The organism is Paenibacillus sp. FSL R5-0749, from assembly GCF_038595085.1.
In the GTDB taxonomy this organism is placed as follows: Bacteria; Bacillota; Bacilli; order Paenibacillales; family Paenibacillaceae; genus Paenibacillus.
Window position 1 is genome coordinate 5,417,829 of sequence record NZ_CP152005.1, and the last position, 115,343, is coordinate 5,533,171.

Genomic DNA, 115,343 nt, shown 5'->3' on the forward strand with positions numbered 1-115,343 from the left:
TCATGGCTACAACCACCTGTGCATTTGTCAGGGCATGCAGTTGATCAAGCAGATCATATTTAGGGGCCACGGTAGAGCTGAAAATGATATGTGTTGCTGCCTTGGTATACTCCAGATTTTCCAGCAAGGTTGACTCCAGATGAATCTTCAAACCTGCGCCCAGCGTCTTCACCACCTTCTGCCCGAGTGTAATGGATTCTTCATCAATATCGATCCCGACAACCTGTGCACCTGTTCGCTTGGCGATGAGTAATGGTGTCATGGGGAAGGAACCGGAGCCTACCAGCAATACTTTGGAATCGGAGGTAACCTGGAAGCTGCCGAATTCTTTATCGATACACTCTTCGATGTTTCTGAAATAATCGGCAATCTGTACATCCCCCTTCTCTAACTTCAATGCACGATATTTCTCCATGATCGCCACACACTGGGCGGATTTATTTCTTAACTGCCATATAAGCGAATCCAGTTCTTCCAACTCCGAATGCCCCAACTGTTCCCAAGCTGCCTTATTCTCCGAATCGGTCACAAAGAGGGAGTAGTCATTGATCACAGCCTCCAGCTCTGCACTATGCTGAATCGTATGATCGTACTTGCTCGCGAGCTTATCGAATTTTTCTGCAAACTCACTCAAACATGTCTGAAAATGGACCAATGTGATCATTTCTTTTCCCCCTATATGTTGTCTCGATCATCTATCATGTACCTATGCGTTTACAACGCTCCATTCTGCTGGAGCATCTATGAAGGCTTTGCCTTGTGCGACAATGCCAACCGATCCCTCAATCGTAATACTCTCAAGTTCCGCGCCATTCCACTGGACCATCACTTTGATCGCACCACCAGGCTGCTTGATGTACTGCGTAATCTGCCTCTGCTGGCTCCATGCGAGATAGGCACCCACGGAGGCCGTACCCGAACCACACCCTCTCTCCCAGATCAGACTATCCAGCTCTGGAACATAGATGAGAGGAGCCATTTCTTGCGAGTGCGATTGATATAACAAGATACCGATCAGCTTATCTCCCAGGGTTACTCCCAGTAACCTTGCAAGGGTCTGTGCCCTCTTCTTCATTGGATCGTCGAAGTCCTCCACTTCAATCACGATATGGATGAACTCGGCGTACCGGATGATTACCATATCCAGCTCGATGCCTTCGTACCTGATGGTTCGCTGTTCAATCTGCTTTGGAACCGGCATGGTTACCTGGCAGTCATATTCATTCTGCTGCTTCTTCACATGGCACATGATCAATTGATCGATTCCGGAAACTTCCAGCACGATGTCCATAGATTCCTCTTGTGCCAGCCCTGCTTCAGATGCGTGGTGTGCTGCAAGTGCCATGCAGGCATTGCCACAGAACTCGCCGCCGGACATTTCCAGACGGGCCACAGCTTCCGGTCTCCTTGTTGGTTCAATGAATCCCACTTGCTCGGCGTAAACGTTATCATACGACATTAGACGGGTAGCAATATGACTATATTGCTCGGCTGCATGATCCGTTTTAACCAGAATCGTCATGTTTTGAGTGGGACTGAACTTGATAAAATCGATCTCCTGTTTCATCGCAGCGACTACTCCTGTTCTTCTTTTTTTAATAGTAATTATTACGATTAAAAGGTCGAGAAAAATATAGCACATCCTTTTGGGAAGCGTCAACAAATATTTCCATTTTAAAAAGACTGCACCTCATTCGTTCCTTCATTTCCCCTCCTGCAAAAAAACCAAACAGAGCTGACGCTTCTGCGCCACCCCTGCATAAATACACCGTCTGATAAGATTAAAAGCATTGATGTTCCACCTCGCTCTTGCTATAAAAAGAAATACAAAAAACGGTTGCCGCAGAACGGAACCGTTTTGATCTGGATAGGATACAAAATTCATTGTCCCTATCACTCTTGATGTGCTTGCACATTGTGCAGTGCTTGCTCAGCTAATGCAGCCAGAAGATGTGCTCCCAGCGGCAATGCCCGTTCATCCACATCAAAGCCAGGGTGATGCCACTCATGCGGGCCAGAGGTGCCCAGAAAGAGGAACAGGCCCGGAACTTCTTTTTGATAATAAGAGAAGTCCTCCCCTGCTGGAGAAGGCAGCGGTCTAACGCGATTTAATCCAATCTCACTTGCAATTTGTTCCGCTGCAAACGCGAGAGCTTCATCGTTGACCACGGCAGGTGGTCCCTGAATCCAGCGAACCGTAGCCCGTGTGCCATAAGCTGCCGCCACACCGGCCACCACCTGATTGAAACGCTCGCGAATCCGTGCACGCACTTTCTCATCAAAGGTGCGCACTGTGCCATCGAGTATCGCTTCATCCGGAATGACGTTCCAGGCTGTACCGCTGTGGAGCTTGGTAACGCTGATGACGGCGCTCTCCTGTGCACCCACATTACGACTCACAATCGCCTGAAGAGCCGTAACGATATGTGCGGCAACCACAATCGGATCAATGCCTGCTTCAGGCACAGCCGCATGGGTGCCTACACCCTCCACTTTGACAACAAAACCGTCTGCTGCCGCCATCAATGCGCCTTCCCGAATGCCTACCGTACCCACCTGAAGATCAGGTTTGTTATGCAAACCAAATACCGCCCGAACCTCGGATAATGCACCGCTCTGGATCACTTGCCGTGCACCCGTTGCTTTTTCCTCCGATGGCTGGAACAACAAGCGTACTTTCCCCGGGAGCGTGGACTCGCGCTGTTTCAGTAATCGTGCAGCACCAATCAGAATAGCCGTATGTGCGTCATGTCCGCAGGCGTGCATCTTTCCAGCCACCTGCGAGGCAAATTCCAGCTTCGTCTCTTCCTGAATGGGCAGCGCATCAATATCTGCTCTTAGGGCAACAACTGGGCCATCCCCTTGGCCTACTTCAGCGACAAGCCCTGTCCGCAGCACATATTCGTCTGCAATACGGACGCCTTCCTCTTCCAGCCAACTGCGAATGGCTGCCGTCGTCTCCTTTTCCTCGCCGGACAATTCCGGGTTGCGATGCAGGTGTCGCCGAATGGTGATTAAACGTTCCGCGAATGCTTCCTCCCGTTCACCGTGAAGCTTATGCTCAGGGCCCTGTACTTGCCCTTCCGTCTGTTGCTCGGGCTGTTCCAGATCACTTTTCATCACACGGCCTCCCATTCGTATATATTCTCTGTCCTACTTCTATCCGATTGCGGCTTCCTGTGTCTTGGATTCCAGTGCAAATTCGCTTAGTCCCTGCTCTTCCAGAATTTCACGCAACAATTCAAATGAACGAATTCGCTTGGCAAAGTCCCTTGTAGCTGTAGTCACAATGAACTCTTCCACCGCAAAATCCTGCTGAAACTTCAGCAGTGCCTGACCAACGGTTTCCTTCGTACCCCGGGTCACACTTGGCTCCAGAATCTCGATCCGATAACTCTCGTTTGATTGACGTCCGAATTCTTCCGCCTGTTCCACAGAACCCACCGTCAGCACCTTTCCACTCTCCAGATGGATCTTCACCAGCATATGCTCGCTCGCAAGTCCTTCCGCTTCTTCCTCACTCTCCGCCACAATTAGGGATAAAGCCAGTGCAGCGTAAGGCACCCTTCCCTGAGAACGATCGAATTGCTCGCGATATACACGGATGGCCTCAAGCGCTACCTCAATATTACTGTTAATGAACAGTGAAAAGACATATGGGAGTCCCAGTTCCGCAGCCATGCCCGCACTATCAACACTGGCTCCAAGTACGTACAGTTCCGCTGGAATGTCGGACACAGGCGAAGCGCTGAGACCTGCAAGTGGATGGGATGGATCTTCAAGCGGCTCATTGTGGATGTATCGTTTCACCTGAACAATTTTCTCTTGTAGAGATGCGGCTTCCTGAATCCCTTCCTGTAACGCCTGTGTTGAACGCGGTAATCCACCTGGTGCACGACCAATGCCCAGGTCAACTCTTCCCGGTCCGAGCGCTGCGAGGATATTGAAATTTTCGGCGACTTTGTATGGACTGTAATGCTGGAGCATCACTCCGCCAGACCCTAGCCGAATCCGCTTCGTATGCGCAAGCAAGTGGGAGATGAGTACCTCCGGGGAGGAACCTGCAACATGCCCTGAATCATGGTGCTCCGATACCCAGAACCGATGGAATCCAAGCTGCTCTGCCCGCTGTGCCAGCTCAATCGTATGCCGAAAAGCATCCACCGCCGTTTCCCCTTCATAGATGGGAGTCTGATCCAAAATGCCCACACGAATACTCATATCCTTCTCCTCCTTGATTGTGCTGAACCGCTGATATTGAATCACTATTAAGTTGAACTAGAGATGTTACACGTTATCACTCCGATTGCAGTACCAGCTTCCGATCGCTCTTATCCCCAGATTTTCTGTACTCCCTTGGTGCAAGGGAAAAATCCGTTGATAAATGCGCACGCTTCGCTTCTTCAGATTGGTTCTGCACTCTCCGTTTTGGTGTAAGAGTCGGATTCAACATAGACGCTCTATAACTGTCGCAGCAGTTCCCCGAAGGGCTCTGCCAATGGCGAATATTCTTCCTTTAACGTGACAACGCTGATCTGCAATGATACACCTGCCACCTCATGTACCTGAATGGGGAACAACTCCTGATTCTGCACTTCCTTCTTCACCGTAAGTCCCGGGAGAAAAGCAATGCCTGCCCCCTGCATAACCAGTTTCTTCGCTGTCTCCGAATTATCGACATGGTATGTAATATTCGGCGGATGTTCCAGCGAGTCGAAAGCCCGGTGAATGCGAAGCCAGTCCAGTGAACCACATTCGAAAAAGACCAGTTGCTCATGCCGGATCGCTTCCATGCTGACATGCCCGCTCTCTATGAATGGATGTCCTTTGTAGACATAGAGCTGAATTGGATCTTCATAAAAAGCAACCGTACGGATCGCAGGATGCATCACCTTGCGTACAAAAGCAAGATCGATCTCCTGACCAAGCAATTTGGCAATCAGCTGATCCGTCGTTGCCGTCGTCAGTTTGATATTAATTTCGGGGTAAGCTTCCTTGATCTTGGGTAGAAAATCGGGAATGACATAATTCGAGACCGATACTGTACTCCCCAGTCGAAGTGCATCCGGTGTTGTCTTGCGTTGTTGAATCTTCTGCTTGCCCTTCTGAATGACTTGCAGCACTTGCTGCGCATACGGCAGGAATTTCCGACCTTCTTCTGTCAGGACAATTTGCTTGCCAAGCCGATCAAACAACTTGCAGCCCAGCTCCCTTTCCAGTGACTGAATGCGAGCTGTGACCGAAGGTTGGGACAAGAAGAGTACTTCGGCAGCCTTATTGAAGCTTCCATAATGATTGATATATACAAATGCTTCAATATTCTCGATATTCATGAGTGCCTCCGTATCCACGTCCGCAGACGTTTGATCTTATATTGATTTATCCAATACACTTACTTGGTTTTATGATATCGTAATCCCATCCTTTTCCAGTGTCAATCTCAATTCATCCAGCGAGCGATCCAGACGTGTAGTAATATCTGCCGAGAGTACGAATTGTCCATCATCCAGTCGTTCAATTCCCTGATCCACAGCATACACACCACCCAGGATATGTCTTCCACCAAGGGCTGCCAGTACAGGCTTCAATGCATAATCAATGGCGAGCAGATGAGCAATAGAGCCACCGATAACGAGTGGAAGTGTCAACTTGCCCCGTAGACCTTCTTGCGGAATCAGATCCAGGAACAATTTAAGTACTCCCGAGTACGATGCCTTGTATACCGGTGTAGCTACAATGACTGCATCCGCGGCTTCAACGACAGCCAGTGCATCCCGAATGAATGAGCTGTCGAACCGGGCTTGCACCAGATCCTCAGCGGGTAGATCCGCAACATGAATGACTTCAACGGTGATGCCTGCCTCCGTTAATTTTTGGCTGCTGTAATCCGTCAGACCTGTCAAACGCGAACGTTTGGAAGGTGATCCGGCAATAATGACAACATGTGACATAACGTATTCCTCCTTCGAATAGCGGTCAGGCCGCTCCTTTTACTTTGGGGTCCAACCGATCGCGAATATCGTCTCCAATCAGATTAACCGCTAGTACAAACAATGTGATCGCAAGCCCCGGGAACGTACAGATCCACCAGGCAACCGTCAGATAACCTCTCCCTTGGGAGAGCAATGCACCCCAATCCGGAATTTCTTTCAACACCCCAAGCCCAAGAAAACTCAGTCCTGAACCCGTCAGGATCGATGTTCCTACGCCCAGCGTGGCCATGACCAGCAACGGTGACAACGAATGCGGCAGTACATGTTTCCAGAAAATACGGGCATTGGAACCGCCCAGTGAACGTGTCGCTGTAATGAAAGGCAGTCCTTTAACCGATATGACCTGCCCACGCATGACCCGTGCGTACCCCGGAATGGAGGAAACGGCAACAGCCAGTGCAATATTCATCAGTCCTGGGCCGAGGGCAGCTGCAACAGACAATGCAAGAAGCACGCCGGGTACCGCCATCAGAATATCAACAGTCCGCATGGTGATCGTGTCGACAATGCCTCCGGCATAGCCGGAGATAATACCAAGCGCACTACCGACAATACCACCCACAAGAACCGAAGCGAATCCAATGAGCAACGAATCCCTGCTTCCATGCACAACCACACTGAAGATATCCCTGCCAAAATAGTCCGTCCCGAACAGGTGCGCAGCAGAGGGAGCCTGCAGAATGGCATCCGTCATCATCTGCGTTGGATCATAGGGCGCAATCCAGCCTGGCACAATCGCACATGCCACGGTAAAGACCACCACCAGCAATGCTGCATAAAAGAATAATCGGGATACCGCGAATGAGACGCGATAACGCCAAGGGCGGCGATTCCATAGACGGATACGTCCTGCACCGCCTGCCCATGCTTTTTTGTCACTAACCAAAGGTTTCATGCTCATGAGCAACAACGCCTCCTTCCATACTCCTTGTCAGGACACTGCTGACTATTCCATCCAATATCATGTTCGGACTGCACGCCGAACCCGGGGATCAATGTACGAATACGAGATATCCACCAGCAGGTTCAGGACCACATAGATAATGGATGTAAAGAAAACAACGCCTTGTACCACGGGCAAATCCTTGGCCATTAGTGCATCTGCAATAACTCGGCCGATTCCTTGTCTGGAGAAGACGGTCTCCACCACAACGGTTCCAGCAAGTAGATCACCGATCAGCATGCCGATTACTGTTACAGCAGGGATCAGTGCATTACGAAGTGCATGACCATACATGATGGCACGTTCCGAAAGGCCTTTGGCCCGTAAGGCCACGATAAACGGTTCGTTGATGACTTCCAGCATACTGTTCCGTACCATCCGTACAATAAATCCTGCACCCACGAGACCCAGTGTAGCCGCGGGAAGAACCAGTGAACTGAAACCGTCGGAACCCATGGCCGGGAACCATCCAAGCTGTACCGAGAATAACAGGATGAGCAGGATTCCCGTCCAAAAGGTTGGCATGGAGATGCCGAACAGCCCAACGAGCCGGGCGACAAAATCAATTACGCCATTGCGATGAATGGCAGACAATACACCGAGTGTAATTCCGATTGTAATTGCAATGATTGAGCTGAGTGCAGTCAAAGCCAGTGTGGCTGGAAAATGTTCCAGTATCTTCGGCAAGACCGGATCCGAATTGATCATGGATTTGCCAAAATCCCCACGCAGCATATCACCGAAATAGTTCGCAAACTGGATGTAAAACGGCTGATCCAATCCAAGCTGCACCCGCAGATTCTCGATCATCTCCGGTGTAGCCGAGGATGGGTCCAGCATGAGCAGAACCGGATCACCCGGCAGAAGATACATGATGCAGTATACCAGCACCGAAGCTCCGAAAATAACCAGAAGCGATGTTGCAAGTCTCGACAGTATCGTTTGAACCATACCGGGATATCTCCTTCCTGTATCTGGATTGGTCGTTCCTATTAAGGCTGAATGCGGACGTCGTTAAAGAGCGGATAACCGAGTGAATCGAACTTTATGCCTTCGACCTTTTTGGATGCTGCAATAGTATACGGGAATACATAGATCGGTAGAATGACCGCTTGCTCAATCAGGTATTGTTGAATCTGATTGTAGATCTCGACACGTTTATCCGCGTCACTCTCAACAGCTCCCTGCTCCAGCAGTTCATCGATCTTTGGATCAGACAAACCGGATAAGGTTGGACGCTGCCCCTCTGCACTCGTATGATAGAAGGCGTACAAGGCATTCGGGTCGGAGTTGACCTGGCTATTGCCATAGAGATCATAATCCCAGTTCTGATAGATGACCGTTGCTACGTCTTTCGTAATCTCCACTTCAACGGCAATGCCTACCTGTTTCAGCTGTTGCTGGATAATCGCAGCAATGTCATTGCGTTTCTCCCGATTGGGTGAACCATCGACATAACGCAGGGTCAGCTTCTGGCCATCTTTGGCACGAATGCCGTCAGCGCCTTTCACCCAGCCTTGTTCATCCAATAGCTGATTGGCTTTGTTGATGTCCGGGTTGATGCTTCCTTCCAGCGATGCATCATATCCCAGGATTCCAGGAGACAGTGCAGACCACGCTCGTTCATAGTTGCCCAGATACAATGTTTTGACAATCGATTCCACATCTACAGCGGATTGTACCGCCTGTCTTACTTTCACATCATCCCAAGGCGCTTTGCGCAGATTGAAAAAGAGTGTATATGGCAATCCAACTGTATTGGCCTGCAACAATTGTTGGTTCGGATCGTTCTTTAATGCAGCGATATTTTGCGGCGGAACGGTCTCGGCAGCGAGTACCTGACCACTCTGAACACTTCCGATGCGTGTCGATTCTTCCGGTACGATCTTGAATGTGATCGTATCCACATGAGGTGCGGCTTTATTTTCAACCGTCTCAGGTCCCCAGTTGTAATCCTTGTTTTTGGCAACGACGATATCGGCATTTTCATCCCATTTCACAAAGGTATATGGACCTGTGCCCACCGGATTTTTACCCAGTTGATCGCCATATTTTTGGGCAGCTGTAGGGGATACGATCCCCAGAAGTGCCTGACTCAGATTGCCGAGAAAAGCCTGCGATGGTGAATCCAGATTTACCTTGATGGTATATTCATCAATGACCTCGGAGGAGCTGTACGGTCTAATCAGGGCTAGAGAATTGGCAGCTTTGGTGGCCGGATCAATCACTCGGTCCAGATTGTATTTCACGGCTTCCGCATTAAACGGCGTACCATCATGGAACTTCACGCCTTCACGCAGCTTGAACGTATAACTCTTGCCGTCCTCGGATACGCTCCATTCTGTAGCAAGCCAGGGTTTGATGGAGCCATCAGGCAGCTGCACAACCAGATTGTCGTAGATCGTGCGGATGGCGCGTACAGCTACGGCAAGCCCGCTGCGATGAGGGTCCAGCGTATCCGGGGAAGTCGCGAGCGCAAAAGTCAGGTTGCCTCCTTCGGCTTGCCCGCCCTGTTCTCCGCCTGAAGCCTGGGCTGCACCGTTCGTGCTGCCTCCCGCTGCTCCGCAACCGGATAATACCATCACCAATACTGCTGCCAATGCCAGATATTTCATCCATGAGATAGACCTGTTCATATCGCTTCCCCCTCTGTGTATACAGGTGTCATTATAATGATGCGTATACCTAATACTTGATATATCCTATGAGTTAAGTCGGTTTTAAAATAGTGTGAATGGTTGAGTTCATCTCAATTATGCCAGATCAGATACAACTTGCTCCCTGGCAGCTGTATAACGGTTAACCGGAATTTGCACCCCAAGGTTACCTCGCAATGTATCGTGTTCATAGTCCGTACGATACAGGCCGCGCTCTTGCAGAATTGGAACAACCAGTTCTACGAAATCAGACAATCCACTTGGCAGTTCGGAAGCAATAATGAAGCCATCTGCCGCTTCCGTCTCGAACCATTCCTGAATTTTGTCAGCGACCTGCTCCGGTGTGCCCAGGAATTTGCTGCGTGGTGTTGCTGCCCGCAGAGCCACTTCACGCAACGTCAATCCTTGCTCCTTGGCATCCTTCTTGATCTTGTCCGTGCCACTGCGGAAACTGTTGCTTCCAATTCCGTTCAACTCCGGGAAAGGCTCATCCAATGGATATTGGGAGAAATCATGATGTTCGAAGAAACGTCCCAGGTAATCCAATGCTTTGTCTATCGTGACCAAGCTTGCGATTTCCTGATATTTCTGTTCAGCTTCCTCTTCCGTCCGTCCAACAATAGGATTGATGCCTGGCAGAATGACAATATCCTGTGAAGAACGTCCATAGGAAGCAGCCCGTGTTTTGACATCCTTATAGAATGCTTGTGCATCTTCAATGGTATCGTGTCCGGTAAAGACAGCATCCGCTTCTTGCGCAGCCAGGTTTTTGCCATCTTCTGAAGAACCTGCCTGGAAAATTACCGGCTGCCCTTGCCGTGAACGGGCAATGTTGAGCGGACCCTGTACGGAGAAGAATTCTCCTTCATGATTAAGGGTGTGCAGCTTGGATGGGTCGAAGAATACACCGCTCTCTTTGTCTCTTACAAAGGCATCATCTTCCCACGAGTCCCACAGTCCTTTGGTTACCTGCAGATATTCCGTAGCGATGCGGTAACGTTCCGGATGCGTTGGGTGGTTGCTCTTGCTATAGTTCTTCGCTGTCCCTTCTAGCGGGGAGGTCACAACGTTCCAGCCTGCACGGCCATCACTGATCTGATCCAGGGAACCGAACTGTCTGGCTACGGTGAACGGATCACTATAGGATGTCGATAGGGTACCCACCAGTCCAATCCGTGAAGTAACGGCAGCCAAAGCGGACAGGATACTGATCGGTTCGAAGCGATTCAGGAAATGAGGAATGGATTTCTCGGTAATATACAGGCCGTCTGCGATAAATACAAGATCGAACTTGCCTTCTTCCGCTTTCAGCGTCTGACGTTTGTAGAACTCAAAGTTAACGCTGGCATCTGCCTGAACTTCCGGGTGTCTCCATGTCGTATTGCTGCCTCCGACGCCGTGTACAATTGCTCCGAATTTCAAACTGCGTTTCGCTGTCATGTGCATTCCGCCTTCCTTGGATTAAAATCTTCAAAAGAATGTTCAAGGGTCGTTCTGAAGGGTTAACATATGCGAATCAACTAAAAGTTAACTATTCCTATGAGTTTGGTTTGTTTTAATTTCACAAATCTTATCACTGCCCCGTAAAAGGGTCAACAGCGCGACTAATAGATTTTTTCTATATGTGTATTGAAGATGTGAATGCACGTATCATGGAGTTAGATGTAGAGCATTTACATCTCGTACAAGCCTCCGGTTCATAAACATTCCAACTGCTGCATCATGCCTATTGCATCATGCAACAGCTGGAACTGCCAGATTCAAAGTGTACATGGATCCTCGTCAGACTGCTGCTGCTTCGTCCGCTCGTGCCAGAAGTTCAGCCAGCTTTTCCAGATCAGGTTCCAGCAAAGCTTCGAACTTGCCGTCCCCTCCCACTTCAATAACGGGTACATGCCGAATGCCATATTTAGCTTCAAGCACATCACGCAGTACGTCATTACCCTGTACTTCAATGTTCTCGAAAGGCTGGTTTCGCTCTGTCAGAAATGCTTTCACTTCCCCGCAGAAATGACAGCCTGTTTTGCTCCACAGCACGACTTTTTTGGTTGATGATGACATCGACATACCTCCTGCTAGGTTTTAAAATTAAGGTCCGGGGAATTCCTCCGAATGCTCTAGACCTTCAATTCCCATCTGTTAAATAAGAATTATGGCTATAAATGTACTCCTGCGCCCTTCATGCGTCAATGGATCTGCTAATAGAATAATCCTATAGTTAAATAGAAAGATTAAATTTTATATTTGAAAGATGAACGATTTTACAGGAAAGATTGCCTATTATTTCGCCAAACCTGTTCAAAAGCTTGTTTCGCTAATACAGTGTAAAACTTGATCTGATCCGGACTTCGATCTATAGCCCACCTTAATGTATCGAAAGCTTTCAACAGCAACACATGTCTCGCTTGATTCAGTTCATGTTCCTGCTCTTGTATACTTGTCCCATAGCCTTCTAAAAACGCTCTCAATTGTTCTTTATCAGGCCCATTCCCTTGTAGCTGGCATTGCATGAGTTGAATGATATCCCCATACGGCACGACAGTAACCTCTGCATTTCCCCAATCCAAAAGGGTTATCTCACCCGTAGAACTCACAATTGTATTCTTCAAGGAGAGGTCGCCATGGCACAAACCAAAGCGGAACTTTTGCATTTTTAATTGTTCAAACCATTGCCTTACGACCTGTGATTCCTTCATCGTAATGACACCAAGCTCGATCAGCGGGTCCTGCTCCGTCAGACTATTGATATTGTACTGAACATAACCTTGCCAACTGCCATCTGATCCTGGATGCGGGGGAGAATAGAATTGATTTTGTACCTCATCGTGCATTTCCCTTCCAAAGCCATTCACTGAGATGGATTGAAACTGTTTTGTGTACTCTCCGAGTTTTCTCCAAATCACGGTTGGAGACACTGTCGTGTCCAAACCGTTATCCCCTTCCACAACCGTTTGAATCATATAGGCATGTTCGGAGTTGACTCCAACGGATAATGCCTTTGGCCCAGGGATACCGGCACTTGCTGCCCGTTCGATACACCATTTTTCTTTCACAAAGGTGGAATATGTATCTGGATCGTTCATGCGTACAACCACTTTACGACTTGCCGTCTCCACCAGGCAGACCTGATTAACAAAACCTTTGCCGAGGATATGATGTGAGCATTTTACTTTTTCAAGCAGAAAATCACTGGCAATCTGTTCAGCTTGTCTGACTACAGAATTCTTCATCCCGTATCCTCCCTCAATCGCTTTACTTTAAGTGGTCTATATAAGTTGAACTAATCATTTATACGATAACGGAGAGGACAGAAAGAACCTGAAAAAGCGAAGCTACAAGCTTTCTGCAAGAAAGCTACTTCGAAAGCATACACTTCACCTACAAGCTTTCTGAAAGAAAGCTGCATCGGAAGCATACGCTATCCCTGGATTTCCCCTTGAGAAAGGGAATCGAAAGCATCTGGGGATAACAGAGATTGGAAGGTTATTCTGTCATCGTAGTGTCAGTATAAATAATCTTCAATTCAGATTATATAGTTACGATCTCATATGTAATATTCGGATGCGGAATGAATCACAGCGATTACACAGGATATCGCTGCATCTTCCATTCCGCATCATGCTGCTGATCCGGATATACAGATTGCCTGACATTACAGATCCGGGTTCAAGAGCTGAGGTGGGGCGATAATCGGCCATCCTTCTTCCAACGAATTCAGCTGTTCCGCAGACACGCTGATAATATGCCCGGAATGTATACCCCAACGTTCTGCGGCATAGACCGATACAAATCGTCTCCGCTTGCCTCCGCTGATCTGATATCGAATCTCGGGTGCATCCACTGCGGCAACAATACTTCCTTCTGCCCAGAGATGTGGAGAATCCTGGACCGCTTTGTTCTGCACCTGATGTGACTCCATCGGCCAACCTTGCACGTCACCTGCTGATATCAGTGCATCTCCGGCAGGAATGGCGAGCAGATCCGGTTTGGCCACCTGAACAGGGGATATTCCACGAGGTACAGGAATGTTCAGCTTACGCCGCAGACCGCTAGTTAACGTATAGACATCACCTTTCGCATCCGACAGGAACGCACCTTCCGGGTAGAACTCACAACTGCGTCTAAACTGTAATGCTGGATCTTGGCTACCCTGTGTTGAGATTCGCTGACGCGAATCGATTGTGCTCATGTCTCTATCCTCCTGTTGGCCGGATGAGGTACCAGAGGTGTGTTGGCTCGCCAACCGGGACGTCTCGGCAACCAGGCCATGAGGATCTCCCCACTTTTGGTTATAAAACTGCTCGTTATCCTTGTTCACTACTGCAAAATCCTGCTCACCCAATGCTTTCATGCTGACACTTCCAAAGTGATGGATAAAGGCATCCCCGGCTACCGCAAGCTGGTATCCTGCCAGCTTCACCCGAATGATCCAGTCGTCATCTTCATAATTGCCCACCGCGTACCCTTCGTCCAAATAACCTACCCGTTCCAGCAGTTCCCGCGAGAATAGCCAGCAGAATCCGACCAGACGATCCGTGATTCGATGTTTGTCTGCATCCGGACGATTCTGTATGGCGGCAAAAGACCACATCTCTCCTACCTCACGATATGGAACCTCGATCTGCTGATCCCCGCCAATATAGTTGGTCACCGGACCCACCAGACCAATCTTCGGATCACTGGCAAGACATGTCATCATATTATCCAGCCAACCCGGAGTAACCAGCGTATCGTTGTTCAGTACAATGATATGTCGTCCTCTTGCCATCATCAGCCCGTGATTAACACCTCCGGCAAACCCCCGGTTTTGATCCAGTGCTGCTACCCTCACCATGCCGCCTTTACGGAGCATGGCCTTGGCAGTTCCATCCTTGGAGGCATTATCCACGACAATGATTTCGAAGGGGGCAGGTGTATGCTTTTCAATACTGGACACACATTGCAGCACATACTCCCGTTGATTGTACGTGGGAATAATGATGCTAACCCCTTCAAAAACCAGACCAAATGAACTCTGTCCCTGGCGGACACCTTCGTCGTATCCTCTATGATAACCCTGTTTGTAGAGCTTGGCTCTGGTTGCGCGGCTGCTTTTACCGTTGCGTCTGGATTTCCGCGTTGAGCGACGAACTGCTGCATGCAGGACGACCATGGCAGGTCGCGAGACATCGCGCTGTGAGGCAGGGCGGGCCGTTTTTTTGCCGCTGCTTATACTCCCATTCCGGCTGTTTTCACTGCGAGTGCTGTTATTTGACGTGATGTTGTGATGACTGTGACCCTTTCGACGGCTGTCGTTTCGAACATTAACCTTGTTGCTGCGGCCATGACGTTCTTCCCCGCGCTGTTGATCGGGTGTGCTCATATTGCTCCCTCCATTTCCACTCGTCCGTGAGGCCAATGCGCATATGACCAGCCTCCGGACGGTCCACTAGAGTTGAAGCTCTCCTTTTACCAGTTTGTCAGCCAAATGTCCAAAATCAAAAGCGACCTTGCCGAGTTCACCCGCGATTCGCCGACACAGAATGACCGCCGGAATACCCGCTGCCACCAATGCAATATCGAAGGCATGTTCTGCGGTTAGCTGCATTACCCTCGGAATGTCCATCACTCCCGTCACAGAACCAATGATGCCTGTGACATGAATCCCCCGGTTATGCAGCAGTGCTCCAAGCTCTGCGGCCTGGCTGCCTATAAGCAAAACCCGCCGCCCTTGCAGCAATGGCAGTAGCAAGCCGGACTGGTGCAGACTGTAATTGATGGTAGAGCTGGTCAACTTTAGCCGGGACCAGTCGATTCCGAAGTGACGCAATACGGGGAAGAGCAGCCCCTGGAATGTGGGCGCCCGCGAGATCGGGACGCCAACCCAGTCGGCGGCCTGAATGGCTTCCGCAAGCATCGCGCGGATGTCTGGCGTGGAGCATGGCACCCCCGCATAGGGCAGAAACGGTGCCAGCTCCTGCACTTCCTGGCCGGGCAGCACCGTATCGGCTGCCAGCGTCAGCAGTTCGCCATCTCCGAGGCGAACGACAGACAAGGGGCGCTGTGCATCCAGCGCCGCCACGATGTGTCCAGCCATCTCATGCGGGCTGGACAGCCGGGTCAGGCTGGGCGCGTATTGGCGAAATCCCGCCGCGATCAAATCTGCCGCCGCCACGACAGGCAGAATGTGATCCGGCGGGATATGCTGCGCCACCAGCGCCTCCCCGCCGGCGAATACGCCGTCGCGGTAGCCCTCGGCATAGCCGCCGGGCACGGCCTGCGCCTGCACTGCATGCTCCGCGAGCTGTGCAGGCGCAGGCAAGCCCTTGGGGCTGCCCGCATGCGCGGCGGCAGCGCCATCCCGCCCCGCGGGAGCGACACCCTTCGGATGTGTCGCTTGGCGCAGGGCGGGGCCAGCACCGCTGGCAGGCATCGCCTGTGGCGTGCTGGCTTGCGGTGCTGGCATGAGCGCACGGCGCATCGCCGTGCGCTGCTTGGCGCGGGCAGCGGCACGCCCGCCCCGCGCGGGTGCAGGCTTGCGCCCAGCAGTGGCCTGGCGCGGGCCGGCTTTGCCTTTGCGGGTGCGGCTGGCTCTCGCCGCTTTGCTCGCACTCGCAGGGCCAGCTTTGCCTGCGTTGCCAACAACAGTGCCTGGGCTGCTCGCTTTGCCTGCACGGACCTTATGCGCTGCGCCGGCAGATGTCCCCGCTTTCGTCAGGGTACTGCGTTTCCCTGACTTCACACCTTTGACTCCAGCAGGCCCGGTACCTGCTGCTATCGGAGTGCCACTGCCCATTAATACAGCCGGGTGGATGCCCCGGGGCTTACCTGACACAGTGACCTCAGCAGGCCCGGTGCGTGTCACTACTCTCACGCCATTCCCTCCTTTGGCATGCACGAGGATGGTCGCTGCGCAAAGCGCCGGAGCATCCTTCCAGCTCCGGCGCAGGGTGTTCTGCTCCCATGGGGCACCGCACAGCGGCAGCATCAGGCGCATTCATTTTAGGGCAATTGTCCTTTCATGCGAACGGCTGCTTCCTGGAGCGAATCAAATGTACCTGCATCACTCCAGTATTTCTGCAAAATGTCGTATTCCAGTCCGCCAGCAGACGCGTAGTGATTATTCACATCCGTAATTTCGAGTTCTCCGCGCGCAGACGGCGAGATATTGCGAATCAGGTTAAAAACATGATCATCATACATGTATATTCCCGTCACACAATAAGAGGTTTTCGGCTGGCTTGGCTTCTCCTCAATATACGAGATTCGCTGCGGATGCTGTGGATCAAAGACAGGCACCCCGTAACGTCGTGCATCATCCACCTCTTTGAGCAGGACTCGTGCTGTACCCGCAGGTTGCTGCATGTAGCGGTCCACATACGGCTTCAGATCATCACTGAAGAGATTATCGCCGAGAAGCACAACAAATTTCTCGCCAGGAAGAATAAAGGATGTCGCCAGATCCAATGCTTCCGCGATCCCGCCTGCCTTTTCCTGAATACGATAAGTCAACTTGACCCCATGATCCGCTCCGCCACCAAGATACTCTGTATATAGCCCGGCGGAATGTTTGTTAATCACAATCAATATTTCATCAACACCTGCCTGGCGGAGCCTGTCAATGCCGTACATAATCATCGGATGTTTTCCGACTGGAAGCAGATGTTTGTTAATGAGCCGGGTCAGCGGATACAGTCTAGTTCCTGTTCCGCCGGCAAGAATTACACCTTTCATTCCACGTTCCCTCCTTCATCGGATATGTCCATATATTCAAGCGGATCGACATGCCATTTGTTCATAAAAATCGAACGATTACGCTCAAGCAGTTGTTTCCATGCTATCGGATCTGTCTTCTGGAAGCTGGCACTTCCCTGATGATGCACGAGAACATCTCCACATACCAGCAAGCGATAACCCTGCAATCTTGCTCTATAACAATAATCATCATCTTCATAGTGTCCCGGAGAATAGGCCTCGTCAAGCAGTCCAACCGATTCCACGACATTTCGTTTCATCAGCATGCACAGACCGACGATTCGGCGAACTTCCCTCCACCTTGAAGAATCCGCAAAATTATTGGAATTGGCCAACTCCTGAAAATGTTCCATGTCACGGAACGTCAGTTCAATCTGCTGGATGCCGCTTGCATAGTTCGTAACAGGACCCGTGATCCCAATACTTGCGTCACTGTACAGAGCCATTCGCAGATTCTCCAGCCAACGGGGCGTGACCGTAACATCATTGTTCAACAGCAGCAGCTCATCACCGCAAGCTGCTCGAAGTCCAGCGTTACACGCGGCCGGAAATCCCCGATTGTCCGGAAACCTTACAAATCGAATTCGCTCCAGCGCGCAATATTCAGCCGTTCCATCCGTCGAGCCGTTATCAACAACGATAATTTCATACGACGCAGGATCGCCTGAGTATTGACGTATGGCATCGATGCAGGGCCTGATCAGATCCAGACCGTTGTACGTTGGGATAATGATACTCGTCAGTGTCATCTGGCGTTCCTCCTGTAAGCCACTTCTGCACGGGAGAGTGTGTGAGCCTGAGCTGAATTCCAACCTGTACCCAGTAATGTAGCCAGTGCCTCCAGATGATCTCCGATGATCAATCTGGCGACATCATTCCCACTTCCCGTGTTACCAGGACGCAACCGATTGGAACGAATAACATCCACCTGACTTGGTGCGGAGACGTTCATTCCATGCTGAATAGCTAGACTTTGTGCTTTAGGTGGAACGGCCAGTGATGCTGGCTTCACCGTCTGAATCATACGACGAGATAATGCATGAGGCACGGCTGTCATGGAGTTGGAACCGAGATCTGCCCGGCCTAATATTCGGTTCAGATATGCTTTGATCCTGCTTACCTCATCCTGCCCGGCAAACGCAGGAAGCAAAGACGTCAGTTTATTCAACGCCACATCCTGTCCCCGATCAACGGCGAACAGAAAGGGTGCAAGCTGTTCAGCCGGGACGACCATATCTCCATCCACAAAGAGTACCGACTCCGCATCCGTCATCTTGGCTCCAAGAGCCCGCCCGACATCATGTCCTGCCCGATCCGGTTCATAGACTACTGTAAGACCAGGTTGCTTTAGTACCTGTTTCAAACTGTCATCTGTCGTTCCATTCAGTACGACAATGATATCCGTCAGAGGCAATCGCTTTAATTGCAATAACACCTGCCCCAGTGTGTGTTCCTCATTACAGGCACAGACAACGGCAGCAGCCGAATGACGAAGGGGAACTGGCACGATCTGCAATGAATGTCCCGAGGCATGAGCATAACCCTGCATAAATGCCTTACCTGCCTTCAGGGCTAGATCGAAGTTGCTTAGTTCCGTAACGTTCGCCGCGTGTGCATTCCATACGAGACGTGCGTGTTTGTCTGATGCTGTATTGTTCGCCTTCGCCTCGTTTCCTGCAACTTGCCCCGCTTTCCACATCAAGTGCAGATCCACTTGGCCAGACGTTGATCGGCTTTTTCTTGTTTTTTGAAGCTCCACATGCTTCTTGTTCCCACGACGCCTGTTAATTCCTATTCTTGCTGCTCTCGTTCGTCTATTTGTTGTCCGCCTGCGGCGGGCAATCCCTGATCGTCCCTTCATTTCCTCACCTCCAGCATGTTGCATCATCCGATGCGACATGCTTACCTCGCCAGGTTGCGAACACGTTTCAGATCGGTATACCCTCCGCGGGGGCCGAGCGTATCCGTAATCCACTTGATCGCTGCCATATGATCATTCAGCACCACTTGACTTAGCGGATCGGGTCCGCTTCGCTTTTTGATTCGTACTGCATTCATTCTACCCACAGGTACGTGGTGAACAGCGCGTACCCGAAGTCCACCGATCACAGCCTTGGCTTGTGCGAGTGGCGGAACTTCCAGTGAGGATATTCCCATGACCTCAAGTCCTTTTCGGCTTATTGCATGTGGGATAGCTGTCATGGATGCCCCCCGGAGATCGGATCTTGCGAGTATGCTGTTCAACATGTGTTTGGCCTCCACGACCGGATGAACAGGATGACGAGTAACTGGCCCATGGTAGTCGTTAAGTGCCACATCCGTTCCCTTCAGCACAGCTTTCACATAAGGTGCAAGGTGCTCTGCGGGAATGGCGATATCTGCATCAGTAAAAAGCAAAACCTGACCACAGGACGCCTCTGCGCCTACTTTTCGTCCTCCATCATGCCCCAGTGCTTCTGCATACGTAAGCACTCGTGCTCCAGCTCGTTTGGCTGCGTTAGCCGTGCCGTCTGTTGAGCCATTCACAATGACAAGCACCTCAGAATCACGGCATATCCGCAGCGCTTCACGTACAACTGTACCAATCGTTTTCTCCTCATTCATAGCAGGGATAATCACCGACAGCAGCGGACGCTGAGAACCATCCCCATGGGCAGGTGCATCACTCATGCCATTTTCCGCTCCATTCTCTACTCCATCCCTAGCCCTTGACATCAGCTGTCTGGATGGAATAACGAACGTATAGGCCTTTGTACCCTTTTTGTGTCCAGACTTCCCTCTTCGTTTCTTCAGCACTGTTTTTCTGCGTGTCTCATTTGAGCGGGCTGCATAACGTGCTGTGGTACGGGTTTTGCGCAACAGTTTCACCTCCCGCATTCAATCATCGGCATGCCAAGGGAGTACACGTTATTCTATGTATTCGTGGAGCAGTGGAAACGGCGTATGTCCTTGCACGAAGCAGGTTCTCTCTGTGAACACGAGGGTACAGGCCTTGATTTTAGACAAAATACGTCAAAATATGTGAAAAACGCTACCTCTCCCCTACTTCAGACACAATTTTAAAAAAAATCTAAATTTGCATCTTTTCCAAAGTTTTACACTGTGATAATATACGTTCCAAGCAGTTTTATTTACAAAAATAACCTTATGGTGAACATAAGTTCCCATTTGTCTTTCTGAATCTATTTATTGACCTTAGGTTGATTAGATGATGATCTCATTCACAGAACCTGTTAAACCGTTTCATTCTACTCTTGAGAGGAGTGATGCCGTTCAGAACACACTGCCTTCGTCATTTATGCAAACCCGGATTGAACACCCCAGTTTTTCGTAAACGAATCTTTTGCCCGCGCAATTGGACAACCCCCGGCTTTCTGAAAGTGGAGCACAATAGACGATTACACCTTCGGACTGAACTGAATAAAACGGTCACCCTTTCGTTTGGTGTCGTACTTAACACCTCCCGAGCTAGGGCCCCAGCCAATTTTGTTCCAATCGTTTCTTGTCTGATTCCACGCTTCAGATTCAGCCCCACACTCCGCGCTGCCTAAGTTGCAGACGGAATTCCAACCGAGATTGGCATGATCATTTTCCAACCAAAAAATAAGCTAAAGAATGGGAGAGTTTACTATGAAATTCGCCAAAGTTATGCCAACAATTCTTGGAGGAGCTCTTTTGCTCGCTTCCGTATCCTCTGCTACTGCAGCTCCATTGTCTGATCAATCCATTCCACTTCAGGCCCCTTATGCCTTCGAGGAGGGTATTCCATTGAACAGTGGAACAGATGACACCATCTACAATTACCTTGGACAGCAGGAACAATTCCTGAATTCCGATGTGAAATCCCAGCTCAAAATTATCAAAAGAAACACAGATACATCTGGTGTGAGGCACTTCCGCCTGAAACAGTATATTAAAGGTATCCCGGTATACGGTGCAGAACAGACGGTTCACCTGGACAAAACTGGAGCCGTGAGCTCTGCACTTGGCGATCTTCCACCGATTGAAGAGCAGGCCATTCCGAACGATGGTGTAGCCGAGATCAGCGGAGAAGACGCAATCCAGATTGCAACCGAAGAAGCAACCTCTCGGATTGGAGAGCTTGGTGCCGCGGAGATCACACCTCAGGCTGAATTGAACATCTATCATCATGAAGAAGATGGACAGACGTATCTGGTTTACATTACGGAAGTAAACGTACTGGAACCTGCCCCTTTACGGACCAAATATTTCATCAATGCAGTAGATGGCAGTATCGTATCCCAGTTTGACCTCATTAACTTTGCCACTGGAACAGGTACAGGCGTACTCGGTGATACCAAAACACTGACAACCACCCAATCCGGCAGCACCTACCAACTGAAAGACACCACTCGCGGCAATGGCATCCAAACGTACACAGCGAACAATGGCTCCTCGCTTCCTGGTACCTTGCTCACGGATTCGGATAATGTATGGACCGATCGTGCTGGTGTAGATGCTCACGCCCATGCAGCTGCCACGTATGATTTCTACAAAAGCAAATTCAACCGTAACGGGATTAATGGTAACGGATTGCTGATTAGATCCACCGTACACTACGGCTCCAACTACAATAATGCCTTCTGGAACGGAGCACAGATTGTCTTTGGTGACGGAGATGGAACGACGTTCCGATCCCTGTCTGGTGATCTCGATGTTGTGGGTCATGAATTGACGCATGGTGTCATTGAATATACGGCCAATCTGGAGTATCGTAATGAACCAGGTGCACTCAACGAAGCCTTTGCCGATATTTTCGGTAATACGATTCAAAGCAAAAACTGGCTGCTCGGTGATGATATCTACACACCTAACATTCCAGGAGATGCACTGCGCTCCCTCTCCAATCCTACATTATATGGTCAACCTGACAAATACAGCGATCGCTACACAGGCACACAGGACAACGGCGGTGTCCATATCAACAGTGGTATCATCAACAAAGCCTATTACCTTGCTGCTCAGGGCGGAACACATAATGGTGTGACTGTTACCGGAATCGGCCGGGATAAAGCGATCCAGATTTTCTACAGCACACTGGTGAACTACCTGACACCAACGTCCAAATTTGCCGCTGCCAAGACAGCTACCATTCAAGCAGCCAAAGATCTGTACGGAGCGAATTCTGCTGAAGCTACTGCCATTACCAAAGCGTATCAAGCTGTGGGCCTGTAAAATCTTACTTTATCGTGATTGAACTTATAATGTACTCATCCTAATGGTATCCAAACGTTCAGACACCCCACCGTCCGAACGGATTAAGCTTAGTTCAAACCAAAAGCGGTGTCCCGGACAACTCTGGACACCGCTTTTGTCATTCGTGTAATAAGGATACAACAACCTGCACTATACTTGCGAAGGTCCCGCAGCAATCCATGACAATAACCCGTACGTATGCTTGCAATCTGCCGTACGCGACACTTCAAGCACTGCTTCATCCTCACTTTGCGAGAGCAGGGAAATCTGGAATCCCCGATCATTGCTCATACCCACAATCACATAATGTTCTGAAGCAAATGACTCTTCAAAAACAACGGTTACCTCTGTGCTTCCTTCACTCTCTGGCAGGACAAAAGCTTCCATTCCGAATTGTTGTACAACCGGTTGCTTGCTTACGCTGCGAACGGGTTGGAAGGCCAGATGTTTGGCCTGAACTGCCCCCGATTGCAACTGGCTGCTGCCTACGGCATCATTACACAGATGCTCCTGTGTAACCGATTGTTCACTTAACACAAACTCCGTCGTTCCAGCGTTCTCCTGTGACTGTTCAAGCTGCGGTTGCTGAGCCTGATCTGCCTGTTCTGTGGTGAACAAGGCCGCCTCTGGTTCGCCAAGCTGATCACTTGGAGATAGCAACTCTTGTTGTTGCTCCGGCTCCTGATTCGATGTCTCGTGAATTTGTGATTCTTCCAGAACAGGACCGGGTATTCCCTCGACCAAGGTCTGCTGTAAAGGCTCTGCTGCTTCGCTCTCCGTTTGAATTAATCCCTCTTGTCTTCGGATCGCTGCCAGTTGCTCCAGCGTTTCTCCACTGAACTGACGAATCGCATTCCATATCTCTTCGCTCAAATGCGCCGGACCTACAATCCCTGCATTCAAGTGATTGGAAGTAATACTCTGATCACTCAGTTTGCTGCCGTTCACGCTGCCATCGGCCAATTTGGCACTAGTGACGGACCCATTTTGCAGATGAACACCGCTTACCGCTTCTTCTTCCAGATGGGTTGTGCGAATACTGTGTTCTTGAATATGTTCAGCAAGGATCGATCCATCCTGAATATGCCGAGATTGCACACTGTTGTCTGCCAAGTGGATAGCCGATACAGCACCTTCAAGCAATTTATTACCGTTAACACTGCCGTCCGCCATTTTGGCACTTGTTATGGAACCATTGTGCAGGTGAATCGCACTTACCGATTCCGCTTTGAGGTGAGAGATCCCAATGCTGCGCTCCTGAATATGGTCAGCATGTATGGCTCTCTCCTGGATATGACGGGATTGTATACTTCCATTTGCAATGTGGACATCCGACACCGCATCTTCAAGCAATTTGCTGCTGCATACACTGCCATCGGTCAGTTTGGCACCCGTAATGGACCCATCTTGCAGATGAACCGCACTTATTGCTTTTTCCTCTATATGGGACGTACCGATGCTATGCTCCTGAATATGATCAGCAAGGATTGCTCCTGCCTGGATATGGCGAGTTTGCACACTTTCGGATGCGATATGGCTCCCGCATACAGCATCATCGAGCAATTTGCTGCCGTTTATGCTACCGTCAGCCAATTTAGCACTTGTGACCGATCCATTTTGCAGATGAACGGCACTTACCGCTTCCTCTTCCAGATGGGTTGTGCCGATGCTTCGCTCCTGAATATGATCCGCATGAATGGCTCCTGCCTGAATATGCCCGGATTGTACACTGTCCGATGCGATATGAATCCCCGATACCGTGCCTTCGAGTAACTTGCTGCCCGTTATACTGTTATCCGCCAGTTTGGCACTCGTGACAGATCCATTTTGCAAATGAATAGCACTTACCGCTTCCTCTTCCAAATGTGCCGTGCCGATGCTCCGCTCTTGAATATGATCAGCATGAATGGCTCCTGCTTGAATCTGACGGGATTGCACACTATCATCTGCCATGTGGATATCCGATACCGATCCTTCAAGCAGCTTGCTGCCCGTTACACTGCCGTCGGCCAACTTCGTACTTGTGACAGACCCATTTTGCAGATGAATGGCACTTACCGCTTCCTCTTCCAAGTGATACATGCCGATGCTGTGCTCCTGAATATGGTCAGCCAGGATTGCTCCTTCCTGAATATGGCGGGATTGCACACTTTCGGATGCGATATGGATTCCCGACACCGCATCTTCGAGCAATTTGCTGCCGGTTACACTGCTGTCGGCCAGTTTGGCACTGACGACGGACCCATTTTGCAGATGAACGGCACTTACTGCTTCCTCTTCCAGATGGATTGTGCCGATGCTTCGTTCCTGAATGTGTCCAGCATGAATGGCGTCTGCCTGAATATGCTCGGATTGCACGCTTTCGGATGCAATATGCATCCCCGATACCGTACCTTCGAGTAACTTGCTGCCATTTATACTGCCGTCCGCCAGTTTGGCACTCGTAACAGATCCATTTTGCAGATGAAACTCACTCACGGACTCCTCATCCAGATGAATTGAGCCAATACTGCATTCTTGAATATGATCAGCCAGGATTGCTCCTTCCTGGATATGACGCGTTTGCACACTTTCGTTGGCAATGTGGGCAGCCGATACTGACCCTGTGGCCAATTTGCTGCCATCTACACTACCACTCGCTAGTTTGGAGCGTGTTACGGATTCATCCTGCAAAATAATCGTACTTACCGCCTCTTCTTCCAGATGAGACGTTCCGATGCTGCGTTCATGGATATGATGAGGAAGAATTTCACCGTCCTGAATATGACGGGAATGTACAGCTCCTTGCTGCAGATGAACAGCACTTGTCGACTCTGCCTGGAGATGCAAACCACTGATCAAACCTGGCTGAAGATGAGCCGCTGTAATGGATAAAGGGGCCAGATGGTCTGTTTCGACAGATCCAGGTGCCAAGTGATGTGATGTGACCACCTGTTCAGCAATATGCTCCGCATGAATGATGTCTGCCTTCAGATGCTGTGAGCTTATTACTTGAGTTCCCAAATGTTCAGCTTTCACGCTGCCTTCAGCCAAATGCACGGATTGTACTACAGATGGCTGCAAGTGCTCGCTACCTACAGCACCCTGTTGCAGTTCTGTCCCGGATACCGAGTCTGCTGCCAAATGGTCCGCACTTACGGACCCGTGCCGAAGTTTGTTTCCCGTAATACTTCCATCAGCAAATAATTCCGGTGTGCGTATTTCCTCCGACAAATGTTCCAGGGAAACGGCATGCTGCTTCAGGTGATATCCGCGAATCGTTCCGGCTGGAATATGTTTGGCGTTAATACTTTCTGCCATAATTTTGGAAGAAGTCACGCTCCCGTCTGCCAGTTTAGCTGACGTAACTGCAAAATCCGCCAGTTTATCTGTGGCAACACTCTCTGGTGAGAGCTTCGGTGAGGTAACCGCATGATCGGTTAGATGAGGTGGAAAAACGGACCCGCCAGCCAACTGGGCTGAAGTTATACTGCCAGGAGCCAATTTTTCCGTTGTGACCGCCGCCCGTGCAATAGCATCTGTTTCAACACTGCCTGGTTGAAGATGAGGTGCGCCTACGGCATGTTCTGTCAGATGATCTGATTTCACTGCATACGGCCTCAGGGCCTCGGAACCCACACTCCCTGGAGCGAGATGTGTACCTGTGACTCCACCGTTCGCAAGATGCGAGGAACTAACACTTCCCGGGGCAAGCACTCTGCTGCTCACCGATGCCGTTCCAAGCTTTTCTGTTGTCACACTTCCATCCGCGAGCTTAACATCTGTAACAGCAGCATCCTGCAATTCATACGTACCTACGGAGGACTCTGCAAGATGCCGCTCAGATACTACGCCATCTGCGAGAGCATCTCCGGATACACTTCCTGTCGACAGATGAGTTGCCTCGATGCTTCCACTAGCAATATGAATGGAATGAATTGCGGAATTATCCACATGTACTGGCGTGATTCCCCGATTTGCAATGTGTTCCGCACGAATGGAACCTTTGGCAAGATGTTTACCCTGTACGGCTTCATCCGCAATTTTGGAAGAAATGATGCTTTGATCAGCGATCTTGGAAGCCGTAATGGATTGCTCCAGCAATTTTGCTGTTCCAACAGACTGGTCTGCTAGCTTGCTGCTGGTTACTGCACCTTCCGTCAAATGCTCACTGCCCACTTCTCCATTGCCAATCTGTTCCTTGCCAACGGCATGAGCACGAATCTGGCTTGAACCGATTGAACCGTCTAGTAGATGTCTTCCACTTAGTGAACCCTCAGCCAAATGTCTAGTTTGTATGGACCCATCCTCAATCTGGTCACTTCCAATACTGCCACTCGATAGTTGTGAACGGCCGACAGCCCCTTCTGCCAGATGAGTCTGTTTAACAGCACCTGCCTGAATATGGTGAGACTCGATGGATAGTTCTTCAATTTTGCTGCCTGTGACAGCAGCTTCACGGATTTTGGATGTAGTCACCGCATCATCAGCCAGTTTGGAAGTATGCACTGCTCCTCCGGTGAGGTGCCTTGTATCCACGCCGCTAATCGCGATCTTGTCTCCAGTTACGGCATGATTCTTGATTAACTCTTCCGTTACCAGCATGCGGCTGAGATGTCTTGTGCCGATCGAACCATCGGCAATTTTGGTCGAATCGATGACCTGATTGCCAAGCTTCTGAGAAGTAATACTGCCATCTCTGATTTTCTCGCCGGCAATAGAAGCATTTCGTATTTTGTGACCAGATACAGAACCGTCAATTAAGTGCTCCTCAGATACCGACGCTTCTGCAAGTTTCGCGGAAACAATGGCCCCGTCTGCAATATGAATGCTGGTCACTGCATAATCCTGCAATGCTTCACTGCCAACCGCATCCGGTTTCAGCTTGGAGGCATCTACAGAGAAAGGAGCCAGTTTGCTCTCCGTAACAGCAAATTCACTCAAATCATCCGTGTAGATGTAATGTCCGGTATGACCCGGCATCTGGTTCTGGTTCAGGATCTGCAGCCGATCCCTGTTTGTGATCTCTTGTTTATTGATGTCCTGCTTGTTAATGTCCTGCTCTTCTACCAGAGCGGGCGGAGCCACGCTGCTAACCTGAAGCTGCTTTTCGGAGTCATCTTGCGTCTCAACTTCCTTACTATCAGACGCTACGTGGTCCGTCTTGATTTCGGCTTCGGCCTCTAGCTCCACCAACTCGTTCATTGTTGCAGGTAGTTCTGTTGATTCTAGCAGGAATTCTTCCGAAGCCTGAACAGCTCTCGAATCCCTTTTATTCGTACTCAATCGCTCTTCCCTATTCACAGTGAAACCTGAATTCATCTTATCTGCCCTGCGATCCGTCAGTTCCAATTCCTTGAATTTTGGGCTCACATGCCGCAGTTTCGGCGTCGGAACCTTCTTTTTGCCATTTTTACTCATGCAGCTTGCTCCTTCCTCAAACGTTCATCTCCGGCATCATATGCTTCCATATGGGCATCTGCCACTTCATTTATGACTTTTGCGAATGCCAGAGCACCAATGTATAGGCATCAAGACAGGAAGGTTCGATGAACTTCGTGGAAATAGGCGTGTCAGGATGGTAGAGGAAAGGCGGCTGTCCACGCCCCCGTCCCAATCATGTCATAGAATATTATGTCTATGTCGTGTCTGAGAACTCCTGAAGTACATCGTTCACCGTCTTTTCTCCCCGTGCTGCGGCACTTTCCCTTGCTTGGAACGAAAATTCGGCCAAACCTGCTTCCTTCGGAGTTTTCAGTCATGACCTAAGCTAACGCTCGTGCATAGCGATGCACTTACACACCGGTCTGCGTTATCGCGATGTCTGAGCCATGCGGTGACAGGCCGGCATTCCATGAATGGACGATCCATGGTCGCGATAACATCGAAGGAGGAACGGTCATGCTTCAAGAAACGATCGGTATTATGTTCGATTCACGCATGTACCGGGGGATACCGGCCGGAAGGACCGGTCAGGAATCACTCGCGAATTATGAACAGGCAGCGGCCAGTTTTGGATTAACCCCCTGCTTTTTGCGGCTGGAAGATATTGATTCGGATCAAAAAACATGTTTAGCCTATGTAAAAAAAGAAGGCAGATATGTTCGCGAACGCATGTTATTGCCCTCCGTCATTCATAACCGTTCACTTCAGCTTCGACGGACAGAACAGCATCAGATCAGCAAGCTAATGTTGCAGGGCATTCAGGTATTCAACGTTCGCAACCGGTACCGTAAAGATCACATTCATGACATGCTTCATCAGGATCTCATCTTAAGAGAACACCTGCCCCATGCCGTTAAAGCTACGCCAGAATCTCTGGCCTATATGATGGAACATTATGATGACCTGGTCATCAAACCATGCAGCGGTAGCATCGGTCATGGTATTATGCGTGTCTTTGAACGAGATGGACAGTGGAAACTAACCTGTGAGACGAAGGCTGCACGTAGAGGATGGGCAACCTTCCGATTGAGCAAAGGACAGCTTCCTTCCTCCACCCTAAGGCGGATCTTTCGTCATGCCTACCTCATTGAACAGCGTATCCCTCTGGTGCGTTATGAGGGCAGACCGGTCGATCTGAGGGTATCCGTACAGCGTGGCGGTGATGGCTTGTGGGGAATTACAGGCATGTTTGCCAAAGCGGCTCCTGCGCATACGTTTGTCACCAACATCGCCCAAGGCGGTAAAGTCATGAAACTTGCAGAGGCTCTTGGTGGGGCAGTGGAATCCGAATTTGATCTAGCCCGACTGGAGCACAGAATTGAATTCGTTGCACTCCGAATTGCCCGTATATTAGCGGCCAGTCTTCCACATCTGGCTGATCTGGGCCTTGATCTCGGGATAACGCGCAATGGCCAGATCTATTTTATTGAATGTAATGGACGCGACCAGCGTTATGGATTTCGCAAGGCGGGAATGTCGGAACAATGGAAGACAACGTACAGCAATCCCATGGCTTATGGTCGTCTGCTGCTGGAACAGAATTCGAGAATTCCAAGACAACCGCAGACATACGATAGGAGATCATATTGATTTCGTGTGCATTCTGTGTCAATATTATGCAGAACGGCCGGTCTTGCCGGCCTTGAAGTTCGCATTAACCCTAAGGGGGATATTCATGGCAAAAACGCTGTTGCGATTAATGACCGAGCTTTCTTCGCGCAAATGGATCTCCCGGACTGTGGGAGCCTTCTCCAAAAGCCGGGGAAGTAAGGCATTTATCCCTTATTTTGTCCGGACCTACGACATCCCTGTTCAGGAGGCCGAGAAAGATTGGAAGGAATACCGTTCACTGAACGATTTCTTTACCCGCAAGTTAAAGCCGGGCATGCGCCCGTTGGAACTTTCAGAGCATGCACTGATCAGCCCGGTAGATGCCAAGATTACGGCAGCCGGTCCAATATCTGCAGGGACACTCCTGAATGTTAAGGGACAAAATTATACACTTGCTGAATTATTAAACCATTCTCCCCATTTGGAGAAGTACAAGCACGGATACGGATTCGTTCTCTATCTCAGCCCTCGCGACTATCACCGCATTCATGCACCTGTCAGCGGCCGCAAAATAGAGAGCGAACACATCAAGGGCAAAGTTTATCCCGTGAATGACTTTGGGCTGACCCATATGAAATCCGTGCTTAGTCGAAACGAGCGGCTCATTACGTATATCGCACACGATTACGGTGAAGTGGCGGTTGTCAAAGTGGGTGCAATGAACGTGAGTAGCATACAGTATGCTAACGCGGACACAAGTACCTGGGCACAAGGCGATGATCTGGCCTATTTTGAATTCGGTTCCACTGTTGTTCTGCTCACGCAGAGTGGTACATTTGAACCAAAACCAGGCCTACAGCCAGGCGATTCGGTCAAAATGGGTGCATTGCTTGGACGTTTGAAACCGAAGAATTAATGGTCCATACGCAAATAAAGAGGATGGCGCAGCACCTGTAACCAGGTATTGCGCCATCCTCTTTATGTCTTCATATCGATCCATGTATACATGCAATACGAAGCTTCGCTCCGTCATTATTGGTCTGCTGAGTTCTCCTCAAAACCACACATCTTGCAAGTCTTCTGCCGGTTTGACGCGACGCAGACGGTTCCGGAAAATATTGCATCCCTTCGTAGAGCATCCCCGGTTGCGGACCCGACGTTTTCCGTTCATCACAAGTTCCCCCTTTTGGTCATCTGGAATGCTAGATATTTACCCTTGCGTTCCAGACTTGAAACGTTGTCATGTTCTTCCCATCCGAATTTTAACGAATCTCGGACGGGCTTTTGCCTGTATACTGCTTGAACTGACGACTGAAGAAGAAAATATCCCGGTATCCCAGAGCATCTGCCACTTCGGTCACATTCATGCCGGTATGCACCAGCAGATGTTCCGCCCGTTCAATACGCATGCGGATAATATAAGATTGCACCGATGATCCGACCAGTTCCTTGAACTTGATCGAGAAGTACCGGGGCGATAAGCCCGCTCGGGCAGCCAGATCTTCCACCCGATGTGTAATCCCTGGATGCTGACGCACATAATTGGCGACCTCCTGGATAACATCGGACAACTGGTTGCTTACCTTTTTCTCCACAGGTTCTTCCGTATCGGCGCGCAGCAAATGAATCATCAACTGCTTCAGAATCAATCGACTCTCTTCATCACGTCCGTACACATCCGATAAGAACAGTCTTACATAACGTGCCAGCAAGTGCTCAAATTCCACCGTTTCCTGTACCTCACGATAGGACTGAGGCACATCAGTCACAGGTCCGTCCACATCGAAGTGAATATACGTAAGTACCAACGGTTTTTGTTTATTATGTGTTGCAGTAGGATGATCTCCTGGCCTGAATAAAAAACAACTCCCCTTGCCAACTTCATACGACTGGTCATTCAGTACAAGCGTTCCTTCACCACTCCATACATAAAATAAATCATAGTTTTGCATCGGTTTTTCCCGCTTCTGCCACTTCCAGCCCGGTTCACAGACAATTTTGGCGACAGCGGGCAAAATAACAAATGATGACGGCGATGCCTGCAGCATGTCGCCACTCCCCCTTGATAGTTAATCTCTCTGCATATGGCATCATTCTGATCTGAATCTCACATCTTCAATCAAGGCCATATGTATTTCAGCATCTAGCATCATTCAATCCAACTTGCTCATATATGATCTCTGCTCTTACAGGAGCGAAATGTCTTATCCTATTATACAGCGGAATTCACCGAAACGAAAATGTGCACTTCTCCCAGGCTATCCGCATTCGCCGGATTCCCTCTGTCATCTCTTCTTTCTCCAGATGTGCAAAAGCAAAGCAGGCCGCCGGATGACCTGAAGTCAGCCGATATCGCTCTGCATCCCGAAACAGTATGCCATCCTCCCGAGCGAACTTTTTAAACCGCTGATAACTGTCTGCATCGCCATTCCAGGTAGCGTAGATATGCAGTCCTGCATCACCAAGCTGCATCTTGAATGCTTCCGGCAACTGTAGCTCCATCTCTCGGACAAAAAAATCATGCCGTTCCCCGTATAACCGGGTTAACCGCCGTAAGTGCCTCAGGTAACCCCCTCTGGTCATAAATTTGGCCAGTGCGCGCTGCTCCAACAGCGCGGGAGGTACCGGCTCATACAGCGCCTTGGCAGCAAGGAGAGGTTCCACCAGACCAGGTGGCAATACGGCATAGCCAAGTCGGAACGAAGCAACCATCGTTTGTGAGAATGAACCGACATAGATGACGCGTTGTTCACGATCAAGCACTTTGAGGGGTTCAATTGGTCTTCCGCCCCATCGGAATTCACTGTCATAATCGTCTTCGATAATGACCGCATTCCGCTTCGAGGCCCACGCAAGCAAGGCACGTCTTCTGTCCAACCCCAGCACGGCACCTGTTGGAAACTGACGGGTAGGGGTGACAAATAACGTCTGTGCCTCCCAAGGCTGCGGAATAATGCCTGCAGCATCCACATCTGCCGGGATGATGTACCCACCACAGGACCTGACGGCATGGGCGATACCCGGATAACCCGGATTCTCCAATACAACTGCTGCATTCTCCGTAATCAGCAGTTGAGACAGTAAGGTTATGCCTTGCATTGACCCACTGAACAATACAATCTGAGATGCTTCAGCCTGGATGCCACGAGTCCATCTGAGATGGGAGGCGATGGCCTCACGCAGTTCCGGATCACCAGCTGCACCGCTCGATTCTCGCCAACCACTGCGATGAACAGCAGCGAGCGCACTCTTCCATTCCCCTAGCGGGAAATGTTCGGCAGGCATGCGCTGCATTTGAAAATCAATGACGGACGGCTTCGGTGAAGACATTGTGGTCCGCAGGACCTCATGTTGCGTATTCAACCTCTGTACCCGCTCGCCCCAGGGAGACAGACTGAGAACGGCTTCCTGTTTCTCATTTTCCTGGGCGGATAATGTTTCGGTTACAAAGGTACCTCTTCCCCGATGCGCATGGACATAACCATCCGCAAGCAGCATGTCGTATACCTGAGCTACCGAACCACGTGACATCTCATATTGCCTTGCCAACTCACGGGTGGAAGGAAGTCTTGTACCTCCCACCAATGTGCCTGCATGAATGGCATCACGTAACGCATGGTACAATGCCTCATACTTGTATCGATGCTGAAGTTCATAGGTATCCATCGGCAGCCACAATTCCATCATGCACCTCTCTTCATTCGTCTTCATTATGTATCCTGACCAATTGGCCTACTAAAGTGAATCTAAATTGGATCTATTTCATTGTCAATGTATGAACTATTGTTATCCATAAGATATGGCGTTCTATTATACATTTCATTGATGGGGGAATACACATGAGACGGAAAGAATTCACAGTAGATGAAGAACAAGAAATTACGGCATTTCTGGATCAGTGCTCCTTCGGGTTTCTGGGGACGGTCAGTCCGGATGCACAACCACGGGTTACGCCACTGAATTTCGTTTATATGGACGGTTGCTTTTATTTCCACGGCAGTCTGGCTGGCGAGAAGATGAAACAGATCAAACAGGATTCGTCGGTCAGTTTCACGGTAGCTGAAGAATTCTCCTTGATTCCATCCTATTTCAGTGATCCTGAGCTTGCTTGTCCGGCGACTTCATTCTTCAAAAGTGTCATGGCCTTCGGTCAGGCAGAACCGGTTAAGGATCTGGACATTAAGGCTAAAGTACTGCAACGATTCATGGAAAAACTCCAGCCGCAAGGCGGATATGTAACGATTGATGCTACTGACCCGCGTTACACAGGCAACCTCAAAGCTGTAGCCGTTGTAAGAATCATCCCCGAACGAGTCACTGCCAAATTTAAATTCGGACAAAATTGGTCCATTGAACGCTTGGATCATATACGGGGTGAACTGGAACAGCGCAATGAGGGACGAGATGCTGAAACCGCTGAGATGATGCGGAAATATTGTCCATTTCATCAGCAATAAATTTCATTTTCAGAGGATTCATCCAAGGATAAATTCAGCTAATTCCCACCTCGAAACCCTCTGCAACAACGCGGTAAAGTGATATAACTGTCATATTGCGTAATTTCCGTGACGGGGGCATGTCAAGGTGATATAATGTTAGGCAGTTGAATCACAAAGACTTGGAAGGATGAAAAGAATGAATCCACTGGCTGAACAGTTGAACGAAAGTATTCAGACAGGCAGCAGTCACGTCTACTCCATGCTGTCACAGCTTGGCAAAGAAATTTATTTTCCAAAAGAGGGGATTTTGAGTCAATCTGCTGAAGCAGCAAGCTTGGCCAAGACCCATAATGCCACGATTGGTATCGCCCTGGAGGGTGGTGTGCCGATGCATCTCCAGGTTATTCAGGAGAAGCTGTCTGCATTCCAGCCAAAGGATCTGTATCCTTACGCTCCACCTGCAGGCAAACCTGAATTGCGGACCGTCTGGAGAGACAAGATGCTGAAGGAGACGCCTTCCCTGGAAGGCAAAACATTCGGCAATCCGATTGTAACCAATGCATTAACCCATGGACTAAGTATCGTAGCCGACCTGTTCACCGATGAAGGGGACGCTGTCATATATCCGGATAAAAACTGGGAAAATTACGAGCTGACCTTCGGCATCCGTCGTCATGGCCAGTTGGTTCATTATCCCCTGTTCGATGATCAATTGAACTTCAACAGTGACGGTCTGCTTCAGGCGTTGCTTGATCAAAAGGACAAAGGTAAAGCCATCGTGCTGCTCAACTTCCCGAATAACCCTACAGGTTATACGCCTGGAGCCAAAGAAGCAGATGCCATTGTAAACACGATTCATCAGGCAGCTGAAGCTGGCGTGAACGTGGTTGCTGTAACAGATGATGCGTACTTTGGGCTGTTCTTCGAAGATTCCATTCATGAATCCCTGTTTGGCAAGCTTGCCAACATTCATCCACGTGTGTTGACCGTAAAAGTGGATGGTGCAACCAAGGAAGAGTTCGTATGGGGCTTCCGCGTTGGATTCATTACGTATGCCCATGAAGATGCAGCCGTTCTGCATGCATTGGAACAAAAAACACTCGGTATTATCCGGGCAACGATCTCCAGCGGCCCGCATCCTTCCCAGACTTTTGTATTGGATGCACTCAAAGCACCGGAGTTTGAAGCACAGAAACAGGAGAAGTTCGAGATTATGAAAGGCCGCGCCAATAAAGTGAAGGCCATTCTCGATAGCGGAAAGTATGATGATGCATGGGATTATTATCCGTTCAACTCCGGTTACTTCATGTGCCTGAAGCTGAAAGAAGTTGGCGCTGAAGAACTTCGGAGCCATCTACTTCACAAATACGGCGTGGGTACAATCGCGCTTGGTGAAGCGGATCTGCGCATCGCATTCTCCTGTATTGAAGAATCCGGATTGGAAGATCTGTATGAAACCGTCTATCGTGGAGTTCAGGATCTGCGGACGACTTAGTTAAAACAGACCTGAACCCTGAATGATATAAGAACCCTCTGTATGCCGGGACGACGTTACATGTCTCCGAATATATAGAGGGTTCTTTTGGTTCTTTTTGTGTTTTACAACTCGCCAGATATCACTGCTACACCCGGACAGCTGCCCAAAAGCTCGAAATTCTGGCTTTACCGGGCATCGGCCCAATCAGCCCACCCCCAAGGCACATAGTATACGATGTACGCAAGGGCGTGCCAAACAACCACTTGAAAGGGGAATGACCATGTCTGGAGTTGAAGATACAAGAGGCGGTTATGGATGCGGCGGTTACGGAGGATTTACGAACACAGGTGCCATTCTTGTTCTGTTCATCTTGCTCGTTATTATCACGAAATCATTCCTCTGTTAGTACTAAATACACACACATGCGCGGAGAAGCAAGTGATCTGATGGCAACATGAAAAAGGGTATTCCGGGACACAGCCCGGAATACCCTTCTTTGTTGTTCTATTAATGATCACCGTCCAACTCAACCACCATCTGGGCTGGAGTGAGGTACGTTAGGTTCAATCATTCATTCACTCATCTTCCTCTTCCTTCAACCACTTGTTGCCTTGCGAACGGCGCATAATCACAATCACCAGTATGCCCAAAATAAGGGCTACTCCGGTGACAGTCAGTCCACTCGCTCCGGCAGCCAGCATAGGCAGCCACATGAACAACGCAGCCAGCGCATGCAGATGGAATATGAACCCCAACACCTGAGAACGACGACTCTCTCCCGAGATCGGATAGATCATGATCCAGAACGATTCACTATGACTGCGGCGCAGCGCACCAAGCTGTACACCTGCAAGCAACAGGAAGAACAGATACACGCCTACACCAAAGTAGCTGCCTGCTGTCCACCAGGATAGTAACATGCCCAATACAACTAGGCGCAACACGATAGAGAACACTTCGGTTCGAATAAACGTTTTGGTTATTAAGTAACGGTAAGCTTTCCCCGCGTTCCATGGAAGACCGCTCCCCCATTTGCTAAGCCAACGACGCGAACTTACTTTCTGTCCGGATGAAGGTACATCCACGAACCAGCCGAGCGTCCGCATCACCCTGCCAGCCTGCCCCTGCTCCACCTGAATCAGTCGTTCCCACGCTACCCTATGTTTCACCGGTATACGCAAGGCGACGATATAGACGACAGCCAGTAACAGCAGGAACCATATGCTGCGCTGTGGTGGTTGCCACAGCCATGCGCCAACCGCCAGCACTGACAGAGCCCAACGCAAGAGACGATATGCTCTTGATGCCCCGACCTGAACCATTCTTAGCTCTTGCCATGCTCCATAACTGGACAACCCTTTCCACAGCAGCAGGAATACGATGAACCAGCCAAATGGCCGTGCATCCAGATCTGCTCTAACATAGAGAGGCCACAGTGTAACAAACACAAGCAGCAGACCCAGACTTTTATAGATGATGCCCCGGGCAAAGCTGTTCTTCAAATACTCCTGCATCCGGTATTCCTGTGGTCGCAGGAACACAATATCTGCCGGAAGCAGATATGTACGATAACTGCTAAACAGCACCAGTGGCGCCAGCAGTAACAATGCAATCCAGCGAATCGGGAATTCTGCGGGAATGTTCTGAACAAACGATGTATACCAGGCGGAGAACGCAATGACGAGAAATAAAAAGACCATAGCTACACCGCTCTGGATGACATATCCCAGATAAGGGAGAATTCCGTTCCAGAATCCTGTGCGTCTTTGCTTCCATAGCAGCTTGAGATCCATGCTCAATCCCTGCCTTGTACGAGGGAATAGAACATGTGCTCCAGCGTGGCATCCGATTCCCCGAATTGAAGGCGCAATTCATGCAATGTCCCTTGAGCAATCACCTGTCCGCGGTGCAGAACAATAAAACGATCACAGTAATTTTCAATCGTGGACAGAATGTGTGAACTCAGCAGGATGGATGATCCCGAAGCTTTCATCTCAAGCATAAAATCAAGCAAGGAGCGAATACCCAGCGGGTCCAGCCCCAGAAAAGGCTCATCAATAATGTACAGTGGCGGTCCTGCCACAAAAGCACACATAATCATGACCTTTTGCCGCATGCCCTTGGACAGGTGAGTCGACAGACTTGTACTTTTTTCATTCATACGGAATAATTGCAGCAATTTCTCCGTACGTTGTTTGAAGTCAGCCTCCGACACATTGTACGTTCTTGCCGTAAACTCCAGGTGCTCCATTACCGTCATCTCATCATACAGTTCAGGTGATTCCGGTACGAATGCCATGGCCGATTGATAGATCTGGGCATCCTCGTCCCGCTTCTTGCCCATCACTCGTACTTCACCCTGTTGAGGTGTCATCAAGCCGAGAATATGTTTCATGGTTGTACTTTTGCCAGCACCGTTTAAGCCGATTAGTCCAACCATCTCTCCACGTCCGACTTCCAGATCGATACCGTGAAGGACCGGCCGTTTGGCACTATAACCTCCGCTTAGCCCGCTGATTTGCAGAACAGGCGATTGAACATTTTCCATCTATTCCTGCACCCCTTTCGTCAGATTCTATTCTTCGGAGCGTGGCGTTTTGTCTTTACTCCACTTGGGTGCTCCCTTGTTTTTACGATCCTGATCTCGCTCCGTGCGTCCTGTATTGCCAGCAGGTTTGCTGCCCGATGGACGCGAATTGGAAATCGTAGCTCGAGTACCGCCATTGCGGCTGCCCTGACCTGGTTTACGATCTCTGGATTGTCCTGGTTTTCTGGAGAACGAATGTCCCTCCGGGCGCGTATCCGGACGCGGATCAGCCTCCAATACTTTACCGCCGAAGAGTACACGTTCTGACAGTTCGATTCCAAGCTCGCGAGCGAATTTGCGCATAATGAAAATCTGAGTTTCATCCACAATGGAGAGTACAATACCCGAACGTCCCATTCGGCCTGTACGACCTGCGCGGTGAACATAGTGCTCCGAATCAAAGGCAGGGTCATAGTTAATGACCATTGGCAATCCTTCGATATCCAGTCCTCTGGCAGCGACTTCGCTGGCAATCAGCAATTGCAGTTTGCCATTACGGAAGGCAGACAATACGTTACTTCGGGTCACTTTGTCAGCATCCCCATACAGTGCAGCAGCGGACAAGCCCAGATGATTCATTTTTGCTTCCACTTCACCAATATCTTCGGTTGCATTCACAAATACGATTGCGCGATCCGGATTATACTGTCTAACCAGACGACGCAGCATGTCGATTTTGTTACGGTTTTCTTCTACAAAATAATAATGCTCAAGGCCCGCAGCCGTAGCGCGATCCGGTTCGATTCCGATCTGAACAGGCTCTTTCATCTCACGCTTCGCGAGTCCAGCCGTATGCTCATCAATCGTTGCGGACAGGAAGATCAACTGACGGTCCCGCAATGCGCTCTTGAGTACAAAGTTTACGTCACTTACGCCGCCAAGTTGGAACACTTGGTCCGCTTCATCGATAACAATCGTAGAGACGTTGTGCATTTTCAGTTTTTTGAGTGTAATCAATTCCTTCAGTCGTCCCGGTGTGCCCACAACCAATTGTGGATGCTCACGCAGCTTCTCGATCTGACGTTTTGCCGCCGCGCCACCAATCAGACCCAATACACCAATTTTGCGTTCTTCCCCGTAGCGCTGTGCCTCACGTACAATCTGCATCGCCAGTTCTTGTGTAGGTGCAATAACGAGTTTCTGCGTACCTTTGACATCCATTTTGATGGATTGTAGCATTGGCAGGAGATATGCCAGCGTTTTCCCTGTTCCCGTCTGGGATTTGGATACAACATCCCGGCCTTCCAGAATAACCGGTATAGTCTGAGCCTGTACAGGTGAAGGTTCGTTAATGCCATGTTTCGCCAAAACAGCCTCCAGATCCTGTTCCACGCCAATTGAAGCAAATGTTTGATTCGTCATGTATGTCCATCCTTTTAAATTATTCATTTTGATGCTAGCCCTGCTTGTACGGATATAACCGAAGCCTGTCATCACATTACCTTTCATTATATGCGAAAAAAGCCCGTGTACCAAATCTTATTCCAGAATTGTATGTACACACGCCAAAAAAAAGAAAAGCCCCTCGGAGGAGCCTTTCTTTCATCCCGTATATGATGCCTCGTATCACATTTACTTCTGATTCATTACACCGTGCGACAATCGATCTGCAAGACGAGGAAATAGCTGGTACAGCCATATGCCAGCAGAAGCAAGTCTTGGCAGATTCACTTCTTCCTTGCGCTTTTTCATTGCCCGAATCATATGACCCGCAACATCTTCCGGTTTCAACATCATCCAACGTACATTATTCACATAATTGCCAGATGGGTCAGCCCGTTGGAAGAATGGTGTATCAATCGGACCTGGATTAATCGTTGTCACCATGACGCCAGTCTTGCGAAGCTCTTGACGAAGCGCATTACTAAATCCGAGTACAGCATGTTTCGTTGCTGTATAGGAAGCGGATTTGGCTGTACCGATTTTGCCAGCCATCGAGGCCACGTTCACAATCTGACCTTTGCCCCGTTCCAGCATTTGTGGAAGCACTGCTTTGGTGCAGCGGACAATGCCCATGTAATTCACGTCCATCATCTCATCGAATTCCTGTACAGACATCTCCGTCATTGCCGCGAATTTCCCGTAACCAGCGTTGTTCAACAAAATGTCGATTCGTCCGTATTTATGCAATATTGCCTCTACAGCTGCCTGAACCTGCTCACTATCCGTAACATCAAGTGTGAGTAATTCATGCGGCCCTTTCAGCGAAGTACCAATCTCTTCCAGCTTGTCCCGCGAACGGGCAGCCAGAATCGGGATGGCTCCTTCTTCTATCAGCATCTGCGCACACAGCGCACCGATACCACTCGATGCACCTGTAATAAACACTACCTGGTCTTTCAGCATACCCGATGTCCTCCCGTATTGAACACATATTGCCTCTTGAGGCATATGGCTCTATTCTACGAGATCATGACCTGAATATCCATCTCACCAATGCCATCCATCAGCAAAGGAATGCTCAGTGCTTTCGTTGCACTAAATGTGGTCAGATGTTCGGACTTCATCACTTGTGGAGGTGTAATATCAACTACAACACCCTGGTTCGACAGGATGGTGCTGGCATTACCACTGATCATATTACCCAGTTCCGAAATTGCACTTTTGCTCATTTCATCCATCTCTGTAATGACAAAACCGCCCATCATTGCAGATACAATTTTCAATGCAACTTGTTCATTGATTCCAAATACTATGTTTCCGCTAAGTTGTCCAGTCATTCCAATCACGATCCAGACATGGTCTGCAATGAACTCTACATTTTTCACGCCAAGACTCCCGGTGGAAGGCGAAACCTGGATGAGCTGTTCGAATACGTTCCGTGCCGATTCCAGGAAAGGATTAATCACTTCCGCTTTCACTGTCTATGTCCCCCTCACACTGGGTTATTGGTCACACACCAAAAGTCCCATATTCATTAAATTTATTATACTTTATCACGTACAAGAATTCATTAAGAATTCGTTAAATCATGTGTACTATAATTTATCGTCATCCGTGGGGCAAATGTTTATAGCTGATTCTAGCGAATAAACGGAGCTTTTCACTTCTTTTGAAGAAAGCATTTCGATCATCGTGCATGGCAAAAGGGGTTTAGGACTTTATTACTGCTTTTTCATAACTGTTAAAAAAATCAAATTCTTGTATTCACGTTTTTTTCACAGTCTCTTGAACTACTTTTACTCCCGATAATTCCCTTCATTGCTCTGCTGTCCTGAATCACCTATAATTTAAGATAACGGAACAATAACCAGTTACGGGATTTCATCACACCACATCTACATATCGAAGATACTTTTCCTGCAAGGAGGCCACCTATGAACATAAGCCAACTGGAGACACTAATTACCATTTCCAAAACGATGAGCTTCCGCAAAGCGGGTGAACTTCTCAACTTGACTCAGCCTGCCGTCTCAGCCCAGATCAAAAGCCTCGAAGACGAATTCAGCACCGTTCTTGTGGATCGTAACCAACCCGTTACCCTCACAGACCGTGGACAGGTATTTCTGGAACATGCTGAACGGATGCTCGACATCGTTGATGAGTTGAAACAAAAATTATCCGATCTCGATGAAACGCCTCAAGGACGGATTGTGTTAGGCACAACGACTTCCATTGCTATTCAGATCTTGCCAAGGGTGTTATCCTATTTCCAGGATCAATTCCCGCTCATCAAAACCAGTATTCAATCCCTTCCTTCATCCCAGATCTATACCCAGGTCGAAAATGGTCTGGTTGATATTGGTATCGGTTATCTCACGGAGCGTAATCCCAACCTGAATACGTCTGTGCTGTACTATGACACATTTGAACTCGTGGTATCTCCTTCCCACCCGCTGGCGAAGAAAAAACATGCTGCAGTGGATGTACTCCGGAGCACTCCATTGATTCTGCTATCTCCTGATACCGTAGGGCGACGATTTACGGAAACCATCTTCAAAAAACATAATATTGAACCCAATATTGTAATGGAGTTGTCCAGCAGCGAAGAAGTAAAACGGATGGTCGAAATTGATCTCGGGGCAGCTGTCATCTCCAAACAATCTGTTGCGCATGAGTTGCGTCAAGGTACATTGCGTATGATACCCTTAAGTGAGCTGGAGGTCAGTCATCCTGTTGGTGTCATCTATAAGTCCAGCCGGTACCTCAACTCCGCGATGCAGCAATTCATAAGTGACCTCAAAGGCATGCCGGAAACCCAATTCATCAGTTCAGAATGACAATGAGCCATGAGAAAGGAAGGATTCCATATGAAATTTGATCTTCATACCCATCATTTTCGTTGTGGTCACGCAGACGGCAACATCCGCGATTATATAGAGGCAGGTATTAAGGCAGGGCTTCAGGCCATCGGGATCTCGGATCATACGCCATACTTTGGCAGTGAGCTTGAGCAGGCATTTCCACGGATCGCAATGGGCAAGTCTGAATTGCAGCATTATGTGAAAGAAGTCCTTGCTCTGAAAGAGGAGTACGCTGGTAAAATCGATGTGTTACTCGGCATTGAATCGGATTACTTCCCTATTCATGCAGAATTGTACCGTACCACACTGGGTCAGTATCCTTTTGACTATATTATTGGTTCCGTTCATCATACCGAGGATGTAAGCATCTTCAACAAAACGCGGTGGAACGGACTGAGCGATGCTCGCAAAGTTGAAGTGAAAGAAAGCTATTATTCATTAATCCGGCAATCGGCACGCAGCGGCATGTTCCAGATTCTTGGACACATTGACGCGATGAAAGGAAATTATCCACCGTTCTCCGAAATTATCGCGGATCAGGCCATTGATGAAACGTTGCAGGTCATTGCAGAAGCCAATGTAGCGATCGAAATTAACACATCTGGCAAAACCAAACTCAGCGGTGGCTGGTACCCTTCAGATGCCATTCTGGAACGCGCCCATCATTATGGGGTGAAGGTGACTTTTGGATCGGACGCTCATAAACCACAGCGGGTTGCAGATGAGCTGGATGACGTTCGTTCACGTCTGCTGGAGATCGGATTCACTGAATGGGTGTATTTTAAGCAGAAACAGATGCAGGTTGTATCACTTTAAAAAATATAGAACCACAGGTAACCCCCACAGCGCGCTTGTTAACGCCGTGGGGGTTTTGTATTGCCCTATATAAGGAAATATAATTAAATTTTACACGATAACGAAGAGGACTGAATAACGTGAAGAAGCGAAGCGGTCGCCTAAAAGCTTTCTGAAAGAAAGCTGCATCGGAAGCATACGCTATCAACAGATTTACCCTTTTCAAAAGGAAATCAAAAAATCTGGGGATAACAGTGATCGGAAAGTTATTCTGTCATCGGAGTAGCCAGTGTAAATAACCCCATAGTTAACCTATATGGACAAAAAAAATGAACCCGCTCGCGCGGGTCCCAACAGCATTATCTATTATCAAAAAGGGGGTCATGAGATAAGTTTACCCCCTGTCTGTTAGAGTTCAATTGCAGCTATATTTCAATTGTGTAACAAATGATTGAAGTTCGATTCTTTCACGTTTTACTACTCTTACTCTATGTTATTGCGGCTTGTCAGATACCAGTGTTTGCAAGTCTTTCTCCTGAAGCGGGCGTACGTATTGTTCCCGATACATGCTATACACTTTAACATCCATCAGAGATTCTGATCCTTCGTCATCCTCATCATGCAGTCCAAATGAGGGAAGACTCCGTTCGTAAGTCATTCCTATTTTGCTTAGCACCCGTTGTGACGAAACATTGGCCTCATAACAACGTGCCTCCACCCTCCACAGATGAAGATCGTCAAATCCAAACTGCAGCAGCCGCTGTACCGCCTCGGTAGCCACACCTCTGCCCCAACAGGACCTGTTCAGGATATAACCAATCTGTGCGGTACCATTCTGATCATTCCAGTGCTGGAACGAGGTAATCCCAATGACCTGTTCCTTACCTCTCCAGCAAATCCCATAATGTAACGAATCTAGCTTGGCACTGCTGCTTCGTATCTGGTTCAATAACCGTCTCGCCCTGATCGGTGTGGGCTGGCTTCCCCGATTCACATATCGTATGACTTGAGGATCGGAAAAAAGTTCCGATAATGTGCTGTAATCACTTTGACGCAATGCTCGCAGGACAAGACGCTCTGTCCACAAAGCCGGCAGACCTTGAACCAGCATTTTTCGGGTAAGCATGACAATCGCTCCTTTTGCCTAACGGGCTTGAGTCCGGTAAGACAAGCATGCTCTGAAGGTGATCCGGCGTAATATCATATAAACGAGTCCACGAACTTTAGTATTCGCATTATAGTATTAACATATTGCATCATTCAATTCCTAACGCTAAAGAGCCCAGGTGTTGACTACTCCTGCAACCCGCGGTAGATGCCCGTACGAATCTCACGGATATAGAAATCCAGTGCCGGAACATTCGCGGACTGCGCAATCTGTACTTCTCGCTCAATATCATAAGGTACCCGCACAAATTGAACATTGAACGGGGTATTGCTATCGTTGCTCTCTTCACCCTCCAGAATACAGTAGGAAGCCTGGGGAAGATCTAGCGGATTACCGACACTGCCTGCATTAAACAGTAATTTTCCATTCATATACTGCAAATATGCATTATGCACATCCCCATAACCTACAACATCTGCAACACCTTGCACAGACTCATCAGTCGGAGAATCAAACATCGCCAATCTCTTTTCCATTGCGTCCCAAGGCTGCACACGATGGTACACACTTTGAGGTGATGCGTGGACCAGACGGATGGTGCGACCGCTCAGTTGAAATTGATGACTGAAGGGCAGGCTCGCCAAATACGCCAATCGTTCCTCACCCAACCGTTCTGCTTGCCACGTAAAGTTCTCGTTGTCCTGGTTAACCGCAACCAGTTCATCCCAGTTACCGCGGATGACAATTTCACACGCCGCTCTAATCCCATCCACAACCTGCACCGGTTCTGGTCCCTTGCCCACGAGGTCACCAAGACAAAAGATTCGCTTTACGCCGCGACTTTTGATATCTTCCAGCACTGCTTCCCAGGCAGTCATGTTGCCATGAATGTCGGATACAATCGCAATTCGTTCCATCTGGATAACCTCCATTCATGTTGAATCGTTCACTGTTGTACGTTTACACTTGCCACTCCGATGACAGAATAACCTTCCGATCGCTGTTATCCCCAGATTTTTTGATTCCCTACTTCAAAGGGAAAATACGGAGATAGCGTATGCTTCCGATGTAGCTTTCTTTCAGAAAGCTTTTAGGCGAACAGTTCGCTTCTTCACGTTATTTCTGTCCTCTCTGTTCTCATGTAAAAAGTTTAGTTGAACTAATATGATCTCATATTCCTTTTATGTGGTTAATCCTTTAAGCTCAAAAACTGTTAATTCCGGTCTGCACAAAAAACGAATGGGCAGTTGGGTCATGCCAAAACCACGATTCACATACACGGGCATCTGTGTCTGAGTGGAGTAATATACCCCCTGGACATTCGTGTAATACAGCCCCTGAACATACTTGTGTGAACCTCGGGGAGTTGTCAGTGCCCCTACCCATGGAAATCGTACCTGTCCACCATGGCTATGACCGGAAAGCTGCAATCCGAAACCATAGGGCGTGGCAATGTCGGCATAATCCGGTTCATGCATAAGCAGCAATTTCCACACATCTTGATTCAATCCCTTGATGGCTTGGGCAGGATCAGGCCTGCCTGTAAGTGCGTCATCCAAACCAGCTATGGCCAGACGTTCGCCCCCTTGTTCAATCACCACATGTTCGTTCCTTAACAACTTGAACCCTGCTTCATGGAACATGGCAGCCACTTCATTCTGCTGTCCGCCCCGATAATCATGATTCCCCAAAACAGCAAATTTGCCATACTTGGCTTGCATGGAGGCGAGTACCGGAATACATTCACGCATCGGCTCTGATTCCCTCTCGACTATGTCTCCGGTAAAACAAATCAAGTCCGGTTGCTGCTCCTCAATCGTTGCCGCCAGCTTTCTCATCTCTTTCACTCCGGTATGAAAACCAAGATGGGCATCACTGAACTGAACTACACGCAATCCGTCAAACGCCTTTGGGAACTTCGGAAGTTTCAGTTCCACTTGCTTGATTTCCAGACGACGTGGCTCCCAAAGCCAGGCATAACCCCCGGTGAGCAAGCTCGCACCCGCCGTCATCAAAATCATGCGCAATAAGAAACTTCGGCGAGAGGGATCATGATCCTTTTCCTCTCCAGGAAATACAGACTCTTCTGAACCTGGTGACTTATACGTGCGCTGGGACGACGAGTTTTTGCTACCCTGACGCGGTGTCTCTGCCATATCTCCCCCTCCTTCTACGCTCCATATCCATCCCCTTAGTATATCATATTCTTCATGGGTAGCCCGGTTCCTCTGCTTCAGCACAAAAAGAAGCCGGGATCTCCGGCATGTTGCTGCACGGGATCACGACTTCTACTATGTTGCAGATTACACTTCTGCACCTGTTATGACGAGATTATACACCCAACCAGCGTTTGAACATATGCTTGGTTGTTTGTTTGTTCATTTCCGCAATGGAGGTTGTCAATGGAATGCCTTTTGGACAGGATTGCACGCAGTTCTGTGAGTTACCACAGCCCTCAATGCCTCCGTCTTCCATCAACGCTTCCAGACGATCGTCGGCGTTCATCTCCCCTGTTGGGTGAGCATTGAACAGGCGCACTTGGGACAGTGCTGCTGGACCGATAAAGTCTGTTTTCTCATTGACGTTCGGGCATGCCTCAAGACATACACCACATGTCATGCATTTGGACAGCTCGTATGCCCACTGACGCTTCTTCTCAGGCATCCGTGGACCTGGACCGAGGTCATAGGTACCATCGATTGGAATCCATGCTTTTACGCGTTTCAGGGCGCCAAACATCCGGCTACGGTCAATGACCAGGTCACGAACCACTGGGAAGGTCTTCATCGGTTCGATACGAACGGGCTGTTCGAGCTTGTCGATCAGGGCTGCACATGCTTGACGTGGCTTGCCGTTGATAACCATGGAGCAGGCACCACAGACTTCTTCGAGACAGTTGGAATCCCAGCATACAGGAGCAATGGATTTGCCATCTGTATTGACCGGATTACGCTGAATCTCCATCAGGGCGCTGATCACATTCATGTTAGGACGGTACGGTAGCTCAAACTCTTCGTTGTACGAAGATGACTCCGGGCTGTCTTGACGGGTGATGATAAACTTGACGGTTTTGTTGGCTGTAGCTTGTTCCGCCATATCGTTGTCCCCTCCTCTGGTGACGATGATTGTATTGCTGATGCGCAAAATGGTTTGGTGCACGGGAGACGCTTCGTCAGCGGAATGCCCCTCTGATCGCTGTTATCCCCGGATTTTTTTGATCACCCCTTCACAGGGTTAAAATCCGGTGATAAAGGCGAGCGCTTTGCTTCTTCTGGGCATTTCCGCTTCCTCCGCTACGTCGTGCACTGAGTCACTTTGCTGGAAACTGCACTCCATTCATGCTGGATGGGCAGTATTGAAGTGCTGAAGCATTGCTAGGCGCTTGCTTCTTCTGGGTATTTCCCTCACGTTGATGGCAGTAACTTTGAAGAAGCTCTGCTTCTCCAAAGTTCTCCTGCCTTCTGTTCAGGTGTTTAATATTTAACCATATAAATAAATCCGTGATATTTAATCCTTGGAGTAATCCCGGATACGTGGTGGGATCAGGGATACGTCTACTGGCTCGTACGAGATTTTCGGTCCTTCCTTCGACCAGCTTGCGATGGTCGTTTTCAGGAACTCTTCGTCATTACGTTCCGTGAATTCCGGTTTGTAATGTGCGCCGCGGCTTTCGTTACGGAGCAGAGCGCCGAGAGTCATTGCTTCTGCCAGTTCAATCATGTTCCACAATTGACGGGTAAACGCTGCACCCGGATTGTTCCAACCGGAGCTATCGTACATGTTGATTTTGCCATAACGCTCTTTCAATTCCTTGATCTTGCCAATCGTGGCTTCAAGCTTGTCGTTGTAGCGTACAACCGTCATGTTGGCTGTCATCCACTCGCCAAGCTCTTTATGAATAACATAGGCATTTTCTGTACCCTGCATTTTCATGATGCCTTCGTATTTATCGCTTTGTTGTTTGGTGTGTTTCTCAAATACGGAAGAAGGGATATCCGCGGACGATTTTTTGAGTCCTTTGATATATTCAGCCGCTTTTGGTCCAGCCACCATACCACCATAGATCGCGGATACCAATGAGTTGGCACCCAGACGGTTTGCACCATGGTATTGATATTCACATTCACCAGCTGCGAACAGCCCTGGAATGTTGGTCATTTGGTTGTAATCTACCCACATGCCGCCCATGGAATAATGGACTGCCGGGAAGATTTTCATTGGGATTTTACGCGGGTCATCGCCCATGAACTTCTCATAGATCTCAATGATTCCGCCCAGTTTAACGTCCAGTTCCTTCGGATCTTTATGAGACAAGTCGAGATAAACCATGTTCTCACCGTTCACGCCCAGCCCCATATCCACGCAGACGCTGAAGATCTCACGTGTTGCAATATCACGCGGAACCAGGTTTCCGTAGGAAGGATACTTTTCTTCGAGGAAGTACCAAGGCTTGCCGTCTTTGTAAGTCCAGATCCGTCCACCTTCACCACGCGCGGATTCGGACATGAGACGCAGCTTGTCATCCCCTGGAATGGCTGTTGGGTGAATCTGAATGAACTCCCCGTTTGCGTAATTTACACCTTGTTGATACACGGCACTTGCCGCTGTACCTGTGTTAATGACCGAGTTAGTCGTTTTACCGAAGATGATACCCGGACCACCACTCGCCAGAATAACCGCTTCGGCCGGGAAGGTCTGCACCTTCATCGTTTTCAGATCCTGAGCTACAATCCCGCGACATACGCCTTCATCATCCAAAACCGCCTGCAGGAACTCCCAGTTCTCATATTTCGTAACCAGGCCCGCTGCTTCCCAGCGACGTACCTGTTCGTCTAATGCATAGAGCAATTGTTGTCCTGTTGTCGCTCCGGCAAATGCCGTACGGTGATGCTTCGTGCCCCCGAAACGACGGAAATCAAGCAAACCTTCCGGTGTCCGGTTGAACATTACGCCCATACGGTCCATCAGGTGAATGATGCCAGGTGCTGCTTCGCACATCGCTTTAACCGGAGGTTGGTTCGCAAGGAAGTCACCGCCGTATACCGTATCGTCAAAGTGTACCCATGGGGAGTCACCCTCACCCTTGGTATTTACCGCTCCGTTAATGCCGCCTTGTGCGCATACAGAGTGGGATCGTTTAACAGGAACCAGTGAAAATAAATGAACATGGACTCCGGCTTCAGCCGATTTGATCGCCGCCATCAAGCCCGCGAGGCCGCCGCCCACAATAATTACATTCGTTGATGCCATTGATGTTCACTCCCTTATAAGTCAGCATTTAACTCGATAAATGCTTAGATTAGAACTGTTTTTACTACGTCAACCATTGAAGTTACTGCTTGGAAATCCATGCTCCGGAAAGCGAACAAGGAAGCAATAAACATAATGGAAATAATACCGAACAAGCTCATGCATACATAAGAGGACACACGCTGCGCACGCGGACCCACGGTAATCCCCCAGCTAACAAGAAACGACCACAGACCGTTGGCAAAGTGGTAGGATGCCGCAACTACACTGATCAGATATAGAATAAATGTTACCGGGTTCATCACGATATCGTGAATAACACCGCCTAGCTGTTCGTGGGTGACTGTACCCAACGCAACCTGCACCCGCGTCTCCCATACATGCCAGATAACGAATACAAACGTAATGACACCACTGACACGCTGCAACGTATAACGCCAGTTGCGCTCATTGCCATAACGTCCCACGTTAGGCTTGGCCTGATATGCAATATACAGACCGTATACACCGTGATAGAACAACGGTAACCAGATAAGGAGCGTTTCCAAAACAATAACCAGTGGCAGACTGTTCAAGAATGCAACAGCACCGTCAAAAGCTTCTTTGCCGCCTTCAACTGCCGAGAAGTTCGTCACCAAATGCTCAACAAAAAACAAACTGAGCGGAATTACGCCAAGCAAGGAGTGCAGCTTTCTGGAGTAAAACCCTTTCATAAAATGTCGATCCCCTTTCGCTAAATACAACGTTTTCATAAATAATTTTACTTATCATGACACGAATCCTTTTCCATGAAAAGGTTCGACAAATTGTTCCGTTTTCCCCAGGTGTGAACAACTTGTGTCACGCTTCATGTTACTCCTTTTTTTCTTATAAGGGAATTGCAATATAATTATTAAATGTTATAACCTATAGGTATAAGTAGTGAAACATTGGGTTTACAGGCCATACAACATGGAAAACGATTAATCAAGGGCAAGAATCACACTCATGGAAAAGAGGTCATTGTTCATGTTCGAGGAGTTAAATGCATTTGCAGCGGTTGTGGAGCAGTCCAGCCTGAACCGTGCATCCAAGTTACTGAACTTGTCCCAACCCGCACTCTCACGCAAAATATCCAAATTGGAGGATGAACTCGGGGTCGCTCTCTTCCACCGCCGCGGCAAACGACTGGAGTTAACCAGTGTGGGCCAGTTCGCCTATACCTTCGCGGTTGAACAGAAGCAGCAGCAACAGAAATTCCTCACCATGCTCGCCCAGTATAAAGACGAAGAACAGAGCACCATTACACTCGGAGCCAGTCTGACGACGCTTCAAACCACGTTGCCACCTCTCGTCAATGCCTTTATGGAGAAACATCCAAATGCCGAACTAAAACTGTTGACGGGAAAAACACATGAGATTGTCTCGTTTGTGCGTGACAAAAAAGCCGATGTGGGCATTGTCGCCTCCTCCATCAGTGAAGTGGGGCTTAACTGTGTGCCGCTCTTTGATGATCACCTGGAACTGGTTGTGCCGCTCACACACCCCCTGTCCGGTAAGGAAGCGGGGATGGAACACTTGCAGGATCTGCCAATGATCACGTTCTCCAAAGGTACCTGGTATCGCAAATTAACGGACGACCTCTTTCAGCGCTGTGCCGTAATGCCGGATATTCGCATGGAGATTGATTCCTTCGAAGCGATCATCCGACTTCTGCCTTCCGCCAAAGCTGCTGCGCTATTGCCCAAGTCATATCTTCGTCCACAATTGCTCGCGGACAATGATCTTGTTTCTGTTCATTTGCCACAATTACAGCAGACCCGAAGAACAACCTGCATGATCTATGGGGATAAAGAGGGCCTCAGCGAGACCTCCAGACAATGGGTCAAGGAGACGGTTGCACTCTTTACAGCAAAGGCGCCATTGCCCTCACGGAGGACTACGACGCCTTAGCTTTGATCTGAATGAGCCAGGCTCCAACGTCTGGCTTTCATTTTTAACTCATGATGATTATCAGCTCTCCTGGCTAATAACCTCTTCTTCAAATCGGTCGATATCTGCATTATTACCAATAATGACCATGATATCCCCCATCTGAAGCGAGTCTAGTGCTGTCGGAGCAATAATGACCCCGGCTTCTTTCTGTAGCGCCACAATGCTGCAACCAAAGCGTACACGTGCATTCAGGGTTGATAATGTTTTGTTGTGCAGACAGGCGGGAACCTTCATCTCGACAATACTGTAATCATTGGATAATTCAATGTAATCCAGCAAGTTCGGGGTAACCAGCTGATGGGCAACCCGAATACCCATATCCCGCTCGGGATAAACCACACGATCAATCCCCAGCTTATCCAGTGCTCTTCCGTGAAGAACGGATATGGCCTTGGCTACGACCGTCTTGACGCCCAGTTCTTTTAACAGGATCGCGGTGAGAATGCTCGTCTGAATATCATCCCCGATAGCTACGATACCACAATCAAAATTGCGAATACCCAGAGAGCGCAACACTTCCTCATCAGTCGCATCGGCTACAACGGCATGGGTAACCAATTCACTCATGTCTTCGACGACTTCTTCATTTTTATCGATACCGAGTACCTCGTAGCCGAGTTCCATTAATTCCTGTGCCAGACTGGAGCCAAAACGCCCAAGCCCAATCACCGCAAACTGCTGTGTTTTCATTGTTCTTCACGAACCCCTTATCCAAATCAAATTCATAACTCACCAAATTTTATCCAATAATCATTTTGCCTTCCGGATACCTGTATAACTCCTTACCCTTTTTCTGCCCAAGTGCATACGCTAATGTAATAGGTCCAAGCCTTCCTGCAAACATCGTAAAACAGATCAGGAGCTTGCCCAGAGTGGTCAGCTTCAGCGTCAGTCCGAGCGATAATCCCACGGTGCCAAAGGCTGAAGTTGTCTCAAATAGGATCATCATAAAACTGGCTTCTTCTGTGGTGCTCAGCACCATTGTTACGGCTATGATGAACAAGAGCGCCAGTAATGTAATGGTAAGTGCCTTGAAAATCCGTTCCTGTACGAGACGGTAGCGGAAAAACACGATATCTTCACGTCCACGCATCATCGCGATGACGGCACCAGCCATAATCATAAATGTCGTTGTTTTGATCCCGCCTCCGGTAGAGCCCGGTGATGCCCCAATGAACATCAGGATGATCATAAAGAACTGCGTTGCCTGTCTGAGCCCGGCAATATCTACCGTATTAGCTCCTGCTGTTCGCGGCGTAACGGACTGGAAGAATGAACCGAGAATTTTGCCACCCCAGTTCAGGCCACCGAGTGTCCGCGGATTGCTGAATTCGAATACGAAAATGACAAGTGCACCAAATACAATCAACAATCCAGTCATCAGCAATACCACTTTGGAGTGCAGAGACAGCTTTCGCGTTTTGCGGTAATCCACCAGATCTGACAACACCACAAAACCGATACCGCCAGACACAATCAGGAACATCGCTGTAAAATTCACCAGCGGGTCATATACAAACCCAGTGAAACTGCGAAAATCACCGAACATATCGAATCCGGCATTGTTGAACATAGAGATGGCATGCCAATATCCATAATAGATCGCCTGTCCGACCGGCATGTCAAATGACCAGCGAATCGCAAACAACGTGCCACATATGCCTTCGATAATAAGCGAGTAGATCACAACTTTGCGAATTAGCCGGACAATGCCCTCCATCGTGCTCTGATTCATCGCTTCCTGCAGAATCAGCCGTTCTCTAAGCGAAATCCGCCGTTTGAACGCAATGGCAACCAATGTAGACATCGTCATGAAGCCCAGTCCGCCAATCTGAATCAGGATTGCAATGACAACCTGACCCAGCACTGAGAAATGAGTTCCAGTATCCACCACAACCAAACCCGTGACACAAACGGCCGAAGTTGCTGTAAAGAGCGCATCAATAAACGCAAGACTGTCGCCGCTACGGCTGGATGCCGGAAGCATTAAAAGCAATGTGCCTACCAAAATGATACCAGCAAACCCTAACACAAGAATACGGGGTGGCGATAATCGCATCCATTGAACATTCAGTTTCACTTGAGTATCTTCCACCTCTTCTGCAATGAAAATAACTCCACACCCGTGGAGCCTTCTTCATCTGAAATGCTGTTGCCAAACGTTAAACATGTATGAATCAGATTAAAACGACATATATAATGAAGTTGGAATATATTCTATTCGTTCCCTTGTTGGGCGAAAGACATGCGAATCGTTGCACATTTGCTTCAAAATTATAAGCGCTGCAGCGTTTGTAGACAAAACGGTTTTTGTGTAAATAGCATCGAATTCAGCCAAAAAGGGAAAAACTCAGATATGACGACGAATGAATCAGATTCTTTCGATCCTTTTCATTCATTTTCAAGGATTTACACCAGTTTTCGTTACATCATTGGCATTCGGTGTATGGCCTGTGCTATGTTAACTTAATATCCATATTAGTGCGTGTTCAAAAAGGACGGTTTTCAGTACCAAGAAGATGGGATGAAGCTAGAAACTTTTTGAACAACCTCTATTAAATAAGGAGGAACAACATTACATGAATCCCTTAGGGCAGCCTTTGCTACTCAAGGCTAACTTCAAGCGTCTGGGGTTGCTTGCGGCGATTGGCCTGATTCTATTTTTTGTATTTCAGATCTTTCCTGCTACCTCATCGCAAACGACCGAAATTTCGTCCACGTCCTTCATAAGCAAGGAGCAGGCGACGCAAGCCGCACGATCATTCGCAGCTTCTGTGGATGACTATACTTTGCCAAATGATGGTGGAAAACCCTTGGTAACCTACCAGACACATTCCGAAATCTACGGGTATATGGCCAAAACCAAACAACTTGATACCTATAACCAGAAATGGGAAACAAGCTATCCTTACGATGTATACCGCGTTCGTTTGCCTGACCAGGACAGAGGCGGTTATCTTCATGTTGACGTACATATGAAAACAGGAAAAGTGGTCGGCTTCAAACGGGAACTGCCTTCTTCCCTCTACACCGCCATTGAGGCGGAGCAGAGCACCGGGAAAGTGACCACATCGCAAGTACTTGCCGAAGGCAATATGTCACTGGACGAGAAAGAACAGCTGGCGGCTGGCGTTCTGACCGAATTCGGTTATGAAGTGCCCACACTTCAACTGGATACTCGCGATGGTGAAGCGGGACTGAAGTATACAGATCCTTCAAAAGTCATTGGAGATTCCAAACTTGAACTGATTTTCACGTTTGAAGATGGTGCCGTACGATCATTCGATCCTGGCTTCTCGGTCCCTGAATCCCATACCGACTATGTAAAAGCTCAAACGCGCCAAGCCAATTGGATGACGTATGGTGGCTATGCATTCCTGACCTTTGTTCTGGGCGTGCTCGCCATCATCTATAGCATTCTGACCCGAGCACATACGTCCTTCAAACGCGGGATCATTCTCTCGCTGGTGTATTTTGCAGCATCGGTTATTGGTACGCTGAACATGATTCCACTCTTTCAGGCACAAGGGCTCTCCAGCTTCATGTTAGCGTTCCTGATGTTATTGCAGACAGGTATTACACTGGTCATGAGTGCAACCATCTATCTGTCCCTCGTTGCCGGTGACGGCATGTGGCGTAAAATAGGTCTGAATCCTTGGCCTCGTGCCAAAGAACCGGGATACGGAAAATATGTACTTCACAGTATGTTTGCCGGTTACCTGTGGGCATTCATTCTGTTGGGTGTTCAATCCATCCTGTTTTTCATTCTGGAGCGAAGCATCGGCACATGGTCAACGACGTCAGCAGATCAATCTACATTTAACATGACCTATGCCTGGCTCTTCCCGATCATGGCATGGATGGCCGGTATTGGTGAAGAAGCCGTCTATCGACTGTTCGGCATTCGCATGATGCAGAAGATTGTGCGTAACACGTTTATTGCCTGTCTGATCCCAACGATCATTTGGGCACTTGGACATACGTTATATCCGATCTACCCGGTCATAACCCGGCCCATTGAGCTGATGGTCATTGGATTGCTGTTCAGTCTGATCATGCTGCGTCACGGCTTCATTGCCGTTGTATTCGCCCATGTGATCTTCGACAGCTTACTGATGGGACTCAGCCTGGTCTTTATGGGAGATGCCCTGAATATGGCTGCCGGACTCTTCTGGATTGTACTCCCGGCCATCGTTGGATATCTGGTCTACAAATTCAATCCAAAACAAAAAGAGAAGCCGTATGTTACGACTCCTCATCCCGAAGTGCTGCAATAATCTGATTTGCCAACTTGTCACCAATAGATAGAGGCCGGAAGTCTTCGACGCTGGCCTCTTTTATTTTGCGCAAAGAGCCAAAATGCTTCAACAGGAGTTTACGCCGCTTCTCTCCGATCCCCGGAATGGCATCCAAACGTGATGTCACCATTGATTTGCCACGCTGTTCCCGGTGGAACGAGATCGCAAAACGGTGGACCTCTTCCTGTATCCGCTGCAACAGGTAGAATTCCTGACTATCCCGAGGCAGGGAGATGACTTCCGGTGGATTACCGATCATCAACTGTGAAGTCTTATGCTTCGCATCCTTCACCAGTCCGCATACCGGAATAAACAGCCCCAGCTCATTTTCCAATATATCGACCGCAGCCGAGATCTGCCCTTTACCACCATCGACCACAATCAGGTCAGGCTGGGTCAGGTTTTCTTTTAATACCCGCTCGTAACGGCGACGAATGACTTCCCGCATGGTTTCATAATCATCCGGTCCTTCAACTGAACGGACCTTGTATTTCCGATATTCCTTCTTATCCGGTTTACCATCGGTAAATACAATCATGGCAGATACCGGGTTTGTACCCTGGATGTTCGAGTTATCAAACGCTTCAATACGGTGAAGCTGATCCAGTCCAATAAAACGTCCCAGTCCTTCAGCAGCTTTGGATGTCCGTTCTTCATTTCGCTCAATCAGGCGGAACTTCTCTTCCAGTGCTACACGTGCGTTATCCACGGCCATGGTGATCATCTGGCGTTTCAATCCACGTTGCGGGATGAGCACTTTGACTTCCAACCACTCCTGTAAAGCAGCAGCAACCTGAGTCGGGTCTTCCAGACCTGCTGGGAGCTTTTCAGTTGAAGCGGTTGTATCCGTTGTAAGAGCATCCTCTTGCATACTGTCAGGCTGTTCACCTTCTGACTCCGCGGAACTTCCATAAGCTGCACGGGTCTCAGCAACCAGTGGCTGGTTAGCGGTACTTTGCTCCGCTTGTTGCGCCTCTACCGTAACTGCGGCAGGCACCGATCCATCAGCATCAGAACTCGTATCCGTACTGTCATCACCGGTCGGCATATCTTTGGGCATTTCCGGCAACAAAATTTCTTGTGGCAATGCCGGATTATCACTGTAATATTGCGTAACGTAGGACATGAAGTCACTATACGCCTCACCGTAAAACGGGAAAGTGGATACGTGACGTTCAATCATTTTACCCTGACGCATATATAGAATCTGGACACACATCCAGCCTTTATCAATGGCAAACCCAAATACATCCCGGTCTCTGGCATCGGCCATCGTAATTTTCTGTTTTTCCATCATCGCATCGATGGCGATCACCTGGTCGCGCAGTTCCTTGGCCCGTTCAAAATAAAGATCTTCCGCGGCCTCCTGCATCTTGCGCTGCAAGTCCTTCTTGATCTCTTCGTGACCACCGCTTAGAAATGAACCAATCTCTTGTGAAATCTGGTCATACTGCTCCTTCTCCACTTCCTTCACACAAGGGGCAAGACATTGTCCCATGTGATAGTACAGGCAAACTTCTTTGGGCATTACACCACATTTGCGCAGTGGATACATACGATCAAGCAATTTTTTCGTTTGGTGTGCCGCATACGAGTTCGGATAAGGTCCGAAGTATTTGGCTTTATCTTTCAGCACACGCCGGGTTACTTCCAGACGGGGGTGCTTTTCATTCGTAATTTTAAGATACGGGAATGTCTTGTCATCCTTAAGCAACACGTTATAACGCGGCATATGTTTCTTGATCAGGTTACACTCCAGAATGAGTGCTTCCATATTGCTGCCCGTCACGATATATTCGAAATCACGGATTTCGGACACCAGACGCTGAGTCTTTCCGTTATGACTGCCGATAAAATAAGAGCGTACGCGGTTCTTCAGCACTTTGGCCTTACCGACATAGATAATCGTGCCTTCACTGTTCTTCATCAGGTAACAACCTGACATATCTGGCAGCAAAGCGAGCTTGTGGCGAATCTGCTCCAATGCCTTCTCCTGATCCTGCAAATCATTCATGAATTGATCCATAATTCGGTGAATCCTCCTTCCCGAAAAAGCTGAAATCCTCACGTTACAAATAATTCACACAAACGCTACGATAACAGAACAACCTTCCAATCGCTGTTATCCCCAGATTTTTTTGATTCCCTTTTTTAAAAGGGAACATCCGGTGATAGCGTATGCTTCCGATGTAGCTTTCTTTCAGAAAGCTTTTAGGCGAACGCTTCGCTTCTTCAGGTTATTTCTGTTCTCTCCGCTAAAGTGTAAATAATTAGTCTAATACATATTACAACTGAAATTCGGATGAAACTTGCAATGGCTATGCTTTGCCGAGATCATTTCTGTCTTCTCCGTTAACATGTAAATTTCCAGTTTCATTTTATATAAATAGTATACTTTATATTGTCCTATATAAAGGTATTCGACGCAAAACGCCCCCGGTATGTAAACCGGAGGCGTATGTTTAAGCCTGTAACTTATTGGTGTTTTTCAATAATTCCTTTGAGCGCATCTTTCGAGTTCAGACCAACCACTTTATCTACCGGTTGACCATCTTTGAAGAAAATCAACGTTGGAATGCTCATTACGCCAAAGCGGGAAGCAGATTCCGGATTTTCATCCACGTTAACTTTAGCAATTTTCACTGCATCGCCAACTTCTGTGGACAGCTCTTCCAGGATTGGAGCGAGCATTTTACAAGGACCACACCAAGGCGCCCAGAAATCAACAAGAACCGTTCCTTCGCCTTCTACTTCAGCGTTGAAGGATTGATCGGATACGTTAACAATAGCCATGAAATTGTCCTCCTTATATATACTTACGGTTTTATTTTAACCTGTAACGTCGTGAACGACACTTCCAGTATAACACAGGTACATTAAACTTGTGAATTGAACGCTGCAATGTTCATCTTCCCAACATCAAATCTTCACAATTACAGGATGTGGCATACCCACTGCAAAATCTTTACAAACGCTTTCTTTTCCAAGTATACTAAAATTACTCCGGGTTTGCAGCCGCTTCAGGCCAAGCTGTCATTCCCCATAAGGAGGCAATAACATGGATGCAAATGTGCGGATCAGCGACCCGCGTGAACATGTGAACGAGGAACCCCGCAACGATCTATTTGATCTGATCGCAGGTGTTGCCGGCATGGCCGGCCTGATGACAGTGATCTTTTTCGGTATGGTCATCTTCAAATTCCTCACCGAATAGGTTGCTCAGGCTCACGCAGGACCAGAAAAGCCCGGTTTTCGCGACAATGCGAAAGCCAGGCTTTTTTTGGGACTACTTATAATGTAAAAAGTACATTTTGCCGATCAGACCAAAAGAATTACCGGTTAACGTTTGCCGCGCTGATTCTCACCCCGAACGGAGATGACATCCACGAATGGACGAATCCGGTCCATGAGACGCTGGCCTTTATTCATTTCCTCGCCGTCCCGATTGGTGAAGCTAAGATGTTTTTCAAGCCCATCCAGATTGTAATTGGACGTATAGAACGTTGGTTTGCGATTCATCCGATAGTTCAGAATAGACCCCATCACATGATCCCGAACCCAAGGGTTCAGATTCTCTGCCCCGATATCATCAAAGATAAGCAGATCACAACTTTTCAGAACATCCGTCATTTCCTTCAGCTTCTGCCCTTCACTGATCATGGATTTCAGATCCTCCACAAAGTCAGGCATGTAGATAATGACACCCGTGTGGCCTGCCACCGCCAGTTCATGCAGCAGATAACACATCAAAAACGTCTTGCCTGTCCCGAATGTCCCTTCCAGGAACAGTCCTTGCGGAGATAATCCGTTCTCCTTGGTCTCCCTAATATAACGAAGCACCTGATTCACTGCCGGAGCACGCATCCGATCCTTGCCCATGATCTCCACATCGTTATATCCGGCACTTAGCGCACGCTCATCCACATAGAAACTGCGAATGCGTTGCTTAATGATATGTTCATTTTGCCGGGCGACATGTTTGGAACAAGGTGCTTTTATATCTATAATTTCGGGTTTACCGTTAAAATGTTCTACTTCCAGTTTGCAAAAGTGGCCCTGAAAATCGTTAGGACAGTTGTCGAGTCCCGGACAATTCGCACAGTTCTTTGAGTCTTTGGCGTACTGAAACAGCTTGCTCAGATCGGTCATGAGCTGTGCATCTTGCAGTTCAGGATGACCTGCACGGAATTCGCGTACGTACGGATTTTCCATCAATTCCGCCGCAATCCGCCGCGATTGCTCACGAAAGGCAGGGTTCAGCTGCTGAAGCAGTCCTCCCAAGGATTCCATGGCTTCAAGCCCCCTTAATGTTTCAATATAGAATGAACAATTGAAGTGCTCCCTAGCCATGTTGATGGCATAGGAACTTTCGATCGTTTGCAATTCTACTGTTCATTCTATAGAAAAACAACCAATAACTCAACAGATACATCTGGTAAATAGCGTACCCCTTCCACCACCATACGTAATACCTGATTCATCGCATACTAGTAGTCCTGTACCTTTTAGTGCATGTCCAAAAATCTGTTTTTCAACCTCGTTTAGCGGCGCAAGCCGACAGTGATGATCTCACATGAATCAGCCTGTATGTTCCATTCCTTACTGGCAAATGATAATGTTGATGCCTCTTCTATGCTGTGGGTATGGAGCCTTTCGCCCTCTTCCTCCAATATGTTGCTCTTATATGCCAATTCGAATGGTTGCGGATTTGCTTGCGATGCAGCAAGCTTCAAGTTAACGGACTCGGTGGTCACATTGTACCAACGGAGCATCACATCACCGGAGTCTTCATTCACCTTGAGTGAGGAAAAAGCCAAGCCGTCTCCTTGCCATGCCAATGGTGTGCTGCTAGGTGTCAGATAACCCGGATGTACTTCCGTCTGTGCCAATGTCCATGGAACTTGGAACTGGTAGGCCTCCTTATACGCACCTGACGCTGCACCATTGCCATCGTGAGGAACAACCTCGATCTGAAATGTATGTTCACCAAGGCATTGTGCTTCCGGTGTCGGGAACAATCCCCAGTCTCCAAGTTCGCCCACAGCACGAAGCAACGTAACGGCGATGGTGTTTCGTCCATCCTGAAGAACTTCATACTCGTTCAGACCCAGATTGGCTACGACCAATCCCGCATCTTTTTCACTCACATCCACAAAACTCTGTTGATGTTGTGTATTGCTTGGATTTTGCCACTCCGGTGCAGGTGTGTTATCACGTGTCGCAATTTCAAACATGGAGTCCACATGATGAACAGCAGATACAAGATCTGTTGGGAAGAGTGCGCGCACCCGATGATCCTTCGCCTGATTGTTGAAGGTGGTTTCCATTTGCACTCCTTTTCCACTACGGCTTAATGATATAACCGTACGGATCTGGAGGGGAATCATTTTAGTTGAACGCTGGGCTTTGCGATGTGGATAATAAATCAGTTCCCGCTGTTCCTTGTCCAGCGTTTCATCCGCTGACTCCGGTATTTCCCATTGATGAATCACTTCGAACGAGGCCGAGTAGGATGTATCCTCAAGAACCCGAATCTCTGCTTGAAGGTCGCATGTTGTTCGCGCCACTTCGTTCTCTGGCTGCTTGAACATGTATTCATTACCGATATCGCCCACATTTTCGTACACGCCAAGGTCATTGTAAGTCCGGCCTGTCCGTTTATCCGTGAGGGTGAATGAACCATTGTTCGCTATCGTGACGATCATATGTTGATTTTCCATGCCACGTTCACCACGCAACAAGGTAGTCGTTTGTGATGGAATACCACTCGTTGCGGCATCCGTAAAGTTGACCAATGCATACGTCTTCAGACCAAATGCAGCTACATTCTCTGTTTCAAAACGAATACGAACACGCCGACAGCTATACGGCTGGCGGAAGCGATCATCCGGCAGATCATAGCCGAATTGCAGACCCAGATCCTCCACCGTACATGGAATCTGCGTACCCTCTTCATCTACCAGGATACGATCTGACAGGTCAACAGCTTTCATCTGCACCGCCATCTCTTCCAGCGTATATCCTTCCCGGAAATATAACCGAGCCGCATCCAGTTCCATCTGAACCACACCGCTACGTTCCCAGCCCGTTGTATTAAATACCACAACAGGTCGAGCACTTTCGCCATAGCGTGCAAAGATGGAGGTATCCACGGCTGTGGCAATCTGATTGGTGCTGTCCTCAATTAATGCTTCTGCCACATGGCGGCTCTTATCAAATCGCGTCACCATCTCGCGATGCACCTCATCCACACTGCATCCACAGATGCTGTCATGCGGGTGATTCTGCATAAGCGTTTTCCAGGCATATGTCAGCTGATCATGTGGATAGGCATGCCCAAGCAGATAGGCATAGGATGCCAGGGGTTCAGCCACCTTTTCCAGCATGGTCTGGCCCAGCTGGTTCATCTGTTTCAGATACACACGAGCCGAGGCAGTGTTCACTAGAGTTCCCCAGCCATCGGTACGTTGGCTGCGCAGTTCACCTTTGACCGTGGACAGCTCATGTTCAGCCGATGCTCTCAGGGCAGTCAGATAGTCTGGAAAGTTCGAGTGAATGAACTCGATATCGGGATATAATTGCTCAGCCATACGAATCGCTTCCGGCAGGTCTCGCTGAATCGGCTGGTGATCACATCCGTTCATGTATAACAACTCATTCGTGGATGCATATTTCTCCGCGTCGGCAAGCTTGGTTTCCCAGAACTTTCGGGCCGAAGCCTCGTCTACCGGAACTTCATTCCCGTTGGAGTACCAGTTGGCGAATAATACGCCGAGTACTTTCGATCCGTCTGGCCCTTCCCACATCAGCTCCGAGAAGCTTGATTCATATCCGGCATCCGATACCGTATTATTGAAGCCCGTAGGCTTCACACCCCGGCCAAAGAACACATTATCAATGCCGGATTGCTGCATCAGCTGCGGAGTCTGTCCGACCAATCCGAATGTATCGGGAAAATAACCAATTTTCGAAGGGGTACCATAACGCTTGGCGTCCTTATGTCCAACCTGCATGTTGCGTACATTGGCTTCTCCACTCGTCAGAAAGGCATCCTGCAAAATGTACCATGGTCCAATCACAATCCGGCCATTGCGGATATGCTTCTCCAGTCTTTCCTTCTGCTCCGGGCGAACCTGAAGATAATCTTCGATGATAATCGTTTGTCCATCCAAATAAAAGCTTTTATAGTCTGATCCTTCATCCAGCTGATCCAACAGTGAATCGACGAGCTGAACGAGCCGCATATGATGCTTCTCATACGGCAAGTACCATTCCCGATCCCAGTGGGTATGCGAAATAATGTGCGCTCTCTTCGACTTGTTTGTCCGGTTGATCATCGTGTTACGCCACCTCTTTCCTCATGTTGTACAATCTCAACCTCATCCGGGCGATATACGGCCTTCAGCTCTCCGGCAGCATCTGTGGCAAACAGCACCGAACGATTTTTCTCCAATTGGAACGCATACGATACACCCGTACGTTGATCTCTAACATGAACTTCATGGTTCAAGGCAAACTCCGATACGAATACATACAGATTTCCTTTTGGAAAACTCAACTTCCGGCCGTAGATTCCAGCGATATCCCCACCGGATATCCATTCCAGCTCCTGTTCGACGCCCGAAATCTCAGTGGCATAACGATACAATTCAGCAAGTGGTTCATCCCGTCCGTTTAACTCGAGCGGCAGTGGGGTCCAGATCAATTTTCCTTTACCCAAAGGCAAAACAGTTACTTCATCTGGTGTACCCTTATCCCCATGAAGTAAAGTCTCCTTCGCCACCTCGGCGATCCGACGTCGTCCATAGGTCACCCGGTGATTCACGCCATTAATATTCAGCAGCTCTTCCCGCTGCACGTTACCCAGACTGCGTTGGCCGACGATATGATCTGCCCGGTCACTTGTTTTCCAGTACGCATCCAGTCCCAGTGGCCCTGTAATGAGCAGACTCGTGCCTTCCTTCTCTGCAAACGTGAGCAATTGATGCAGTGCGTCGTTGTCCATATTATGCGGACTCGGCACGATAACCAGCTTCGGTGGCTCCTGCTCCAACGCTTCCAGATGATATTCGGATAACGCACGGAATGGCAGTTTCAGATCATAGGACATTACACGGGTCAGCTTCGTTGTGGCATCGTAGGCCAGGGCACGGTTGGAGAAATCATTGGAATACGGGAACACCACGGCAATATCCTCCAGCTCACGGTCTTCAAAGAGATCACGAATGCCATGCATGAATCGGCCAAAATCATAAGACACATCCGCCTCCGGCTTCTCCGTGCCATCTGCACGCAGCGCTCCGATATGAGACTCATTGGCATTATCCATATAGAAGTTGGTGTTCCAGATCCATTGCACTGCTCCTGCGCCGCCTGTCGAGAAAGCATAGGCGTACTTGCGTTCGAGAATGCCGCGAAGCTCTTCTTCCGTACGTTTGGCCCGTCCATCCGGGGTCTCCACATACATGATGCCCGTCTCCTGGATGAGATTGGGCTTATGTGGCGTTTTTGCGAAAATGCCGTCCCAGATCAGATCATCGTTTAACCACCAGGAATGCACTGTTGTATAATCCACTTCACGTTCATAGAAGAACGGCGAAGGACGCTGCGCACCAAGGGCTTCATCCTGCCCCACGGTGACCAGATGATCGGGAACCAGATCCTTGATCGTACCTACAAGCTCTCTTGCCCAAACATTGTGCATCTCCATAGAAAAGAGACAATAATCGAGCCAGCGTGTTCCTTTTTTGGCCTTGTGCATATCTTGTACATCAAAATTAATCTCTTCCGGCTCAGGGATGACCGCGGCTGCAAAGTCGGGAAGTTGCTTCGGTGACATGTTCCATGCCTCCTGCAATGCTTCTATCGTCTCATGGCGCTGCTGAAGCCACTCGACAAAGGCTTTCTGTTCATACGCATCCCTCGCCGAGCGTGGGCCAGCCGAGAAGATACGCACCGGATCAAACATCGACGGCTCATTAATCAGATCCCAGTCCACATGCGTTGTATGCGTGTGACGACTAACGATGCTGCGGATGAAACGTTTCTGTGCTTCGACACTTTGCGGGTCCAAATACGGATTCGTCCCTTCCCATGTCTCCGGTGTAAAGGAGAAGAAGGTAAACGTGACCTGCAAGCCATGCCGCTTCGCTGTTAACAGGAAAGCATCAATGGCACGCAGTACGTCCTCAGCCATGTGACCGTCCACCTGCATCATATTGCGATAAGCGGTCCAGATTCCCGTCCGAATCCAGTTGATCCCGGCTTTCGCCATCTGTGCCATGTCGCGATCCCAGACATCCGCGTTCGGTAGAAACAGAAATTTCCGTGCTACATCCGAGGTCATGTAAGTCATACCCACAACAGGGAGAGGCCGTCCATCTTTCACAAAATAATCTCTGCTGCGGGTGATTACTTCCCCTTCTGCCAGCAATGCGGCATCCTGTCCCCAAAAGCCTTGCCGAAGGATTCGAACTTCCCCATCAGGTGCCTGTGCACGGCACACAATTCGATACAATCCACTTTCAATGGAAACCGGGAGAAGGATGCGTTCGAAACGTTGTTCACCGGAAAGTTCCATCTCCAGTCGATGGCTCCATACCTTTTCTGCCATGCCATTAACGCGATTCTCATGCTCCACTGTTATGTCGAATGTCCACAGCTCAGACGCTGTACATCTGTTGCCTGCTCGCTGTAAAATCTGACCTTGAAGTGTGAGTACTGCCCGCTCATCTGGCTCATACGAAGCATAATTCGTTTTCAGGGTTAGCTCGGTTACACCTTGCGCACAGAATTGTGCCCACTTCACCATCTCGCCTGCGCCATCCTGCTCCCAGAATGAAGGGGTCAACGGCAGATGTACAAACATCCAGCGCGAACCAACGAAAGTCCCCCGGGAATTTTCCCATAGGACGATTGGAGCAGCAATGCTTCGATCATCCTTGTTGATCCCGCGAAGCAAAGAGTGAATCTGTGTACTCATCGTGCCTGCAGAACCCATCTGGTGCGGCAAATCACTGTTTTTGGTCGTATGCGGAACCAGATTCCATGTATCTGAAATCTCGAAAAGTCCTTCTTTGCCGGCCAGAAGCGGGATGTGCTCAGATGAAGTGAACGATTGCACACCGGCAGCAGATACGTTCAACGCCTCATGAATGTAGAGTTCCTGATGATACGCGGTCTGCTCGGACTCGACGACCCATGCTCCATTCTCATATCGAACCGGGCGTTTAAATGGTGCGCCCCCCACACTGATCAAGCTTCCACCCTGATGCAGATAAGCTGCAATCTCCGTCCAGGCGGACTTGGGGAAATAGGGTGCATGCAGATTGATGAGACATCCTTCACCAGCCGTCGCTTTCAACGCCTCTGCAAGTTCATCAGCGTTTACAACAGTAATCTCTTCGACTGCTTCCCACGTATCCAGAGCCTCCTGAGTTGGCAAAGCACCAGTTACGGCAAACGCAGGGTCAGCGAAGATAATCAGCTTTTGATCCTTAGGTTGGATACTCATAATAGGCCATCCTTCATGGATGTATAGACCAACTGGGAGAACAGGCTGTTGGACCATGCAAACCATTTTCGTGTAAAGATCGTTGGATCATCGGCATGGAAGCCTTCATGCATATATCCGGTATCTGCATCTGTCGCTTCGAGCATGCGAATAATCTCCAGTTTCTCCTCGGCAGACTGCGCAGTCAGTCCCTGCATGGACAATCCCATATGCCAGATATAATTCGGCGGGGTGTGCGGGCTACCGATTCCTTTGGCAACCTTGCCCTCATAGTAGAATGGATTCTCTTTGCTCAAAGCAAAGCGGCGCGTATTCTGATAGATTGGATCATCCGCTGTGACGTAACCCAGATAGGGAATGGACATGAGTCCCGGTGTACCGGCATCGTCCATGAGACAGTGGTTGCCATAACCGTCCGTCTCGTACGCATAGATCGGTCCAAATTCGGGATGACGATAAATACCATACAGCTGAATGCCGTGATCCACGTCCTGCTCCAGATCCTTCAATTCCTGCAAAAGATCCATATCCCGGAACACCCACTCGGCAAACTCCTGCATCTGACGCAGAGCAACAACCGCGAACATGTTGCCAGGAATGTTGTAGTGGAAGTCACACGCATCATCACTGGAACGGAAACCGGACCAGATCATACCTGTGTAGTTGACTGGCATGCCTTTTCCGTGATTGCGCAAGGAATCTGTCGGGATACCGTTATTGCGAGTGAAGCGATACGGAGATTGTTCCATATGATGCTGTTCGACTTTGAACAGATCCACAATTTTACGCATCGCTGCCTTGAAACTGGAATCAAAAATGTCAGTCAGCTCGGTTTCCTTCCAATATAGATAGGCCAGGCGCACAACGAAACATAATGAGTCAATCTCAAATTTGCGTTCCCACACCCAAGGTGACATGTCGGTCTCGTCCGTGGTGTTCCAGTGCCAGTCATTGGCCGTCTCATTGAAAGCATTGGCATATGGATCGATATGAACATACTGGATATGACGTTTGATCAGCCCGCCGATGATGCGTTGCAGGTCCTCGTCTTCTTTTGCAAATGGAATGTAGTGTACGACCTGCTCCACCGAATCACGCAGCCAGGAAGCCGGAATATCTCCTGTGATGACAAAAGTGGTACCGTCCTCCATCAACTTAGTGGTTGTTTCGATGGTATTGGGGAAGCAGTTTTTGAATAATTGTAGCAGCTTTGGCCTGTGAGCCAGTTTCTGTTCTGCTTCTTCGAGCACGGCCTGAATGGATTGTGGCAAAGCAACAGGCGGCATGGGTATTTTGGGTAATCTAAACTGTTCCATGGATGAGTGCAACTCCTTAAACAAATTGAATGGTGTAGCTATACAGGATGAAACAAAAAATTTACACGGGACCACTGCGCGGTCAGAAATATCCTCCGATCGCTGTTATCCCCAGATTTTTTTGATTCCCTTTTCTAAAGGGTAAAATCTGGGAATAAAGGCGAACGCTTCGCTTCTTCGAATTCTTTCTGTCCTCTCCGTTATTGTGTAAATTTTTAGTTGAACATATATAGCTCGAAATATTTCAAAAAGGTTTACCGCAGTAGCACGGTTTGTATTTCGTAGGGTTTAAAAGATAGTGTGATCTGGCCGTTCGTGTGGGCCAGTGGTTTGATTGGTTCTTCCAGTGCGTTGGAGTGATACGCTTGCTCAAAGGCATGTGGCCATTGCAATGTGATGCTTTCGCGTTTGCCTGACGACTCATAAAAACGCAGCACGGTGCCGTGTCCATCCTCTGCCAGTTTGACGGTATCCAGAATGACATGCTGGCTTTCGAAGTTAATCCATGATCCAGTTGCTGGACGTGGGTGTGCAGCAGTTACTGTTACATCTGCCGTTGGATATACTTCAGCCCCTGTGCTTTGTTGTGATTGATCCATCTGCTGCACCTGTTCCATCGATTGCACTTGTTGTGGCTGTTGTGTTTGCTCTACTTGTTGCACGACCACTTCCGTGTTCAGTTCAGCTGCCTGACGTACGGTGTGTGCGTTTCTCCAGTCTCCGTCGTGCGGGTACAGGGAATATGTGAATTCATGTTCTCCCAGATCGGCCGTGCGGTCAGGCCATTTTGGGGCACGCAACAAGGACAAACGAATCGTGCTGCCTTGCACGTCATAACCGTATTTGCAGTCATTGAGCAAGCTCACGCCGTATCCATATTCGGATACATCCGCGAAGCGATGTCCGCAGACCTCATACTGGGCTTGTTCCCAGCTTGTGTTACGATGCGTTGGACGTTCCAATGCGCCAAATGGAATCTCAAATGTCGCTTTGGAGGTCACCACATCAATAGGGAATCCAACTTTCAGAAGTTTGTGATCTTCATTCCAGTTCACGTGTGTCTGGAAGTCGATTCGCCGTGAGTCATGATAAAAGACGATATCTTGTGTAATCACCGATTGATGAAGCTTCCAGTGGAAGCGCAGGACGTCCTTCGTTGTACCCGCCAGCACCAGCTTTTTCTCCACCAGTTCCACTTCGCCAGCAACCTGTTCCTCATAACGATTGTCGATATCCCATGCATCCCAGAGTGTCGGACGGTCATGGAAGAAATGAAGCTGATTGCCTCGTTCACCTGGCTTCAGCATCTCGCGCTCCGCGGTCTTATCCCACAGACGGGTGATCTCCCCGCGTTCGTTGAACTGTATATGATAAAGAGCGGTATCCCATGTATCATTAAAGGTTGGTTGTACGGCAAGGTTGGTCATTTCCCGTACATTCGTTTCCCTTGTGTTTTCCGGTACCAGCCAGATCGTTTTATATCCAAACGCCGGAATGTCTGTCACGAGAATAGACATGCTGCCATCCTCCCGATCCATCCGCAGGCGTTGGCCTTCTTCATCGACGCCGTAGCGATCCAAGCCATCCTGCACAGAAAGTTGAACGACTGCACTCCGTTTCCAGCCCAGGCTGTTGAATACAACATAGGCTAGTGAACCTTCTGGTCCCTCGGTGTTGATAGCCGTTGTCAATGCTGCAATGCCTTGATCCAGTCCGGTTCTACCTAATTCAAATACCTGTACATATTCCTCATTCGAAGTCACGTAGGACTCCGTAATCGCCGATCCCGGTATAATATCGTGGAATTGATTCAGCAAAATCAGCTTCCAGCCGTCATGCAGATTCGAACGCACTTCAGCTTCTGCATCAGCCTCCATCTCCGGTTGAGCGAGTGTATTCCACAACTCAGCTTCTCGATACAGAACCTCCGCTTTCCGATTGTTGCGCTTATTGCGCGCATGTGTCGTGTAGGTTCCCCGATGTAACTCCAGATACAGATCACCATGCCACTTCGGAAGTACAGGTTGTTCCTTTTCAATTCCGGCAAAGAAAGCTCCAGCTGTGCTATAACGGCTTGCAGGCTGTCCAACCATCAGTTCTGCGCGATCCATATACTCCAGCATCTCGCGTGTTACCCCGCCGCCACCATCTCCGTGTCCATATAGAAGCATATGCTCCGGATGGGCTGCTTTCTCACGGTAGGATTGCCAGTGATCGTGAATATCTTTTGGCAGGGTATTCTCATTAACACCATGATTGAGGTAAGACAGAATGGGTGTACCGTCAATCCCCACCCAGTGAAACAGATCATATGGAAACACATTGGTGTCATTCCAGCCGAGCTTCGTGGTCATAAAATAGTCCACATTGCCATGCTTCAAAATCTGCGGCAGTGAGGCACAGTACCCGAATGTATCCGGCAGCCATTCAATCTGTGATGTCTTGCCAAATTCCTCCATATAAAAACGCTGACCGTATAACATCTGGCGAATCAGAGACTCGCCGCTTGGGATGTTCAGATCCGGCTCAACCCACATGCCGCCAACGAGTTCCCAACGTCCTTCTGCAATCCGCTGCTTCACGCGTGCGTACAATTCGGGATCATGTTCCTTCAGGAATGCATATAACAAGGGTTGGCTCTGGGAATACACATAGTCTGGATATTCATTCATGAGTGCGTCCACGGTGGAGAAGGTACGGCTCGTTTTGCGTACCGTCTCACGTACAGGCCACAGCCACGCAATATCAATATGGGACTGTCCCACCATATGCTCCAGACCTTCTGCGTTACCGCCAATCTCACGTACATGATGCTTCAGATTATGCTCAATCCGACGAATACCTTCCCCCTGCTTGATCTCTTCTGCTGACATGCCTACAAATTGGTCCATCGCACGATAGATGGCTTCCAGCAGACGAACCCGCCTGAAGTCACTCTCTGGCAGCAGCACAGCCGAATCACGCACAATAATGACTGTGTACATGAGACTGCGAACGGCTTCATTTGGTCTTACCAGCAGGCTCGTAATCGATGTGATCGGCGGCTGAATAACCGCCTGTTGATTCAAGGGGTCCACAGGTTCAGGTACTGGATCGAACATCTCAATCTCAAGTTCTGGGTTGGTCCCGACTTTGGACGGATCAAGTGTGACGTAGGTATGATTGCGGTCCAATCCCTGGTAGGAGTGTCCATTCACCCGCAGTAAACCTTCTCCCCCCGTTTCAAATACAAGCCCATAAGGCGCTTGCTGCCATGTAGCAGGGATCTCCAAACGTGTTCTGAAGAAATAAGTTGTTCCCTGTTTGCTCGGAAAACGCTCATAATCTTGCCCTTCCGGGTACTCACCCTGATCCTCATACTGTCCTGGCACATTGTAATAAGCACGAGTAATGTCCCAGCTGCGCAGCTGCAATTGCTCCAGCCACTGATGTTCGGACAACTCGCGAATCAATCGTCTGATACGTTCCACAGTCTTACGCCTCCCTTACGGTCAGTTCGGTCATATGCGTATCGTTTACGCTGCCGCCGATATGAATATGAAACAGGCCCGGTTCAACGACAGGCTTCAAATCACGACCAATATACTGCAACTGCTCCGCTCCGATTCGGAATTCCACGGTCTGTGTCTCTCCAGGCTCCAGGTTCACTTTCGCAAACCCCTTCAGTTCCTTGGCAGGACGAGTCAGTGAGCTAACCACGTCCGAGATGTACATCTGTACAACTTCTGCACCTGCATAAGGGCCGGTGTTGGTCACATTCACAGACACCGTGACTGAATCCCCCGCTGTCATGGATGCATCACTCAGCTGCGGTTCACTGTACTCAAATGTGGTATAACTCAGTCCGTACCCAAATGCATAACGTGGCTCCAAATCCTCTTCGAGGTAACGCTTGCCTCGGGAACGTTTGCCGTTGTAATAGATCGGTAATTGGCCGACATGCTTCGGAATGGAGATCGTCAATTTGCCTGACGGATTCACATCACCGAATAGAATATCTGCAATGGCATGCCCGCCCTCTTGACCCGGATACCACGCCTCCAGAATTGCATCGGCATGTTCATCCACCCAAGGTTCCGTGATGGGACGACCATTAATGTAGACAACGACAAGCTTTTTGCCGAGCTTGTGAATCTCCTGAATGAGTTCCAACTGCACTCCGGCAAGACCCAGCGTCATTCGGTCGATTCCTTCACCGCACTCCATATCGTTCCATGAGTGATCCGATACATTGGAAGCGCCCGTCTTCAGATCGATTGTTCCTTCTCCAAAGTCACGCGCACTGGAGCCGCCAACCACCATAATGACGGTATCTGCCTGACTGGCAACTTCGATAGCCCGCTCAAATCCTTCTTTTGAATCACCTTTAATCCGGCATCCTGGTGCATAGAGAACCTGATCTACACTGCTGCCATCAGTCACAAAACCAACAGAACTCTTCTCCGTTTGCACATCCATACGATTAGCCAGCTTACTGCGAATGCCATCCAGTACCGTCGCCACTTTCGACTTCGGTTGCGGAGACGTGTAATCACCCAGCTGATTGTAGGCCTGATCGGCATTGGGGCCAATGACGGCAATCCGGCCCAAATTTCCTATCGATAAAGGTAGCGTGTCAGCCTCATTTTTGAGAAGCACAACACCTTCCGCCGCCAACTGGCGTGCGAGCTGAATATGCTGTTCACTTCCAATCACTTCTGCTGCCCGATCAGCATCCACATAAGGCTGTTCGAATAAGCCCAGTCTGAACTTCAACGCCAGCACGCGAGAGACAGCCTGATCCAGAACCTGCACATCAAGCTTGCCTTCTGCCACCGCCTGCACCAGATATTGCCCGAACATCTCACCGGACATTTCCATATCGATGCCTGCCTCAATCGCCTGCACCGATGCATCCAGTCCATCCGTCGCGACATCATGCCCACTAGCCAACATGTTGATCGCGCCACAATCCGTAATAACCAGACCATCAAAGCCCCAATCTTTACGCAAAACATCTTCCAGCAGTTCGGTATTTACCGTACAAGGTGTGCCATCAATTTCGTTATACGCCGGCATGATGGAAGCTGCACCTGCTTCTACAGCTTTACGGAATGGATACAGATCCACTTCCAGCAGTTCACGCCAGCCCATATGTACAGGCCCTGCATTGCGTCCACCTTCCGAGCTGCCGTAACCGACAAAATGTTTTAACGTAGCAGCAACTGCATCGTCCCGATCCAGACTTTCACCTTGAAGTCCTTCCACGGAAGCAACTGCTAGTTCTCCAATGAGAAACGGATCTTCACCGAAACATTCCTCCGTACGCCCCCAGCGCGGATCACGCACAACATCCAGTACCGGAGAATAGGTGACCGCACCGCCTTGAGCACGTGTCTCCCGCGCTACTGCCTGACACATCTCCCGATATAGATCCACATTCCATGTACTCCCCAGTAAAAGGGGAACGGGATAGACCGTCCCGTCAATGGCCATATGACCATGTGAGCACTCCTCCCCAATCAGGATGGGAATGCCCAGTCTGGAATGCTCTACCGCATAACGTTGAATCAGGTTAACCGCCTCAGCGCCTTCTCTGGCAGATAGTCCATTTTCCAGTGTAACGCCAGTCCAGGGATCTGCCCGAAGTGCACCATAGAGGGAGCCAATGCCGCTATTCTCCACTTGCTGCTTAAAGGATTCATTTAATGTGATGTTCCCCTGATCATTCGTATAGGTCTGCCAGCCAAATGGCTGCGTAAGTTGGCCTACCTTTTCTTCCGTAGTCATCAGGCTCAGCAGGTGTTGTACCCGTTCCTCTACGGATTTGCTTTGGTCCTTGTAAGTCATCAATCTGCATCTCTCCAATCCTATAGCAAGATCCGTTTATTCTTTGACCGCGCCCACCGTCAGACCCTGTACAAAATAACGCTGGAAGAACGGATAAGCGAATATAATTGGCAACGTGGCAAGCACAACCATCGCCATTCGGGACGTATCCTGCGGAATGGACTGCATGGCTGCCAGACTCATCGAACTGTTCGCAGAGTTCTGCTGGATGAACTGGATGCTCGACTCAATCCGCATCAGCATGGATTGCAGCGGCACCAGAGTGGGATTATCGATGTACAACAGCGCATTGAACCAATCATTCCAGTAACCAAGTGTACTGAACAACCCGATGGTTGCCAGTCCCGGCAAGGAGAGTGGAATTACGATTTTCATAAAGGTATAGAATTCTCCGGCACCATCAATTTTCGCCGATTCAATGACTGCATCCGGCACACTGGTGGAGTAGAATGTACGCAGGATCATGATGTAGAAGGCATTCATCGCCAGGGGCAGAATCAGTGCCCATAACGTATCTTTCAGTCCAAGCAGCTGGGATACAACCATATAGGTTGGAATCATCCCGCCGTTAAACAACATGGTCAGAATCGCAAAGATGGAGAAAAATCTCCGATATCTGAAGCTCTTGCGTGAAATCGCATACGCATACAGCGACATGAGAATCAGACTGATGATGGTACCAAGTACCGTCACCAAAATGGTAACTCCATACGCCCGCAGCAGCGTGTCCCCGCTCTGCCAGACAAACTGATATGCCGCCAGACTCCATTCTGCCGGAATCAGACGATATCCATCACGGGCCAGTGCTTTCTCGTCCGTAAACGAGATGATGACTACAAATATAAAAGGAAATACACAGATCAGAGCGAATAGACCGGCGATGATGTTCATGATTACGTTCCAGCCGCTGGATACGTGGTGGAAGTCGCGTTTTTTAACAAGCCCTGCTTGAGCCATGGTGGTTCACTCCTTTCCCTGTTCTAGAATAGGCTGCTGTCTTTATCTACTTTGCGCACAACATAGTTGGAAATAATAACGAGTACAAAGCCCACGACGGATTGATACAATCCCGCAGCTGTGCTCATGCCAATTTCACCACTTGTTTTCAATCCACGATATACGTACGTATCAATAACATTCGTAACGGAATAGAGCGTACCCGAATCCCTTGGCACCTGATAGAACAGTCCAAAGTCGGCATAGAAAATGCGGCCTACGGCCAGCAAGGTCATGATTGTAATGATGGGTGATAATAAAGGAATCGTAATATTGCGAATTTGCTGCCATTTGCTTGCCCCATCGATCATGGCTGCTTCATAGAGAGATTTATCAATCCCCAGAATGGAAGCCAGATAGACAACGCTGCTATAACCAATCGTTTTCCATAACGCTACGAATACGAGAATATACGGCCAATATTTTGCCTCGGAGTACCACTGAATCGGTTCCATCCCGAACCAGCCAATAATCTGATTCAACATCCCGCGGTCCATGCTCAAGAAGCTGAAAACGAAGTAACCAACGATAACCCAGGATAGAAAATACGGCAGAAACATGCCGGTTTGATACAGTTTGGCGAGTCGTTTATTAACCAGTTCCGAGAGCAGGATTGCCAATGCCACAGCGAATACCAGTCCCAGGAAGATAATGGCGATGTTATAAAAGAGGGTGTTGCGTGTAATAAGCCATGCGTCACTTGTGCTGAACAGGAATTTGAAATTGTCCCAGCCTACCCATTCGCTCTTCATCAGACTTGCCCAGAACCCTTCACGGCTGAACCGATATTCCTTAAAGGCAGCCACTGTACCCACAAGAGGCAAGTAGGAGAAGAAGAAGAACCAGATGGCGCCTGGCAGCACCATGAACAGCATGACCCGGTTTCTAATCAGGTTTTTCAAAAATGTAGTCATTGTGGAGTTCCTCCTTCAGGCTTGAATGAAAAAGGACCGGACGCGATAAGCAGCCGCCCGATCCTTACGATGTACTCTTACTTGTTTTCCGCTCTCCAGGCATCCAGCTGGCTTTGGGCTTCCGCCATTACTTTCTCCAGTCCGGCTTGATTGAACTTCTCAATCACTTGATCCAGATTGGCTGCCGGGTCCAGTGTACCTGTCATCAGTGCTGCCCAATACTGCTCTTTCACGTTCTGTACCGCCGTCAGTTCAGCAGATACATTGCTTGAATCAAAGTTAAAGCTGAGGATCGGGGAATTGGTACCTTCAGCGTTAAACTTCTTGAACTCATCCCATTTGTTGTCCGGGTCATTGCTGTTCAGATAGAGCAGCATGTTATTCCCAAGGGAGTATGAAGGCATATCGTAGTTTTTCGATTCAGGCAGATTTTCCATATGCGTGTCATCCACTTTTTTGTAGTGTGTGCCCTCGATACCGGAGTCCACCATATTGCGCAGCACAGGATCTGTATTCAGCAGGTTTAGGAACTCCATCGCTTTTTCTGGATATTCCGAGTTAGCCGAGATCGCCATAATGGAACCTTGTACAGATGTATTCGTTATAATCGCTTCACTTGCAGGTGTTGAAACCACTTGATAACCGTAACTTGCAGACCATTGGTTGTCCGCGAGCGGCTGTGTCTGTGCACGATCCAGGAACCAGTTGCCCGATGTTGTCAGGTCGTTCGTGGAACCTGTTGTAGCTGCTTCTGCCGATACATAACCGGCTTTGTAATATTTGTGCATCGTCGTAAGTGCTTCTTTCATTTCAGGTGTTTCCAATATGTTCACGAGCTTATAGTCCGTTGTATCCAGCTTGATTGCCATCGGCAGATTCTGAATGACATAGTCATACGGCACGTAAGGAACATAGTTTTTATCCATGGCAAAAGGTGTTACACTTGCCTCGTTTTCCTTGATCGTTTTCAGCAAAGGCTCCAGACTGTCTAACGTACGGACACCAGAGGTGTCCAGCTTGTATTTATCAACCAGCATTTGGTTAAAGCGCCATACCTCTTGTTGAGGCAGCTCTTTGTTGGCTGGAATTCCGTAATTGTGTCCGTCTACCTTCGAACCGCTGAGGAATGCAGGATCAATGGTCTTGGTGAGATCCTGACCGTATTCAGCAAGCAGGTCATCCAGTTCAAGGAATGCACCTTTTCTGGCATTTTGTACATAATCGAATCCACCGGAAGAGGTGAACAGAATGTCCATTGGCTCACCGGATGCTACGTTAACCTGCATCTTCTGCGGGTAGTCACCCCAGTCAACCATCTTCATCGTTACCGTGGCATTAATTTTCTCTTTGGTATACTTGCTCACTTCTTCCATCACTTTGTTGACGTCTTTCTGAGGGGTACCGATGGTATACCAGATCAACTCTACCGCGTCGTCTCCAGCTCCCCCGGATTCCGAAGCATCTTTGCTTCCTCCACAGGCACTAAGAACAAGTGTAACGGCCATTAACAATGCAAGAACGAGTGAGAAGCGTTTTCTTTGTTTACTCATTTCTTTGATCCTCCCTTTTCGTGTTCCCTTAGGCACTACTTACTAACTGCTTTAACCTTATCGAATGAAAGCATTTACAAAAAGAAGATAAACTTAAGCTTTCGAGGTACAAATTAAAGAGAAATTGTCCTTGGACAACTATTTTGTACCTGTTTAAATAAATCGCTTACATGAAAGAGACATGCCGGGTAACGTATGGCATGCTCTTCATGCTGCCATTCCTATTCCCGATATGTCTCTTGGATCTCTGTCCGTACAGTTGAATCTACCGGTCACCAAATTAACCAAACACCTTGAAATCCGTCGGTGAAATTCCCACATATTTGCGGAACTGTTTATAGAAATACCCTGTCTCCCAATACCCCACATTTCGGGCGATCTCATGTACCTTCAGATTGGTATTCCGCAGCTGTTCCTTCGCACGTTCAATCCGGTATTTATTGATGTATTCGGCAAACGTTTCTCCAGTCTCCTTATGAAACAACTGTCCCAAATACACCGGATGCAGATGATAGTGGGCACCCAGCAGCTTCAGGGAAAGTTCTTCTGCGTAGTGTTTGTCGATATGCTGAAGGACTTGGTTCACAATTGGATTCTTCATATCCTGCAATAGGGATTGAATCGTCTGCGCCGCAACTTGCTGAAGCGCCCGCACGAGTTCATCAAAAGTGCCACTGTCCAGCACAAGTTGAAGCCCTTGTTGGTATATGGCAGACTCATCCGAGTGTTTGATGCTCTCCAGTTCCATTTTGAAGCGAATCACCACTTCCAATGCGGTATTCTGTAACTCCCCAGGCGTAAGTCCATTGCGATGCTGTTCAAAATCCATACGAATCCGCTCCGCAAGTTGTTCTGTATTCCGGGACAGAATCAGTTTCGTGTAATCCCTCCAGTCAATAAAGAAGGACGCTGCCGAGTTGCCGCAACGATCCAGGATGGCATGGTCGATGACTTTCAGATCGGGATAGATCATCACGTATTGGAGCGCCTTTTTTGCCTCCTCATAACTGGCCGGCGCATGGTATATCCCCTTCATCAACCTGCCCGCCCCGATACGTACCGCAGGATGTGTTACTGAGATGGCATCGGATAAAGCCCGAAGACCCTCCATTAACTTCTGTTCCTCATCCTCGTTACCCTCGACATTGGCAACAATGACGAGATCACCATCGATGTCATGAAAGACATTCAGATGGGACTTGTCCTTCAGCATCTCCTCCACACGTTCAAACATGCCGAATGTTTGCCCTTTGTCTTTGTCACGCAATATAGCGACAGCCACATCCGAGGCTTCTAGAGAAAGGTTCATAAACCGGGCACGTTCCTCAAATTCGGTAGCTGCAATCTGTCCCGTAAGCCATCGATGAAGAATGTTATCTTTCAGAATCTGAATGCCATACGCATCATCGGTTTGAGGTGTCACTGTATGATCCAGCTTGGTCGCTGTATTCCTAAGCGTGGATTCCAATTCCTCCACATTAATCGGTTTGAGCAAATAGTTTTCGATCCCCAGCTGCATGCCTTCCTTCAGATATTCGAACTCATTGAAACCACTCAGGATAATGACTTTCATCTCAGGTTGCACTCGCCTTGCTTCCCGAATCAGGTCAAGACCATTCATGAGTGGCATGGATATATCCGTGATCAGGATGTCCACAGGCTGAGAGGAGAGCGCTTGTAACGCTGCCTGCCCATTACCTGCATGGCTCACAATTTCCATACCAAATGAAGACCAATCCACAATATCGTATAACCCTTCAATGATGAACGGCTCATCGTCTACAATAAACACCTTGTACATGTTAAACTCCCGTCCCTTCTGTATGTGGATAACGCACCCTGATCCGTGTTCCCTCACCGAGGGTGCTCTCTATGGTGATACCGAACTCCGGCCCATACAGGAAGCGCAATCGACTATGAACACTGCGCAGTCCGAACATCTGACCCGACTCTTCTGGACGTTCCAGTTCTTCAAGGATTTCCGTCAGGCGTGCAGGATCAATGCCTTTGCCATTATCTTTGATCTCCACCTGCATCACATTATCCGTCTCTTCCACAACAATCGATAATCGGTTATCCGAACGTTCCGTCTGAATGCCGTGCACGACATAATTTTCAATAATAGGTTGCAGCGAAAGTTTGACCACAGGGTGTTGATAATAAGCAGCATCGATCTGGATCGTATATATGAAAATATCCTTGTAGCGGATTCGGAATAACTCCAGATACAAGCGGCAAGCTTCCATCTCATCCTTCAGCGTGTAATTCTTCTTCTGCTGTACCAGGCTCTTGAACAATACGGATAGGCTATAGATCATCTCGCCGACATCTCTCGCTCCCTGGGATATGGCCCTCATTCGAATCACTTCAAGCGTATTGTAGAGAAAGTGAGGATTGATACGCGCCTGTAATGCGACCAGTTCGGTCTCCTTCTGTTTGATCTCGGCTTTGTAGACGCGTTCAATGTACAGATTCAGCTCATCCAGCATGTCATTGAAGCTATGCGAGATCTGCCCCAGTTCATCATCGCGCGCATCGTCGATGCGAGCCGTCAGGTTGCCGTATTTTACTTTTTGGGTAAAGCGAATGATTCGACGGGTTCGTTTGGCAAAGTTAATAATGAAAAACGCCGGAACCAACACGGCAAACAGAATACACACGATACTGATGGAGATGATGGTATTACGAATCCCCGCATAGGTCTCAGCCATTTCTTCCACCGGAACAGTACCAATAACCACATAACCCTGATCCGCGGAGACAAACTTGTTCACATACATGTTCTGCTCCTTTTTCATCGAATCCATATCCGTCTGATCAAACAGGGAATCGGCCACATTCACGTAAGGGTACTTTTTCCCGTAATACTGATTGTTGGAGTCGAACAGGACTGTTCCTTTGGCCGATAACACCACGATTTCTCCCTTCAGGTTACTCTCGTAGTTATCCAGTGCATTCCCGATTCCCTCCGAGTCAAAAAACACCAGAAACTGCCCCAGATTTCGAAGCGTCTGTGTATTGTTAATCGGTACACGGATCGAATAGAGCGCAGGGTCCCATTGATTGATCTCTTTGCGAATCCAGTAATTGGGTGCACTGATATTGGGCGTTTCCATCGCCATCACGTCCGGTATATAGGAATGAGCTACATTGGTGTCCAGCTTGCGGAACTGCTTGTGTTGATTAAAGGTAGACAGATCCTGCTGCTCAGCGCTATACAACATGAGTTGGTTAATCTGCGAATTACGATCCATAATGTTCTGAAAATGTTTCAACACATCGGCCGAATAGTCGTCCTGATTGGCGTAATATCCATTCGTCATGTGCTGAACATATTCAGCGTAGGAGTGGTTCATCAGATACGTAATGTTGGCGGAGAGTGCCTCATTCTGATGCATGTCCCTCACCATGTTTTGCACCGATTCATACTGCTGATGAATATAACGATCCACATGTTCCATCGCTGCTTTCTGGATCGCCAATTCCCGGCGAATCGTGGAGTCGGACACCGTTAGAAAGATGATATAAGACAATGTAATGATCGTGACAATCGATATCATCGAGAAGGTCAGGAGCATTTTCATAAACATATTATTTTTGAAGAAATTATTGTAAACGCTAACAAGTTTCAAGTCGCATGTTCCCTCCGATGCTGTTTTCCTGACTATATAAGTTGAACTAAAGATATTTACACTGACACTACGATGACAGAATAACCTTCCAATCGCTGTTATCCCCAGATTTTTTGATTCCTTTTTCCCAAGGGAAACTCCGGTGATAAAGGCGAACGCTTATGCTTCCGAAGTAGCTTTCTTGCAGAAAGCTTTTAGCTTCGCTTTTTCAGGTTTCTTCTGTCCTCTCCGTTATCGTGTAAAAAATTAGTTTAACTTATATAGAATTATATCACCCGGCTTCTGACATTAACTTGTCACCTGTAACTTTTCTTTAGTTTGTACTCGCCTTTCTTTAATTTCACCCTATTTAAAAACGCTTTCATCCACTATCGTTAACCATAAGTTTAGCTTTGTGTAAAAGAATGCCAACCATTCATTCCACTTGAAGGAGGAACATCATGACACGCAAACTCAAACCGAAAGGCATCATTCCCAAGGTCACTGCCATGGTACTGACTACGGCATTGCTTGGACAAGTTGTTGCATCATCCGTTTATGCAGGAGACACGCTCCCTTACACAGGTGAAAGCGCCAAAGGGGTGAATCAGCCCTATCAGCACGGGTATACCTCAGCCCAGATTCTGAACTGGACACCTGAAAGTGACATCCATGGTGATCTGCTTCGTGCCCATGTCCCCTTGCAGCCCCGTAATGAACCGTTCGCTGCCACGCAAGCTTATCCTGAGCTTAGTCCAGACACCCAGCTATTTACGATGAGTGGCGATTACGGCAATGCATTCTTCGATAGCACACCTTATACCAATGAATTCAGCCAATATCTCTTTAATTATTGGCAGTATACAGACTACTACAGCTATTGGCATGGCATGGCTTCTGCCGGAGTGCCGGAGGAATTATACGATCCCAGTAAGGAGTGGACGGAGAAATACTTCGAGTTTGGCATTTTGAATATCCCGAATCCGGCCTATACCAACGCAGCTCACAAAAATGGCGTCAAATCCATTGCCAACATCTTTTTCTCGGACAATGACCGTGGGCCACAAACCTATAAACAAATGCTGATTCAGGATGAAAACGGCAATTTCCCTGTAGCCGAGAAACTTGCCGAGATGGCAGAATACTACAACTACGATGGATACTTCTTCAATCAGGAAGAGGTTGCCCGGGGTGTAGCCCCTGAGGATATCGCTTCCTACAAGAAATTCATGAAATATCTAAGAGATAAAGGCCTGTACGTTCAGTGGTATGATTCCACCATCAATACAACAGGCAAGATTCAATACCAGAACCAATTTAACGGCCTTAATAGCCCCTTTGTAGAGGATTCCGTTCTCGGCAGAGTCTCGGATTCCATCTTCCTGAACTACGTATGGAACCACAAGATGCTACGCGATTCCCGCGACCATGCCCTCAGTCTGGGACTTGATCCACTGGAAACCGTATTTGCAGGTGTTGAAGGTGGTCATGACAGATTCGGCCGCTGGAAGCAATCCTACGACCTGCGCCACAATCTGGATGAGAACGGTCAGCCCATGAATAGTATCGCGACGCTGGGTGCAGATTTCACCCACAATGCCCTGGATGAAGAGATGGGCGATGGGAGTACGAATCATCGTGCGGAGGATCAGTATCAATGGATGACCTTTGTGCGCGATCGTGCTTGGTGGTCTGGTCCAAATCAGGACCCTACGGATACGCGTCGTAACGCTTCTGCCAATCTGTCGGATGTGTATGCTTCCGGCGCAAACTGGGATGGGATTGCTGCATATCTTACCGAGCGATCCGTCATCAATGGCTCGAATTTTGCGACAAGCTTCAATACAGGTCACGGTCTGAAATATTATGAAGACGGCGCTGTCTCGAACGACAAGGAATGGTCCAATATCAACATTCAGGATATCCCCGTCACTTGGCAATGGTGGATGGATAGCGAAGGCGACAAACTGAGTGTCGATTTTGATTATGGCCCATCTTATGAGAAAGGCGCAAGGTACAACTACGATTCCATTGGCGCATTCCAGGGCGGCAGCTCTCTTGTGGTGAACGGTACATTGAACGCGGAGAACTTCCTGCGCTTGTACAAGACCGACCTGTCCGTCAACGGACAATCCAAATTGGAACTGACGTATAACAAACCGTCCATCAGCGATGCTTCCTCCCTGCATGTTGGGTTAATCTTTGAAGATGATCCATCTAACGTGGTCAACGTAGAAGTGCCTCAGTCAGGTCAGCATACGGAAGGCTGGAAGACAGCTACACTGGATTTGAGTGCCTATCAAGGCAAGACCATTGCTGCCATGGGATTGTCCTTTGACCCGAATGGTGCAGCAATTGAGAACTATCAAATGAATATTGGTGAGATCCGCATGTTCGACGGTTCAGCGGCTGTGCCGGATGCACCGACCGGATTCCATATTGCCAAAGCACTGACCAACACCAATGAACTGGTTGTCGCATGGGACATGAAGGACTATTCAGAGGTCAAACAATACAATTTGTATGAAAATGGTGCCTATGTTGGCGGCGTGTATGATTCCACTTTTTATATTAAATCGCTAAAACAGCCTTCTGGTGAACTGTCTATACGTGCTGTTGGTGCAGATGGTACCGAAAGTGAAGCAACCGTCCTGCCTTATGATCTGAATGCAGCCGTTCAGAATATTGATGTGAAATTCAAAAAGAATGGCGATGCCATCGTTAGCTGGAACAACCCGAAGATAGCAAAAAATGCGGGCAAGGATAAGAATACGGATAAGGACAAAGATAAAAATAAAGACAAAGGTAAAGGTAACGAGTCAATTCAGATCACACTACAAACCGAATATACGAAAGAACCCTTCACCAAGTCGCTTCAGGTCAAAAAAGGAAAATCATCTGCCGTTCTGACGGAACTTCCGACCAATGGTGAACATTACGTGCTGAACATCGCTATTGGCGAGCAGAGTCCAGTAACCCATACCGGACAACTCGCAGATCTTCAGATTACACCATACGCCAAGGATAAGGTCACAGTAAAAGATGGGAAATATACGCTTGCCCTGCCGGATCTGGAGGACTGGTACAAGATCTATGTATATGAAAATGGGGTAGCACGCGAGTTCGGCGTCACTTACGTTTCGCAGAAATTCCCGTATATCATTCGTGGAAGAACAAAACTGAGTGAACTGACCTTCACACCAGCGTCCAGCAACAGCTCATTGAAGCTAGTCATTGAGGATTATGCAGGCAATCAGGCCACTACGATTTTGAGGTAATTATAATTTTCGTGCACGCCCGTATGCTAGTTGAGATACGTACAGCCCTTCACTTCCCAAAGGAAGTTGAAGGGCTGTTTGTTCCTATAGGAACGCACCCACCTGCTGAACATTCATTGCTTTTGAATCAATGTATTTCTTTGATTACACCCCGTTGGACAACATTGAGGATAGATACTTCCGTAACTGCTTTTTGTCTATTTTATCCACAGCCGTTCTGGGCAAATTATCCACAATGAACAGCTGAGTCGGCCATTTGTACGGAGCAAGGTGTGGCTCACAAAACGCCCGCACCCGCGTTAGATCCAACCTTGCACCGTCCCGTAATACTATGAAAGCAACGAGTTCCTCTCCTTCGTCTGGAAGAGGATGTCCGATTACAGCCGCCTCGCTTACCGCCTCATGGTTCATAAGGACATGCTCCACTTCGGCACAAAATACATTGGAACCGCTCACAATAACCATATCCTTCAAGCGATCAAACACATAAAGGTAACCTTCGGCATCCAGACAGCCGACATCCCCAGTTCGAATCCAGCCATCGGACATGGTCTCGGCAGAAGCCTCCAACTGGCGCCAATACCCCAGCATGGTCTGTGCACCTCGAACAACGATTTCTCCAGCCTCACCCGTCACTGTCTCACTTCCGTCTGGATCTAATATCCGAACTTCGAAGGCCTGCTCACCCTGAACAGCCAGGTCGGCTGGACGACCTACGGATCGAAGGCGATGAGAATTCCCCATATGTTGAGCAGGAAAAAGACGGCTTATGGACATCCCACATTCTGCTTGTGAGTAGTTATTCACAATGGTAGCATCAGGAAATTGCGATACAACATCCTGTAGTGTATCCGGGGAAATAATGGACCCTCCGCAGCCAATAAGCTTTAGGCTCTTCAAATTTCTCCCCCCGACGGATGCCTCACGAGCAAGATCACGAAGCAGTTGGCCTACTGTACTGAGTTGTGTAATCTGATCTCGTTCAACAGCTTCCATAATGCGGTTTACATCCGCCGGGTATTCATCTAGGAATACAAGACAGCCCCCAGCAGCCATGGTCGCCCACAACTGGAACTGACCCACCAGATGGGATAAGTTAAGCACCAACACACGACGACTGAGATCATGACCGAAGCCTGCAGAAGGCGTAAGTTGATTCCAAGCAGCCATACCACGATGCGAATGCATGACCCCTTTGGGTCGGCCGGTTGTCCCACCCGTATAAATCAGGACTGCCGTATCGTCTACACTTGGTTTGAATTGGTCTTTTGGAGAGAACGCAGGTTCATGCTGCAAAAGAGCAGCGAGCAAACTGTTATTCGTTCCTTCTTCGTCTGTCGTGAACAGTTTTGGACAATACCCAAGAAGCTTTACCGTGGCGATCGCTGCGTTAGCATGTTGGTCATCATGAATAATCATATGTGGTTCTGCATCCTGTAATATGGCAGCGAGTTCAGGCACTGTTAGCATAGGAGACGGTACGAGCGGTATAGCACCGATCCCAACTGCTGCATAAAACGCAACAACGAGCCGGGGATCTGGATCACCTAAAAGGGCAAAGCGATCACCAGCCCGGAGTCCTTCAACATATAGAGCATAGCTCAGTCTTTCAACTTGACCGTTAAGCTCCCCATAACTCATCGTTTGCCCATGTCGCATTAACGCAGGTTGCTCAGGGTACAGACTTGCTGCAATTGGCAATCGTTCGGATAGAAGCAAGCAATTACCCCCAACATTTATATTTCCATTTTCTCCGTTAAGAAAACTATGGAATAAAAAGAGAGTAGCATATATCTGGAATAATAAGTAATCACTATCCCCTATTAAAATCATAAATTCTTCTGATATTACATTTCCATCAACCCTGGTTAAGTACGGAACGAAGGCGTACCCCAAGTACCCGAAGAAGAACTTTGGCTCGTGCTCTCTAGTTTGTGTCCTCCCATAGTTGGACGGAAAAAGTATCTTTATATACTAAAAGTGAGAACTTTATATCTAAAGTAATTTCAACTTTTTTAACTCTTTTCCAATATACTTAACAAAAAGTTCATAACGTCTCTTTAACCATTGAAATGACCTACTTATGATGTTTGTAATTATACGTGTATGAGTGATCCGTAGGACGTCCAAATTTTTAAAAAAATAATCCCAACCTTTATTTCGCCTGGCACACTATATAATTGTCAGGAATTACAGATGCAACTATGGAGGAAACAATGGATTCAATTAGTACAAACGGAAAAGAAGCCACAGAAGCCATTCGGAGCTATGTGAAACCGATTTTCGGTTTTGCGTTAAACCGGGTCAAGCACCGGGCTGAAGCGGAGGATCTGGCTCAGGAGATTATGCTGCAGTTGTTAAAATCCTTCTCTGGGCTGCGGGACATTAGAAGCCTTGACGCTTACGTCTGGACGGTTGCTCGATACACTTGGGTGAATTGGTTGAAAAAGCGCGAGCACGCTCCCCAAGTAATCGAAATCAACGGTATGTCTGAACTTTCTGCCGCCCCTTCCCGGGAGCCGCTTGACCGGTTGCTGGCAACCGAAGCTTCACGCGAGCTGCGCCGAGAAGTCGCGTTTCTGTCCGATATTCATCGCCGGATCGTGGTCATGCATTACTACGAAGAGCTTAAAATCAGCGATATCGCGATTGCTCTGGACATTCCTGCAGGCACGGTGAAGTGGCATTTGAGCGAAGCTAAAAAGGAGTTACGGAAAGGGATGAAACGTATGCGTGCAACAGGAACTTTAAGTGTCAATCCGGTCAGCATGGGGGAAATGGGCCATTCCGGTTCGGCCGGCAAAATGGGCGAAACCAACGATTTTCTTGGGCGCGCCTTGGCGCAAAATATCGTTTACGCGGCTTATCACAAGGCGCGTACCGTACATCAAATCGCGGAGGAGCTCGGAATGCCGCCATCTTTGCTGGAAGGCGAAGTCCAGCACCTGGCCGATTACAATTTTCTCATCCAAACCTCCCCCGGCAAATATCAAAGCAATACCATCGTCTGGGACCTCTTCGAGTTGGCCGTAGCCGGTCATCAATTCTGGCAAGATTGCGCCGCCGAAGTGGCCGATGTTCATTTCGACGCGTTAATGGAAGTTCGCCGGCAAGTCGAGGATAGCGGAGTGTACGTTCCAGACGGCGACTATAACTTCCTGCTCTGGACCTTGCTGCCCAAGAACATCGAAGAGCAATCTTGGCGGAGCATGCCAGCTGGCGAGAACTTCGATGCGGTCGCACCAATACGAAAGGACGGAGGTCAATATATTGCCTATGCGGCCTTAAATCGGAGCCACTATGCCGATCCGGGTTTTGATATGAGTAGTTACGTCACCTTCGGTCCGTCGCTTCGCTACGTCGAAGACTCTCCTTTATACTTGTGGCAATTCAATACGTACTGGAGCGACCGCCAGATGGATTGGCGTTTCCTGGAATATCGGAATGTTGAGATTTGTCATGCGTTCCAACAAGGGGAACTGCCCGACAACGAAGAGAACGCTGAGCAATATTCGTTCCTGCTGGAGAAGGGGTACATCCGCAAGACGAAGGAGGGGTACAAGTTCAATGCGGTTTGGATGGACTCCCCGCAAACGTTGGATCGGTTGAACAAGGCAATACCGGATTTGTCCGCTCTGTATGCGCCTGCTGTCGGCAAGCTCTACGACAAAATGCTCAACCTGTTCCTGCAAAATCAGCCGAAGCATCTGGAGCCGCAGCTTGCTTACATGGTGAGAGGCAACACCGGCGGAGGCCGGCTTGTCGCTTATATTTTGAAGCATTTGATCGATAACGGGAAGCTGAAACCGCCGTTGCCGCATCAGCAGAAGACGATTTCAACCTGGATGGGACCGGTCAAGTAAGTCGGTTCGGAGGTGTATACGAAGAATAGTCGTTCCCGGGAAGTGGCCATTTTTACACAAAACTCTGTCTGTCCAACGAAGTGATTAGGACATCTCTATTTCACAAGGCCCCCTCCTGAACGTATGGAAATAATTAAAAACTACCCATGACGCATGTGCGTCATGGGTAGTTTTTAATCGCAATCGTATCAGCCAGAGTTCTCCTCTACCTTACGATTTTTATCTTTCATGTTCGCAACCAATCTTGAGAGGCCAGATGCTCCACATACTCAACAGATCTATTCAGCAAAACTGCCCGTTAGTTGAGCAAAAGCAACTAATCACAATATCAGCTGCTTTCTGGTTGTTATTGAGCTAACGTTTCCCGTTAGCTCAATGCTAATTATCAATAAATTTGGTTATGATTTCCATGGCATATCTTCAAGGTTAACGCCAAATTTCTTTTCTACTTCAAGAATAATCTTACCGTCAATTTCAGTGATTGTATGACCTTGTAATTCGGGAAACTTTTCGTTTGAAAATTTCTGCACCATCTTTTCAGCTTCTTCTCGGGTTGGTGCCTCAAATGTTTCTACAGTTTTAAGCAATTTCATGTTATTATTTCCTCCTTCTATTCCTAATAAATAGTCTGCTGTAACACTGAAATACCTCGCAATTAAGGGTAGCATTTCTAAGTCAGGATAATTCGCAGATGTCTCCCATCTTGAAATTGTCTGAACTGAAACGTTTAGAGCATTTGACAGTTGCTCTTGGGTTATACTGCTCTGAACCCTTAGTTTTCTGATGTTTAGACCAATCTTCATATTTGCACCCCTAATCTTATTTCTTGTTACAATTAAAGTTTACTGTTTAAGGAAATGTATAACCAGAACCTAAAGCGAGAACGAACTTAACATATGTGTTAAATCATTTGTTGAACAAACCTGCCCGTTAGCTTAATGAGGAACTCATCATCCTAATATAATTTTCGTCTTCTCTACTTTCTGTAAAGGTATGCAAATAAGGATCGTTAGCATTTGTGCATCTATCCCTATTGTCAGTCTACTAGTTGAAATCAGCAGCTGATCACTTTGAAACCCTGACGACTATAGGCCCTAGGAATATTAAGATTTCATCTGCTTACAAAACAGTATTCCAATTATAGAAAGGAGACCTGAGATAATTCGCCTGTAGCCATGATTTTATACATCAAAAGGAATTACTTATGTAAGGTCACAGCCACTCACACTAATTAGAGCGTCTCAACCAACTTCTGAATCATTGAGTGGGAAATTAAATATACAGGCCCCATTATTTCTATTTTGCCGTCCTTTACACGTATAGCGCTCTCCTGTTCTGCCGCATAAATATCAATCTCTTCAGACAAAGGGAACAGGTAGCCTTGAACAAACGTGGCGTAATCGCGTTGAGAATGAGATTCGTAGGCAAAATGATCAAAGCCAATACCATCATAAATAGTACTTGTTTCAACTTCATCAGTGTTATTCAAGCTTAACCATTTTGCAGCCATGTTTAATGCACCGGCACTGGCACCCATTATAATGGCATGGCTATTCTTAATAACATCCGATAATTCATATTCCACCAAAAAATCATTCTGCAAAACAGGATATCCACCACATAAAAAAATGACAGAAGCGTTCTGAATGAATCGCTGAGCATCTTCTTTCTGCATACGGTAATCAATGAAATGATATTCATCAAAAATAATGTTAGCCTGATTCAACCAAGTCCATTCAGTAATCTCATCCATGTTAATTGGCTCATCTTTATAACCTGACGGATCAGCACTAATCATAACAAGCGATTTTCTGTCTTGTATATCCTCCTGCAAACAATGGACCAGTTTCTCTGGGAAAAAATGATTAAACCAACTTAAATAGTAATGAGTTTTCAAACTTAATACCTCCATATGTATTTTTACATTCATCCATTCTTAACTCGCTCCCATCAACAGACCGGTCTTCATTCCTAATAACCCCTGCCATATCAAATCTCAATCTTTCAAACTTCCCAATCAACACTTCTGTAATCCTCTTTTTATATGCAGTATACAAAATAATCCAATTTATTAATAGAGTACATTTACCATAGCTATAATCACGTTAAAAAAAGCCCGGTTTATCCCCCGGGCAACATACACTTTTGTATGGGTTACTTGCTTATAAATTCCACCATCTTCTGATGCAATTCCTTCTCGGAACATTGAAAGATACCATAAAAATCCTGGGGGTTACGGATCAATTTGTTTAATTGGTCTATTCCATATTGTTGAACAACAAACTCTACGAATAAGAACGAAAACTGAAAACCCTTCATCGTTTCGAAATCCCAGGTATCATTATCTAATTGTTCGAACGTTGGGATCTCTAAATTGTGAATAGCCTCTTCTGTTGTACCTTCAATAAAGTCCTTAGTCATCAGCTTGGCTTCATATCCACCAATTCCTTGCCTTATCCATTTTGGAGCCTTCGGATTGATTTCACTTATTAGCCACATGGTGAACAAGTGAACCGTACCTTTAAGAATCGATTGATAGGTATGCTCCGGTCCTGGATTTAATGGAGATACAATTTTAAGAATACTCCCTTCGTAGGTACCCATGAACCAATTCGGAGCATCTGCTTCTCCGACCGCTTGGTGAAACGATGGCATATCAGGATATACCTCAATCGTTACTTTCCGCGATGGATGATAATTGTACTTTAGCGAGATTCGTTCAATATGTTCACTTAGTTCATTGAACAAATCATGGTGTACTTTATTATTGGGCTGATTGTTCAATCCCTCACTTTCACCTTTATTAACAATTGAAATCAAGTCTTCAATAGACATAATCGTAACGCCTCCCCATTCTTTCATTTCCCGTTTAAGTTTTTCCAAAGCTCTGTAGAGTCTGTTCTTTACCGCACTTTCACGCATCCCTACGATCTTAGAAATTTCAATCAATGTGCAGTCCACAAAAAAGCGTAATGCAATGATTTCTTGGTCGGTCTCATTTAACTTTTTCAGCGCAACTCCGATATCAATTCGAAAATCAACATTTTTCGTAAATTCAAGGGAGATCGATTGTGATTCATATCCCGTAAAATCAAACGGCGTTTCTTTTTTACGCGATAACCTTCGATATTCGTTTTTCACTGTATTCTGAGCAATCTTGAATATCCACGTAAATAAATTTGATCTGCCTTGGAATCGGTGAAGATTCTCGACAGCTTTTAAAAACACCTGTTGAGTCAAATCATCTGCAACCATCGGATTCAATTTCAGCGAAAAGTACGTGCAAATCCTTTGACGATACAGCTCATAGGTGCTTTCAAAGTTAGTGATACTTTCCTGTTTATCCGGATAAACAGGTTTTGTGTCATGAGCTCCTGACATGGTGAGAACCTCCTCTTGATTTACAATGAATTAGACACCAGAGAGAGTCAGAAGGCCACATAAAATAAAAAAATATGTATTCGTCCTTTTAGGCTTGTTATTTACAGGACTAATCAGCCTTTTTGAAATCTCACTTCAAATGATCTCTAAAATTTCATATCTTTACAAATTAATCATGTTAAGCAAAGATTGGAGTAGTCTACGAGCCATTTGTTTTCATCTGTCACAACGATCTGGAGGAAATCACATCAGGTAACCGCCTCCCAACTTAAGGAGTGATAATCATGAAATACACCCATGCTTTTTTATCAAGCATCATTGTTTTAGGTAGCTTAGGCACGTTATCCACTGCACCAATTCCATTTCATGATTCTGATAAAGTAGCACACATTGCTACTAAAACAACTTCTGTGAACGCTTCGACATACCAGAATATACCTAAGTTCCATAAAACGATAGGCTCAAACAAAATGGTCTGGAAAGGTGACAACACCACTATAACTGCAAATACTGTAAAGCAGGATGCTGCTGCCGACTTTGAGCACAACATGATTGACATGATCACAGTTGCTCATGGTAAAGAAAAACACATCCTGCATACGGAAGACTTTGGAGTGAAATTAATCGATATCACAAGTGTTGCTGAATCTCCATCTAATAGCTGGATTGCTATCCGAGCAGAAAAAGCTGCCGGCAGCAATCTTATTCTTGTGAACGTTAAAACAGGAAAGTACATCATCTTAAACGAACGTCTTGAAAACGCAGGTAAACAAGATGTCGAAACCATTACATCTTATAATTGGTCACCAAAAGAAGACATCATTGCATTTGCTTATGGAAATACGGAGAAGAGCATTTTAGCCATATACGATACGAAGAAAGACCGTTTAGTTCATCTCCCTCGGGCAACCAACTATATTAGCACAGGTTTAATTTTATGGCATAAGAACGGAAAAAATATGGATTACATTAGTGAGTATCCTTCAGATCAATGGATTCTTTTCAGATACGATACCACAAGCAAAAAAGTTAAACCTGTAAAAAAAATGACTCGGAAAGAATCTCAGCAGTGGTTTAAATTAGATAAATAACATCATTATTTAACTCCCTTCCCTTGCCCCTACCTACTGACAACAGTTCTCTTGTCCATATTTTGTAGTAAACCGTTTTTCTTTACGACTTTCATGTCCTTTGTAGCGTTCATATTAGTGAACAGAATATTATAGTAAATTTGGGTTTTCATCAAAGAAACAGGAGGTGATTGGTTTTTCCCCGTTAGAAGTCTAGTACTACGCAAATTAAAACCGAGGTGTAAAATGAAGAAATCTATCATCCTGTTACTATTCAATACGCTGCTACTCTTGCTAATTCCCATGCACACCCATGCAGCTACGAATCAAACTAAAATTATTTTAGATGGCCAGGAGCTAGTTTTACCTCATGATATTGAAGTCGTTAATGTACGAAACAATATTATGATTCCGATTCGGGTAGTCGCTGAGAATTTAAAATTCAACGTGAAGTGGGACCAAAAAACACAAAATGTAAATATCGAACAAGCTTCCAATGCAATCTCCTTGACCGTTGGAAAGGATCAAGCCACAGTCCAGAACAACACCGTCCAACTTAATATCGCTCCACAAATGATCAAGAATACGGTTGTTGTTCCCCTGCGTTTTGTTAGTGAAGAGATGGGTCTGCGAGTGGGCTGGAATAACAAAGACAAGATTGTTACGCTAACCAGCAATAATGTATCACAACCAGCTTCACCCTCTCATGAAAATGATGCAGGCACTAACCTGGTTCATGATATAACGTATGCCAATAATCAACTCGTCGTCTCATTGGACCGTGAAGTTGCTCCAGTCATATCTACACTTAAAAATCCCGAACGAATTATTTTGGATTTCCCATCCACCAATTTCGGAAATATGGGACAGGTCCCCTCTGGAGGATCCATGGGAAGACTGGATGTTAACGAATTCCCAAGTGTTACTGATATACGTTATTCTCTTTTCAAAAATGATCCTCCTCAGGTTCGAATCGTAATCGAATTAAACAATATAAATTCGGTGAATTACACACAACAGACAATCGCCGGCAAATTTATCCTTGATCTAAGTATGGCTAATGAACCTGCACCTGCAACTCCTGTGAACAGCGGCAAAAAAATCGTCGTTATTGATCCGGGACATGGAGGAAGTGATCCAGGTACAATAAGTTACACTAAGCAACCCGAGAAACATTTTGCCCTTGCTTTAGGGCTAAAAGTGCAGGCTCTTTTGAAAAAGGAACCTAACATAGAACTAATAATGACTCGGGAAACAGATATCTACCCTACACGACCGGAACGTGTCAAACTTGCCAACGATCTCAACGCAGATGTGTTTGTATCTATACACGGTAACAGCGTCCCTGCTGCTCCTCAGATATCGGGAACGGAAACGTATTATTACCAACGGGAGAGCAGTAAAGCACTAGCGACCCTCATTCATAAAAATCTGATCGATGCCTTGGGATTTAAAGATCGTGGTGTTAAGAACGGAAACTACCAGGTGATCCGAGAAACTACAATGTCTGCCGTTCTTCTAGAAATCGGATTCTTAAGCAACCAGATGGAAGAAGAGGCCATGATGTCAGAAAGCAATCAAAATAAAGCAGCACAGGCCATTGTGGATGGGATAAAAGAGTATTTGAAGCTATAGGGCAGTGAATAATTCAAGAGGATGTGCTTCTATGAAAAAAAGAATCTATGTGGCTATCGCAATATGTGCAATAAGCATACTAGTGATAGGGTGCGGTAGCAAACCTACTTCTACTGGTCCAGTGCAGGGTTCCGATCCTGTAAATACGACACCAGCGCCAACAGCTAACCCAAGCGAAGAAAATGGAGAATCTCAAGAAATTGAGGTTTTTTACGCAGATGATCAATTATTACAAGTAGAGCAACGTAAGAAGGAAATTACATTCAAAGATGACTCCGAAAAATACAGTAAGACTTATGCAGCACTTCAAAGTAGTGATCAAACCGAACTAATTCCATTGTGGAGAAATATTGAACTGCTTTCTGCTACTTTTGATCAAGGGAAATTAACGCTGGATGTGCATATTCCGGATGAAGCAAGATTAGGGTCTGGCGGAGAACTATTAGCGATCGATGCTTTGAAAGGAACCTTTTTTCAGTTTGATGAAGTAACCCGTATTGATTTGCTTGTTGATGGAGATGCAACTGACAGTTTAATGGGTCATGCAGAATTAGAACATCCACTAACCCGTGAATAGATCCATTCGATGGAACATACAAAGCATGATTTAAAAATAAGAGCCATTCGCATTAATACGTTGCGAATGGCTCTTATTCCTTCGGTAAAAGTGGATTTGCACTTCTTCTTGGTCAGGGAGTTATGAAGTTCCTTTTTGTTTACTCGCCTGCATCTGCTGGGCAAATCTCATCATCTCTTCGAACTCTTCCTCAGATACGGCATCCCCATCGTTGCTTATGTCTTGTACAATCGGAATTTCGGGCTTAGCTTTGGTTCCTTTGCCGTATGTACGGGTACGGGTTCCAGCTGCACCAGCAGCCTGTTTACCTTTGACCTTGGCCTGATCACGAATATATTGCACAGCTTTCTCATATGAGTTCACCTGTTTGAGCAACATGTTGGAGGCAATGGCCTCAACGAAGTTACGGTTAATCCGCTGCTCTCCACCAGATACAAGTAATGCCATCAGATAATGAATCAATACATTGATGACTTCACCAGGCAACTTGTAGCTCAGATCAATTTTCTCAAATATATCGATCAGATTGTCCGGTACTGCACCTGGGAAGAACGTCTGCAACAGGCGGGTATACGGCTCGTTACGCAACATCATATTGTATTGATGAATATCACACTTCGTCATGAATTGCGGAGGTACTTCGACGTAATATTCCATCTGTACCCCATGCTCAACAGGTGGTTCACCGGAGTCTTCTTTCCGCTCTGGCTCCTCCATATGCTGCCTCAGTGCCACAACCTTGGCTGCCTGTACAGTCTGTTGCTCATGGCGCTTCTTCGTCTGTCTGAACTGCATGCTCGCTTTATGCTGAAGATCATCCAGAATCAGCTGGCCCTGTGGAGTGAAGATATCATCTTCATCCAACAGACGGCATACATCCTGCACACTAAGATTGAACTTGTTCACTACGTAATTCACAATGCCCAGTTGTTCATGATCGAATCGCAACTGCTCTACATGACGGCGATTGACCGACTCGCGCGGGAAACGCAAAATAATGTCTGCATAGTTCAAACTGTTTTCTTCCGCTGCATCGTTCGTGCCTGTCCGCTGGGCCGTTGTTGATACTTCCGACAATGCTTGCTCCAACTCGTAATCAATCACATGAGTATTCAATTCAAATATATCGTAAAAGGGAACAGAAATATTCTCTTTGTTGGCTGCCGGATAAGGCGCGTCCCCATTTTCCACTGCCGAGAACCCGGAACGCAGAGAAAGGACGGCGAATTTGCCTATCTTGTCACGAAGCAGCAGTGTCAAATGCTGTGTCCGGAAAAACTCTGCCGGAGAGAGCGGCGGTTGCAGCTCATATTCGTAGATGTAATCATCATTCTCCGGTATATATAGCCGTGAAGTCTGAAGTAGTCCCACCGCTTCAAGCTTGGATGCCTGCTCTACCAGATATTTACGCCCTTTCTCGCTTGGCTCCAGGCCAAGCGTCATGAACAGCCTTCGTTGCTGCTCCAGCGGCGAATAACCGACCTGTTCACCGGGAAGATGCTGAAACAACAGCCGATACAAGCCAACCGCAAAAGCACCTACCATGGGCTGATATGCTCCTGTAAGCATACGGTCATCCAGGGCGCTAAGTCCAAACTCCCTGTATACGCAGTAGCGATGATGTTCAGTATAATGGTGCAGATTCTTCATGCGCATAGCCTGATCTCCTTCTCCCCAAATGTGTGTTTATCTATTCTATCATAAATGTCTGATCCTCAAATGTTCAAAAACAGGTAAAAAGAGGGCCTGTTCTCGCTCCGTTTCGTCCTAGGTCGACATCATTCACGTTTTCGCCGAATTCAGCAAATTTCTAAAATAAAAATGTCGAGTGCCGCTAGAATACTATAAAAGCTGTAGCCGCAGAATACAAGGGATTCTCTAAAGAGAATGTTCTCCAAATGTATATGAAGTACAAGTGTACAATAAACCTTCTAATATAAATGAACAGCAAAAAAGCCTTACCTTTGTACTCGTAAGCGTTTACGACAAAGACAAGACTTTTACGCGATTACAGTGGCATGTGTTACCTTGTTCCAACAATCTAAAACATTTTGTACCCACCCAAACGTAACTTCTGGATCGTCCAGCCACTGATTACCGCACCAGCCAGTCCAGCGATGCCCGTCATATAGTCCACAAGCTGGAAAGAACTCAGATGTGACATCAGAGACGACGAATGATCCCATAGAGAGTATACAACAACAGGCAGAATTACAATGATGAACAGATAGGAAGGAAACCAGGTGGTCTTCATCAGCATGTTCAGAATGAAACCGATACCAAACATCATAACGAAAAATAATACCATTAATACCAACACAGGTATAAATTGCATCGGGCGACATTCACCTCTTCTTTCACACTTTCGGGTTTCACTTCTGGATAGTAGTTAGTGTACCGCAAAAAATGTGGCGAAGCAACGAACTTTCTGGACAAATTTCCCTATAATTATGCACTGTTCATTTGCCCTTCTCCTTCATGTTGGGATACAATGTAAACGATAAAGCACTCACCCGTCCCTTATAGTGCGTGTTCAAAAAGTAAACTTTTGAACAACCTCTTATAGAGATTTGGAAATATACCTTGCAGGAGGAACACAACCAATGAACGAAGCCGCATCAACACTGGAGGGCTGGTATGCCCTGCATGATTTTCGCTCGATTAACTGGGCCGCCTGGAAAGCAGCAGATGATGAAGAACGTGCTGTAGCACTGGACGAGCTTCAGGAATTCTGGAAAGAATGGAAAGAAGTCGAGGACTCATCCAAAGGAAGTACCGTTGTTTATACGGTTGTAGGTCAAAAAGCCGATCTCGTCATGATGCACCTGCGTGAAACGCTGGAAGATCTGAAGGCTGTTGAGAACGCGTTTAACAAAACGATGTTTGCCCAGTACACAACGAAGTCTTATTCTTACGTCAGTGTAGTGGAACTGAGCAACTACCTTGGCAAAGAAGGCGAAGACCCAATGCAGAATCCAGAGATTATCGCCCGTCTGAAACCTGTTCTGCCACAGCGGCAATACATCTGCTTCTATCCGATGAACAAAAAACGTGAGCTGAATGACAACTGGTACATGCTGTCCATGGACGAGCGTCGTACGATGATGCGCAGTCACGGCATGATTGGTCGCAGCTATGCGGGTAAAGTAAAACAGATTATTACCGGCTCTGTCGGTTTCGACGATTGGGAATGGGGCGTAACGCTGTTTGCGGATGATGCACTTCAGTTCAAGAAACTCGTCTATGAGATGCGTTTTGATGAAGTTAGCGCCCGTTATGGCGAATTCGGTTCGTTCTATGTGGGAAGTCTGTTGAACGAAGGAACGTTGGAAGACATGCTTAAGCTGTAAAATAGTACACCGCACAAAAGCACCGCGACATCTCCTGTAAAGGATACTGCCTGCGGTGCTTTATTGTGTATCAAGCGAAGCGTTCGCCTAAAAGCTTTCTGAAAGAAAGCTGCATCGGAAGCATACGCTATCACCGGATTTTCCCTTTAACAAAAGGGAATCAAAAAAATCTGGGGATAACAGCGATTGGAAGGTTATGTCTCTAATCCTCGTCCTCTTCATCAACAGCTTTCAGTGATTCGAGGAATTCGGCAGTGGCCCGGTCACGGTCGCGACCTTTCTCTTTAAGTCGCTCAATCGCGGGCATAATGAGAATATCCACTTCTTTCTGCACGATGTAGGCCAGATCATATTGATCCTGTTCCTCCAGATAACCACCGACCTGCATCAGGGCGTTGTACCGATCCAGTTCGTCACGCGTCAATAACCCCCGGACCTGAACACTGCAATGTCTCATCCAAAAAACCGCCCTTTCTTCAGGACTAGCGGAATACCACCAATGATGAACAGATAACGCAGATCAACCAGCTTCTTCAACTGAGCCGCTTTCCAACCCTTGTACTTCTTGCCGCCTACAACAGCAATCGCTTCACCTTTACCCAATGAAGCAACCGTACCTTTGCTCGTAAATACAAAAGGCTGTGGCTGTTTCTTGCGAATGGATGCCACGACGTTCTTCGCGCAATTCACACCCTGCTGCATCGCAATCTGGGCTGTTGGCGGGTAAGGCCGTCCTTCCGCGTTGAACACAAGTGAATTATCACCAATCACATAAACATGCTCATGTCCCGGGGCACGCAGATAGTCATCCACTTTTACCCGGCCACGCATCACTTCAAGACCGGCCTGTTCCAGCAGTGAGTTACCACGAATACCACCGGTCCACACCACTGTGGCAGCATCGAGCTTTTCACCCTCACCCACAATAACCCCATCGGGGAGACACTGTTTGATCGGAACACCAATTTTGAAGGTAACGCCCTTCTTCTTCAGCACGTTCATCGCATGTTCTACCAGTTCAGGGTCAAAACCAGGCAAGGCCGAAGGCGCTGCCTCTACATTATAGATGTGCACATGTTTAGGATTCACGTCGAACTCCTTGCACAGCTGTGGAATACGATCTGCAAGTTCAGCTACGAATTCAACACCGCTGAAACCCGCTCCGCCTACAACAAAACGAATACGATTTCGTTTGTTATCGTTTTTGTACATCGCAAATTGATATTCGATGTGTTCTCGGATCAGTCTAACCGAGTTAATGCTGCGGATGGTCATGGCGTGATCAAGCATACCCGGAATACCGAAGGTCTCAGGCTCACCACCTAGTCCAATAATCAGATAATCATAGGATAACGTGCCGTCCTCCAGAATAATCTTCCGATCCTGTAGACGAATCTCCTTGACAGAAGATTTAACCAGATCAATCTTGAACTCATCAATCAGCTTCGAAATAGGGACTCTTGCATGCTCAATGGTATCCGTGCCGGCTGCCGGCATATGTAGATGTGTAGTAATATAATGATAATCATGCCGGTTCACCAATGTGACGTCGGCCTCGTTATAGTTCAATTCCTTCTGCAGCCGCTGGGCTGTCAGAATCCCGCCATAGCCCGCGCCGAGGATGACGATTTTGGGAATACTGCTCATGTCTATACCCCTTCCGGTTTCACTTGCATCAGCCCAATCTTGGTTGAGATGCAAAATGCACATACTTACAAATATTGATGAGGTCTTGCCCATTATGACGACAAATGTTAACTTCGCGAATTTATTTAAACGTTTGCATCAATTTCATAGCTCATTCCATTGATTCGTTTGCACGCAAGTTAGCGATTCAAGTTGTGAAATTAACCACAAGATTCTACAAAACACGGGATCTGTGCTCATATTACATATTGACTCTAAATTAGACAAAAAAACACATAGTACAGGTCAAGGATATCTGTATTTGTAGCAAAGATCAAGGTTTTTTTTGTTATTTTTCATAACCTTTCATTTCCAATTTCATCCTATTCTCATCTGATCTTCATCAATTATTCTCAGATTCGTGATACAGCTAACTTTGCAACCCTGAATACACCGTTTATAATAGGAAAGACAGTTCAGCACCCATGCCGGTTATGATCCGTAGCCTGCACATTTTTCCTGTTAACTACCTATTAAAATATGAAAGGTGTTGTTGATTCTTGACTGCACAGAATTCCAGTCATGATATGACTGATTTACTTATTATCGGTGGAGGCCCTGCGGGTCTGTTCGCCGCATTTTACGGTGGGATGCGTCAGGCATCCGTTACACTGGTTGAAAGTATGCCACAGCTTGGCGGACAACTTGCCGCTCTTTACCCGGAGAAATACATCTATGATGTCGCCGGATTCCCGAAAGTTACAGCTCAGGAACTGGTGAATAACCTGGTTGAGCAAATGAGTCATTTTAACCCGAACATCCGCCTTGAAGAAAAGGTTGTATCAGTGGAGAAAAAGGATGAGCAACATTTCATCGTGAAGACGGATGAGAATGAATATCATGCCAAAGCTGTCATTATTACAGCTGGTGTAGGTGCATTCGAACCACGTCGCCTGGAGCTTGAAGGTGCTGCCAAGTTCGAGAAGAGCAACCTGCACTACTTTATCAGTGATCTGAATGCCTTCGCGGGCAAAAAAGTACTGATCAGTGGCGGCGGTGACTCCGCGGTAGACTGGGCACTCATGCTCGAACCCATCGCTGAGCAAGTGACGCTGATCCACCGCCGGGACAAGTTCCGTGCGCATGAGCACAGTGTCGAAAATCTGATGAATTCCAAGGTGAATGTCGTTACACCGACCGAAATCACGGAACTTCATGGGGATGACACCATTACCAAGGTAACCCTTGCCCATGTAAAAACCAAAGAAACTCAGGAAATTGAAGTGGATGACGTAATTGTTAACTTCGGATTTGTCTCTTCTCTCGGACCCATTGCCGAGTGGGGCATCGAAATTGACAGCAACTCCATCGTTGTGGATTCCCGCATGGAAACATCCATTCCAGGGATCTTCGCTGCCGGGGATATCACCACATACCCGGGTAAATTGAAGCTGATCGCTGTCGGATTTGGCGAAGCTCCAACAGCCGTCAACAATGCGAAAGTATACTTCGATCCAGACGCCAAGTTGTCCCCAGGACACAGCAGTAACATGAAACGCTAGTTTCGCTGAATGAACATATATTGATACAAAAAAGGGTATCTTACTCCTGAATGAATCCAGATCAGGAGGGATACCCTTGTCTTATATATGCCCGCTGTGTAACGGTCTGGTTGTACCGGAGCAGGCTTGCCCCCACTGCCTTCAGGGACTGTTAGAATGCGGCAAATTGGACGACTACACCGGACCATACAGCCCCTACGTATTCCAATCTTCCTCTGACACGGCAGACGAAGTCGAAAACGTTTGCAATCATGTGTTGTACTGTCCACATTGTCAGACGAGCACGCCATGGCCTGTCTCACTATGGGACTTGTCCGGAAACCTGTAACATTGCCTGCAATGAGGATCTCTAGTGAAGAATGGCAGATACGTCGGTACCCAGTTTGCGCTTATGGATTTCTGCCAACAGCAGTGCGATGAAATCTCGTTCGAGATTCAACTCAATCGCTTTATGGTAGGAATCCAACAACATCTCATCGGATAACATAGCCATTTCCCGCCACAACCTTTCCTTTTTTTTCCTCAAAACTATCATATCAGAGTTTCATATAGAGAACAAGCGTTCTTGTTATCCACAACGTTATGTGGAAATCCTGTGCATAGTTTGTTGATAAATGGAAAAAATGTAGAGTAATCAACGTGTATAGTGTGGACAATATTTATGCACAGGCCTGTTGTACTACGGTAAGAACGTTTATCTGCGTATTTTTATTTGGAATAAATTCATAGTTTCAAGACTTGTTGCGAGTAAATTACCCGGTAATGTAAAATTTCAAACCTTTTTCATACTGTTTTCTTCTATATATTATCGGTTTTTCTTGGATTTTCTTGAGCTTTCCCATTCATTTTCTATTGGGGTCTGGTATTCACTTCCAGAATCCAGATCTTGCCTGAATAATCCAGTCCATAATCGAATCCAAGCTGACCAACACCAGGGAACTGACGTTCCATAATGTATGTGCATGTCAGTGTAAGTGAACGCATCTCCCTGCGTTTGTGTCGACCAGATATATGGGGCAGGGATAAACTGAGAGCTTGCCTTCCTGATAACATGGTGCCACCCTTGCTCAGATTCGTTACACAAAGTCCGGGACGAGCGAGTCGTCCAACCAAGGAACGGAATACCCAGCCTCGGTCTGTTTTAACAACTTTGACTCTGTAATCAACAGGTCTCCCTTGAATCGTTGCCAGATGAATGCCTTGCTGGATCAAGTACCTGCGTCTAGCCTTTACACGCACCAGAGAGCGATACATCTGGCTGAAACTGGCGAAAGAACGTGTCGTTTTCATATGGGTGTATCGATAAGCCCCACCGCTCGCCGATACCCGAATAACACCATAACCTCCGCCACCTACAATAGGTTTGACGTACACCATTCCATAACGACTGAGCATGTGCAGCAGATTCCCTGAGTTGAACGCCTTGGTCTGTGGAATATGGACAGCAGCTACAGGGTATTTCATCAGTGCCGCTGTCTTCCGCCACTTGCTTGCAAGCTGTCTCGACATGGGTTGATCTCCTTCCCTAGAACAATAGTCCTTCCTTATACATACTCAACAGTAGCCTTGCTTTCTTGGATGTCTGTCCACGGCAGGGGCCCCTTTTCCATGAAACTTGTCCCAGGGTGATGGCGGAAACGGGAACAAGCGCCCGGTTTGCTTTTCAAACAAGTCAATCTGTCGTATGCTACTAAGGAACGGCTTGGAAGGGCTTAAATACGAGGATCTAAGGAGCGTTTAGAACAAATGGAAGCATTTTTCAAATCACTTTATGGCGTAGCCTATTTTGCAATGTCGATCGTTCTGGTAGCCGTTACGGTACTTCTCTTTGTCACAGGTATTCGACTGTTTATTCAAAAGCGCAATCGCGGCTTTGCCGTGAGTTGTCTTATATTTGCCTGTTTCATCGTCTTTATCATTGTTGTTATGTTAACCACGCCCTTCTCTGCCACACCGCCGGGTTCACCGGAAGCCATCGCTGCCCTTCTTCACTTCGGGTAGTTGAACCTCTGTAGAAGGAGATGCTTATGACACGTACTAATGAAACCATAGGAATTATTGATATCGGCTCGAACTCCATTCGTCTGGTTATCTATGAACTGGATCAGGATGCAGCCTATCGCATCATTCATGAAGACAAATACGCTGCTCGTCTGAGCAGCGTTGTTGAGTCGGATGGCACCATCCTTCGCCATTCTCTGGATAAAGCCATCACCATCTTGCGTCAATTCAAAGCGACCTGTGAAGCGTATCAGACCAAACTGATCCGTGCAGCAGCTACGGCAGCCATTCGTAATGCAAGCAATGTCCTGCAGATTATCGAATGGCTGGAGACAGAGACGGGGCTTACCATCGAATGTGTATCCGGAGATCGGGAGGCCTATTACGGTTTCCTTGGTGTTACTCAGTCCATTGATCTGGCAGACGGGTTCGTCGTAGATATTGGAGGCGGCAGTACGGAGATCACAGTCTTTCGGGATCGGAAGAGGTTACATAGCATTTCTCTCCCCATTGGTGCAGTGAATTCACATGCCCGTTATGGGGGTGAAGATCAGTGGACCGAGGAGAATGTGAATGCGCTGTGCAATGAAGTCATTCAAGCTCTCCGTGGACAGGATTGGATTCATGAGCATCCTGGTCTGCCACTCATCGGACTTGGCGGCACGATGCGTACACTCGCCAAAGTGGAGCAGAAGCGTACCCAGTACTCGCTGCCTGTCACCCATCATTATGAGATCAGCGAGCAAGCAATGGAGAACATTGCTCGCTCCCTGCCACATCTCACTTCGGCACAGCGCAAAAAGGTGCCAGGGCTCGCTAAAGATCGCGCAGACATCATCGTGCCCGGCGTATTGATCCTGCGAACCGTCTTCCAGTTAATACAGGGAGATCGTTATGTGGTTAGTGGTGCAGGTCTGCGAGACGGGTTGCTGCGTGATTACTTGGCTGGAGGTCAGCCGGTCGTTCCGGACGCGCTGAAGGACAGCATCCGTAATTTTATCCATTTTGGTCCGCCTATTCCAGAGAAACGTCTGCAACGGATTCATCAGGATGCGGTTACCCTGTATACTGCACTAGAAGGTACTGCTCCTGATGAGGCAGATGCCCGAATCCTGTATGCGTCCTCCATGCTGCACATGGCAGGCAAGCAGATTAACTATTTCCGTTATGCGCAGCACTCGGCCTATTGGATTATGAATGCAAGCATCTATGGACTTTCTCACCGGGAGACGATCCTTAGTGCCTGCGCAGCCGATTATCATCCAAAAAAAAGAACGCCCCAACTGCTGAATAAGCATCGTGACATTCTGAAAAACTCGGATGAGCGACATGCTCATCGTATAGGCTCACTTCTGCGCGTAGCCGAAGCGATTAATCGGTCCGAGAGTATCGCTGCGATTCAAGCAACCAAAGAAAACGACTCGCTGCAGGTGCAGTTCACCTGTACAGCAGAGCCGTTACTGGAACTTGATGGTCTCGAAGAGGCCGTCAAGGATCTGAAGGAAGCCTGGGGAATTACGTTATCGTACTCCATTCAGCAGGTTTCCAAGGGATAATTCCCATAGCCTCCGTCTGACTTCTCAGCGGGGGCTTTTCATTTTTTACAAATACATAATTGCCACCAGGCATAAGCTCTCTGGCTTTGACATTATCATTAAGGGACAGATTAAGAATATCGACCAGCATCTTCTTCAGCTCTGGATCGAAAACGGGACACATCAGTTCAATTCTTCGATTGAGGTTACGTGTCATCCAGTCTGCACTGGAGATGAATACATCCGGGTTGCCGCTATTTTCAAAATAAAACAACCGTGAATGCTCCAGAAAACGATCCACAATGCTAATGACCCGAATATTCTCACTGAGCCCCTCGACCCCCGGACGCAGACAACATACGCCACGCACGATCAGATCAATCTGCACACCGGCCTGAGAAGCCTCGTACAATTCATCAATCATATCCTGATGGGATAAGGAATTGATCTTGGCTATGATTCTGGAAGGTTTGCCTTTCAGCGCGTGTTCCGTTTCTCGACGAATCAGTGAGAACAGCTCATCCTTCATACCATCTGGAGCTACACGGAACGCTTGCAATGCCTTCGGACCGGAATATCCGGTAATCTCATTGAACAACTCGGAGGCATCTTCCCCAATAATCGGATTGGAGGTGAACAGACCTACGTCCGTATACACTTTGGCTGTACTCTCATTGTAATTACCGGTTCCTACATGAACATATCGTCTCAACCCCTGCTGTTCCCGGCGTACGACAAGAATGATTTTGGCATGTGTCTTGAGTCCAACCAGCCCATAAACCACGTGACAACCGGCTTTCTCCAGCTTACGCGCCCAAGCAATGTTACGCTCCTCATCAAACCGGGCTTTCAGTTCCACTACCACCGTAACCTGCTTACCACTCTCAGCCGCAAGTGCAAGTGCCGGAATAAGGCGTGAATCGCCATTGACCCGATATAATGTCATCTTGATGGCCAGCACTCTTGGATCTTCCGAAGCCTCCAATATAAAATCAGTGACCGGTTCAAACGATTCATACGGATGATGCACCAGTACATCGCGTTTGCGCAGCAGCTCAAAATGACTTTCTCTTGGCAGAAACTCCGGTGGATAGACTGGCTTTACCGGACTGTATTTCAGATGTGAGAAACTTTCCAGACTGTCCACGAATCCAGCCAGAAAACTCAGATCGAGTGGTCCATCAATCTCGTACACCGGGTCCTGGATTTCGAATTCCTCCTGCAATTCCAATAAGGCATCCGGACGAAAATCTTTGCAGACCTCCAGTCGAACAGGAGCACCTCTGCGTCTACGCCGTAATTCTTTTTCAATCGCTTCAAGCAGATCTTCCGCTTCCTCTTCATTAATGAACAGATCCGCATTGCGGGTCACCCGGAATTCCTGTGCAGCAAGCGAGATATAACCGCTGAAGAGTGTATGAATATGATGTTTGATGAGGTCTTCAATCAGGATGAACGTTTTCTTTTTGCTATTCGCCCGAATGGGAGCCTGAACTACCCGCGGAAGATTGGAAGGTACCTGGACAATGGCCATAAACGGCTCGCCCTCTTGCTCCCCTTCCTTCTGCAGCATTACGGACAGATAGACCGACTTGTTGTGCACCAATGGGAACGGACGACTCTGGTCAATCGCCATCGGTGTGAGTACCGGGAAAATAATATCATGAAAGTACTGGTCCATTGCGCGCTGTTGTGTCACATTAAGATCTGTATATTCCTGAATGTTTACGCCTTTCTTGGCGAGTAGACGAATGAGTTCACGATACGTTTTATACTGTTCGGTGACCATGCCCCCGGTTCGTTTGATCAATCTGCGGTACAATCCCGAAGGCGTGTATCCTGTAAAATCCTTTTGCGTGAATCCGGCCTTGATCTTCTCTTTCGTCTCTGCCACCCTTACACTGACGAACTCGTCCAGATTACTAGCGACAATACCGAGAAATCTCATGCGTTCCAGGAGAGGCGTTGTTGGATCCTGGGCCTCCTGAAGTACGCGCCGATTAAATTCAACCCAACTCAAATCACGATTAACGTAGTTACCTGTTTTGACGTCTCTATGCATGTATGGCCTCCGAATGTGTTGCATATCTATTCTTCGTTAGAAGTTCTCCTATAATTGTACTATTCGTAATCAACATCAAGCGTCAGCGCAGTGTAAACGCTACGTAAAATTTATGTAAATGATACCTCATGGCCGCAACTTTTTCCATCCCTTTACAAAGGTCAATAGACAGAGTAAAGTGAAGTACAGTGTGATTTGGTCCGGTTGCTAGTTCTCATTCCAAATATATCTGATTAAAGGAGTATATAATGAAATCCAACAAACCTAGAACGTTACAAAAAAATATAGAATTTTTCACGGCGGCACTATCGCAATGTATGGTAAGCGCATGGCAGGAAGACCCGGCTGGCGTCTATTGTGAGGTCGGTTGTGGCATTGTAGAGCGGATCAGTGAAGACAGTGTACGCATCCGAAACAATGACGGAACGAAGAGTCATTATGCACGAGATATCACGATGTTCCAGACTGAAAAATAATTTTGCATAAATACGTAAAAAAGACTAGCTTTCCGAAACAAGGTGTTGTATACTCTTGCCACAAGGAAAGGAGGTGCGTCAACATTTCTAATCACATGTTGAACGTGTCCCTTACCCGATCCACTAGCTCAAATTAAATGAGTCTGGTGGAGGCGCGGGATACGGATCAATGTTTCAAAAAGCGCCACGGGTAGAAAAGCCGTCTTCGGACGGCTTTTTGTTTTGTCTTTTTCTGTAGAGAGGTTGAGAAAACACCCAAAATATTGGAAATAGACCCTTTAGCAGTTTAAACCAGGATGGCTATAATGAAGATGCAACTCAACCCAAATCCGAGGAGGCATCTTGTAATGTTCAAAAATGTAAGGGGTTTCAAGACATCCATCATGTTGGCTTTTGTTTTGTTATTCACCTCCATCCTGTTACCCGCAGGTCAGCATGCCAGCGCAGCACCAAGTTTCGCCAAAGGAGCAGACATCAGTTGGGTTCCCGGCATGGAAGCCCAAGGCTACAAATGGAAAGATAAAAACGGGGTACAGCGCGACATCATTGATATTTTGAAAAACGACTATCAAATCAACTCCGTTCGCATTCGAGTATTCGTTAATCCGTCGAATGATTATGGGAACGGTTACATGAATAAGGATCGTGCAGCTGCACTCGCACAACGTGCCAAGAATGCTGGCATGAGCGTAATGCTCACTCTGCACTACAGTGACTCTTGGGCAGACCCTGGTCAACAAACCAAACCTGCCGCATGGAAAAATTACACATTCCAACAGCTCATGGATGCGGTATGGAACCACACTCGTGATGTGATGACGGCGATGCAAAGCAAAGGCGTTACCCCGGACTGGGTACAGATCGGGAATGAAACAAGCAACGGCATGTTATGGGAAGATGGCAAAGCATCCACCAACATGAAAAACTATGCGTGGCTGGTAAACACAGGCCATAACGCAGTGAAATCCCTGAGCAGTGGCACTAAAACCATTGTACATCTGGCAGGTGGAGATGATAATGCCCTCTATGTATGGAATATTGGTGGTCTGATTAATAACGGAGCTAACTTTGACATGATCGCCATGTCCCTCTATCCTTCCGCTTCCGGCTGGAACACCGCTGTGACCAATACGGTAAACAATGCCAAAGATCTGATCAACCGTTATGGCAAAGAGATCATCATCTCTGAAATTGGCATGGACAATAACCAGGCTGCGGCTGGTAAAAGTTTTGTTCAGGCGATGAAAAACCAAATCCGCAATCTGCCCAATGGCAAAGGTAAAGGTGTATTCTACTGGGAGCCTCAGGCTACACCAGGATACAACGGCGGCTATGGCAAAGGCGCATGGCAGTCCAACATGATGCCAACGGCGGTCATGGAAGGATTCATTGACTAGAACACGGAGAGGTTAGAAGTTTGGATGGGAGCAGTGGTGGCGTTCCGGGGGCGGATCGTTCTTACGATCGCTGTTATCCCCAGATTTTTATGAATTCCCCTTTTAGGGGGAAAATCCGGGGATAAAGGCGAACGCTTCGCTTCTTCAGAATCGATTCCTCCCCCTCCACTACGTTGCTGCTCCTTGAGAAACTTCTAAAACCGTGTGTAGTCAAATGGATTAGGTAGTAAGGTACAACAAGGGCTGAAGGCGCTATTCCCGGTGGGAGTGGCGCCTTTTTGTGATGAAGGGCGTTAAGAATGCAGCGTGGTGGGCGTTCCGGTGGCGGATCGTTCTTATGATCGCTGTTATCCCCAGATTTTATGAATTCCCCTTGTAAGGGGAAAATCCGGGGATAAAGGCGAACGCTCCGCTTCTTCAGAATCGATTCCGCCCCCTCCACTACGTTGCTGCTCCTTGAGAAAATTCTAAAACCGTGTGTAGGCAAGTTTAGGGTAACGAAAGACGGAAGGCTGTTCCCGGTGGGAGTGGCGCCTTTTTGTGATGAAGGGCGTTAAGGGGGCAGCGTGGTAGGCGTTCCGGTGGCGGATCGTTCTTATGATCGCTGTTATCCCCAGATTTTATGAATTCCCTTATTAGGGGAAAATCCGGGGATAAAGGCGACCGCTTCGCTTCTTCAGACTCGATTCCTCCCCCTCCACTACGTCGCTGCTCCTTGAGAAACTTCTAAAACCGTGTGTAGGCAAATGGATTAAGTAGTAAGGTAAAACAAGGGCTGAAGGCGCTATTCCTGTGGGAGTGGCGCCTTTTTGTGATGAAGGGTGTTAAGGGTGCAGCGTGTGGCCGTTCCGGGGGCGGATCGGGCACTTCTCAAACGTGTTGCGGTCAATCGAGGGGTGCACACTCAGGCTGGAGACTGATGTTCTTTTGGCCTACATATGAATATAATAAGTTTATTGAGATAAAACATAGGATCAACTTCTTATTGGAGCGGGGGAAAATGGATGAGTTTTTTTAAAGGGATGGGGCAGTTGGCTGGGGAAGTTACCGGGAAAGTATTGGGCGGCAGTGTGCGGGTTGTGGGTGAACTTGCAAGCAGTCCTTTTATCAAAGAAATTGGGAACGGCGTAGAGAAAGCTACGATCAATACAGGAAAAACCGTTGGGCAACTAGCTAGCGGGACATATGATCTGGCCAGTGGTGCCATTCGAAAGGACGATACCGCCATAGATGCAGGGCTTGCCGATATTGGAGGTGCCGTAACCAATACAGCAAAAGGTGTAGCCATATCAGCCAAGTATGTATATAACAGCGGTAAAGATGTTGTTGTAGGCTTGAAAGAGGAAGATAAGGACAGAGTCAAGCTTGGTGCCAAGAATCTTTTAGCTGCTGCTGCGGTAACAACACTCGCTGTCGGTGTCATTGATGCAGTTGATGGGCCTGAAGGTATAGATACGTAGGAATCCGGATTAGATCACCAATAACACGACAACTGCAGAAACACAACTTAGCAGGGCAACAAAAATATGTAGACAACTAAATGAGATTTTTTCAAGAATAATTCGCTGTTTCTTCTGAATAAAGCACGAGTAGACAAACACTGTCACCACAACGGGCAAATATAAATGAACATCAGGACCATCCGTACTCGGGAGCAATTTATTTATATATCCACCTACTATTTCATTGATAAGCATAACTCCATATATCACACCAATGATCGCTGAAATAGAAAACTGAAATAATGTCCGAACTACATCATTCTTTGTATAGAACAGAACACGTTTACGGCACAGGTCATTGACCATAATATATCTATTGCCTCCTCTTTTTTCTGTTACTCTTTTTAGGTAACTCCCCTTATTTTACCATAACATTGATCCAGCTACTTTTTAGTTTTTGTTGAGCTAACGTTCCCGCTCAAACAAAAAAATGGCCCTGTCCACCTGAGCGGCGGACAGGGCCATCTATGAATATACCAGAATACCTCTATCTTCAGCTTACCTTAGCAAGTCGCGTGGCACGCATCGATGCGGTTGCATATACGATAAGCGCAATCCAGATCAGTGCGAAACCAACGAACAGAACTGGCGAGACCGTTTCCTTAAACACAAACACGCTTAGGATCAGCATGATTGTTGGCCCAATATACTGTACAAATCCGAGTGTGGACAACGACATCCGAGCTGCCGCCCGTGCAAAGAACAACAGCGGCAGCGCCGTCACCACGCCGGCTAGAAGTAATTCGATGAACATGGGTGCAGGCAGCGTCCATGCCGTTGCTTTTCCCACTATGGCCAAGTAGATCCAGTAGCCGAGTGCAATAGGCAGAACTACAGCGGTCTCCGAAAATAAGCCTACAGAAGGATCTTGCTTGATTTTTTTCTTCGCCAGACCGTACAAGCCAAATGACGCAGCCAACGAGATCGCAACCCATGGGAAACGCCCGTAGTCGATGGCAATGATAAGCACCGCGACACCAGCGATGGCAATCGCGAGCCATTGTCCACGGTTTGGCTTTTCATGAAGGAAGACAACCGCCAGCAGCACATTCAGTAACGGGTTCAAATAATAGCCCAGACTTGTCTCAACGACATGACCATTGTTAACTGCCCAGATGAAGATCAGCCAGTTAATAGCAATTAGCAGCCCACTCGCGGTAAGGGACAGCAGGGTCGAACGACTGGTCAAGATGCGCTTCATGTCACCCCAACGACGTTGGACGGCAACGAAAATCCCCATAAAGACAAATGACCAGACGACCCTGTGCGATAAAATCTCACCTGCCGGTACATTTTCAAACAACTTCCAATACAGCGGGAGAACCCCCCACATGATATACGCAATGATTGCGTTGATTAATCCATTATTCATAACGATGTCCCCTCTTATTGCTCTAATGTCTCAACGGATTATAAGCCTCCATCCTCGTTTTAGTAAAGGGGTAATAGGTCCTGCTGGAAGGCATGCTCACGTTCAACTGGCTTTACTTTGAGTGAAAAGTTTTACTTTAGCGCAGCGAAATTATGCTTTGCCCTTTTCTTTCTTACAATTATAAAGAGAATAAAAATCGCCACTAATACGACTATACCTACGATATACATATCCATATCTCGCTCAAACATAAACCACATTTTGTGTTCCAAGTTTACTTGTTGTTTGGGTGGATATCCTTCCCCGAATAGTTCAGTTGCTTGATCAACATTGTTCATTTCGATGGTCGAACTGCACGGACTACTGCTTAACTCGCCATTCCCCTCACTAAAGTAGATTAAGTATTTGTTGCCTTCCTTGAAATCAAACCCCCAAGTATAGTTCGTCGCGATCATTAATTGAGAGTCAACTTCAGTATTCCAACTTCTCTCAGCTTCCACTAAAATATATCTGAATTTCTCTTTTGTGCCCGTAAACCCCTCTTGCTTTAAGTCCACCTTTATTTGCTTTACTTCTCCATAAACAGCACCCGTATTTCTTTCTAACTCTTCTTGGGGACTTCCCGATTCGGCACATGACAGAGCGTTAATATCTTGCGCATTTGAGATACAAAACACGACAGAGAAACAAATTATTAACGCAAGTATACGAATCTTCAGTTTTCCCACCTTCTTCTCATGAAATTATTTGTATATCTGTATTGACCTGTTTAAAAGGGATAATGTTGCATTTTCCCTGGCTTTTAGGCTAACGAGAAAAAGAAGCAACCAATCGGACACCGATGGTTACTCCATTTAACTCTATTAAGTTATTATTCAAAAGTAATCTAAAAGAAATAAAACTAAGATATTTTTCTTACAGCAAACCATAGCTCAACAAAATTCAGTCCATCTTTACCACCAGTAATTTCAAATTCCATTCCGTCGACCTGTTCATATCCTGTCGTAGGAAGCCATTCAGAAAAGAATCTTCGATATAAAGCTTCAATGGTTTCATCAAATTTATCCCATGGAAAGGGATCAGACGAAAAGATCGCCCACGTATGTGCTGATATTGTTATACTTGTGTAACCATCGGCTTTACTTGTCTCACCTTTAAATGCACACAACATGTATGGGAAAGTATTCTCCCCAGTTTTTTTGTAGCTACATACAGCATGCACTTTATGATAATTCGAATTCAAAGAGTTCGGTAGATTACCGGCAGTTGCAGCAAGTCTTTCAACCTCACCGTTTTCGTGGCTTTGTTTCCATAGTTCTGCCGGTGTTTCTGCACCGTTTAATTCAAACACTTTCTCGATTCCAAATATTTCGAAAGATTCTTTTGTTTCGATACGATAGTTCATCGGCTCTTCCCCTTTAATTGAAATAAGGAAGGAAAGCCGAGGATAGGCTTTGAGGGCAATGCCTTCTTCACGAGCCATCGCTGGATTAACTCCATGCAACGATTGAAAAGCTCTTGCGAATGATACCGGTGATTCATACCCATACTTTAAGGCAATGTCGACAACTCTCCTGTCACTATTCTGCAATTCAATTGCAGCCAGAGTCAGCCGTCTTCTTCGTATATATTCTGCAAGTGAGACATTGGTAATGAACGAGAACATTCTCTGAAACTGATGTGAAGAACAATACGCACACTGAGCAATTTCCTTCAATTCGATCTCACCAACTAAGTTCATTTCAATATAATCCAATGCCCGATTCATCCTCATAAGCCAATCCATGTCATCCCTCCTCTCAATAAAAGTATAGTTTCCTCAGGTTTTCGTATCGCAACTATTTGTGCGCAATTAAGTTTCCTATCCGTCGAAGGAGATATGTTGTAAATATTCTTTCGTCCGTTAGCTTGGACTTTTAGGTACCATGCGGCTAATGTTCCTGTTAATTGAATCACTTTACTTTTCAGTTCCCAATTGGATGTCTTCAAATGGTACGTATTTATTTAGTTCAACTTCTTTATATACGCGTACATATTTGACATCAAAGGTTGGAAAAGGAGCCAATTCCTTAATTGATAGGAGCTTCATTTCTTCAATCTCCGTCTCGCTCAAACCCCAATAGGTTTGCCCCAAGGTTAAATGAGGATGATATTTATCCATTTCAAAGTAACGGTCTAAAAGTTCTTGTGATGGAGAAATCACTTTAACCAAATTCAATGTAACTCAATGACCTTGCTCGTTTCAACACTAAGAAATGTGACAGCATTTCCGAACGATTCTGGTTCTGATAATGATAATTGAAAACTTGGCATTAAAGAGCATGTCTCTCTCACGCTTTCTAACCAATGAAGATCAGCGGTAAGACCACCCTGCGCTTTTACAGTGATATGAGGTTCGACCACATCATTAAGACGATTACTTGACCAACGATTACGAAATGCCACAATTTTTTCTTTATAATCATCTGGGGGGGTAATTCCAATGAAGTATTTCACATTCATTTCATTAACGTTTCTTGGTAACGTCACCTTGGATCTATGTTGGTTATTTTCACTCTCCTCCAACATGAAATACACCAATGACGGTTTCACCATCCTTGTCATACAGTGGAATATCATAACCATCTGGTGATCTGTTGTTCTGCATTGCAATAGCTTCTTCAGGTGTATTAGGTAACTCGCCTTCCATGTCTTTTTTCAGCAGATATCCTTCTGCACCATCCACACCAATAGCCAAAATTAAGTCAGGTTTTGTTTCTAGAGAAGTCGCATATATGGCAGAGCCATATGTCTGTCCATTCTTATTTTTCGGATAGAGAGAATTGATGTGAATTTGATTCATCGCATTTTTAACGTTTGCATACTGGGATAACCCCGAACCACTCGATTCACTAATCATTAAAACCACAAAGATCAATAGTATAATTCCTTTAGAATACATTTTCACAACTGTTCACTCCCTTATACTTTTAAGCTCACAGAAATTCCGATTAAGAGAAGTAGTTCTCATATAATCGTATTCCAATTCCATATTTAGAATAATATAACATAGATTCAAAGGCGTAGTTGGACATTGAACGAGAATAATCTAAACCTGCCTAACCTTTATTGCAGAACATCCCTCTTCGATAACCTAAAAAAACAGACACCGATCTGTGAAGATCAGCGTCCGTTTATATGTTCCATATTATCAATTAAACCTGTTATTTCACTTCGCCAACAACGGTAAAGCGCTCGTTTTTGTGTTGTGGATTCTCGATCTCATCCACCAAAGCAATTGCATAGTCAGCATAGCTGATGTAGCTGTTTCCTTCGCTGTTCACGAGAATAACGTCGTTACCCGCTTGATATTTGCCTGTGCGTACACCTTCTGGATTAAAGAATCCAGCCGGGCTCAGGAATGTCCATTGGATACCTGAGGATGCTTGCAGATCCAGCAAATTTTGGCCTTGGTTCGTTGCAGTTGCTTTGTAAGCATCAGGGAATCCAGGGGATTCAAAAACACGCAATGTCTTGAACTCGTCTGTGAACAGGCTTCCTGCTCCACCCACGACGATCAAACGAGTGTTTGGGGCATCCTTCAGGATGTTGATCAACGCTTGTCCTACTTCCACATGCAGGTTCTCTTTCCCCGCTGGAGCACCAATTGCATTTACAACCACATCAAACGCTTTAAGATCTTCAGCTGTAAGATCGAATACATCTTTCTCCAGCGTATTCAGGCTTTTATCTTCCAGTTTGGATGCATTACGAACGATTGCCGTCACTTTATGCCCTCTGTCTGCTGCTTCTTTCAAAATCACACTTCCTGCTTTGCCTGTTGCACCAATGATTGCAATGTTCATCGTAATCTCTCCTTTAAATTATCAATATTGTTTATGTTTGAACTTTATATTGTAACTATAGTTGTTACAACTAAACTTGTCAACCCGTATTCTTTTCTCTCTTTCAAACCTTGTAAAATGAAAAGATTTGTAGTTGGATTTCTATCTTTTATCGTCCTTCATTCCGAATTAGAAAGGCCCTGTCCATCCATAGATGTACAAGGCCTCCTAACTATAAAATGTATCAGCAATGAGCTATCGATGTAGCATGAATAGGTGGTCGTTACACATCATATTGCTTAGATTTTATGCATCCATGAATATTTTTACGTCATGCGATTAGTTGTTCCCTTTGTAAAGACAGTCCATTCGCTCCAACAGATAGGAAAGCTGATGGGTTCTCAATAAGATT

Annotated in this window: 90 protein-coding genes (2 of these 90 cut by a window edge); 24 read left to right on the forward strand and 66 right to left on the reverse strand. The window is 47.5% G+C overall.

The window, feature by feature from the left end; genetic code table 11:
• From MKY85_RS24215 to MKY85_RS24300, 18 genes are all read right to left on the reverse strand, one after another.
• Positions 1 to 664, reverse strand: partial view of an SAM-dependent methyltransferase gene (locus MKY85_RS24215; protein ID WP_342570956.1) — the 5' portion only. It extends 131 nt beyond the left edge of the window; only the first 664 of its 795 coding nucleotides appear in the window; it begins with the start codon at positions 662 to 664; its stop codon lies off the left edge, out of view.
• 42 nt (positions 665 to 706) lie between these two features.
• Complete coding sequence (locus MKY85_RS24220) at positions 707 to 1,567, reverse strand: diaminopimelate epimerase (protein WP_342570957.1); 861 nt, start codon at positions 1,565 to 1,567, stop codon at positions 707 to 709.
• 326 nt (positions 1,568 to 1,893) lie between these two features.
• On the reverse strand, positions 1,894 to 3,120 hold the full coding sequence (locus MKY85_RS24225; protein WP_342570958.1) for an amidohydrolase: 1,227 nt from the start codon (positions 3,118 to 3,120) through the stop codon (positions 1,894 to 1,896).
• A gap of 39 nt (positions 3,121 to 3,159) precedes the next feature.
• Entirely contained in the window at positions 3,160 to 4,221 is a 1,062-nt protein-coding gene (locus tag MKY85_RS24230; protein ID WP_342570959.1) for an LLM class flavin-dependent oxidoreductase, read from the reverse strand.
• A gap of 239 nt (positions 4,222 to 4,460) precedes the next feature.
• Positions 4,461 to 5,333, reverse strand: coding sequence for a LysR family transcriptional regulator (locus MKY85_RS24235; RefSeq protein ID WP_278298421.1), 873 nt, complete (start codon positions 5,331 to 5,333; stop codon positions 4,461 to 4,463).
• A gap of 69 nt (positions 5,334 to 5,402) precedes the next feature.
• Positions 5,403 to 5,951 carry an NADPH-dependent FMN reductase gene (gene ssuE, locus MKY85_RS24240; protein WP_339257160.1) on the reverse strand — a complete coding sequence of 183 codons (549 nt, stop codon included), beginning with the start codon at positions 5,949 to 5,951 and terminating at the stop codon, positions 5,403 to 5,405.
• Positions 5,952 to 5,976: 25 nt separating this feature from the next.
• Positions 5,977 to 6,894, reverse strand: coding sequence for an ABC transporter permease (locus MKY85_RS24245; RefSeq protein WP_342570960.1), 918 nt, complete (start codon positions 6,892 to 6,894; stop codon positions 5,977 to 5,979).
• Positions 6,895 to 6,954: 60 nt separating this feature from the next.
• A complete protein-coding gene (locus tag MKY85_RS24250) occupies positions 6,955 to 7,887 on the reverse strand; it encodes an ABC transporter permease (protein ID WP_342570961.1) in 933 nt (310 codons plus the stop codon).
• Positions 7,888 to 7,928: 41 nt separating this feature from the next.
• Complete coding sequence (locus tag MKY85_RS24255; protein WP_342570962.1) at positions 7,929 to 9,572, reverse strand: ABC transporter substrate-binding protein; 1,644 nt, start codon at positions 9,570 to 9,572, stop codon at positions 7,929 to 7,931.
• A gap of 117 nt (positions 9,573 to 9,689) precedes the next feature.
• On the reverse strand, positions 9,690 to 11,033 hold the full coding sequence (locus MKY85_RS24260; RefSeq protein ID WP_342570963.1) for an LLM class flavin-dependent oxidoreductase: 1,344 nt from the start codon (positions 11,031 to 11,033) through the stop codon (positions 9,690 to 9,692).
• Positions 11,034 to 11,375: 342 nt separating this feature from the next.
• On the reverse strand, positions 11,376 to 11,654 hold the full coding sequence (locus MKY85_RS24265; protein WP_036605813.1) for a glutaredoxin family protein: 279 nt from the start codon (positions 11,652 to 11,654) through the stop codon (positions 11,376 to 11,378).
• A gap of 200 nt (positions 11,655 to 11,854) precedes the next feature.
• Positions 11,855 to 12,823 (reverse strand): aminoglycoside phosphotransferase family protein, encoded by a 969-nt coding sequence (locus MKY85_RS24270; protein ID WP_342570964.1) that lies wholly within the window; start codon positions 12,821 to 12,823, stop codon positions 11,855 to 11,857.
• 422 nt (positions 12,824 to 13,245) lie between these two features.
• Positions 13,246 to 14,955, reverse strand: coding sequence for a glycosyltransferase family 2 protein (locus tag MKY85_RS24275; protein ID WP_342570965.1), 1,710 nt, complete (start codon positions 14,953 to 14,955; stop codon positions 13,246 to 13,248).
• Positions 14,956 to 15,021: 66 nt separating this feature from the next.
• Entirely contained in the window at positions 15,022 to 16,569 is a 1,548-nt protein-coding gene (locus tag MKY85_RS24280; RefSeq protein WP_342570966.1) for a GT-D fold domain-containing glycosyltransferase, read from the reverse strand.
• A gap of 5 nt (positions 16,570 to 16,574) precedes the next feature.
• On the reverse strand, positions 16,575 to 17,306 hold the full coding sequence (locus tag MKY85_RS24285; protein ID WP_342570967.1) for a sugar phosphate nucleotidyltransferase: 732 nt from the start codon (positions 17,304 to 17,306) through the stop codon (positions 16,575 to 16,577).
• Positions 17,303 to 18,076: a glycosyltransferase family 2 protein gene (locus MKY85_RS24290; protein WP_342570968.1), complete on the reverse strand. Its 774-nt coding sequence runs from the start codon at positions 18,074 to 18,076 to the stop codon at positions 17,303 to 17,305. Before MKY85_RS24290 ends, MKY85_RS24285 begins: the two co-directional genes overlap by 4 nt.
• A complete protein-coding gene (locus MKY85_RS24295; RefSeq protein ID WP_342570969.1) occupies positions 18,073 to 19,188 on the reverse strand; it encodes a glycosyltransferase family A protein in 1,116 nt (371 codons plus the stop codon). Before MKY85_RS24295 ends, MKY85_RS24290 begins: the two co-directional genes overlap by 4 nt.
• 41 nt (positions 19,189 to 19,229) lie before the next feature.
• On the reverse strand, positions 19,230 to 20,186 hold the full coding sequence (locus MKY85_RS24300) for a glycosyltransferase (protein ID WP_342570970.1): 957 nt from the start codon (positions 20,184 to 20,186) through the stop codon (positions 19,230 to 19,232).
• A 771-nt stretch (positions 20,187 to 20,957) separates the two neighbouring features.
• Between MKY85_RS24300 and MKY85_RS24305 the strand changes: the two genes are divergently transcribed.
• Positions 20,958 to 22,523: a M4 family metallopeptidase gene (locus MKY85_RS24305; RefSeq protein ID WP_342570971.1), complete on the forward strand. Its 1,566-nt coding sequence runs from the start codon at positions 20,958 to 20,960 to the stop codon at positions 22,521 to 22,523.
• Positions 22,524 to 22,694: 171 nt separating this feature from the next.
• On the opposite strand, the gene MKY85_RS24310 is transcribed toward MKY85_RS24305, so the two are convergent.
• Complete coding sequence (locus MKY85_RS24310) at positions 22,695 to 27,944, reverse strand: WIAG-tail domain (protein ID WP_342570972.1); 5,250 nt, start codon at positions 27,942 to 27,944, stop codon at positions 22,695 to 22,697.
• A gap of 480 nt (positions 27,945 to 28,424) precedes the next feature.
• On the opposite strand from MKY85_RS24310, the gene MKY85_RS24315 reads away from it, so the two are divergent.
• Together MKY85_RS24315 and asd are read left to right on the forward strand one after the other, a co-directional pair.
• Positions 28,425 to 29,558 (forward strand): YheC/YheD family protein, encoded by a 1,134-nt coding sequence (locus MKY85_RS24315; RefSeq protein ID WP_342570973.1) that lies wholly within the window; start codon positions 28,425 to 28,427, stop codon positions 29,556 to 29,558.
• Positions 29,559 to 29,643: 85 nt separating this feature from the next.
• Entirely contained in the window at positions 29,644 to 30,435 is a 792-nt protein-coding gene (gene asd, locus MKY85_RS24320) for an archaetidylserine decarboxylase (protein ID WP_339237400.1), read from the forward strand.
• A 346-nt stretch (positions 30,436 to 30,781) separates the two neighbouring features.
• Here the strand turns inward: asd and MKY85_RS24325 are convergent, their stop codons facing one another.
• Together MKY85_RS24325 and MKY85_RS24330 are read right to left on the reverse strand one after the other, a co-directional pair.
• Positions 30,782 to 31,567 carry an AraC family transcriptional regulator gene (locus MKY85_RS24325; protein ID WP_105601246.1) on the reverse strand — a complete coding sequence of 262 codons (786 nt, stop codon included), beginning with the start codon at positions 31,565 to 31,567 and terminating at the stop codon, positions 30,782 to 30,784.
• A gap of 178 nt (positions 31,568 to 31,745) precedes the next feature.
• Positions 31,746 to 33,203: a PLP-dependent aminotransferase family protein gene (locus MKY85_RS24330; protein WP_342573472.1), complete on the reverse strand. Its 1,458-nt coding sequence runs from the start codon at positions 33,201 to 33,203 to the stop codon at positions 31,746 to 31,748.
• 155 nt (positions 33,204 to 33,358) lie between these two features.
• Between MKY85_RS24330 and MKY85_RS24335 the strand changes: the two genes are divergently transcribed.
• The 3 genes from MKY85_RS24335 to MKY85_RS24345 all read left to right on the forward strand — a co-directional run bounded on the left by MKY85_RS24335 (position 33,359) and on the right by MKY85_RS24345 (position 35,841).
• Positions 33,359 to 33,976: a pyridoxamine 5'-phosphate oxidase family protein gene (locus MKY85_RS24335; protein ID WP_342570974.1), complete on the forward strand. Its 618-nt coding sequence runs from the start codon at positions 33,359 to 33,361 to the stop codon at positions 33,974 to 33,976.
• A gap of 178 nt (positions 33,977 to 34,154) precedes the next feature.
• Positions 34,155 to 35,453 carry an aminotransferase class I/II-fold pyridoxal phosphate-dependent enzyme gene (locus tag MKY85_RS24340; protein ID WP_339257188.1) on the forward strand — a complete coding sequence of 433 codons (1,299 nt, stop codon included), beginning with the start codon at positions 34,155 to 34,157 and terminating at the stop codon, positions 35,451 to 35,453.
• 262 nt (positions 35,454 to 35,715) lie between these two features.
• A complete protein-coding gene (locus tag MKY85_RS24345) occupies positions 35,716 to 35,841 on the forward strand; it encodes a YjcZ family sporulation protein (RefSeq protein ID WP_206759599.1) in 126 nt (41 codons plus the stop codon).
• A gap of 169 nt (positions 35,842 to 36,010) precedes the next feature.
• On the opposite strand, the gene MKY85_RS24350 is transcribed toward MKY85_RS24345, so the two are convergent.
• The 5 genes from MKY85_RS24350 to MKY85_RS24370 form a co-directional block, all read right to left on the reverse strand.
• Complete coding sequence (locus MKY85_RS24350) at positions 36,011 to 37,228, reverse strand: ABC transporter permease (protein WP_342570975.1); 1,218 nt, start codon at positions 37,226 to 37,228, stop codon at positions 36,011 to 36,013.
• Positions 37,229 to 37,230: 2 nt separating this feature from the next.
• The gene (locus MKY85_RS24355) at positions 37,231 to 37,983 is read right to left on the reverse strand and encodes an ABC transporter ATP-binding protein (RefSeq protein WP_342570976.1); all 753 of its coding nucleotides are present in this window, start codon (positions 37,981 to 37,983) and stop codon (positions 37,231 to 37,233) included.
• 27 nt (positions 37,984 to 38,010) lie between these two features.
• Entirely contained in the window at positions 38,011 to 39,384 is a 1,374-nt protein-coding gene (locus MKY85_RS24360; protein WP_339237413.1) for a DEAD/DEAH box helicase, read from the reverse strand.
• A gap of 210 nt (positions 39,385 to 39,594) precedes the next feature.
• Positions 39,595 to 40,368 (reverse strand): SDR family oxidoreductase, encoded by a 774-nt coding sequence (locus MKY85_RS24365; RefSeq protein ID WP_342570977.1) that lies wholly within the window; start codon positions 40,366 to 40,368, stop codon positions 39,595 to 39,597.
• Positions 40,369 to 40,424: 56 nt separating this feature from the next.
• Complete coding sequence (locus tag MKY85_RS24370; RefSeq protein WP_062837913.1) at positions 40,425 to 40,883, reverse strand: chemotaxis protein CheX; 459 nt, start codon at positions 40,881 to 40,883, stop codon at positions 40,425 to 40,427.
• A gap of 456 nt (positions 40,884 to 41,339) precedes the next feature.
• Here MKY85_RS24370 and MKY85_RS24375 point away from each other — a divergent pair, with 456 nt between their 5' ends.
• Together MKY85_RS24375 and MKY85_RS24380 are read left to right on the forward strand one after the other, a co-directional pair.
• A complete protein-coding gene (locus MKY85_RS24375) occupies positions 41,340 to 42,242 on the forward strand; it encodes a LysR family transcriptional regulator (RefSeq protein ID WP_036605798.1) in 903 nt (300 codons plus the stop codon).
• A gap of 30 nt (positions 42,243 to 42,272) precedes the next feature.
• The gene (locus tag MKY85_RS24380) at positions 42,273 to 43,082 is read left to right on the forward strand and encodes a histidinol-phosphatase (RefSeq protein WP_342570978.1); all 810 of its coding nucleotides are present in this window, start codon (positions 42,273 to 42,275) and stop codon (positions 43,080 to 43,082) included.
• Positions 43,083 to 43,554: 472 nt separating this feature from the next.
• Here MKY85_RS24380 and MKY85_RS24385 read toward each other — a convergent pair whose 3' ends face one another.
• The 6 genes from MKY85_RS24385 to MKY85_RS24410 all read right to left on the reverse strand — a co-directional run bounded on the left by MKY85_RS24385 (position 43,555) and on the right by MKY85_RS24410 (position 50,132).
• A complete protein-coding gene (locus MKY85_RS24385; RefSeq protein WP_342570979.1) occupies positions 43,555 to 44,187 on the reverse strand; it encodes a GNAT family N-acetyltransferase in 633 nt (210 codons plus the stop codon).
• Positions 44,188 to 44,354: 167 nt separating this feature from the next.
• Complete coding sequence (locus MKY85_RS24390; RefSeq protein ID WP_339237421.1) at positions 44,355 to 45,086, reverse strand: metallophosphoesterase family protein; 732 nt, start codon at positions 45,084 to 45,086, stop codon at positions 44,355 to 44,357.
• Between the two features lie 264 nt (positions 45,087 to 45,350).
• Positions 45,351 to 46,325, reverse strand: a complete 975-nt coding sequence (locus MKY85_RS24395; protein ID WP_342570980.1) for a metallophosphoesterase — start codon at positions 46,323 to 46,325, stop codon at positions 45,351 to 45,353.
• Between the two features lie 175 nt (positions 46,326 to 46,500).
• Positions 46,501 to 47,265 carry a succinate dehydrogenase iron-sulfur subunit gene (gene sdhB, locus MKY85_RS24400; protein ID WP_339237426.1) on the reverse strand — a complete coding sequence of 255 codons (765 nt, stop codon included), beginning with the start codon at positions 47,263 to 47,265 and terminating at the stop codon, positions 46,501 to 46,503.
• A 411-nt stretch (positions 47,266 to 47,676) separates the two neighbouring features.
• Complete coding sequence (gene sdhA / locus MKY85_RS24405; RefSeq protein WP_253440597.1) at positions 47,677 to 49,419, reverse strand: succinate dehydrogenase flavoprotein subunit; 1,743 nt, start codon at positions 49,417 to 49,419, stop codon at positions 47,677 to 47,679.
• Between the two features lie 44 nt (positions 49,420 to 49,463).
• A complete protein-coding gene (locus tag MKY85_RS24410; protein WP_315937826.1) occupies positions 49,464 to 50,132 on the reverse strand; it encodes a succinate dehydrogenase cytochrome b558 subunit in 669 nt (222 codons plus the stop codon).
• A 295-nt stretch (positions 50,133 to 50,427) separates the two neighbouring features.
• Between MKY85_RS24410 and MKY85_RS24415 the strand changes: the two genes are divergently transcribed.
• Positions 50,428 to 51,351, forward strand: a complete 924-nt coding sequence (locus MKY85_RS24415) for a LysR family transcriptional regulator (protein WP_339237432.1) — start codon at positions 50,428 to 50,430, stop codon at positions 51,349 to 51,351.
• Positions 51,352 to 51,411: 60 nt separating this feature from the next.
• Here MKY85_RS24415 and MKY85_RS24420 read toward each other — a convergent pair whose 3' ends face one another.
• Together MKY85_RS24420 and MKY85_RS24425 are read right to left on the reverse strand one after the other, a co-directional pair.
• Positions 51,412 to 52,083, reverse strand: coding sequence for a TrkA family potassium uptake protein (locus tag MKY85_RS24420; RefSeq protein ID WP_091020848.1), 672 nt, complete (start codon positions 52,081 to 52,083; stop codon positions 51,412 to 51,414).
• A gap of 49 nt (positions 52,084 to 52,132) precedes the next feature.
• Complete coding sequence (locus MKY85_RS24425) at positions 52,133 to 53,473, reverse strand: TrkH family potassium uptake protein (RefSeq protein WP_339237436.1); 1,341 nt, start codon at positions 53,471 to 53,473, stop codon at positions 52,133 to 52,135.
• Positions 53,474 to 53,972: 499 nt separating this feature from the next.
• Between MKY85_RS24425 and MKY85_RS24430 the strand changes: the two genes are divergently transcribed.
• Positions 53,973 to 55,670 carry a type II CAAX endopeptidase family protein gene (locus tag MKY85_RS24430; protein WP_342570981.1) on the forward strand — a complete coding sequence of 566 codons (1,698 nt, stop codon included), beginning with the start codon at positions 53,973 to 53,975 and terminating at the stop codon, positions 55,668 to 55,670.
• Here the strand turns inward: MKY85_RS24430 and uvrC are convergent.
• Together uvrC and trxA are read right to left on the reverse strand one after the other, a co-directional pair.
• Complete coding sequence (gene uvrC / locus MKY85_RS24435) at positions 55,639 to 57,717, reverse strand: excinuclease ABC subunit UvrC (RefSeq protein WP_342570982.1); 2,079 nt, start codon at positions 57,715 to 57,717, stop codon at positions 55,639 to 55,641. The two genes, MKY85_RS24430 and uvrC, sit on opposite strands and share 32 nt — an antisense overlap.
• 449 nt (positions 57,718 to 58,166) lie before the next feature.
• Complete coding sequence (gene trxA / locus MKY85_RS24440) at positions 58,167 to 58,484, reverse strand: thioredoxin (protein WP_036605788.1); 318 nt, start codon at positions 58,482 to 58,484, stop codon at positions 58,167 to 58,169.
• Between the two features lie 265 nt (positions 58,485 to 58,749).
• Here trxA and MKY85_RS24445 point away from each other — a divergent pair, with 265 nt between their 5' ends.
• A complete protein-coding gene (locus MKY85_RS24445; RefSeq protein ID WP_017692450.1) occupies positions 58,750 to 58,905 on the forward strand; it encodes a hypothetical protein in 156 nt (51 codons plus the stop codon).
• A 125-nt stretch (positions 58,906 to 59,030) separates the two neighbouring features.
• Here the strand turns inward: MKY85_RS24445 and dnaI are convergent, their stop codons facing one another.
• The 11 genes from dnaI to MKY85_RS24500 all read right to left on the reverse strand — a co-directional run bounded on the left by dnaI (position 59,031) and on the right by MKY85_RS24500 (position 80,399).
• Positions 59,031 to 59,981: a primosomal protein DnaI gene (gene dnaI, locus MKY85_RS24450; protein WP_253440604.1), complete on the reverse strand. Its 951-nt coding sequence runs from the start codon at positions 59,979 to 59,981 to the stop codon at positions 59,031 to 59,033.
• A gap of 251 nt (positions 59,982 to 60,232) precedes the next feature.
• The gene (locus MKY85_RS24455) at positions 60,233 to 63,028 is read right to left on the reverse strand and encodes an alpha-mannosidase (RefSeq protein WP_342570983.1); all 2,796 of its coding nucleotides are present in this window, start codon (positions 63,026 to 63,028) and stop codon (positions 60,233 to 60,235) included.
• A complete protein-coding gene (locus tag MKY85_RS24460; protein WP_342570984.1) occupies positions 63,025 to 66,204 on the reverse strand; it encodes a beta-galactosidase in 3,180 nt (1,059 codons plus the stop codon). The genes MKY85_RS24455 and MKY85_RS24460 overlap by 4 nt, the downstream gene beginning before the upstream one ends.
• On the reverse strand, positions 66,201 to 67,520 hold the full coding sequence (locus MKY85_RS24465; RefSeq protein WP_342570985.1) for a glycoside hydrolase family 125 protein: 1,320 nt from the start codon (positions 67,518 to 67,520) through the stop codon (positions 66,201 to 66,203). The genes MKY85_RS24460 and MKY85_RS24465 overlap by 4 nt, the downstream gene beginning before the upstream one ends.
• Positions 67,521 to 67,774: 254 nt before the next feature.
• Positions 67,775 to 70,990 carry an alpha-mannosidase gene (locus MKY85_RS24470; protein ID WP_342570986.1) on the reverse strand — a complete coding sequence of 1,072 codons (3,216 nt, stop codon included), beginning with the start codon at positions 70,988 to 70,990 and terminating at the stop codon, positions 67,775 to 67,777.
• Positions 70,991 to 70,994: 4 nt separating this feature from the next.
• A complete protein-coding gene (locus tag MKY85_RS24475) occupies positions 70,995 to 73,349 on the reverse strand; it encodes a glycoside hydrolase family 3 N-terminal domain-containing protein (RefSeq protein ID WP_342573473.1) in 2,355 nt (784 codons plus the stop codon).
• A gap of 36 nt (positions 73,350 to 73,385) precedes the next feature.
• Positions 73,386 to 74,306, reverse strand: coding sequence for a carbohydrate ABC transporter permease (locus MKY85_RS24480; RefSeq protein WP_342570987.1), 921 nt, complete (start codon positions 74,304 to 74,306; stop codon positions 73,386 to 73,388).
• Positions 74,307 to 74,329: 23 nt separating this feature from the next.
• Positions 74,330 to 75,259 (reverse strand): ABC transporter permease subunit, encoded by a 930-nt coding sequence (locus tag MKY85_RS24485; protein WP_342570988.1) that lies wholly within the window; start codon positions 75,257 to 75,259, stop codon positions 74,330 to 74,332.
• Positions 75,260 to 75,336: 77 nt separating this feature from the next.
• Entirely contained in the window at positions 75,337 to 76,809 is a 1,473-nt protein-coding gene (locus MKY85_RS24490; RefSeq protein ID WP_124117530.1) for an ABC transporter substrate-binding protein, read from the reverse strand.
• A 280-nt stretch (positions 76,810 to 77,089) separates the two neighbouring features.
• Positions 77,090 to 78,610: a response regulator transcription factor gene (locus MKY85_RS24495; RefSeq protein WP_342570989.1), complete on the reverse strand. Its 1,521-nt coding sequence runs from the start codon at positions 78,608 to 78,610 to the stop codon at positions 77,090 to 77,092.
• 1 nt (position 78,611) lies between these two features.
• Positions 78,612 to 80,399 (reverse strand): sensor histidine kinase, encoded by a 1,788-nt coding sequence (locus tag MKY85_RS24500; RefSeq protein WP_342573475.1) that lies wholly within the window; start codon positions 80,397 to 80,399, stop codon positions 78,612 to 78,614.
• 482 nt (positions 80,400 to 80,881) lie between these two features.
• Here MKY85_RS24500 and MKY85_RS24505 point away from each other — a divergent pair, with 482 nt between their 5' ends.
• Positions 80,882 to 83,698, forward strand: a complete 2,817-nt coding sequence (locus MKY85_RS24505) for an endo-beta-N-acetylglucosaminidase (protein ID WP_342570990.1) — start codon at positions 80,882 to 80,884, stop codon at positions 83,696 to 83,698.
• Positions 83,699 to 83,842: 144 nt separating this feature from the next.
• On the opposite strand, the gene MKY85_RS24510 is transcribed toward MKY85_RS24505, so the two are convergent.
• The gene (locus tag MKY85_RS24510) at positions 83,843 to 85,417 is read right to left on the reverse strand and encodes a class I adenylate-forming enzyme family protein (RefSeq protein WP_342570991.1); all 1,575 of its coding nucleotides are present in this window, start codon (positions 85,415 to 85,417) and stop codon (positions 83,843 to 83,845) included.
• A 497-nt stretch (positions 85,418 to 85,914) separates the two neighbouring features.
• Between MKY85_RS24510 and MKY85_RS24515 the strand changes: the two genes are divergently transcribed.
• Positions 85,915 to 87,561, forward strand: coding sequence for an RNA polymerase sigma factor (locus MKY85_RS24515; protein WP_342570992.1), 1,647 nt, complete (start codon positions 85,915 to 85,917; stop codon positions 87,559 to 87,561).
• A 398-nt stretch (positions 87,562 to 87,959) separates the two neighbouring features.
• On the opposite strand, the gene MKY85_RS24520 is transcribed toward MKY85_RS24515, so the two are convergent.
• From MKY85_RS24520 to MKY85_RS24530, 3 genes are all read right to left on the reverse strand, one after another.
• A complete protein-coding gene (locus tag MKY85_RS24520) occupies positions 87,960 to 88,364 on the reverse strand; it encodes a helix-turn-helix transcriptional regulator (protein WP_342570993.1) in 405 nt (134 codons plus the stop codon).
• Between the two features lie 428 nt (positions 88,365 to 88,792).
• Positions 88,793 to 89,458, reverse strand: coding sequence for a cyanophycinase (locus tag MKY85_RS24525; RefSeq protein WP_342570994.1), 666 nt, complete (start codon positions 89,456 to 89,458; stop codon positions 88,793 to 88,795).
• 257 nt (positions 89,459 to 89,715) lie between these two features.
• Positions 89,716 to 90,942, reverse strand: a complete 1,227-nt coding sequence (locus MKY85_RS24530) for an RNA polymerase sigma factor (protein ID WP_342570995.1) — start codon at positions 90,940 to 90,942, stop codon at positions 89,716 to 89,718.
• Positions 90,943 to 91,226: 284 nt separating this feature from the next.
• Here MKY85_RS24530 and MKY85_RS24535 point away from each other — a divergent pair, with 284 nt between their 5' ends.
• The 3 genes from MKY85_RS24535 (at position 91,227) to MKY85_RS24545 (ending at position 94,224) form a co-directional block, all read left to right on the forward strand.
• Positions 91,227 to 92,033, forward strand: coding sequence for a hypothetical protein (locus MKY85_RS24535; RefSeq protein WP_342570996.1), 807 nt, complete (start codon positions 91,227 to 91,229; stop codon positions 92,031 to 92,033).
• A 225-nt stretch (positions 92,034 to 92,258) separates the two neighbouring features.
• On the forward strand, positions 92,259 to 93,647 hold the full coding sequence (locus tag MKY85_RS24540) for an N-acetylmuramoyl-L-alanine amidase family protein (protein WP_342570997.1): 1,389 nt from the start codon (positions 92,259 to 92,261) through the stop codon (positions 93,645 to 93,647).
• Between the two features lie 31 nt (positions 93,648 to 93,678).
• The gene (locus MKY85_RS24545; RefSeq protein ID WP_342570998.1) at positions 93,679 to 94,224 is read left to right on the forward strand and encodes a GerMN domain-containing protein; all 546 of its coding nucleotides are present in this window, start codon (positions 93,679 to 93,681) and stop codon (positions 94,222 to 94,224) included.
• A gap of 120 nt (positions 94,225 to 94,344) precedes the next feature.
• Here MKY85_RS24545 and MKY85_RS24550 read toward each other — a convergent pair whose 3' ends face one another.
• Positions 94,345 to 95,880, reverse strand: coding sequence for a helicase DnaB (locus MKY85_RS24550; protein WP_253440624.1), 1,536 nt, complete (start codon positions 95,878 to 95,880; stop codon positions 94,345 to 94,347).
• A gap of 385 nt (positions 95,881 to 96,265) precedes the next feature.
• Positions 96,266 to 96,559 carry a YuiB family protein gene (locus tag MKY85_RS24555; protein ID WP_339237474.1) on the reverse strand — a complete coding sequence of 98 codons (294 nt, stop codon included), beginning with the start codon at positions 96,557 to 96,559 and terminating at the stop codon, positions 96,266 to 96,268.
• Between the two features lie 268 nt (positions 96,560 to 96,827).
• Here MKY85_RS24555 and hemQ point away from each other — a divergent pair, with 268 nt between their 5' ends.
• Complete coding sequence (gene hemQ, locus MKY85_RS24560) at positions 96,828 to 97,574, forward strand: hydrogen peroxide-dependent heme synthase (protein WP_062837936.1); 747 nt, start codon at positions 96,828 to 96,830, stop codon at positions 97,572 to 97,574.
• A gap of 202 nt (positions 97,575 to 97,776) precedes the next feature.
• Here hemQ and MKY85_RS24565 read toward each other — a convergent pair whose 3' ends face one another.
• Entirely contained in the window at positions 97,777 to 98,031 is a 255-nt protein-coding gene (locus tag MKY85_RS24565; protein ID WP_339237475.1) for a hypothetical protein, read from the reverse strand.
• Positions 98,028 to 99,221: an NAD(P)/FAD-dependent oxidoreductase gene (locus tag MKY85_RS24570; protein ID WP_036605766.1), complete on the reverse strand. Its 1,194-nt coding sequence runs from the start codon at positions 99,219 to 99,221 to the stop codon at positions 98,028 to 98,030. The genes MKY85_RS24565 and MKY85_RS24570 overlap by 4 nt, the downstream gene beginning before the upstream one ends.
• A 539-nt stretch (positions 99,222 to 99,760) precedes the next feature.
• On the opposite strand from MKY85_RS24570, the gene MKY85_RS24575 reads away from it, so the two are divergent.
• Both MKY85_RS24575 and MKY85_RS24580 read left to right on the forward strand, forming a co-directional pair.
• Entirely contained in the window at positions 99,761 to 100,762 is a 1,002-nt protein-coding gene (locus tag MKY85_RS24575) for an NAD(P)/FAD-dependent oxidoreductase (RefSeq protein ID WP_339237477.1), read from the forward strand.
• A gap of 76 nt (positions 100,763 to 100,838) precedes the next feature.
• Positions 100,839 to 101,090 carry a hypothetical protein gene (locus MKY85_RS24580; protein ID WP_339237478.1) on the forward strand — a complete coding sequence of 84 codons (252 nt, stop codon included), beginning with the start codon at positions 100,839 to 100,841 and terminating at the stop codon, positions 101,088 to 101,090.
• Positions 101,091 to 101,111: 21 nt separating this feature from the next.
• On the opposite strand, the gene MKY85_RS24585 is transcribed toward MKY85_RS24580, so the two are convergent.
• Both MKY85_RS24585 and MKY85_RS24590 read right to left on the reverse strand, forming a co-directional pair.
• Positions 101,112 to 101,255, reverse strand: coding sequence for a sporulation histidine kinase inhibitor Sda (locus MKY85_RS24585; protein ID WP_017692430.1), 144 nt, complete (start codon positions 101,253 to 101,255; stop codon positions 101,112 to 101,114).
• Between the two features lie 356 nt (positions 101,256 to 101,611).
• On the reverse strand, positions 101,612 to 102,271 hold the full coding sequence (locus tag MKY85_RS24590) for a YheC/YheD family protein (protein WP_339257227.1): 660 nt from the start codon (positions 102,269 to 102,271) through the stop codon (positions 101,612 to 101,614).
• A 237-nt stretch (positions 102,272 to 102,508) separates the two neighbouring features.
• Between MKY85_RS24590 and MKY85_RS24595 the strand changes: the two genes are divergently transcribed.
• Together MKY85_RS24595 and MKY85_RS24600 are read left to right on the forward strand one after the other, a co-directional pair.
• Positions 102,509 to 102,763 carry a hypothetical protein gene (locus MKY85_RS24595; protein WP_342570999.1) on the forward strand — a complete coding sequence of 85 codons (255 nt, stop codon included), beginning with the start codon at positions 102,509 to 102,511 and terminating at the stop codon, positions 102,761 to 102,763.
• A 26-nt stretch (positions 102,764 to 102,789) separates the two neighbouring features.
• Positions 102,790 to 104,319: a Ppx/GppA phosphatase family protein gene (locus MKY85_RS24600; RefSeq protein ID WP_342571000.1), complete on the forward strand. Its 1,530-nt coding sequence runs from the start codon at positions 102,790 to 102,792 to the stop codon at positions 104,317 to 104,319.
• Here the strand turns inward: MKY85_RS24600 and ppk1 are convergent.
• Positions 104,279 to 106,360, reverse strand: a complete 2,082-nt coding sequence (gene ppk1, locus MKY85_RS24605; protein WP_342571001.1) for a polyphosphate kinase 1 — start codon at positions 106,358 to 106,360, stop codon at positions 104,279 to 104,281. The genes MKY85_RS24600 and ppk1 overlap by 41 nt on opposite strands.
• Before the next feature lie 248 nt (positions 106,361 to 106,608).
• Between ppk1 and MKY85_RS24610 the strand changes: the two genes are divergently transcribed.
• From MKY85_RS24610 to MKY85_RS24620, 3 genes are all read left to right on the forward strand, one after another.
• Positions 106,609 to 106,836 (forward strand): hypothetical protein, encoded by a 228-nt coding sequence (locus MKY85_RS24610; RefSeq protein WP_017692425.1) that lies wholly within the window; start codon positions 106,609 to 106,611, stop codon positions 106,834 to 106,836.
• Positions 106,837 to 107,219: 383 nt separating this feature from the next.
• Entirely contained in the window at positions 107,220 to 108,233 is a 1,014-nt protein-coding gene (locus tag MKY85_RS24615) for a glycosyl hydrolase 53 family protein (protein WP_339243201.1), read from the forward strand.
• A gap of 1,004 nt (positions 108,234 to 109,237) precedes the next feature.
• Positions 109,238 to 109,693 (forward strand): hypothetical protein, encoded by a 456-nt coding sequence (locus tag MKY85_RS24620; RefSeq protein WP_342571002.1) that lies wholly within the window; start codon positions 109,238 to 109,240, stop codon positions 109,691 to 109,693.
• 535 nt (positions 109,694 to 110,228) lie between these two features.
• Here MKY85_RS24620 and rarD read toward each other — a convergent pair.
• The 8 genes from rarD to MKY85_RS24660 all read right to left on the reverse strand — a co-directional run.
• Positions 110,229 to 111,107: an EamA family transporter RarD gene (rarD, locus tag MKY85_RS24625; protein WP_342571003.1), complete on the reverse strand. Its 879-nt coding sequence runs from the start codon at positions 111,105 to 111,107 to the stop codon at positions 110,229 to 110,231.
• 131 nt (positions 111,108 to 111,238) lie between these two features.
• The gene (locus MKY85_RS24630; protein WP_342571004.1) at positions 111,239 to 111,835 is read right to left on the reverse strand and encodes a hypothetical protein; all 597 of its coding nucleotides are present in this window, start codon (positions 111,833 to 111,835) and stop codon (positions 111,239 to 111,241) included.
• A gap of 173 nt (positions 111,836 to 112,008) precedes the next feature.
• Positions 112,009 to 112,893, reverse strand: a complete 885-nt coding sequence (locus MKY85_RS24635; protein ID WP_342571005.1) for an effector binding domain-containing protein — start codon at positions 112,891 to 112,893, stop codon at positions 112,009 to 112,011.
• A gap of 171 nt (positions 112,894 to 113,064) precedes the next feature.
• The gene (locus MKY85_RS24640; RefSeq protein ID WP_342571006.1) at positions 113,065 to 113,319 is read right to left on the reverse strand and encodes a hypothetical protein; all 255 of its coding nucleotides are present in this window, start codon (positions 113,317 to 113,319) and stop codon (positions 113,065 to 113,067) included.
• A gap of 2 nt (positions 113,320 to 113,321) precedes the next feature.
• The gene (locus MKY85_RS24645; RefSeq protein ID WP_342571007.1) at positions 113,322 to 113,675 is read right to left on the reverse strand and encodes a 2'-5' RNA ligase family protein; all 354 of its coding nucleotides are present in this window, start codon (positions 113,673 to 113,675) and stop codon (positions 113,322 to 113,324) included.
• Positions 113,659 to 114,054 (reverse strand): hypothetical protein, encoded by a 396-nt coding sequence (locus MKY85_RS24650; RefSeq protein WP_342571008.1) that lies wholly within the window; start codon positions 114,052 to 114,054, stop codon positions 113,659 to 113,661. Before MKY85_RS24650 ends, MKY85_RS24645 begins: the two co-directional genes overlap by 17 nt.
• Positions 114,055 to 114,310: 256 nt before the next feature.
• Positions 114,311 to 114,952, reverse strand: a complete 642-nt coding sequence (locus MKY85_RS24655; RefSeq protein WP_342571009.1) for an NAD(P)-dependent oxidoreductase — start codon at positions 114,950 to 114,952, stop codon at positions 114,311 to 114,313.
• A 310-nt stretch (positions 114,953 to 115,262) separates the two neighbouring features.
• On the reverse strand, positions 115,263 to 115,343 hold the end of the coding sequence (locus MKY85_RS24660) for a carbohydrate binding domain-containing protein (RefSeq protein WP_342571010.1). Its footprint extends 3,819 nt past the window's final position; only the last 81 of its 3,900 coding nucleotides appear in the window; the start codon falls outside the window, past its right edge; its stop codon occupies positions 115,263 to 115,265.

Excerpts from the sequence above, each read along its gene's own strand:
- MKY85_RS24595 (WP_342570999.1), top strand. The coding sequence starts at position 102,509 with ATGGAAGCATTTTTCAAATCACTTTATGGCGTAGCCTATTTTGCAATG.
- dnaI (WP_253440604.1), bottom strand. The coding sequence starts at position 59,981 with ATGGAATCCTTGGGAGGACTGCTTCAGCAGCTGAACCCTGCCTTTCGT.
- MKY85_RS24245 (WP_342570960.1), bottom strand. The coding sequence starts at position 6,894 with ATGAGCATGAAACCTTTGGTTAGTGACAAAAAAGCATGGGCAGGCGGT.
- MKY85_RS24565 (WP_339237475.1), bottom strand. The coding sequence starts at position 98,031 with ATGAGACATTGCAGTGTTCAGGTCCGGGGGTTATTGACGCGTGACGAA.
- MKY85_RS24390 (WP_339237421.1), bottom strand. The coding sequence starts at position 45,086 with ATGGAACGAATTGCGATTGTATCCGACATTCATGGCAACATGACTGCC.
- MKY85_RS24480 (WP_342570987.1), bottom strand. The coding sequence starts at position 74,306 with ATGGCTCAAGCAGGGCTTGTTAAAAAACGCGACTTCCACCACGTATCC.
- MKY85_RS24295 (WP_342570969.1), bottom strand. The coding sequence starts at position 19,188 with ATGAAGGGACGATCAGGGATTGCCCGCCGCAGGCGGACAACAAATAGA.
- MKY85_RS24620 (WP_342571002.1), top strand. The coding sequence starts at position 109,238 with ATGAGTTTTTTTAAAGGGATGGGGCAGTTGGCTGGGGAAGTTACCGGG.
- MKY85_RS24350 (WP_342570975.1), bottom strand. The coding sequence starts at position 37,228 with ATGGATCTCAAGCTGCTATGGAAGCAAAGACGCACAGGATTCTGGAAC.
- MKY85_RS24645 (WP_342571007.1), bottom strand. The coding sequence starts at position 113,675 with ATGTTGGAGGAGAGTGAAAATAACCAACATAGATCCAAGGTGACGTTA.
- MKY85_RS24635 (WP_342571005.1), bottom strand. The coding sequence starts at position 112,893 with ATGGATTGGCTTATGAGGATGAATCGGGCATTGGATTATATTGAAATG.
- MKY85_RS24555 (WP_339237474.1), bottom strand. The coding sequence starts at position 96,559 with ATGCAATTTATACCTGTGTTGGTATTAATGGTATTATTTTTCGTTATG.
- MKY85_RS24610 (WP_017692425.1), top strand. The coding sequence starts at position 106,609 with ATGAAATCCAACAAACCTAGAACGTTACAAAAAAATATAGAATTTTTC.
- MKY85_RS24550 (WP_253440624.1), bottom strand. The coding sequence starts at position 95,880 with ATGCGCATGAAGAATCTGCACCATTATACTGAACATCATCGCTACTGC.
- hemQ (WP_062837936.1), top strand. The coding sequence starts at position 96,828 with ATGAACGAAGCCGCATCAACACTGGAGGGCTGGTATGCCCTGCATGAT.
- MKY85_RS24380 (WP_342570978.1), top strand. The coding sequence starts at position 42,273 with ATGAAATTTGATCTTCATACCCATCATTTTCGTTGTGGTCACGCAGAC.
- MKY85_RS24255 (WP_342570962.1), bottom strand. The coding sequence starts at position 9,572 with ATGAACAGGTCTATCTCATGGATGAAATATCTGGCATTGGCAGCAGTA.
- MKY85_RS24655 (WP_342571009.1), bottom strand. The coding sequence starts at position 114,952 with ATGAACATTGCAATCATTGGTGCAACAGGCAAAGCAGGAAGTGTGATT.
- MKY85_RS24420 (WP_091020848.1), bottom strand. The coding sequence starts at position 52,083 with ATGAAAACACAGCAGTTTGCGGTGATTGGGCTTGGGCGTTTTGGCTCC.
- MKY85_RS24570 (WP_036605766.1), bottom strand. The coding sequence starts at position 99,221 with ATGAGCAGTATTCCCAAAATCGTCATCCTCGGCGCGGGCTATGGCGGG.
- ssuE (WP_339257160.1), bottom strand. The coding sequence starts at position 5,951 with ATGTCACATGTTGTCATTATTGCCGGATCACCTTCCAAACGTTCGCGT.
- MKY85_RS24340 (WP_339257188.1), top strand. The coding sequence starts at position 34,155 with ATGAATCCACTGGCTGAACAGTTGAACGAAAGTATTCAGACAGGCAGC.
- MKY85_RS24590 (WP_339257227.1), bottom strand. The coding sequence starts at position 102,271 with ATGTCGAGACAGCTTGCAAGCAAGTGGCGGAAGACAGCGGCACTGATG.
- MKY85_RS24265 (WP_036605813.1), bottom strand. The coding sequence starts at position 11,654 with ATGTCATCATCAACCAAAAAAGTCGTGCTGTGGAGCAAAACAGGCTGT.
- rarD (WP_342571003.1), bottom strand. The coding sequence starts at position 111,107 with ATGAATAATGGATTAATCAACGCAATCATTGCGTATATCATGTGGGGG.
- MKY85_RS24475 (WP_342573473.1), bottom strand. The coding sequence starts at position 73,349 with ATGACTTACAAGGACCAAAGCAAATCCGTAGAGGAACGGGTACAACAC.
- MKY85_RS24305 (WP_342570971.1), top strand. The coding sequence starts at position 20,958 with ATGAAATTCGCCAAAGTTATGCCAACAATTCTTGGAGGAGCTCTTTTG.
- ppk1 (WP_342571001.1), bottom strand. The coding sequence starts at position 106,360 with ATGCATAGAGACGTCAAAACAGGTAACTACGTTAATCGTGATTTGAGT.
- MKY85_RS24250 (WP_342570961.1), bottom strand. The coding sequence starts at position 7,887 with ATGGTTCAAACGATACTGTCGAGACTTGCAACATCGCTTCTGGTTATT.
- MKY85_RS24395 (WP_342570980.1), bottom strand. The coding sequence starts at position 46,325 with ATGGCAGAGACACCGCGTCAGGGTAGCAAAAACTCGTCGTCCCAGCGC.
- MKY85_RS24385 (WP_342570979.1), bottom strand. The coding sequence starts at position 44,187 with ATGCTTACCCGAAAAATGCTGGTTCAAGGTCTGCCGGCTTTGTGGACA.
- MKY85_RS24585 (WP_017692430.1), bottom strand. The coding sequence starts at position 101,255 with ATGGCTATGTTATCCGATGAGATGTTGTTGGATTCCTACCATAAAGCG.
- MKY85_RS24270 (WP_342570964.1), bottom strand. The coding sequence starts at position 12,823 with ATGAAGAATTCTGTAGTCAGACAAGCTGAACAGATTGCCAGTGATTTT.
- MKY85_RS24535 (WP_342570996.1), top strand. The coding sequence starts at position 91,227 with ATGAAATACACCCATGCTTTTTTATCAAGCATCATTGTTTTAGGTAGC.
- MKY85_RS24530 (WP_342570995.1), bottom strand. The coding sequence starts at position 90,942 with ATGTCAGGAGCTCATGACACAAAACCTGTTTATCCGGATAAACAGGAA.
- MKY85_RS24455 (WP_342570983.1), bottom strand. The coding sequence starts at position 63,028 with ATGATCAACCGGACAAACAAGTCGAAGAGAGCGCACATTATTTCGCAT.
- sdhB (WP_339237426.1), bottom strand. The coding sequence starts at position 47,265 with ATGGCGGAACAAGCTACAGCCAACAAAACCGTCAAGTTTATCATCACC.
- MKY85_RS24330 (WP_342573472.1), bottom strand. The coding sequence starts at position 33,203 with ATGGAATTGTGGCTGCCGATGGATACCTATGAACTTCAGCATCGATAC.
- MKY85_RS24485 (WP_342570988.1), bottom strand. The coding sequence starts at position 75,259 with ATGACTACATTTTTGAAAAACCTGATTAGAAACCGGGTCATGCTGTTC.
- MKY85_RS24415 (WP_339237432.1), top strand. The coding sequence starts at position 50,428 with ATGTTCGAGGAGTTAAATGCATTTGCAGCGGTTGTGGAGCAGTCCAGC.
- MKY85_RS24515 (WP_342570992.1), top strand. The coding sequence starts at position 85,915 with ATGGATTCAATTAGTACAAACGGAAAAGAAGCCACAGAAGCCATTCGG.
- MKY85_RS24460 (WP_342570984.1), bottom strand. The coding sequence starts at position 66,204 with ATGAGTATCCAACCTAAGGATCAAAAGCTGATTATCTTCGCTGACCCT.
- MKY85_RS24325 (WP_105601246.1), bottom strand. The coding sequence starts at position 31,567 with ATGCTGCAGGCATCGCCGTCATCATTTGTTATTTTGCCCGCTGTCGCC.
- MKY85_RS24495 (WP_342570989.1), bottom strand. The coding sequence starts at position 78,610 with ATGTACAAGGTGTTTATTGTAGACGATGAGCCGTTCATCATTGAAGGG.
- MKY85_RS24220 (WP_342570957.1), bottom strand. The coding sequence starts at position 1,567 with ATGAAACAGGAGATCGATTTTATCAAGTTCAGTCCCACTCAAAACATG.
- MKY85_RS24545 (WP_342570998.1), top strand. The coding sequence starts at position 93,679 with ATGAAAAAAAGAATCTATGTGGCTATCGCAATATGTGCAATAAGCATA.
- MKY85_RS24520 (WP_342570993.1), bottom strand. The coding sequence starts at position 88,364 with ATGAAGATTGGTCTAAACATCAGAAAACTAAGGGTTCAGAGCAGTATA.
- MKY85_RS24275 (WP_342570965.1), bottom strand. The coding sequence starts at position 14,955 with ATGAGCACACCCGATCAACAGCGCGGGGAAGAACGTCATGGCCGCAGC.
- MKY85_RS24445 (WP_017692450.1), top strand. The coding sequence starts at position 58,750 with ATGGATGCAAATGTGCGGATCAGCGACCCGCGTGAACATGTGAACGAG.
- MKY85_RS24290 (WP_342570968.1), bottom strand. The coding sequence starts at position 18,076 with ATGACACTGACGAGTATCATTATCCCAACGTACAACGGTCTGGATCTG.
- MKY85_RS24310 (WP_342570972.1), bottom strand. The coding sequence starts at position 27,944 with ATGAGTAAAAATGGCAAAAAGAAGGTTCCGACGCCGAAACTGCGGCAT.
- MKY85_RS24280 (WP_342570966.1), bottom strand. The coding sequence starts at position 16,569 with ATGCGCCTGATGCTGCCGCTGTGCGGTGCCCCATGGGAGCAGAACACC.
- MKY85_RS24235 (WP_278298421.1), bottom strand. The coding sequence starts at position 5,333 with ATGAATATCGAGAATATTGAAGCATTTGTATATATCAATCATTATGGA.
- MKY85_RS24615 (WP_339243201.1), top strand. The coding sequence starts at position 107,220 with ATGTTGGCTTTTGTTTTGTTATTCACCTCCATCCTGTTACCCGCAGGT.
- MKY85_RS24410 (WP_315937826.1), bottom strand. The coding sequence starts at position 50,132 with ATGAAAGGGTTTTACTCCAGAAAGCTGCACTCCTTGCTTGGCGTAATT.
- MKY85_RS24230 (WP_342570959.1), bottom strand. The coding sequence starts at position 4,221 with ATGAGTATTCGTGTGGGCATTTTGGATCAGACTCCCATCTATGAAGGG.
- asd (WP_339237400.1), top strand. The coding sequence starts at position 29,644 with ATGGCAAAAACGCTGTTGCGATTAATGACCGAGCTTTCTTCGCGCAAA.
- MKY85_RS24500 (WP_342573475.1), bottom strand. The coding sequence starts at position 80,399 with ATGTTTATGAAAATGCTCCTGACCTTCTCGATGATATCGATTGTCACG.
- MKY85_RS24315 (WP_342570973.1), top strand. The coding sequence starts at position 28,425 with ATGCTTCAAGAAACGATCGGTATTATGTTCGATTCACGCATGTACCGG.
- sdhA (WP_253440597.1), bottom strand. The coding sequence starts at position 49,419 with ATGGCATCAACGAATGTAATTATTGTGGGCGGCGGCCTCGCGGGCTTG.
- MKY85_RS24260 (WP_342570963.1), bottom strand. The coding sequence starts at position 11,033 with ATGACAGCGAAACGCAGTTTGAAATTCGGAGCAATTGTACACGGCGTC.
- MKY85_RS24225 (WP_342570958.1), bottom strand. The coding sequence starts at position 3,120 with ATGAAAAGTGATCTGGAACAGCCCGAGCAACAGACGGAAGGGCAAGTA.
- MKY85_RS24355 (WP_342570976.1), bottom strand. The coding sequence starts at position 37,983 with ATGGAAAATGTTCAATCGCCTGTTCTGCAAATCAGCGGGCTAAGCGGA.
- trxA (WP_036605788.1), bottom strand. The coding sequence starts at position 58,484 with ATGGCTATTGTTAACGTATCCGATCAATCCTTCAACGCTGAAGTAGAA.
- MKY85_RS24465 (WP_342570985.1), bottom strand. The coding sequence starts at position 67,520 with ATGGAACAGTTTAGATTACCCAAAATACCCATGCCGCCTGTTGCTTTG.
- MKY85_RS24360 (WP_339237413.1), bottom strand. The coding sequence starts at position 39,384 with ATGACGAATCAAACATTTGCTTCAATTGGCGTGGAACAGGATCTGGAG.
- MKY85_RS24345 (WP_206759599.1), top strand. The coding sequence starts at position 35,716 with ATGTCTGGAGTTGAAGATACAAGAGGCGGTTATGGATGCGGCGGTTAC.
- MKY85_RS24600 (WP_342571000.1), top strand. The coding sequence starts at position 102,790 with ATGACACGTACTAATGAAACCATAGGAATTATTGATATCGGCTCGAAC.
- MKY85_RS24490 (WP_124117530.1), bottom strand. The coding sequence starts at position 76,809 with ATGAGTAAACAAAGAAAACGCTTCTCACTCGTTCTTGCATTGTTAATG.
- MKY85_RS24430 (WP_342570981.1), top strand. The coding sequence starts at position 53,973 with ATGAATCCCTTAGGGCAGCCTTTGCTACTCAAGGCTAACTTCAAGCGT.
- MKY85_RS24285 (WP_342570967.1), bottom strand. The coding sequence starts at position 17,306 with ATGAAAGGTGTAATTCTTGCCGGCGGAACAGGAACTAGACTGTATCCG.
- MKY85_RS24375 (WP_036605798.1), top strand. The coding sequence starts at position 41,340 with ATGAACATAAGCCAACTGGAGACACTAATTACCATTTCCAAAACGATG.
- MKY85_RS24335 (WP_342570974.1), top strand. The coding sequence starts at position 33,359 with ATGAGACGGAAAGAATTCACAGTAGATGAAGAACAAGAAATTACGGCA.
- MKY85_RS24365 (WP_342570977.1), bottom strand. The coding sequence starts at position 40,368 with ATGCTGAAAGACCAGGTAGTGTTTATTACAGGTGCATCGAGTGGTATC.
- MKY85_RS24505 (WP_342570990.1), top strand. The coding sequence starts at position 80,882 with ATGACACGCAAACTCAAACCGAAAGGCATCATTCCCAAGGTCACTGCC.
- uvrC (WP_342570982.1), bottom strand. The coding sequence starts at position 57,717 with ATGGATCAATTCATGAATGATTTGCAGGATCAGGAGAAGGCATTGGAG.
- MKY85_RS24540 (WP_342570997.1), top strand. The coding sequence starts at position 92,259 with ATGAAGAAATCTATCATCCTGTTACTATTCAATACGCTGCTACTCTTG.